The 114,375-nt window shown below is 73.0% G+C and carries 90 protein-coding genes and 1 pseudogene; 38 read left to right on the top strand and 53 right to left on the bottom strand.

Annotated features, from left to right (window positions below; translation table 11 throughout):
* Positions 1-435 (top strand): ABC transporter ATP-binding protein (locus ACFWP2_RS11650; RefSeq protein WP_380450183.1); only part of this gene is annotated, 435 nt, incomplete at its 5' end.
* 56 nt (positions 436-491) lie between these two features.
* Positions 492-3,059 (top strand): ABC transporter permease, encoded by a 2,568-nt coding sequence (locus ACFWP2_RS11655; RefSeq protein WP_380450184.1) that lies wholly within the window; start codon positions 492-494, stop codon positions 3,057-3,059.
* A 118-nt stretch (positions 3,060-3,177) separates the two neighbouring features.
* Here the strand turns inward: ACFWP2_RS11655 and ACFWP2_RS11660 are convergent, their stop codons facing one another.
* The 5 genes from ACFWP2_RS11660 to ACFWP2_RS11680 form a co-directional block, all read right to left on the bottom strand.
* Entirely contained in the window at positions 3,178-3,786 is a 609-nt protein-coding gene (locus ACFWP2_RS11660) for a DUF4232 domain-containing protein (protein WP_380450185.1), read from the bottom strand.
* A gap of 217 nt (positions 3,787-4,003) precedes the next feature.
* A complete protein-coding gene (gene efeU, locus ACFWP2_RS11665; RefSeq protein ID WP_380450186.1) occupies positions 4,004-4,852 on the bottom strand; it encodes an iron uptake transporter permease EfeU in 849 nt (282 codons plus the stop codon).
* 42 nt (positions 4,853-4,894) lie between these two features.
* Complete coding sequence (efeB, locus tag ACFWP2_RS11670; protein ID WP_380450187.1) at positions 4,895-6,199, bottom strand: iron uptake transporter deferrochelatase/peroxidase subunit; 1,305 nt, start codon at positions 6,197-6,199, stop codon at positions 4,895-4,897.
* Positions 6,200-6,314: 115 nt separating this feature from the next.
* Positions 6,315-7,463 (bottom strand): iron uptake system protein EfeO, encoded by a 1,149-nt coding sequence (gene efeO / locus ACFWP2_RS11675; RefSeq protein ID WP_380450188.1) that lies wholly within the window; start codon positions 7,461-7,463, stop codon positions 6,315-6,317.
* A 129-nt stretch (positions 7,464-7,592) separates the two neighbouring features.
* Complete coding sequence (locus ACFWP2_RS11680; RefSeq protein WP_380450189.1) at positions 7,593-8,417, bottom strand: ABC transporter ATP-binding protein; 825 nt, start codon at positions 8,415-8,417, stop codon at positions 7,593-7,595.
* A gap of 226 nt (positions 8,418-8,643) precedes the next feature.
* On the opposite strand from ACFWP2_RS11680, the gene ACFWP2_RS11685 reads away from it, so the two are divergent.
* Positions 8,644-10,788: an amino acid adenylation domain-containing protein gene (locus ACFWP2_RS11685; protein ID WP_380450190.1), complete on the top strand. Its 2,145-nt coding sequence runs from the start codon at positions 8,644-8,646 to the stop codon at positions 10,786-10,788.
* A gap of 7 nt (positions 10,789-10,795) precedes the next feature.
* Here the strand turns inward: ACFWP2_RS11685 and ACFWP2_RS11690 are convergent, their stop codons facing one another.
* Positions 10,796-12,124: a hypothetical protein gene (locus ACFWP2_RS11690; RefSeq protein ID WP_380450191.1), complete on the bottom strand. Its 1,329-nt coding sequence runs from the start codon at positions 12,122-12,124 to the stop codon at positions 10,796-10,798.
* A 74-nt stretch (positions 12,125-12,198) separates the two neighbouring features.
* Entirely contained in the window at positions 12,199-12,600 is a 402-nt protein-coding gene (locus ACFWP2_RS11695; RefSeq protein WP_380450192.1) for a GNAT family N-acetyltransferase, read from the bottom strand.
* A gap of 159 nt (positions 12,601-12,759) precedes the next feature.
* On the opposite strand from ACFWP2_RS11695, the gene ACFWP2_RS11700 reads away from it, so the two are divergent.
* Positions 12,760-14,355 carry a M4 family metallopeptidase gene (locus ACFWP2_RS11700; protein ID WP_380450193.1) on the top strand — a complete coding sequence of 532 codons (1,596 nt, stop codon included), beginning with the start codon at positions 12,760-12,762 and terminating at the stop codon, positions 14,353-14,355.
* A gap of 55 nt (positions 14,356-14,410) precedes the next feature.
* On the opposite strand, the gene ACFWP2_RS11705 is transcribed toward ACFWP2_RS11700, so the two are convergent.
* The 3 genes from ACFWP2_RS11705 to ACFWP2_RS11715 form a co-directional block, all read right to left on the bottom strand.
* A complete protein-coding gene (locus tag ACFWP2_RS11705; protein WP_380450194.1) occupies positions 14,411-15,445 on the bottom strand; it encodes a hypothetical protein in 1,035 nt (344 codons plus the stop codon).
* Positions 15,446-15,508: 63 nt separating this feature from the next.
* Positions 15,509-15,916 (bottom strand): hypothetical protein, encoded by a 408-nt coding sequence (locus ACFWP2_RS11710; RefSeq protein WP_380450195.1) that lies wholly within the window; start codon positions 15,914-15,916, stop codon positions 15,509-15,511.
* A gap of 10 nt (positions 15,917-15,926) precedes the next feature.
* Positions 15,927-16,871, bottom strand: coding sequence for a glycerophosphodiester phosphodiesterase (locus ACFWP2_RS11715; protein WP_380450196.1), 945 nt, complete (start codon positions 16,869-16,871; stop codon positions 15,927-15,929).
* A gap of 150 nt (positions 16,872-17,021) precedes the next feature.
* On the opposite strand from ACFWP2_RS11715, the gene ACFWP2_RS11720 reads away from it, so the two are divergent.
* The 5 genes from ACFWP2_RS11720 (at position 17,022) to ACFWP2_RS11740 (ending at position 22,107) form a co-directional block, all read left to right on the top strand.
* Positions 17,022-17,948, top strand: a complete 927-nt coding sequence (locus tag ACFWP2_RS11720) for an oxidoreductase (RefSeq protein WP_380450197.1) — start codon at positions 17,022-17,024, stop codon at positions 17,946-17,948.
* Positions 17,949-18,024: 76 nt separating this feature from the next.
* Positions 18,025-18,654 carry a histidine phosphatase family protein gene (locus ACFWP2_RS11725; protein WP_380450198.1) on the top strand — a complete coding sequence of 210 codons (630 nt, stop codon included), beginning with the start codon at positions 18,025-18,027 and terminating at the stop codon, positions 18,652-18,654.
* An 88-nt stretch (positions 18,655-18,742) separates the two neighbouring features.
* Complete coding sequence (locus tag ACFWP2_RS11730; RefSeq protein WP_380450199.1) at positions 18,743-19,318, top strand: TetR/AcrR family transcriptional regulator; 576 nt, start codon at positions 18,743-18,745, stop codon at positions 19,316-19,318.
* Positions 19,319-19,410: 92 nt separating this feature from the next.
* Positions 19,411-20,466, top strand: a complete 1,056-nt coding sequence (locus tag ACFWP2_RS11735; RefSeq protein ID WP_380450200.1) for an SDR family oxidoreductase — start codon at positions 19,411-19,413, stop codon at positions 20,464-20,466.
* 1,116 nt (positions 20,467-21,582) lie between these two features.
* A complete protein-coding gene (locus tag ACFWP2_RS11740; RefSeq protein ID WP_380450201.1) occupies positions 21,583-22,107 on the top strand; it encodes a YrhB domain-containing protein in 525 nt (174 codons plus the stop codon).
* Here the strand turns inward: ACFWP2_RS11740 and ACFWP2_RS11745 are convergent.
* The 3 genes from ACFWP2_RS11745 to ACFWP2_RS11755 all read right to left on the bottom strand — a co-directional run bounded on the left by ACFWP2_RS11745 (position 22,043) and on the right by ACFWP2_RS11755 (position 23,515).
* Positions 22,043-22,711, bottom strand: a complete 669-nt coding sequence (locus ACFWP2_RS11745; protein WP_380450202.1) for a class I SAM-dependent methyltransferase — start codon at positions 22,709-22,711, stop codon at positions 22,043-22,045. The genes ACFWP2_RS11740 and ACFWP2_RS11745 overlap by 65 nt on opposite strands.
* Positions 22,708-23,217, bottom strand: a complete 510-nt coding sequence (locus ACFWP2_RS11750) for a hypothetical protein (RefSeq protein ID WP_380450203.1) — start codon at positions 23,215-23,217, stop codon at positions 22,708-22,710. Before ACFWP2_RS11750 ends, ACFWP2_RS11745 begins: the two co-directional genes overlap by 4 nt.
* 67 nt (positions 23,218-23,284) lie before the next feature.
* Positions 23,285-23,515 (bottom strand): hypothetical protein, encoded by a 231-nt coding sequence (locus ACFWP2_RS11755; RefSeq protein ID WP_360356348.1) that lies wholly within the window; start codon positions 23,513-23,515, stop codon positions 23,285-23,287.
* Between the two features lie 243 nt (positions 23,516-23,758).
* Here ACFWP2_RS11755 and ACFWP2_RS11760 point away from each other — a divergent pair, with 243 nt between their 5' ends.
* A complete protein-coding gene (locus ACFWP2_RS11760) occupies positions 23,759-24,250 on the top strand; it encodes a hypothetical protein (protein WP_380450204.1) in 492 nt (163 codons plus the stop codon).
* On the opposite strand, the gene ACFWP2_RS11765 is transcribed toward ACFWP2_RS11760, so the two are convergent.
* The 3 genes from ACFWP2_RS11765 to ACFWP2_RS11775 form a co-directional block, all read right to left on the bottom strand.
* Positions 24,241-26,625, bottom strand: a complete 2,385-nt coding sequence (locus tag ACFWP2_RS11765) for an SGNH hydrolase domain-containing protein (protein WP_380450205.1) — start codon at positions 26,623-26,625, stop codon at positions 24,241-24,243. The two genes, ACFWP2_RS11760 and ACFWP2_RS11765, sit on opposite strands and share 10 nt — an antisense overlap.
* Before the next feature lie 175 nt (positions 26,626-26,800).
* Complete coding sequence (locus ACFWP2_RS11770; protein WP_380450206.1) at positions 26,801-28,540, bottom strand: glycosyltransferase family 2 protein; 1,740 nt, start codon at positions 28,538-28,540, stop codon at positions 26,801-26,803.
* Between the two features lie 268 nt (positions 28,541-28,808).
* Positions 28,809-29,378: a GNAT family N-acetyltransferase gene (locus ACFWP2_RS11775; protein WP_380450207.1), complete on the bottom strand. Its 570-nt coding sequence runs from the start codon at positions 29,376-29,378 to the stop codon at positions 28,809-28,811.
* A 348-nt stretch (positions 29,379-29,726) separates the two neighbouring features.
* Between ACFWP2_RS11775 and ACFWP2_RS11780 the strand changes: the two genes are divergently transcribed.
* Positions 29,727-30,614, top strand: coding sequence for a lysozyme (locus tag ACFWP2_RS11780; RefSeq protein ID WP_380450208.1), 888 nt, complete (start codon positions 29,727-29,729; stop codon positions 30,612-30,614).
* A 221-nt stretch (positions 30,615-30,835) separates the two neighbouring features.
* Here the strand turns inward: ACFWP2_RS11780 and ACFWP2_RS11785 are convergent, their stop codons facing one another.
* Positions 30,836-32,668, bottom strand: a complete 1,833-nt coding sequence (locus tag ACFWP2_RS11785; RefSeq protein ID WP_380450209.1) for a M1 family aminopeptidase — start codon at positions 32,666-32,668, stop codon at positions 30,836-30,838.
* 381 nt (positions 32,669-33,049) lie between these two features.
* Between ACFWP2_RS11785 and ACFWP2_RS11790 the strand changes: the two genes are divergently transcribed.
* From ACFWP2_RS11790 to ACFWP2_RS11805, 4 genes are all read left to right on the top strand, one after another.
* Positions 33,050-33,664 carry a LysE family transporter gene (locus ACFWP2_RS11790; RefSeq protein WP_380450210.1) on the top strand — a complete coding sequence of 205 codons (615 nt, stop codon included), beginning with the start codon at positions 33,050-33,052 and terminating at the stop codon, positions 33,662-33,664.
* Positions 33,665-34,165: 501 nt separating this feature from the next.
* Positions 34,166-34,888, top strand: a complete 723-nt coding sequence (locus tag ACFWP2_RS11795; protein ID WP_380450211.1) for a TetR/AcrR family transcriptional regulator — start codon at positions 34,166-34,168, stop codon at positions 34,886-34,888.
* Between the two features lie 101 nt (positions 34,889-34,989).
* Positions 34,990-35,319 carry a hypothetical protein gene (locus ACFWP2_RS11800; protein ID WP_380450212.1) on the top strand — a complete coding sequence of 110 codons (330 nt, stop codon included), beginning with the start codon at positions 34,990-34,992 and terminating at the stop codon, positions 35,317-35,319.
* 15 nt (positions 35,320-35,334) lie between these two features.
* Positions 35,335-36,408, top strand: coding sequence for a M14 family metallopeptidase (locus ACFWP2_RS11805; RefSeq protein ID WP_380450213.1), 1,074 nt, complete (start codon positions 35,335-35,337; stop codon positions 36,406-36,408).
* Positions 36,409-36,519: 111 nt separating this feature from the next.
* Here ACFWP2_RS11805 and ACFWP2_RS11810 read toward each other — a convergent pair whose 3' ends face one another.
* The 4 genes from ACFWP2_RS11810 to ACFWP2_RS11825 all read right to left on the bottom strand — a co-directional run bounded on the left by ACFWP2_RS11810 (position 36,520) and on the right by ACFWP2_RS11825 (position 39,982).
* The gene (locus ACFWP2_RS11810) at positions 36,520-37,917 is read right to left on the bottom strand and encodes a hypothetical protein (protein WP_380450214.1); all 1,398 of its coding nucleotides are present in this window, start codon (positions 37,915-37,917) and stop codon (positions 36,520-36,522) included.
* A gap of 6 nt (positions 37,918-37,923) precedes the next feature.
* On the bottom strand, positions 37,924-38,706 hold the full coding sequence (locus tag ACFWP2_RS11815; protein ID WP_380450215.1) for a hypothetical protein: 783 nt from the start codon (positions 38,704-38,706) through the stop codon (positions 37,924-37,926).
* Between the two features lie 18 nt (positions 38,707-38,724).
* Positions 38,725-38,988, bottom strand: coding sequence for an ABC transporter permease (locus ACFWP2_RS11820; RefSeq protein ID WP_380450216.1), 264 nt, complete (start codon positions 38,986-38,988; stop codon positions 38,725-38,727).
* 370 nt (positions 38,989-39,358) lie between these two features.
* A complete protein-coding gene (locus ACFWP2_RS11825; RefSeq protein ID WP_380450217.1) occupies positions 39,359-39,982 on the bottom strand; it encodes a TetR/AcrR family transcriptional regulator in 624 nt (207 codons plus the stop codon).
* Between the two features lie 146 nt (positions 39,983-40,128).
* Here ACFWP2_RS11825 and ACFWP2_RS11830 point away from each other — a divergent pair, with 146 nt between their 5' ends.
* From ACFWP2_RS11830 to ACFWP2_RS11840, 3 genes are all read left to right on the top strand, one after another.
* The gene (locus tag ACFWP2_RS11830) at positions 40,129-40,887 is read left to right on the top strand and encodes an SDR family oxidoreductase (RefSeq protein WP_380450218.1); all 759 of its coding nucleotides are present in this window, start codon (positions 40,129-40,131) and stop codon (positions 40,885-40,887) included.
* A 101-nt stretch (positions 40,888-40,988) separates the two neighbouring features.
* The gene (locus ACFWP2_RS11835) at positions 40,989-41,747 is read left to right on the top strand and encodes an SDR family NAD(P)-dependent oxidoreductase (RefSeq protein WP_380450379.1); all 759 of its coding nucleotides are present in this window, start codon (positions 40,989-40,991) and stop codon (positions 41,745-41,747) included.
* Positions 41,744-42,715, top strand: a complete 972-nt coding sequence (locus ACFWP2_RS11840; RefSeq protein ID WP_380450219.1) for an NADPH:quinone oxidoreductase family protein — start codon at positions 41,744-41,746, stop codon at positions 42,713-42,715. Before ACFWP2_RS11835 ends, ACFWP2_RS11840 begins: the two co-directional genes overlap by 4 nt.
* 230 nt (positions 42,716-42,945) lie before the next feature.
* Here ACFWP2_RS11840 and ACFWP2_RS11845 read toward each other — a convergent pair whose 3' ends face one another.
* The 4 genes from ACFWP2_RS11845 to ACFWP2_RS11860 form a co-directional block, all read right to left on the bottom strand.
* On the bottom strand, positions 42,946-43,428 hold the full coding sequence (locus ACFWP2_RS11845) for a hypothetical protein (protein WP_380450220.1): 483 nt from the start codon (positions 43,426-43,428) through the stop codon (positions 42,946-42,948).
* A gap of 313 nt (positions 43,429-43,741) precedes the next feature.
* On the bottom strand, positions 43,742-44,185 hold the full coding sequence (locus ACFWP2_RS11850; RefSeq protein ID WP_380450221.1) for a hypothetical protein: 444 nt from the start codon (positions 44,183-44,185) through the stop codon (positions 43,742-43,744).
* Between the two features lie 141 nt (positions 44,186-44,326).
* On the bottom strand, positions 44,327-46,225 hold the full coding sequence (locus ACFWP2_RS11855; RefSeq protein WP_380450222.1) for a putative Ig domain-containing protein: 1,899 nt from the start codon (positions 46,223-46,225) through the stop codon (positions 44,327-44,329).
* Positions 46,226-46,691: 466 nt separating this feature from the next.
* Positions 46,692-47,987 (bottom strand): alpha/beta hydrolase family protein, encoded by a 1,296-nt coding sequence (locus ACFWP2_RS11860; protein ID WP_380450223.1) that lies wholly within the window; start codon positions 47,985-47,987, stop codon positions 46,692-46,694.
* A 319-nt stretch (positions 47,988-48,306) separates the two neighbouring features.
* On the opposite strand from ACFWP2_RS11860, the gene ACFWP2_RS11865 reads away from it, so the two are divergent.
* Entirely contained in the window at positions 48,307-48,510 is a 204-nt protein-coding gene (locus ACFWP2_RS11865) for a hypothetical protein (RefSeq protein ID WP_380450224.1), read from the top strand.
* A gap of 86 nt (positions 48,511-48,596) precedes the next feature.
* Here ACFWP2_RS11865 and ACFWP2_RS11870 read toward each other — a convergent pair whose 3' ends face one another.
* The 4 genes from ACFWP2_RS11870 to ACFWP2_RS11885 all read right to left on the bottom strand — a co-directional run bounded on the left by ACFWP2_RS11870 (position 48,597) and on the right by ACFWP2_RS11885 (position 56,166).
* Positions 48,597-49,826 carry an acyl-CoA dehydrogenase family protein gene (locus ACFWP2_RS11870; protein WP_380450225.1) on the bottom strand — a complete coding sequence of 410 codons (1,230 nt, stop codon included), beginning with the start codon at positions 49,824-49,826 and terminating at the stop codon, positions 48,597-48,599.
* 6 nt (positions 49,827-49,832) lie between these two features.
* A complete protein-coding gene (locus ACFWP2_RS11875; RefSeq protein ID WP_380450226.1) occupies positions 49,833-50,861 on the bottom strand; it encodes a phosphotransferase family protein in 1,029 nt (342 codons plus the stop codon).
* Positions 50,862-51,017: 156 nt separating this feature from the next.
* A complete protein-coding gene (locus ACFWP2_RS11880) occupies positions 51,018-51,173 on the bottom strand; it encodes a hypothetical protein (protein WP_380450227.1) in 156 nt (51 codons plus the stop codon).
* Positions 51,174-51,282: 109 nt separating this feature from the next.
* A complete protein-coding gene (locus ACFWP2_RS11885; RefSeq protein WP_380450228.1) occupies positions 51,283-56,166 on the bottom strand; it encodes a glycosyl hydrolase family 18 protein in 4,884 nt (1,627 codons plus the stop codon).
* 425 nt (positions 56,167-56,591) lie between these two features.
* On the opposite strand from ACFWP2_RS11885, the gene ACFWP2_RS11890 reads away from it, so the two are divergent.
* Positions 56,592-57,824: a hypothetical protein gene (locus ACFWP2_RS11890; RefSeq protein ID WP_380450229.1), complete on the top strand. Its 1,233-nt coding sequence runs from the start codon at positions 56,592-56,594 to the stop codon at positions 57,822-57,824.
* Positions 57,825-58,160: 336 nt separating this feature from the next.
* Here ACFWP2_RS11890 and ACFWP2_RS11895 read toward each other — a convergent pair whose 3' ends face one another.
* From ACFWP2_RS11895 to ACFWP2_RS11905, 3 genes are all read right to left on the bottom strand, one after another.
* Positions 58,161-61,193: a hypothetical protein gene (locus ACFWP2_RS11895; RefSeq protein WP_380450230.1), complete on the bottom strand. Its 3,033-nt coding sequence runs from the start codon at positions 61,191-61,193 to the stop codon at positions 58,161-58,163.
* Positions 61,194-61,553: 360 nt separating this feature from the next.
* Entirely contained in the window at positions 61,554-63,740 is a 2,187-nt protein-coding gene (locus ACFWP2_RS11900) for an NACHT domain-containing protein (RefSeq protein ID WP_380450231.1), read from the bottom strand.
* The gene (locus ACFWP2_RS11905; RefSeq protein WP_380450232.1) at positions 63,737-64,171 is read right to left on the bottom strand and encodes a hypothetical protein; all 435 of its coding nucleotides are present in this window, start codon (positions 64,169-64,171) and stop codon (positions 63,737-63,739) included. Before ACFWP2_RS11905 ends, ACFWP2_RS11900 begins: the two co-directional genes overlap by 4 nt.
* Before the next feature lie 314 nt (positions 64,172-64,485).
* Between ACFWP2_RS11905 and ACFWP2_RS11910 the strand changes: the two genes are divergently transcribed.
* Entirely contained in the window at positions 64,486-65,502 is a 1,017-nt protein-coding gene (locus ACFWP2_RS11910; protein WP_380450380.1) for an alpha/beta hydrolase, read from the top strand.
* Positions 65,503-65,534: 32 nt separating this feature from the next.
* Here the strand turns inward: ACFWP2_RS11910 and ACFWP2_RS11915 are convergent, their stop codons facing one another.
* Together ACFWP2_RS11915 and ACFWP2_RS11920 are read right to left on the bottom strand one after the other, a co-directional pair.
* Positions 65,535-66,599 carry a BTAD domain-containing putative transcriptional regulator gene (locus tag ACFWP2_RS11915; protein ID WP_380450233.1) on the bottom strand — a complete coding sequence of 355 codons (1,065 nt, stop codon included), beginning with the start codon at positions 66,597-66,599 and terminating at the stop codon, positions 65,535-65,537.
* Between the two features lie 221 nt (positions 66,600-66,820).
* Entirely contained in the window at positions 66,821-68,899 is a 2,079-nt protein-coding gene (locus ACFWP2_RS11920) for a transglycosylase domain-containing protein (protein ID WP_380450234.1), read from the bottom strand.
* Between the two features lie 238 nt (positions 68,900-69,137).
* Here ACFWP2_RS11920 and ACFWP2_RS11925 point away from each other — a divergent pair, with 238 nt between their 5' ends.
* The gene (locus tag ACFWP2_RS11925) at positions 69,138-70,265 is read left to right on the top strand and encodes a hypothetical protein (protein WP_380450235.1); all 1,128 of its coding nucleotides are present in this window, start codon (positions 69,138-69,140) and stop codon (positions 70,263-70,265) included.
* Positions 70,266-70,393: 128 nt separating this feature from the next.
* On the opposite strand, the gene ACFWP2_RS11930 is transcribed toward ACFWP2_RS11925, so the two are convergent.
* The 4 genes from ACFWP2_RS11930 to ACFWP2_RS11945 all read right to left on the bottom strand — a co-directional run bounded on the left by ACFWP2_RS11930 (position 70,394) and on the right by ACFWP2_RS11945 (position 73,908).
* On the bottom strand, positions 70,394-71,293 hold the full coding sequence (locus tag ACFWP2_RS11930; protein WP_380450236.1) for a Gfo/Idh/MocA family protein: 900 nt from the start codon (positions 71,291-71,293) through the stop codon (positions 70,394-70,396).
* A gap of 134 nt (positions 71,294-71,427) precedes the next feature.
* The gene (locus ACFWP2_RS11935; protein ID WP_380450237.1) at positions 71,428-72,108 is read right to left on the bottom strand and encodes an O-methyltransferase; all 681 of its coding nucleotides are present in this window, start codon (positions 72,106-72,108) and stop codon (positions 71,428-71,430) included.
* Positions 72,109-72,221: 113 nt separating this feature from the next.
* The gene (locus ACFWP2_RS11940) at positions 72,222-72,890 is read right to left on the bottom strand and encodes a DedA family protein (protein ID WP_380450238.1); all 669 of its coding nucleotides are present in this window, start codon (positions 72,888-72,890) and stop codon (positions 72,222-72,224) included.
* 202 nt (positions 72,891-73,092) lie between these two features.
* Entirely contained in the window at positions 73,093-73,908 is an 816-nt protein-coding gene (locus tag ACFWP2_RS11945; RefSeq protein WP_380450239.1) for a class I SAM-dependent methyltransferase, read from the bottom strand.
* Between the two features lie 562 nt (positions 73,909-74,470).
* Between ACFWP2_RS11945 and ACFWP2_RS11950 the strand changes: the two genes are divergently transcribed.
* The 3 genes from ACFWP2_RS11950 (at position 74,471) to ACFWP2_RS11960 (ending at position 78,704) form a co-directional block, all read left to right on the top strand.
* Positions 74,471-75,031, top strand: a complete 561-nt coding sequence (locus ACFWP2_RS11950; protein WP_380450240.1) for a pyridoxamine 5'-phosphate oxidase family protein — start codon at positions 74,471-74,473, stop codon at positions 75,029-75,031.
* A 112-nt stretch (positions 75,032-75,143) separates the two neighbouring features.
* A complete protein-coding gene (locus ACFWP2_RS11955) occupies positions 75,144-76,109 on the top strand; it encodes a helix-turn-helix transcriptional regulator (protein ID WP_380450241.1) in 966 nt (321 codons plus the stop codon).
* A 399-nt stretch (positions 76,110-76,508) separates the two neighbouring features.
* Positions 76,509-78,704: a hypothetical protein gene (locus tag ACFWP2_RS11960; protein ID WP_380450242.1), complete on the top strand. Its 2,196-nt coding sequence runs from the start codon at positions 76,509-76,511 to the stop codon at positions 78,702-78,704.
* 132 nt (positions 78,705-78,836) lie between these two features.
* On the opposite strand, the gene ACFWP2_RS11965 is transcribed toward ACFWP2_RS11960, so the two are convergent.
* Positions 78,837-79,835 carry a BtrH N-terminal domain-containing protein gene (locus tag ACFWP2_RS11965; protein WP_380450243.1) on the bottom strand — a complete coding sequence of 333 codons (999 nt, stop codon included), beginning with the start codon at positions 79,833-79,835 and terminating at the stop codon, positions 78,837-78,839.
* Positions 79,832-80,638: a MerR family transcriptional regulator gene (locus ACFWP2_RS11970; RefSeq protein WP_380450244.1), complete on the bottom strand. Its 807-nt coding sequence runs from the start codon at positions 80,636-80,638 to the stop codon at positions 79,832-79,834. Before ACFWP2_RS11970 ends, ACFWP2_RS11965 begins: the two co-directional genes overlap by 4 nt.
* A gap of 370 nt (positions 80,639-81,008) precedes the next feature.
* On the opposite strand from ACFWP2_RS11970, the gene ACFWP2_RS11975 reads away from it, so the two are divergent.
* Positions 81,009-81,956 carry a hypothetical protein gene (locus ACFWP2_RS11975; RefSeq protein ID WP_380450245.1) on the top strand — a complete coding sequence of 316 codons (948 nt, stop codon included), beginning with the start codon at positions 81,009-81,011 and terminating at the stop codon, positions 81,954-81,956.
* Between the two features lie 59 nt (positions 81,957-82,015).
* Here ACFWP2_RS11975 and ACFWP2_RS11980 read toward each other — a convergent pair whose 3' ends face one another.
* Positions 82,016-82,594 carry a TetR/AcrR family transcriptional regulator gene (locus ACFWP2_RS11980; RefSeq protein WP_380450246.1) on the bottom strand — a complete coding sequence of 193 codons (579 nt, stop codon included), beginning with the start codon at positions 82,592-82,594 and terminating at the stop codon, positions 82,016-82,018.
* Between the two features lie 85 nt (positions 82,595-82,679).
* Between ACFWP2_RS11980 and ACFWP2_RS11985 the strand changes: the two genes are divergently transcribed.
* The 4 genes from ACFWP2_RS11985 to ACFWP2_RS12000 all read left to right on the top strand — a co-directional run bounded on the left by ACFWP2_RS11985 (position 82,680) and on the right by ACFWP2_RS12000 (position 88,354).
* On the top strand, positions 82,680-83,561 hold the full coding sequence (locus ACFWP2_RS11985) for an SDR family oxidoreductase (protein WP_380450247.1): 882 nt from the start codon (positions 82,680-82,682) through the stop codon (positions 83,559-83,561).
* Positions 83,562-83,761: 200 nt separating this feature from the next.
* Complete coding sequence (locus ACFWP2_RS11990) at positions 83,762-84,613, top strand: SDR family oxidoreductase (protein ID WP_380450248.1); 852 nt, start codon at positions 83,762-83,764, stop codon at positions 84,611-84,613.
* Positions 84,614-84,969: 356 nt separating this feature from the next.
* Positions 84,970-87,540 (top strand): FtsX-like permease family protein, encoded by a 2,571-nt coding sequence (locus ACFWP2_RS11995; RefSeq protein WP_380450249.1) that lies wholly within the window; start codon positions 84,970-84,972, stop codon positions 87,538-87,540.
* A 163-nt stretch (positions 87,541-87,703) separates the two neighbouring features.
* Entirely contained in the window at positions 87,704-88,354 is a 651-nt protein-coding gene (locus ACFWP2_RS12000; protein WP_380450250.1) for a WD40 repeat domain-containing protein, read from the top strand.
* 367 nt (positions 88,355-88,721) lie between these two features.
* Here ACFWP2_RS12000 and ACFWP2_RS12005 read toward each other — a convergent pair whose 3' ends face one another.
* The 4 genes from ACFWP2_RS12005 to ACFWP2_RS12020 all read right to left on the bottom strand — a co-directional run bounded on the left by ACFWP2_RS12005 (position 88,722) and on the right by ACFWP2_RS12020 (position 91,135).
* Positions 88,722-89,270: a SixA phosphatase family protein gene (locus tag ACFWP2_RS12005; RefSeq protein ID WP_380450251.1), complete on the bottom strand. Its 549-nt coding sequence runs from the start codon at positions 89,268-89,270 to the stop codon at positions 88,722-88,724.
* Positions 89,271-89,442: 172 nt separating this feature from the next.
* Complete coding sequence (lspA, locus tag ACFWP2_RS12010) at positions 89,443-89,958, bottom strand: signal peptidase II (protein ID WP_380450252.1); 516 nt, start codon at positions 89,956-89,958, stop codon at positions 89,443-89,445.
* A 372-nt stretch (positions 89,959-90,330) separates the two neighbouring features.
* Positions 90,331-90,600 (bottom strand): hypothetical protein, encoded by a 270-nt coding sequence (locus ACFWP2_RS12015; protein ID WP_380450253.1) that lies wholly within the window; start codon positions 90,598-90,600, stop codon positions 90,331-90,333.
* A 283-nt stretch (positions 90,601-90,883) separates the two neighbouring features.
* On the bottom strand, positions 90,884-91,135 hold the full coding sequence (locus tag ACFWP2_RS12020) for a hypothetical protein (RefSeq protein ID WP_380450254.1): 252 nt from the start codon (positions 91,133-91,135) through the stop codon (positions 90,884-90,886).
* 291 nt (positions 91,136-91,426) lie between these two features.
* On the opposite strand from ACFWP2_RS12020, the gene ACFWP2_RS12025 reads away from it, so the two are divergent.
* Positions 91,427-91,807, top strand: a complete 381-nt coding sequence (locus tag ACFWP2_RS12025; RefSeq protein ID WP_380450255.1) for a trypco2 family protein — start codon at positions 91,427-91,429, stop codon at positions 91,805-91,807.
* A gap of 33 nt (positions 91,808-91,840) precedes the next feature.
* Positions 91,841-93,604: a trypsin-like peptidase domain-containing protein gene (locus ACFWP2_RS12030; protein ID WP_380450381.1), complete on the top strand. Its 1,764-nt coding sequence runs from the start codon at positions 91,841-91,843 to the stop codon at positions 93,602-93,604.
* Positions 93,605-93,706: 102 nt separating this feature from the next.
* On the opposite strand, the gene ACFWP2_RS12035 is transcribed toward ACFWP2_RS12030, so the two are convergent.
* A complete protein-coding gene (locus tag ACFWP2_RS12035) occupies positions 93,707-94,471 on the bottom strand; it encodes a sporulation protein (RefSeq protein ID WP_380450256.1) in 765 nt (254 codons plus the stop codon).
* A 781-nt stretch (positions 94,472-95,252) separates the two neighbouring features.
* On the opposite strand from ACFWP2_RS12035, the gene ACFWP2_RS12040 reads away from it, so the two are divergent.
* The 4 genes and pseudogenes from ACFWP2_RS12040 to ACFWP2_RS12055 all read left to right on the top strand — a co-directional run.
* Positions 95,253-95,603 (top strand): hypothetical protein, encoded by a 351-nt coding sequence (locus ACFWP2_RS12040; protein WP_380450257.1) that lies wholly within the window; start codon positions 95,253-95,255, stop codon positions 95,601-95,603.
* A 118-nt stretch (positions 95,604-95,721) separates the two neighbouring features.
* Positions 95,722-96,219, top strand: coding sequence for a hypothetical protein (locus tag ACFWP2_RS12045; RefSeq protein ID WP_380450258.1), 498 nt, complete (start codon positions 95,722-95,724; stop codon positions 96,217-96,219).
* 1,314 nt (positions 96,220-97,533) lie between these two features.
* Entirely contained in the window at positions 97,534-98,715 is a 1,182-nt protein-coding gene (locus ACFWP2_RS12050) for a hypothetical protein (RefSeq protein ID WP_380450259.1), read from the top strand.
* Positions 98,716-99,129: 414 nt separating this feature from the next.
* Positions 99,130-99,708: pseudogene (locus ACFWP2_RS12055) on the top strand (PaaX family transcriptional regulator C-terminal domain-containing protein); the annotation flags it as partial.
* Between the two features lie 290 nt (positions 99,709-99,998).
* Here the strand turns inward: ACFWP2_RS12055 and ACFWP2_RS12060 are convergent.
* Positions 99,999-100,592 (bottom strand): hypothetical protein, encoded by a 594-nt coding sequence (locus ACFWP2_RS12060; RefSeq protein WP_380450260.1) that lies wholly within the window; start codon positions 100,590-100,592, stop codon positions 99,999-100,001.
* Between the two features lie 353 nt (positions 100,593-100,945).
* Here ACFWP2_RS12060 and ACFWP2_RS12065 point away from each other — a divergent pair, with 353 nt between their 5' ends.
* A complete protein-coding gene (locus ACFWP2_RS12065) occupies positions 100,946-103,777 on the top strand; it encodes a BTAD domain-containing putative transcriptional regulator (RefSeq protein ID WP_380450261.1) in 2,832 nt (943 codons plus the stop codon).
* 53 nt (positions 103,778-103,830) lie between these two features.
* Here the strand turns inward: ACFWP2_RS12065 and ACFWP2_RS12070 are convergent, their stop codons facing one another.
* The 5 genes from ACFWP2_RS12070 to ACFWP2_RS12090 form a co-directional block, all read right to left on the bottom strand.
* The gene (locus ACFWP2_RS12070; RefSeq protein WP_380450262.1) at positions 103,831-105,417 is read right to left on the bottom strand and encodes an FG-GAP-like repeat-containing protein; all 1,587 of its coding nucleotides are present in this window, start codon (positions 105,415-105,417) and stop codon (positions 103,831-103,833) included.
* 108 nt (positions 105,418-105,525) lie between these two features.
* A complete protein-coding gene (locus tag ACFWP2_RS12075; protein WP_380450263.1) occupies positions 105,526-106,791 on the bottom strand; it encodes an FG-GAP-like repeat-containing protein in 1,266 nt (421 codons plus the stop codon).
* 368 nt (positions 106,792-107,159) lie between these two features.
* Positions 107,160-110,258 carry a lantibiotic dehydratase gene (locus ACFWP2_RS12080; protein ID WP_380450264.1) on the bottom strand — a complete coding sequence of 1,033 codons (3,099 nt, stop codon included), beginning with the start codon at positions 110,256-110,258 and terminating at the stop codon, positions 107,160-107,162.
* The gene (locus tag ACFWP2_RS12085; RefSeq protein WP_380450265.1) at positions 110,255-111,508 is read right to left on the bottom strand and encodes a lanthionine synthetase C family protein; all 1,254 of its coding nucleotides are present in this window, start codon (positions 111,506-111,508) and stop codon (positions 110,255-110,257) included. Before ACFWP2_RS12085 ends, ACFWP2_RS12080 begins: the two co-directional genes overlap by 4 nt.
* Positions 111,509-111,649: 141 nt before the next feature.
* On the bottom strand, positions 111,650-112,273 hold the full coding sequence (locus ACFWP2_RS12090) for a hypothetical protein (RefSeq protein WP_380450266.1): 624 nt from the start codon (positions 112,271-112,273) through the stop codon (positions 111,650-111,652).
* Between the two features lie 96 nt (positions 112,274-112,369).
* Here ACFWP2_RS12090 and ACFWP2_RS12095 point away from each other — a divergent pair, with 96 nt between their 5' ends.
* On the top strand, positions 112,370-112,594 hold the full coding sequence (locus tag ACFWP2_RS12095) for an LD-carboxypeptidase (RefSeq protein WP_380450267.1): 225 nt from the start codon (positions 112,370-112,372) through the stop codon (positions 112,592-112,594).
* A gap of 83 nt (positions 112,595-112,677) precedes the next feature.
* Here the strand turns inward: ACFWP2_RS12095 and ACFWP2_RS12100 are convergent, their stop codons facing one another.
* On the bottom strand, positions 112,678-113,817 hold the full coding sequence (locus ACFWP2_RS12100) for a hypothetical protein (protein WP_380450268.1): 1,140 nt from the start codon (positions 113,815-113,817) through the stop codon (positions 112,678-112,680).
* Between the last annotated feature and the right edge of the window lie 558 nt (positions 113,818-114,375).

Below are 114,375 nucleotides of genomic sequence, written 5' to 3' on the forward strand. Positions count from 1 at the left end.
GCCCTGGAGAACATCACCCTCCCGATGGACATCGCCGGCCGCAAGGTCGACAAGGCCTGGCTCGACCGCGTCGTCGACACCGTCGGCCTCTCCGGCCGCCTCAGCCACCGGCCCTCCCAGCTCTCCGGCGGCCAGCAGCAGCGCGTCGCCTGCGCCCGCGCCCTGGCCGGAAAGCCCGACATCATCTTCGCCGACGAGCCCACCGGAAACCTCGACTCCCGCTCCGGCGCCGAGATCCTCTCCTTCCTGCGCAACTCCGTGCGCGAACTCGGCCAGACCGTCGTCATGGTCACCCACGACCCCGTCGCCGCCTCCTACGCCGACCGCGTCGTCTTCCTCGCCGACGGCCGCATCGTCGACGAACTCCACCACCCCACCGCCGACACCGTCCTGGACCGCATGCGCCGCTTCGACGCCAAGGGCCGCACCAGCTGAGCGCCAGGCCCCGAACCGCCACCCGTCCCCGAGTACCCCAGGACTGACGCTCCCCCATGTTCCGCACCGCACTGCGCAATGTGCTCGCCCACAAGGGCCGGCTGCTGATGACGGTACTGGCCGTCATGCTCGGCACCGCCTTCGTGGCCGGCACGCTGGTCTTCTCCGACACCCTCGGCAACGCGCTCAGGACCCAGAACTCCAAGAGCTACACCGACATCGCCGTCACGGTCAGCGACCGCGAGGCCGCCGGTGCCGCCGTCTCCGGCCACGGCGACGGGGCCGTCACCGGCCCGACCCTCACCGAGGAGACCCGCACGAAGGTCGCCGCGCTGCCCGGCGCCGCCGAGGTCCGCGGCGTGGTCAGCGGCTTCGCCGGCATCGCCGACACCAAGGGCGCGCTGATCGGCAACGGCTTCTCCACCACCGGCACCAACTACGTGCCGGGCCCGGACGGCAAGGACCCGCGCTACCCGCTGGTCGAGGGCCGCGGTCCGAAGGACGCCACCGAGATCGCGCTCGACCGCAAGACCGCCGACAAGGGCGGCTACAAGGTCGGCGACACCGTCCGGGTCGCGGTCAACGGCCCGGTGATGAAGCTCAAGCTCACCGGCACCCTGACCACCAACGACCCGCGTGTGGTGGCCGGCGGCTCGCTGGCCGCCTTCGACACCGCCACCGCCCAGCAGCTCTACCTGAGCCCCGGCCGCTACGCCGAGCTGGACGTCAGGTCCAAGCCGGGCACCGACGACGCCGCACTGCTCGCCGCCGTCAAGCAGGCCGTCCCGCAGGGCGACTTCATCGAGGCCAAGACCGGCCGCGAGCTCGCCGACGAGCAGGACGAGATGATCAGGAAGGGCACCACCGTCCTGACCACCTTCCTGATGGCCTTCGCCGGCATCGCGCTGTTCGTCGGGATCTTCATCATCGCCAACACCTTCACCATGCTGGTCGCCCAGCGCACCAAGGAGCTGGCCCTGCTGCGCGCCGTCGGCGCCACCCGCCGCCAGATCACCCGCTCGGTGCTGATCGAGGCGCTGCTGGTCGGCCTGACCGCGTCGGTGACCGGCCTGCTCGCGGGCATCGGCATCGCCGCCGGCCTGAAGTCGCTGCTCAACGGCCCGATGGACGCCAACCTGCCGGACGGCCCGCTGATCGTCGCCCCGAGCACGGTGGTCGCCGCGCTCGCGGTCGGCGTGCTGGTGACGGTCCTCGCCGCCTGGCTGCCCGCCCGCCGCGCCTCCCGGATCGCCCCGGTGGCCGCGATGAGCTCGGCCGAGCAGCCCGCCACCCAGAAGGGCCTGCTGGTCCGCAACATCATCGGCCTGGTGTTCTCGCTGGTCGGCGCCGCCGCGCTGGCGGCCGGCGTGGGCGGCAAGGAGGTCAAGCTGGTCGGCCTGGGTGCCGGCGCGCTGCTGATCGGCGTGTTCGTGCTGACCCCGCTGCTGTCGCGGCCGCTGATCACGCTGATCGCCCCGCTGCTGCGCGCCCTGTACGGGGCCCCGGGCAAGCTGGCCAAGGAGAACGCGATCCGCAACCCGCGCCGCACCGCCGCCACGGCCTCGGCGCTGACCATCGGCGTCACCCTGATCACCTCGCTGACCGTGATCGGCGCGTCGGTGAACCAGGCGGTGGACAAGGCCACCGCGACCGACCTCAAGGCCGACTACACGGTCGCGATGCAGAACTTCTCCTCGCTCTCCCCCGAGATCGCCACCCAGATCGCCAAGGCGCCCGGCGTGAGTGTGGTGAGCGCCGAGCGCAGCATGTCCGTCAAGACCGGGCAGAACGACGAGGACAGCGAGTGGATGACCGCGGTGGACGCCGCGACCATCGACCAGGTGGCCACCGTCAAGGTCTCCGAGGGCTCGGCGGACGCCCTCAAGCAGGGCAAGCTGCTGGTGAGTTCGGGCCGTGCCAAGCAGGCCGGGTACAAGGTCGGCGACACCCTCGCCGTCACCTACCCGGACGGTGTCAAGGGCTCGCTGACCATCGGCGGCATCCTGGAGGCCAACACCGCGCTGGCCTCGGTCGTCGCCCCCGAGGCCGTGGTCGGCCCGCACGCCCAGCCCGGCTCCGGCCTGGAGAAGGTCCTGGTCAAGGGCACCGACGGCGCGACCCCCGAGCTGAAGCAGGCGCTGCGCGACGCCTCCGGCGGCAACCCGCTGATCGCCGTCAAGGGCGCGAAGGAGATCAAGGCGGAGAACCGCCAGATGATCACCGGGATCCTGAACATGATGTACGGGCTGCTCGGCATGTCCGTGGTCATCGCGGTGCTCGGCGTCGTCAACACCATGGCGATGTCGGTGTTCGAGCGCCGCCGGGAGATCGGCATGCTGCGGGCGGTCGGCCTGGACCGGCTCGGCATCCGCCGGATGGTCCGGCTGGAGTCGCTGCTGATCGCGCTGTTCGGCGGGCTGGTGGGTGTCGCCCTCGGCGTCCTGGTCGCCTGGGCGGGCGTGCGTACGATGGCGGACAGCCTCAAGGACATCACCACCGTGGTGCCGCCGCTGCAGACCGCCGGCTTCCTGCTCGCGGCCGCCGTGATCGGCCTGCTGGCCGCGCTCTGGCCGGCCCACCGGGCGGCGAAGCTGGACATCCTGGACTCGATCAAGAGCCAGTAGCGGTCCGGAGGTACGAAGGCCGGGAGCCCCCGGGGCGGTTCGGAGGAACCGCCCCGGGGGCTCCCGCGTTCGTCAGGCGCATCGCATCACGTGAACAGCGTCGACCGGGCGGCGCCGGTCAGAAGAGCACCTTCTCGTTGTTCGGCTGCAGGGTGCCGGTGGTCACCCCGGCGGCCGAGACCAGCAGCTGGCCGGCCGGCTTGCCGTCGGTGCCGAGCACCTCGGCGGTGACCGGCGTGGTCTCGTCCGGCGCGGTGATCTGGAGGCCGGTGAGCACGTGGCAGGTCGCGTCCGACTTGTCGCAGGCGCTCCACTTGAGGCCCGCGTAGCCGGACTTGTTGGGCTTCAGGGTGACCAGCACGGCCGGCCCGGGGTGCGCCTCGCGGTTGGCCGACAGCGCGTCCGCGCTGTTGTCGGCCTTCAGCCCGCCGAAGCCCGGGTAGCCGTACAGGGTGCAGTTGTGGTCGCTCTTGTTCTTGATCGTCAGCATGGCCGAACCCGCGCTCTTGATCTGCACGGTGGCGGTGATCTCGTCGCTCTTGCACCGCGAACCGGCCGCCTGGCCGGCCATCGGGTCACCGGGGACGGTGGCCCCGGCGGCGCTCGCCTTCGGGTCCCCCGGCTTGTCGTCCGTGTACTTGACGTCGTCGCACGCGGTCAGCAGGACGGTCGCCGCGAGGGCGGCGACACCGGCGGCGACTAACCTGGCAGGCCTGCGAACGGTCATGGTCCCCCCAAGGGTGGGCAATGGCATGGTGCTGTCACCCTAAGTACGAAGGCCGTGGCAGAACGGTTCCACTGAGACTGCAGTTTGTCAGAGCTGACCGCTTTCCTCCTTCGCCTGACCGATTCCGACCGCTACCGGCGAGAATCGGCGCCGCGTACACCGAACCGCCCCGCCCGGCGGGTGCCGGACGGGGCGGTACGGGTGCGGAACGAGCGGATCAGGCGGCCGGCTTGGCGGTCACCGGCTGGGCCGGCTTCTTGGTCTTCCCGCCGCCGAGGACGTTGAAGAACACGGCCAGGGTCGGGACCAGGTAGAGCAGCCAGACCACCAGCTGCAGCACCGTCGGGTCCGGCTGGAAGTTGAACACGCCCTTCAGCAGGGTGCCGTACCAGCTGTCCTTGGGGATGGTGCTGGAGATGTCGAAGGCCACGCTCTGCACACCGGGCAGCCAGCCGGCCTCCTGGAGGTCGTGCACGCCGTAGGCGAGGACGCCGGCCGCGACCACGACCAGCATCGCGCCGGTCCAGGTGAAGAACTTGGCCAGGTTGATCTTCAGCGCGCCCCGGTAGAACAGCCAGCCGAGCAGCACCGAGGTGAGCAGGCCGAGCGCGGCGCCGATCAGCGGGTTCCAGCCGTCGCCGGTGGCCTGGACCGCGGTCCAGATGAACAGCGACGTCTCCAGGCCCTCGCGGCCGACGGCCAGGAACGACGTGACCACCAGGGCGGTGGTGCCCATCGCGATCGCCGCGTCCAGCTTGCCGTGCAGCTCGGTCTTCAGGTGCCGGGCGGTGCGCCGCATCCAGAACACCATCCAGGTCACCAGACCGACCGAGATGATCGACAGCGAGCCGCCGAGCGCCTCCTGGGCCTCGAAGGTGAGCTGCGAGGAGCCGAACTGCAGCAGCGCGCCGAAGGCCATGGAGAGCGCCACGGCCGAGCCGACGCCGATCCACACCGGCGCCAGCCTGTCCTTGCGGCCGGTCTTGACGAGGTAGGCGATCAGGATGCAGACGACCAGGCTGGCTTCGAGGCCTTCGCGCAGGCCGATCAGGTAGTTGCCGAACACGCGGGCTCCTGGGGGGTGTAGAGGTGGTACAGGGAGGTGGGATCAGCCGAACAGGGCCTGGCCCCACCACTCCCCCGGCTTGCGCACGCCCGCCGGGCAGGCGAAGTGGGCGGAGCCGACGTGCTGGATGTACTCGTTGAGCTTGTCGCTCGCCGCGAGCTTCTGCTGCAGCGGGACGAAGGCCTTGCGGGTGTCGCGCTGGTAGGCGAGGAAGAACAGCCCCGCGTCCAGGCGGCCGAGGCCGTCGGTGCCGTCGGTGAAGGAGAAGCCGCGGCGCAGGATCATCAGACCGCTGTTGGCGTCCGGGTGGGCGAGCGCGACGTGCGAGTCCGCGGGCATCGCCTTGAGGTCCGGCGCGTCGTGCTCCTTGACCTTGCCGTACGGGGCGCCCTCGCCCTTGGTGCGGCCGAAGGTGTCCTCCTGGTCCTTGAGCGAGGAGCGGTCCCAGGTCTCGATGTGCATCCGGATCCGCCGGGCCACCAGGTAGGAGCCGCCGGTCATCCACTCCGGGCCGTCGCCGGGCGCGGCCCAGACGTGGTCGGCCAGCTTCGCGGTGTCGGTGCCCGCGATGTTGTGGGTGCCGTCCTTGAACCCCATCAGGTTGCGCGGGGTCTGCTCGTCCGGGGTGGTCGAGGAGGTCTTGCCGAAGCCCAGCTGCGACCAGCGGATGTTGACGGTGCCCATGCCGATCCGGGCCAGGTTGCGGATCGCGTGCACGGCGACCTGCGGGTCGTCGGCGCAGGCCTGGACGCAGAGGTCGCCGCCGCTGCGGGTCGGGTCGAGCTTGTCGCCCTTGAAGTTCGGCAGGTCGATCAGGGCCTCGGGGCGCTTGGCCTGGAGGCCGAAGCGGTCCACGCCGTCCTTCTCGAACAGGCTGGGGCCGAAGCCGATGGTCAGGGTGAGCCGGGAGGCGGGCAGGCCCAGGGCCTCGCCGGTGTCGTCCGGCGGCGCCTCCGCCGAGCCGGGCACCGCGCCGGCGCCGACCTCGCGGCCGCCGGTCATCGCGGCCGCCGCCTTGGTCCACTCCTTCAGCAGCTTGACCAGGGACTCCCGGGTGGCCTTCTCGGAGACGTCGAAGGCGGCGAAGTGCAGCCGGTCCTGGACCGGCGTGGAGATGCCCGCCTGGTGCTCGCCGTAGAACGGCACCTCGGCGCCGACCTGGGCCGCGACCGGGACGACGTCGTCGTCCTGCCGGGTCGCGGCGGCGACCGAACCGACGGCCGCGGCGCCGAGCGCGACGCCCGCGCCGGCCCAGCCGATGACGGCGCGTCGGCTGACCGCGCCCCTGGTCGCGGTGGCGTCGGCGGCGGCCGGCGTCCCGTTCTGCTGCTCGTTCTCCGCGTCCATCGGCGGGCGGGCCCTTCTCTCCTGTGCTGGACTTCTGCGCTGACCCACGGCGGCCGTGGGGCCCGGATCCCGGGCCGCCACGGCGTCGGTGGGGTACTACGGGTGGGGTGGCCGGTTACTTGACGACCACGGCGGCGGCCAGCTTCGACAGCGGCTCGGCCAGCGAGTTGACCGCGTCGGAGAAGGCCTTGCGCTCGACCTCGGTGACCTTGTCGTAGGAGGTGAAGGTGCCGTCGGCCTGCTTGTACTTGGCGAGCAGGGTGTTGATGGCGGCGAACTCGGAGTCCAGCGTCTTCGCCAGGTCCGCGTCCTTCTCGGAGGCGACCGGCTTCAGCAGCTCGTAGGCCTTCTGCGCGCCCTCGACGTTGGCCTGGAAGTCGGCCAGGTCGGTGTGGCTGTAGCGGTCCTCCTCACCGGTGATCTTGTTGGTGGCGACCTCGTCCAGCAGTTCCTTGGCGCCGTTGGCCATGCTGGTCGCGGTGATCTCGGCCTCGGGGATCTTCTTCTGCCAGTCCTGGAGGTCGGCGACGAGCTGGTCCGCGAGCTTCTTCTCGTCGTCGCCGATCTTCGCGTCGGCCCAGAGCGACTTCTCCAGCTTGTGCCAGCCGGTCCACTGCTGGCCCTGCTCCAGCTTGTCCTCGCGGGTGTCGGTCTTCGGGTCGACGTCGCCGAAGCTCTCGGCGACCGGCTCGGTGCGCTCCCAGCCGGTGCGCGAGGGCGCGTACAGCGACTTGGCCTTCTCCAGGTCGCCGGCCTTGATCGCGTCGGCGAAGGCCTGGACGGCCGGGATGGTGGCGTCGGCCTGCTCCTGGGCGTACTTCCGGTAGGCGTCGACGGCGGCGGCCAGGCGCGGGTCGGCCGGCGCGGCGCTGCCGCCGGCGCCGGTGACGGTGATCTTCTGGCGGATGCCGTCGCCGACCATGCCGGGCTTGCAGGCGATCTCGTACGAACCGGCCTTGATCTCGGCGTTGATGCTGGCCTTGGTGCCGGGGCCGATGTTCTCGCGCTCGGTGACGATCTTGTCGCCGTCGCCGTAGACGTAGACCTCGGTGGTCTTGGAGCCCTTGTTGCTGATGTCCAGCACGACGTGACCGGCCGGGAAGCTGGTCTTGGAGACCTCGCAGGCGGTGTCGGTCGCGTTCACCTTGACGGCGTCGGAGGAGGCCGCCTTGTCGTCCTTCTTGGACGCGCAGCCGGCCAGGGTTGCGGTCGCCACGGCGAGGGTGAGCAGCGCGGCTGCGGTGGAACGGCGACGGGCGGACATGCGGGCTCCAACGGAAAAGGGCATGAGGGTGCCATGTCAGTACGGACGGCTGGGGGCCAGCCGACCATCATTAGCTAAGGCATACCTTACGTACAGACGTTTTTGCGTCCATACCCACCCCCCGAACCGTTACCTTCCCGGTGCCCGGCGGGCCGCGGCCCGGGCCGTCCAGCGGCCCTCGTGCCGACTGATCCTGATCGGGTGCCCGAAGGTCTCGCTGATCAGCTCCGTGGTCATCACCTCGGCCACCGGACCGGCCGCGACGCACTCGCCGCCGCGCAGCAGCAGGGCGTGGGTGGTGCTCTCCGGCAGCTCCTCCAGGTGGTGGGTGACCAGCACACTGGCCAGTTCCGGGTGCTGGTGACGCAGCAGGTCCAGACTGTCCAGAAGCAGTTCGCGGGCGGTCAGGTCGAGCCCGGTGGCGGGCTCGTCGAGCAGCAGCAGCCGGGGGCTGGGCATCAGCGCGCGGGCGATCAGGGCCCGGCCGCGCTCGCCCTGGGAGAGCGTGGTCCACGCGGCCTCGGCCATCGCGCGCATGCCGAGCGTGTCGATCAGCCGCTCGGCCCGCTCCAGCGCCTCGGGGGCCGGCTTGCGGTGGAACTCCGGCTCGATGGTGTTGGTGTGACCGGTGAGCACCACCTCGCGCACGGTCAGCGGCGAACGCAGCGGGTGGCGCGGGTTGACGTGCCCGAGGTGGGCGCGCAGTTCGCGGACGTCCACCCGGCCGAGCCGGCGGCCGAGCACGTCCACCTCGCCGCGGGTGGGGTGGGAGACCGCGCCGAGCAGCGCGAGCAGGGTGGACTTGCCCGCGCCGTTCGGGCCGAGCAGCGCCCAGTGCTCGCCGGGCCGGATCTCCAGGCTGATCCCGCGCAGCAGGTGGCGGCCGTCGCGCACGACGTCCACGTCCCGGGTGCGCAGCAGCGGCCCGGCGAGGTCGGGGGCGGACGCGTGCATGGGACTCCGATCGCGGCGCCGGGCAGGGTGCGGCCGGGGCGCCGTACCGGGGCCTGCCCGGCGGGCCGGGCGCCGTCCGTCCGCGTGCAGAGTACAACCGTCGGCCGGGGGCGGGCCCGGGTGTCCGAGGGGTGGACGTGCCAGAACCCTGTTGCCCGCCGGGAGTTGGGAGGAGGATCGTGGCTCCGGGGAGAAGCGGGGACGAGGCGGGACGAGGGGGACGGGGATGACCGAGGAGCGGGCCGGCACCCTGCACGCGCTGGTCGAACGGCAGGCCCACCTGGCGCCGGAGGCGGTGGCCGTGCGCTGCGGCGAACGGGAGCTGACCTACGGGGAACTGGACGCGCGGGCCGGGCGGCTGGCCGCGGTGCTGGCGGAGCGTGGCCTGGCCCCGGGCGGCCGGGCGGCGGTCGCGTTCGGCCGGGGCACCGAGGTGTACGTGGCGCTGCTGGCCGTGCTGAAGGCGGGCGCGGCGTTCGTGCCGCTGGAGCCGGCCGCGCCGGACGGACTGCTGCGGCACGTGCTGGCGGAGGCGGCGCCGGACGTGGTGGTCACCGAGGAGTGCCACCGGTTGCGGCTGGCGGACGCCGGCGGGGCGCGGCTGGTCTGCGTCGACACGGCCGCCCCCGCGAAGGCCCCGTTCGAGCCGCCCGAGGTCTCCGCCACCGACCTCGCCTGCGTCTTCCACACCTCCGGGTCCACCGGCCTGCCGGCCGGCGCCCTGATCGAGCACCGCAGCCTGCTGGCCGCGTACGAGGGCTGGCGCGAGGTGTACGGGCTCACCGCCGCGGACCGGATCCTGCAGACCGCGAGCCTGGAGTTCGACGTCTTCACCGCCGACTGGGTCCGGGCCCTCTGCACCGGCGCCACCCTGGTCGTCACCCCGTTCAACCTCACCCTGGACCGCACCGCCGACCTCGGCGCCCTGCCCGCCCTGGTCGCCGCCGAGCGGATCACCGTCCTGGAGCTGAACGTCCGCACCGCGCGCCGGCTGACCGCCCTGCTGGCGGCGGCCGGAACCGGGCTGCCCGGCGTGCGGCTGCTCACCGTCGGCGCCGAGAAGTGGTACCTGGACGAGCAGTTGGGCCTGCAACGCCTGCTCGGCGAGGGGACCAGGGTGCTGAACGTCTACGGCCTGGCCGAGGCCACCGTGGACAGCACCTGGTTCGACGCCCGGGGCGCGGCCGTCGCCGACGGCGCCGAGCGGGTGTCGCTGGTCGGCCGGCCCTTCCCCGGCACCCGGGTGTACGTGCTGGGGCCGGACGGCACGCCGCTGCCGCACGGGCGGCTCGGCGAGATCGCGATCGGCGGCGCGGGCCTGGCCCGCGGCTACCTCAACCGCCCCGCGGACACCGCCCGCCGCTTCGTGCGGGCGGACTTCGACCCGGACGGACGGGTGCTGCTGACCGGCGACGTCGGGAGGCTGCGGGCGGACGGCGTGCTGGAGTTCACCGCTCGGGCCGCGACCGTCACCGGGCCGCTGGGCGACCGGCCGGCCTCCGCCGTGCTCGGCCCGGTGCGGGCGGCGGTGCGGGCCGAGGGCGTGCTGCGCGGCCACCCGGCGGTCCGGGAGGCGGCGGTCGTCGAGGTGGAGCCCGAGCCGGGCAGGCGGCTGCTGGTCGGCTACGCCGTGACCGAGCCGGGGGCGGAGGGCGCGGACGGCTGGTCGCTCTCGCAGTACCTGGGGGCGGGGCTCGACGGGCGCTCGGTGCCCGCCGCCGTCGTCCCGGTGCCCGAGCTGCCGCGCACCCGGGCGGGCAAGCTGGACCGCGCGGCGCTGCCGCTGCCGGCCCCGCCGGACCACACCTCCGCGCGCGGCTCGGCGCGCACCGCCGCACGCACCGCCCCGCGCTCCGCCAAGGCGGGCGGCGGCGGTGGCGAGGGCGGCGGCGGGGCCGGGGACTCCGGGGAAGCGCGCTTCGTGAACGGCTGCGCGGCAGTGTTCTGCGTCCTGCTGTTCGCCGGCGGAGCCTGGGTGACGACCGATGCGCTCTTCCCCGGCTCGACCGACGTCACCGGCGTCCCCGCTCCGTACGACGACCTGTTCCGGCTGCTCTACCTGTGCGAGAACCTCGCCTTCGGCGCCGGGATCGTCTACCTCGCCGCCGGTTTCGAGGCCGTCCTGCGGCTGGGCCGGCCGCGCCGGCTGTCCGTGCCGGCCCATCTGGCGATCACCTGGCTGCTGGTCAACTGGTGGCCGCAGGACAACCTCTACCGGCTCACCGCGGCCACCGACTGGCCGCGCCAGGCGGCGCTGGTGTTCGCGTTCAACGTGCCGCTGATGCTCGCGGCGCTGGTGCTGGTCCGCTTCGTCCTCTGGCGTCCGCCGGCCGGGACGGCGGGAAAGCCCGGGACTGCCGGAAAGGGGTGACGGCGGCTCACCGCAGCGCTTCGAACATCGAGGCCAGGGCGTGGTTCGCGGCGCCGACCAGCGCCTCGGCCGCGTCCAGCGCCTCGGCGTCCGGCCCGGCGAGGGCGAGGCCCACCGTGGGCCCGGGCTCGCGGGAGGCGGTCGGGATCAGCGGCAGCAGGGTGACACCGAGCCGGGCGCAGCGCGGCCGCAGCCGTTCCAGGTGGTCGTGCAGCGCGGCCGGGCCGAGCCGGGCGCCGAGCGGCATCCCGTCCAGGGTGCGCACCAGGTGGCCGGGGCCGCGCACCCGGTCGAGCCGGGCGGCCAGCGCGAGGGCGACGGCCGGGCCGGTGAGCCGCAGGTTGATCTCGGTGGGGGCGAGCCGGCGTTCCCGGTCGGTGACGAAGTCGACGTCGTACCAGCCGCGGTAGCCCTCGGCGGCCAGCCGCTCCCCCACCGCCAGGGCGAACCGCCGGGCGGTGACGGCGGCGGCGTGCGGCACCGCGCCGGGACCGACGGTGACGCCCTGGTAGCGGGTGCCGGCCACGTCCATGGCACCCGCGCCGACCGGGTGGACGGTGCCGTCCGGGCCGACCAGGGCGTCGTAGGTGAGGTCGCGCAGCCGGGCCGCCGGGCCCGCGTCGACGTGCTCCTCCAGCAGCAACGCGCCCTCGGGGGGCAGGACTTCGGCACGCACCAGGCGGCGCAGCAGCGCCCGGCCGCCGCCCGCCGCGAACAGCTCGGAGGGCTCCACCAGCACGGTGCCGTAGCCGCCGACGCCGTACGGGCTCTTCAGCACGGTGGTCAGCCCCCGGGCGGCGCGGGCGGTCAGCCGGCGGGCCGCCCGGCGCCGGCCCTCCGGGCGTTCCTGGCGCGGCAGCCGGATACCGGGGTGTGCGGGGGCGAGGGCGGCGAACAGGTCGTGCGCGGCGGCCTTGGACTCGAAGCGGCGGACGGCGGCCAGTTCGGGCCCCTCGCCCTGCGCGGCCGTCCGGCCCCAACCCACCACCGGGCGGCCGGAGTCGGCGATCCGCGCCGCCAGGGCGGGGCGCTCGGCGAGCGCCTCGGCCATCGTCCGATCCGGTGCCACGCCGCTGTGCACCTCGACCCGGCCCCACTCCAACTCCCGGGCCAGCCAGTCGGTCCACTCCGGGGCGACCTCGGCGGGCAGCACCAGCAGCGCCGGTTCGGGGCTGTAGCCGACGGCGAGGCAGGCGTAGTGGTGGGCGTGCCGCAGGCGTCGCAGGCGCTGGGCCGGGTCCATGCCGGGGGCGAGGAACTGCGCGTTGAAGTCCGCCACGTCGCCCACGTGGACCGCCGCCCGGCCGCCGGTCCAGGCCCCCACCCATCCGTCCATGGGGCGCAAGCCTAGAACCCGGGGTCAGAGCGCCGACAGCCCCGCGTCGGTGGGGCGCAAGCCCAGAACCAGGGTCAGAGCGCCAACAGCCCCGCCTCGGTGGGGCGCAGGCCGCAGGCGTCGAGGTAGAAGGGGCGCAGGTGGGGCTCGAAGTCGACGTGCAGCCAGGCGCAGCCGGCCGCGCGGGCGCCGTCGGCGGCCTCGGCGACCAGCCGGGTGGCGATGCCCTGCCGCTGGGCGTCCGGGGCGACCACGGTGTCGAGCAGGAAGGCGTGGGCTCCGCCGTCCCAGGCCAGGTTGACGAAGCCGACCAGGGCCCCGTCGGCCGGGCGGCGGGCGGTGACCCAGCCGAGGCTGTGCCGCTCCAGTCGGGCGAGCCAGTCGCCGGGTTCCCCGGGATGGCCGAAGGCTTCGGCGTGCAGGGCGTCGAGTTCGGGGTCGGTGAGCGGGCCACGCCACAGGTAGTCGATCGTCACGACGGCACTGTAGAGCCCTTGTTAAATCCTGATCACTTTTTATCGACCAAGGACACGACTTGGCAAAGTTATGACCTTTCCTCTAGCTGAATCTGACTGACCCCGGTCAATCTCTGACGCAGCTCCTTTCCCTGCACAGCTACCCCCACTGGAGTCAGAGTGACCCCCACGCCCTCCTCCCGCCGTGCCCGCGTGGCCGCAGCCGTCGCGGTCGTCGCCGCCCTCGCCGGCGCCACCATCCCGGCCGCCACGGCCTCCGCCGCCCCCGGCATGCGCGAGGCCGCGATATCCCAGGCCCGCGCCAACGTCGCCCACAACGCGGCGGTGTTCGGCTTCGGCACCGGCCAGGACCTCGTGCTGAAGGACGTCGTGCTGGACGCCGACGGCGCCTCGCACGTGCGCTTCGACCGCACCTTCCAGGGCCTGCCGGTGGTCGGCGGCGACCTGGTCGTCCACCAGGACGCCAAGGGCAAGCTCAAGGACTCCTCCCGCGCGGCCGCCCACGACGCCGCCGTGAAGTCGACCGTCCCGAAGGTGACCGCGCAGTCCGGCGCGGCCGGCGCGCTCGCCGCCGCCCCGGGCGTCAAGGAGGCCGTCAGCACCCCCGAGCTGGTCGTCTGGGCCGCCGACGGCACCCCCCGCCTGGCCTGGCGCACCACCGTCGAGGGCACCGGCGAGCACGGCCAGCCGGCCGGCAAGGTCGTCGTCACCGACGCCACCACCGGCGAGCAGATCGAGTCCTACGACGCCGAGCACCAGGCGGTCGGCACCGGGAACTCCGAGTACACCGGCAAGATCAGCATCGACACCACCGCGAAGACCGGCGGCGGCTACACCCTGACCGACCCGGTCCGCGGCCACGTCACCAAGGACGCCAACAACCTCTCCGCGAGCTCGCTCAAGGCCTCCTCCGGCACCACGTTCAACAGCACCACCAACGTCTGGGGCGACGGGAAGAAGTTCTCCACCGACCGCTCCACCGCCGCCGTCGACGCCCACGCCAACACCGCCTGGACCTACGACTACTACAAGAACGTCCACGGCCGCAGCGGCATCAAGAACGACGGCAAGGGCGCCACCGTCTTCGTCCACGTCGGCACCAACTGGGACAACGCCCAGTGGTCCGACGCCTGCTTCTGCATGATGACCGGCGACGGCGACGGCACCACCGACCCCGAGCAGGTCGACCTCGACACCATGGGCCACGAGATGACCCACGGCGTCACCAGCGCCACCGCCAACCTGCGCTACAGCGGCGAGTCCGGCGGCCTCAACGAGTCCACCAGCGACATCTTCGGCACCATGGTCGAGTGGTACGCCAACAACAGCGTCGACACCGGCGACTACCTGTTCAGCGACCAGTCCACCCCGCCGTGGCTGCGCCGCTTCGACAAGCCCTCGCTGGACGGCCGCTCGGCCGACTGCTGGAGCAGCTCGGTCGGCAAGCTCGACGTGCACAACTCCTCGGGCGTCGGCAACCACTGGTTCTACCTGGCCAGCGAGGGCAGCGGCAGCAAGACCATCAACGGCGTCACCTACAACAGCGCGACCTGCAACGGCTCCACGGTGACCGGCATCGGCCACGACAAGGTCGCCAAGATCTGGTACCGCGCGCTGACCGTCTACATGACCTCCACCACCAACTACAAGGGCGCCCGCGCCGCCTCGCTGAACGCGGCCCGCGACCTGTACGGCGCCGGCAGCGCCGAGTACAACGCGGTGGCGGCGGCCTGGAGCGGGGTCAGCGTCAGCTGACGCACCGCCGTCAGGCGTACGGGCGTCAGGCGTACGGCCGTCAGGTATACGGCCGTCAGTGGTCGAACCCGATGTGGCAGTGGTCGTGGTGGGTGTCGTCGGTGAAGAACCGGTTGCCGACGCCCGGGATCGCCACCGGACCGCCCACGTTGTACGACCCGGCGGCGGCCGCGTCCCGCATGAAGGACTCGATCAGCTGCCGGGACGTACCCGGGTCGACCACGGCCAGCCCGTCGATCCGCCAGACGTCGAAGGCCCGGCCCAGCGGATGGTCGCTGGGCCGGGTCGTCCCGAAGACGTCCAGCGGGTGGCCGGTCCGCACCACGCTCACCGAGAGCGTGTACGGGCCGGCCAGCCGCAGCATCGCCTCCAGCACGCTGTCGTGCACCGCGCCGCCGCGCAGGTCGGCGGCGGCCTCGGGCGGCAGCTCGATCCGGGGCTCGGCCAGCACCCGGGCCACCGCGGGCGGCGGTGCGGCGGCGGCCGGACCCGCCACCCCCGGGTGCAGCTCGGTGACGGTCCAGCGCGGCTCGGCCCGACTCAGCCGGACGTCCACCGTGGTACCGCCCTCGGCCACCGAACCGTCCGGGCCACGCGTCCACTGACGGCAGACCACGAGCACGCTCGCCGAGTCGTCGAGCAGGCCGCCGTACTGGGCGACCATCACCTCCAGGCTCGCCTCGGCCGCCGCCGGGGCGAGCGGGCCGGCGGCGTCGGCCAGCGCGGGCGGCAGGCCGAGCGCCGCCACCCGGGCGCGGGCCGCCTCCACTCCCTGGCCGCCGGGCGGCCAGGCGCCGAGCGCGGCGACCAGCTCGACGGCGCGGCGCTTGACGTCGGGCTGGAGCTCACCGGGGCCGGGCTGCCAGAGGGGCGGGCGGGGCAGCGGGGTGGGTGCTGACGTCGGGGTCGGGGTCATTGTCGGTGTCAATGTCGGTGTCGGTGTTCCGGTGGGAGTCGCGGCCTGGCCGGTGGCCGCCGCTCGCGGCCTGCTCCCGCCCGTACAGCCCGCCGTCCCCAGCACCAGCGCCGCCGCGCCCGCCCGCAGCACCGCGCGCCGGGCCGTGACCCGGCCGCCGTCTCCACCCGTCATGCCGTCAGTATGCGGCTCCCGGCGCCCGGGCGCTGCGGGCGTCGGCCCTCGGCCGCCGTCCGGCTACGGCAGCTCCGGGGGCCGCAGGCCGTAGCCCTCCTCGGTGCGCACGATCCAGGTGGGCTCGCCGAGCTTGACCTTCAGCACCGTCATCGGGAACTTCAGCTCGTGGGGGTGGAACGGCGCGTTGTACACCTTCCACATGATCGAGTACGGCTCGTGCACGCCCTCGCCCAGCTCGATCAGTCCGCGCAGCAGCTTGACGTCGGCCCGGGTGAGCTGCACCTCGCGGCCGTCCACGGTGACGAGCCGGGTGTCCAGGTCGACGACGAGGCGCCCGTCGAAGGCGGTCAGCGAGCCCTGCGGCTCCGGGACCAGGCCGAAGTGCTTCCGGACCCACTCCTCCGCGGCCCGGTCGTCAGCGGCCCGGTCGTCCGCCGCCCAGGAGCCCGCCGTGTTCTCCTTCTCCACGCCCGGCAGCCTAACCGGCGACGTCCGACGCCGACCAGGCCGCGTTCCAACCGGCCAGCTCGGCCGGGCGGTTGGTGATGATGCCGTCCACGCCCGCCGTTGTGAGGGCCTTCCAGCGGGCGGGCCGGTCGACCGTCCAGACGTTGACCGCGACCCCGGCGGCGTGCAGCTCCTCGATCACGCCGGGGCGGGCGGAGAGCGCGTCGTCCGACGGGTTGTAGGCGGCCAGGCCGAGCTCGCGGGCGGTGGCGACCGGGTCGGCGTCGAGGTCGCCGCGCAGCAGGCCGAGCGGCAGTTCGGGGGCCAGTTCGCGGGTGTGGCGCAGGGCGTCGACCTCGAAGCTCTGGACCAGGACCCGATCGGCCATCTTGTGCTCGCGCACCTCCTGGACGATCCGGGCGGCCTCCTCGCGGCTGTGCGGGCCCTTGATCTCCAGCAGCAGGTTGCCGCCGCGGGTGCGCAGGTCCTCCAGCTGGGCGGCCAGGGTGGGGATGCGGGTGCCCGCGTACGCCGGGGCGAACCAGGAGCCGGCGTCCAGCGCGTCGAGCTGGGCGGCGGTCAGGTCGCGGATGCGGCCCTTGCCGTCGGTGGTGCGGTCCACGGTGTCGTCGTGCAGCACGTACGGGACGCCGTCCTTGCTGGGCTGGACGTCGTTCTCGATCCACTCGGCGCCGCCGCGGCGGGCGACCTCGTCGGACACCAGGGTGTTCTCGGGGGCCGCGGAGGAGGCACCGCGGTGCGCGTACACGGTCGGCGGTACACCCGCCGGGCGCAGCCGGGCGTCGGCGGCGGGGACGGTCGCGGTGGCGGGAACGGCGGCGGGGGCGGGGGCTGCGGCGGGCCGCACCGGTGCCCCGGTGAGCGCGACGGTGCCGACGGCGGCCCCGAGCAGCGCGGCGACGAGGACGGTCCGACGACGGCACTGCCGGGGACGAGAGCGTTGCTGGGGTGTCATGTCCCGCACATTACGGCCGTCCGGCGCCCGCGGCCCGGTGACACCGGCATCCGGGGTGTCAGGACGGCGATCGGAGGAACCGCCTGATCCCGCCCGGGGCCCGCACGGATTCGAATCGTTGGCGCTCAGGCCGGTGCAACAGCGATCATCATGGGCATGACTTCGAGTGCTGTTGCGAACACCCCTGTCACCGCCGCCGACTCCGGCACCTGGAAGCTCGGCGACCGCACCGTCCACCGGATCGGCTTCGGCACCATGCGCCTGCCCCAGACCGGCCCGGCACTCGTGTCGCACGCCGTGCCGCGCGACCGTGAACAGGCACTGCGGGTGCTGCGCCGCGCGGTCGAGCTGGGCGTCAACCACATCGACACCGCCGCCTTCTACTTCTCCCCGCTGCGCTCCGCCAACGAGCTGATCAACCGGGCGCTCGCGCCGTACGCGGACGACCTGGTGATCGCCACCAAGGTCGGCCCCGGGCGCGGCCTCGACGGCGAGTGGGTCGAGCACGCCCGCACCCCCGAGCGGCTGCGCGCCCAGGTCGAGCAGAACCTGCGTCAGCTCGGCCGCGACCACCTCGACCTGGTGAACCTGCGCGTCGTCGGCACCGACTCGGTCGCCGAACGCTTCGGTGCGCTGGCCGAGTTGCGCCGGGCCGGGCTGATCCGGCAGCTGGGCCTGTCCAACGTCCACCCGCACCAGCTCGCCGAGGCCCAGACCATCGCGCCGGTGGCCTGCGTGCAGAACCCGTACGGCATCGGCGCCTCGGCCGCGCAGGACGAGCTACTGCGGATCTGCGCGGAGCAGGGCATCGCCTTCGTCCCCTTCTACGCGATCGCCGGCGCCGGCCGGGAGGGCGGCGCCGGCGAGGCCGAGCCGGCCCAGGTCCGGGCGGTGGCCGAGGCGCGCGGGGTGAGCACCGCGCAGGTGCGGCTGGCCTGGACGCTGCAGCGCGGCCCGCACGTGCTGGCCATCCCGGGCACCGGCGACGTGGCGCACCTGGAGGACAACATCGCCGCCGGTGCGCTGCGGCTGTCGGCCGAGGAGCTGGCGCTGCTGGACGGGGCCCACGCGGGCTGAGCCGGAACCGGGCGCGGCCCGCGGTGCGTCGCTCCGGGACGACATGATCTTCGTCCACCGTGAGGAGTCCCGGAGCATGACCGACCGAGCCACCCGCTACCTCTATCTGGCCCGCCACGGCGAGGCCGCGTCCGAGTGCGACGGCAGCGGCCTCACCGCCGCCGGACGCCGGCAGGCCGCCCTGCTGGGGCGGCGGCTGGCCGGCCGACCGCTCTCGGCGCTGCACCACGGCCCGCTGCCCCGGGCGGCCGAGACCGCGCGGCTGGTCGCGGAACAGCTGACCGGCGTGCGGCCGCAGCCGTGCGAGGAGGCCGGGGACTTCGTGCCGTACGTGCCCGCACGGGACGAACTCCCGCAGGACAGCGCCGAGTTCCTGCTGGACTACCTCTCGGCCACGACGGCGCGGGAGCGGGCGGAGGGCGCCGCACTGGGGCGGCGGGCCGTCGAACGGTTCACCGGGCCGGTGCCCGGCGGCGAGGAGCGGCACGAACTGGTCGTCACCCACGCCTTCCTGGTCGGCTGGCTGGTCCGGCACGCCCTGGACGCCCCGGCCTGGCGCTGGCTCGGCGTCAACGCCGCCAACGCGGCGCTGACCGTCCTGCGCTACGCGCCCGGCCGGCCGCCCGCGGTGCTGCTGCTGAACGACCAGGGCCACCTGCCGGAGGAGCTGCACTGGACCGGCTACCCGCCCCGATTCCGGTTCTGACGAGCGGTCGGGGGCCCGTCCGGAGGATCCCGGGAGAGCCCCCGAAGGCCCGTCGACAAAAATATGCAGACCGGTCTACTATCGCCGCATGGGAGTCAAGGGCGAGGAGACCCGGGCCCGGCTGATCGCCGGCACCAGGGAACTGATCGAGGCGCAGGGCTACTTCGGGACCGGACTCAACCGGATCGTGGCCGCCACCGGCGCCCCGCGCGGCTCGCTCTACTTCCACTTCCCCGGCGGCAAGGACCAGTTGGTGGCCGCAGCGCTCACCCAGGCCGGTCAGGAGGTCGAGGCGCTACTCACGGCCCTGGCCGGCGAGGGCGCCGACACCGCCACCCTCGCCGAGCGGCTGATCGAGGCCTTCGCCGATCGCCTGGAGCGCTCGGACTACACCAGCGGCTGCCCGATCGCCACGGTCGCCCTGGAGGTGGCCGGCACCAACGAGACCCTGCGGACGGTCTGCGCCGAGCTGTACGCGGGCTGGCAACAGGTCCTGGCGGGCCGACTGGAGGGCGAAGGCTTCAGCCCGGCCCAGGCCGAGGCCGCCGCCGGGCAGGCGCTCGCCCTGCTGGAGGGGGCCGTCCTGCTCGCCTCCGTCCGGCGCAGCCGCGAGCCGCTGGACCACGCCCGGCACGCCGTCCGGCATCTGCTCGGCGCCCGGTAGGCGGCGCGCGGCTTCGCCGGGTGGGCAACGCTCGCCGCATACCCAAAAAATATGCAGACCGGTCTACTGATTCTGGATCCCTGGAGTTCGCCATGCCCCCCGCCTCACCACCCCGCACCCTCGTCCTCGGCGCCACCGGCTTCCTCGGCCGCTGGCTCCTCCTCGAACTCCTCAGCCGCGGCGAGCCGGTGGCCGCCGCCGTCCGCGACACCGCCGGCGCGGACACGCTGCGCCGGTGGCTGCACGAGCACGGCGCGGACGGCAGCGCGCCGACCACCGTCACCGCCGACCTCACCCTCCCCGGCCTCGGCCTCTCCCCCGAGGACGACGCCCGGCTCGGCGAGGTCCGGGACGTCCACAACCTCGCCGCCCGCTACGCCTTCGGCCTCACCCGCGCCCAGGCCGAACCCACCAACCTCCACGGCGCCCTCAACGCCCTGCACTGGTCAGCCACCCGGCCCGGGCTGCGCCGCCTGGTCCACCTCTCCGGCTACCGCGTCGGCCGCGACGCCCGGCCGCGCCACCCGCTCGACCCCTCCGCCACCGCCGCGCTCTACCGCCGCCTCGGCGCGTACGAAGCCTCCAAGCAGCTCGGCGACGCCGCCGTCCGGGTCACCGCACCCCGCCTCGGCGTCCCGCTCACCACCGTCAACCCCAGCAGCGTCATCGGCCACTCACAGACCGGCGAGGCCGGCCAGTACCTGGGCCCGGCCCAGCTCGTCCGCCAACTCCACCGCGGCCGCCTCCCCCTCCTGCCCGGCACCCGGCGCACCTTCCTCCCGGTCGTCACCGTCGACCACCTGGCCCGCTTCCTCGCCGCCGTCCCCGAGCACGACCGCGACCCGCTCACCGCCCACACCGTCCTCGACCCCACCACCCCCTGCCTCCCCGACCTGATCACCCTCCTCGCCCACCACCTCGGCGTCCGCCCGCCCCGCGCCCAGGTCCCCGTCCCCCTCGTCCGCCACCTCCCCCGAGCTCTCACCGGCGCCGACCCCGAGACCCTCACCTTCCTCTCCGAGGACCGCTACGACACCACCTCCGCCGACCGCCTCGCCACCGACGCCGGCCTCACCCACCCACCCCTCACCCCAGCCCTGACCCGCTGGGCCACCCGCCTGGTCGAGGACGGCTTCGGCACACCGTGACGACAGCGCGAGAAGTCGGCCCAACCGACTTCTCGCGCACGAACCAGCCACCCCCACGCCCAACCACCCCCCGGCAGCCCACTGTTCGCCCACTCAGCGCGCCGACACAGAGCGGTGATGCCGCCCTACAGGCTGTCCCGTGTTGAGATCTCAAACTGCGTACCGTCGTGGCTCTGGACCTGTGGTGAGCGCCGGGGGAGGCTTTCGATCATGGCGTCCGATGACGTGCTGCCCGAGGAAGAGCTGGCCGCGATCGAGCGGCGCGTTGCCGCCGCCACTCCGGGTCCGTGGGTCGGCTGGACGGAGAGCCGGAACGGAATCGGCGGCACAGCTTCCTCCAGTTCCGGGCTGACGCGGAGGAGGACGACGAGGTCTACCTGACCCGAACCACCGGCGGCCGCGAGGTCGCCGGGGCGGACCCCAGACCGACGCGGACATCGAGTTCATCGCCGGCGCGCGCCAGGACGTGCCACGCCTGGTCAACGAGATCAGGTGACTGCGGGCTGTCCTGGCGACCCGCGTCGCTTCTCCTTGAAGTGGGAGGAGATCTCCACCGTCAACGCGCGGAACTCCCGCAGCGCAGTCGGGAAGACGGGCTCCGCCGACTCGATCACCAGCGTCGGACCAGGCGTGCAGGGAGCGTAGTGCTCTGGCCGGTTCCGCCACGGCTCAGTTCTTCCCGCACCGAATCCCGCCGGCGTCGGCGCACCGCGCCAACCCGGTGAACCTGACCGGCCACAGCACTGGGCGACCTCTCGTGCGCCACGAGAGGTCGCCGGCCGACGAGTGGCTGCCGGACGGCAGAGCCCCCTCGGCGAACGCCCGAAGGCGCCGGGATGCCGGGCTGATCGGCCGGGCCGCTGTGCCGAATACCGCAACCCGCACGGAAGTTGCAGGCACCGGCCCGGCGCGGGGCCGGGCGGACGCCGGACGGTGCAGCGGCCGGAGGCCATCCCCCGTGTCTCCGGCCGCTGCTCTCCCCCGCCGGCACAGCCACCGCGCAGACGGCCCCGCCCCGGTGTCGCCCTCGTTCGGCGTCACCCGAAACGCGGGCGATCCCGGCCTCCGCCGCACACCGCACGAAATCCGCTTGCCGGGCTGTGGAGAATCGGGAGCATGGCCGTCACCAGAGAGCAAGCCGCCGGGATCGTCGAGTCGCTGCTGGCCGAAATGCCGTGGCGGAAGGAAGAGTTGGCGATCCTGGGTGTCTCGGAGCACGCCCCCGGATGGATCGTCGCCTGGAACACCGCCGAGTACGCCCGTACCGGCGACTCGCGTCACTTACTCGTGGGCGGCGGACCTTTCCTGGTGGACCGGCATGACGGGAGCGTCCACCACATTCCCACCATGACGTTCATGGCCCATGACTGGGTGGCGCTCTACTTCCGGCAGGTCAAGGGCATCCGGCCGCCCGACGCCTTGGCGGCGGAGGTGCGCGCGCTCGCACGGGCCGAGGGTGCCGTCGCCGCGATGGCCCACCTGCGCCGGCGGGCGCCGCGGCTGAGCCTCCCGCAGGCCAAGGCGTACCTGCTGGCCGTTCGGGACGGGGCCGAGCCGCCCGAGGCGTTGGCGGACCTCACCGAGAAGAAGGACCGATGTCCGCCGCTTCCGATCGCGACCGTACGGCCGGGGCACCGCTGAGCGCCTCCCGCTCGAAGAGCAGCGCCGTCCAGTGGACCTCGTCGCGGCCGTGCAGGTCGGCGCGGGTGGCGCGGTGGAGGAGGCGCAGGCCGTGGTCGGCGGCGAGGGCGATGGTGGGCTCGGCCGGGAGGTCGAACATCCGGCGGCCGGCCGGGACGGGGCCGTGCCGGATGGTGAGCGCGAGGCGGCCCGCGGGGGCGAGGAGGCGGGTGAGGGCGGCCATCGCGGACGGGTGCTCGTCGGGGGCGAGGTGCATCCAGACGGCGGTGAGCAGGACGAGGTCGTAGCGCTCGCCGTCGGCGACGAGCGAGGGCAGGTCCGGCAGCGCGTCGGTGACCCAGCGCACGCCCGAGCCGGCGTGCAACCGCTGGCCGACGGCGCGGAGTTCGGGGGTCGGCTCGGCCGCGACGACGCGGTGGCCGAGGGCGGCGAGGGCGGCGGCGTCGCGGCCGGTGCCGGCGCCGATGTCGAGGACGGAGGCGGGCGGGGCCGGGTACCGGTCGTACAGCTCGCGGTGCACCTCGGCGAAGCTCACGCTCTCGTACTGGACGGCGAGTTGCTCCGCCGCCTCGCCGTATCCGGCGGTCCCCGCGGGCGTGGTCACTCCGCCTCCCGGACGACCACCGCGTCCCCGGCCGCGGCCGCGGCCGCGAAGAAGTCCCGCAGCTCGCGCAGGTCGTGGACGACGCGCGCCGCCCAGGCCTCGGACCAGGGCGTCGGGTATCCGAGGTGTGCGACCGTACGGGCGAGCACGCTGTGCTGCTGGCGGACGAGTTCGCCGAGCGCCGAGCCGCGCAGGAAGGCGGAGGCCGCCGCGACCTGGGCGGGGCGCAGCACCGGCATGGCGCCGTCCGGCAGCGCGCCGTCCGCCTGGGGGTGTCCGCCGCCGTAGACGGGCAGTCGGGCGGCCGGGTCGGGATGCAGGCCGTTCTCGGTGAGGGCGAGTTCCATCAGGACGGCGGTGCGCCGCACGCCGAGGGCGAGGCCGGCGGCGGCCAGCCGGTCGTACCGGACGTCGCGGTCGCGGGGCACGAGTTCGCCGAGTTCCTCCGGCGAGCAGGTGTCCACGGCCCGGCCCGGCAGTCGGCGCCAGAAGTGATCCACACTCACCCGCTCAGCGTAACGAAGTCACGGGGCCGCCACTCCGGCACGGTCCGGTTCAGGCCTCCGGGGCCGCTCAGGCCTCGCCCGGGTGCCAGGCGGGCCACTCCCAGGCGCGGTCGACCCAGTGGACCCGCTGGGGGTCGCGCGGGTCGAGGTCGGGGAAGAGCTGGTGGACGCGCGGCTCGAACTCCTCGGGCCCGAGCGGTTCCCAGCCGTGGCCCTCGAAGTGGACCAGGCGGTAGCGGCTGTCGGTCCGGAACTCGGCCACCTCGACCAGGGGTTTGGACGTGCTGTTGGTCTCCATGCCCCCCAGCATGTGGCGCGGTGGCAATCAACGCCCGTCCAGACCCCTCTTCCGGGTCATGTCCCGGCGTCGGCGCGCTCGTTGAGCACGGAAAGGTTCGAGGGGGGCCGCTGGAAGGACGAGCACATGACTGGGCAGCCCACCGGAGGGCAATGGCAGTGGCCGCAGAACGCTTGGCAGCCGCCGCCGGTCCCGACGAATCCGCTACCGCCGTGGTCAACCGCCACACCGCCGCCGAGGCGGTTGTCACGCAAGGCCTGGACGGCCGCGATGGTCGGGACGGGCGCCGTGCTGGCCTCCGTCCTGGTGATGTGCGGGCCGGGGGCGGGCGACGACGTCAGCGTGGCGGCGCTGCCGGACGCCTCGCCGTCCGCCTCGGACACGGCGGCGCGGCTGCTGCCGGTCTCCCCGTCGCCGGCGACGCCGGCGCCGTCCCCGCTGCCGCCGCCCACGCCCGGCGTGGCGGTCCCGGTGGACGGGCCGGACACGGCGGCGGCCGCGCCCAGTGCCGGGGCCGGCGCGACGGCCGACGCCGCGCACGCCTCGGCGAGCGCCCGGCCCAAGCCGGGGCACAGCCCGCACGCCCCGGCTCCGGCCCACGGCCCGTCGGCGGCGCCCACCCCGGCGGGTGCCGGGGCGGGCGGCCGGAGCACGATCTGCGACCAGGCCGAGCGGGCGGGCCACTGGCCGGCCGGGTCGGAGTCGGCCCGGCTCTGCCGCAGCATCTACGGCTGAGCCGAGGGCGGCCCCGGCGCCACGGACACGGCCGCACCGGCCGCACCGGCCGCACCGGTCGAGGCAGCGGAACCGGCCGCACCGGCCGCACCGGTCGAAGCAGCAGACCCGGTCGGAGCAGCTGACCCGGCCGAGCCGGCACCCGGGGCTCCCGCCACCCCCAGCAGTCCCTTGTCCAGCCGGGGCGCCAGCACCCGCGCCAGGGTGTCGGTGATGTGCCCGGTGTCCCGGTACAGCACCACGCCTTCCAGCACTGCCGGGCAGGAGGGCCCGGCGCCGGGGCAGAGCAGCGGGCCGAGGTCGAGGGTCCGCACCCCGTAGCGGGCGGCGAGCCCGCCGTCCAGCACCGGGTCGGGCTCGAAGGCCGTGTCGCGCGGGAAGAAGCAGGCGTCCGAGCGCCCGTCGGAGGCGGCCAGGCAGGTCGGGATGTCCTTGCCGGGCATCGGGGTGTCGCCGAGGTAGGCGAGCGGGGCACCGAGCGCGGTGAGCCGGTCCAGGGTGCGGGTCCACCCCTCGGTGCGCTCCTCCTGGCTGCCGTACCGGTTGAGCCCGGCCATCAGGACCAGGCGCGGCTTGGGGCCGGAGGTCAGCCGGGTGAGGGTGTTCTCGCGCCAGCGGTCGCACTCCTCGAAGGTGCGGCCGAGCACGTTGTTGCGCACGGTGAGGGTGGCGAGCGGGCAGCCGGGCTTGACCAGGACCTCCAGGGCCCAGTGCCGTTCTTCGGCCAGGGCGAGGCCGGCGGAGATCCACTGCCCGGCGTGGGAGTCGCCGAGCAGCACGATCCGGTCGGGGCTGTCCTCGGCGCCGAAGAGGCAGCGCGGACTGCTGTCGGCGTTGAGCGGGATCTCGCAGCCCTTGCCGGGCGGGAAGTCCTCCCGGGCCCGGGCCAGCGAGGGTGTCAGGGCGAGCACCCGGGTGCCGGGGGCGAGCAGGCCCGGGCCGTCGGCGGCTCCGGCGGGGGCCGTCACGGGACCGGCGGAGGGGTCGCCGAGGGCGCGTACGGTGCCGCCGCCGAGGGTGAGCGCGGCGATCAGCGGGATGACCAGGGCGCTGGCGCCGACCGCGAGCCCGCGCCGGGGGGCCGGGCTGCTGCCGTACCGCAGCGGCTGCTCGACCAGCCGCAGGGTGAGCCAGGCGGGCAGCGCACTGGCGGCGGTGAGCGCGAGCAGGGTGGTCCAGGGCAGGGCACCGTAGCGGGCCTGGGCGATGGTCAGCACCGGCCAGTGCCACAGGTACCAGGCGTAGGAGAGCCGTCCGGCCGCGCGCAGCGGACGGGTGGCGAGCAGCCGTCCGACGTCGGTGACGCCGGGGGTGCCGGGAGTGCCGGGGGTTCCGGAGTTTCCGTGCCCGGCGAGCAGGACGGCGGCGGTGCCGAGGACGGGCAGCAGCGCGGCGGTACCGGGGAAGGGGGTGTTGCGGTCGTACAGGAACACCGGCGCCACCACGGCCGCGAGGCCCAGCCAGCCGAGCACCCGCAGCGACCACACCACCGGCGCCCGCCCGGTGCGGACGGCCAGGGCCGAGCCCGCCAGCGCCACGCAGGCCCCGGCCGCGAACTCCCAGAGCCGGCTGCCGGTGGAGAAGTAGGCGAGCGGCGCGGAGGTGGCCGTCCAGCGCAGGCAGAGCGCGAGCGAGACGCCGCCGACGGCCACCGTGGCGAGGGTGGTCGCCAGGATGCGGCGACGTCCGTGCAGGCAGCGGGCGAGGCCGAGCAGCAGGACGCCCCAGAGCAGGTAGAACTGGTTCTCCACGCCCAGCGACCAGAAGTGCTGCAGCGGGCTGGGGTCGCGTTCGGCGGCCAGGTAGTCGGTCTGTTCGCCGACGAAGCGCCAGTTGGCGAACTGGCCGGCGGAGGCGATCAGGTCGCGGGCGAGGTCGGTGCCGCGCAACGGGTCGAGCAGGGCGCCGCCGGCGACGGCGGTGGCGACCAGCACGGTGGCGGCGGCGGGCAGGATGCGCCGGGCGCGGCGGGCGGCGAAGTCCCACAGGCCGAGCGGGCGGCCGACGAGCAGGCCGGTGATCAGGAAGCCGGAGACGACGAAGAAGACGTCGACGCCGACGAAGCCGCCGGTGAGGCCCGGGACGGCGGAATGGAAGGCGAGGACGGAGAGCACGGCGACACCGCGCAGCCCCTCGATGTCGGGGCGGAAGGCGGTGCGCCGGCGGGCCTGCCCGCTCTCGGCGACGGCGGCGCGTCGCGCAGCGGCGGGCTTCCGGTCCACCACGACGACGCCGGGCAGCAGGTCGGCGGGTGTCGCGGGCGCTTCGGCGGACGGCTGCGGGGTCGGTGCGGCGGAGGGCCGCGAGGACGGCTCGGCGGACGGTTGCGGGGTCGGTGCGGAGGACGGCTCTGAGAACGGTGCGGCCGTTGACACGGCGGTGCTCCTTGCAGGGCTGGCAGCGGTTGTCGGGCCCGCCGGGCCGATGGGGCGGCCGGGCGGTGTCCGCGCCGGTGGGGCGACGCGCAAGGAAAAGCGGGGAGGAGCGGGGAGGTCAGTGCGGGCAACTGGCAGGTGTCGCCGGAGAACTGACGGACGATCAGAAGATGGGTCAGAAGATCAGCGGGTCGGCCCAGCCGGAGGCCAGCAGCCCGCACAGCAGCAGCGCCGCGGTGACGGCGACGGCCTCGGCCCGTCCGAACCCGAGGTCGGAGCGGCCCGGTGCGGGCGCGGCGACCTCGCCGACGGCGGCGCCCTTGCCGCCTCCGGCCCCGTTCAGCAGCGGCCACAGTTCCCGGATCAGCGGGATCATGGTGTACGCGGTGAGCGCGAGCAGCCCGGCGAGCGCCCAGTACGGCTGCCAGCCGTGCAGCAGCGCGGCCCGGACCAGTCCGGCGGCACCCGCGAGGACGACGAACCCGAGCCAGCCGACCCCGATCCGGGCGACGGCGCGGGCGAGCGAACTGCCGCCGGACACGGCGCCGGTGGGCACCCAGTCGGCGGAGCGGCGGCGCAGCGCGTGCGCGATGGCGACCACGTGGCAGAGCCCGCCGAGGAGTTGGACCCGGGTGACCTCGAAGCGCCAGCGGGTGCGGGACATCGCGGGCAGCAGCACCAGGGCGACCCAGATCGGCGGCAGGAACGGCAGCACCTGCCAGGGCTGGATCTCCTCGGGCCGGAAGAACAGCATGATCAGGGCGGGCAGCGGCACGGCGAAGACGTTCACCGCGCTGGTGACGTAGCCGAGGATGCCGTTCCAGAAGCAGAGCCGGGCGGACTTCGACAGCGGTCCGCGGCGGAAGTCCGGGTCGCGGACCAGGGCCAGGGAGCCGAGGCACCAGCGGTACTGCTGGCTGATGAAGGCGGGCAGGCCGGTGGGCGACATGCCCTTGGCGACCAGCGCGGGGACGTAGCGGGTGGCCCATCCGGCGCGGGCGAGGGCGAGGCCGGTGTAGAGGTCCTCGCTGTGGTCGATCTCGGCGAAGCCGCCGATCCGCTGGAGCGCGGCGCGGCGGTAGAGGGCGTTGGTGCCGCAGCAGACGGTGCCGTCCTGCGCGTCCCGGGAGGGCTGGATCCAGCGGTAGAAGATCTCCTGGGTGGCTCCCGCGGCGCGTTCGAGCCAGGACATGTCGGCGTCCGTGTCGAAGCACTGCGGGCTCTGCACGATGCCGACCCCGGGGTTGTCGAGGTAGGGCACCAGGTGGTGCAGGAAGTCGGGGCGGGGGCAGAAGTCGGCGTCCAGGACGGCGACGATCTCGCCGGTGCCCTCGGCCAGGCCGTGGTTGAGGTTGCCGGCCTTCTTGAAGCGGCCCCGGTCGGGCCGGGCGTGGTACCGGAAGCCGTAGGACTCGGCGAGTCGGCGCACCTCGGGGCGGCCGGCGTCGTCGAGGACCAGGACGGTCAGCTCGCCGGGCCACTGGACGGCCGCGGTGTACCGGTAGGCGTTGTCGAGGACGGCCAGCGGTTCGCCGCAGGTCGGCAGCAGCAGGTCGACGCTCGGGGCGCGGGCGGGGTTCCAGGCGCGCAGCAGCAGGTCGTGGGAGTCGCGGGTGAAGCGCCGGGCGCGCTGGCCGTCGGTGAGCGAGAGCAGCCAGGTGGCCGCGTTGAGGACGGTGAGCACCAGGAAGGGCCAGAGCAGCGGCTTGCTGAGGGCGAACAGGCCGAGCGTGGCGGTGGCTCCCGCGTAGGAGAGGGTGGCGCAGAGCAGCACCCAGCGGCGCTGCGGGCCGAAGTACCAGTAGAGCTCCTCGTCGTCGGGCGGGGCGGGCAGGCGGTGGTCGTCCTGGTCCGCGGGTGTCCGGCGCGGGCCGGTGTCGGGTGCGGGCATGGCGGTGCCATGGAGTACGGGCATGCGGAAATGGCCCCCCTGGGCAGCGGGCGGAACGTGGCCGTTCGCGCTCAGCCTCTCACATTGGCCTAGACCAATAATGAACGAGGTATGACATCTCCGCATCGCCCCAGCTCAGCGAGTTGACCGTGCGTCACCTGCGGAAACCCGGTCCAGCGGAACTGAACCGAACCCTGAGCGCGGGCCGTTCCAGGGGCCGTCAAGTCCCCCGGACGGCCGGCGCTCCGACATCGGCACAGCCGTCAACTTCCGTACACAGAGCTCCGCTCCCTCAGGAATCCGCCTTCAAGTCCTTGATGAGGTGGGCGAACCGCAAATCCGGCCGGAGCGGGATGCCGAAGCGCTCGTCGCCGTACGGGAAGGGGCTGAACTCCCCCGTCCGCCGGAAGCCGCGCCGCTCGTACCAGGCGATCAGCTCGGCACGCTGCTCGATCACCGTCATCTCCATCGCGCCGACACCCCACCGCTCGACGGCCAGCCGCTCCGCCTCGGCCAGCACGGCCCGGCCGATCCCGCCGCCCTGGAGCCCCGGGCGCACCGAGAACATGCCGAAGTACGCCCGCTCGCCCTGCCGTTCCAGCTGGCAGCAGGCGAGCAGTTCGCCGTCCCGCTCGGCGAGCAGCACCAGCCCCTCGGGGTGGCCCACGGCCGCCGCGACGGCCTCAGGGTTGGTGCGCCGGCCGTCCAGCAGGTCCGCCTCGGTGGTCCACCCAGCCCGGCTGGAGTCGCCCCGGTAGGCGGACTCGACCAGGGCGACCAGCGCCGGGACGTCGGCGGGCGTGGCGGGACGGAACACGGGCTCCCCGGCGGGCCGGGCGGAGTCGGTGGCGGTCTCGGTCATGGCTGGTCCTCTCCTCACGTGCGAGGGCCGCCCGTGGTGGCCGGCCCGCGGGCATCGTGCCACAGCGCGCCGAAGGCGCCCGGACCCGCCCCGACCCCACCCCGGGCCCGCCCCGAAGGCGCCCGGGCCCCTCGTCCCGGGCGCCGTCCGGAGGCCGGACGCACCGGCAGAACCGGCAACGCCCGTTGCCGGTCATGGCGCTCCGGCACATCTGACGTGCGTTCACTATGTGAAAAAAGATGCCTGGCGGCGGCGCCAGGTACATGGCTACTCTGCGGTACGGCCGGTCAGACCCCGGCCGTATCAGGTCATTTCGACCGTCCCCACGCTCGGACCAGAGGAGTGCTCATGCCCCGCTCTTCCCGCTCCGCCCGTACCACCGGCACCGACAGACCGGCCGGCCGCCGCCTGCCCGCGCTGGCCGCCCTCGCCGCCGCGACCGCCCTGGTCGCCGGCGTGGCCGCCCCCGCGTACGCGGCCGAACCCGCCCCTGTCGCCCCCGTCGCCGAAGGCCGCCCAGGCTTCCACCCCGAGCAGGACTTCGCGGGCTCCACCGTCGCCGCCCGCGAGGGCCGCGGCGCCGCCGCCCCGTTCGCCTCCCTCGCCGCCACCCAGACCCCGGGGCTGGACGTCTCCGGCTACCAGGGCAACGTCAACTGGTCCTCGGTCGCCGCCAACGGCGCCAAGTTCGCCTACGTCAAGGCCACCGAGGGCACCAGCTACACCAACCCGTACTTCGCCCAGCAGTACAACGGCTCCTACAACGCCGGCCTGATCCGCGGCGCCTACCACTTCGCGCTGCCGAACGTCTCCTCCGGCGCCACCCAGGCCAACTACTTCGTCAGCCACGGCGGTGGCTGGTCCGCCGACGGCAAGACCCTGCCGCCCGCGCTGGACATCGAGTACAACCCCTACGGCGCCACCTGCTACGGCCTCAGCCAGAGCGCCATGGTCAGCTGGATCCGCGACTTCAGCAACACCGTCCACTCCCGCACCGGCCGCTACCCCACCATCTACACCACCACCAACTGGTGGACCCAGTGCACCGGCAACAACGGCGGCTTCGGCACCACCAGCCCGCTCTGGATAGCCCGCTACGCCTCCTCCGTCGGCACCCTGCCGAACGGCTGGAGCTACCAGACCTTCTGGCAGTTCGCCGACTCCGGCACCTTCCCCGGTGACCAGAACTACTTCAACGGCGCGGCCGACCGCCTCCGCGCCCTCGCCCTGGGCTGACGCACCCGCGCCGGTGCGGGGCGCCGCAGCGCGCCCCGCACCGGCGGTGTCGGGCCGGCGAAGGTTCGACTGTCCGCGCACGGCACACGCTTATGTCGTACACGTACAGCGCCCTCCGGGCCTCCGGTGCCGTCAAGGGGCGTCCTGCGCGTCGACGTCGTGCGCACCGCATGGCGCCGCCCCCGGCCGGGGCCGGGGGCGGCGCCGCTCGCTGCCGGGTCTCAGCCGTCGATGCGGTGCTGGCTCCAGAAGGAGGTCAGGTCCACGGTGGTGGCGGCCTGGGCCGCGGCCTTGAACTCCGCGGTGGTGGAGACGCCGTACCAGTGCGCCTGCGCGTAGGTGCGCAGCAGCGTGGTCATCGCGGAGTCGCCGATGGTCCGGCGCAGGTCGTGCAGGGCGCACTTGCCGTAGCCGTAGACGACCGTGGAGTAGCGGGAGGAGTTGGCGTCCCAGTACGCCATCGAGTTGGTGATCTTCTCCGCCGAGGAGGCCCAGGAGACGCTGTTCCAGCAGCCGTTGCCGGTCTTGCCGAGGGCGAGGTCGGTGGCGTAGTCGGTGAAGGACTCGTCCAGCCAGGGGGTGTTGTACTCGTCGTCGCCCACGATGCCGTACCACCACTGGTGGGCGATCTCGTGGGTGAGCGCCGTGGTGCTGACCAGGTCGAGGACGAAACCCGGGTACTCCATGCCGCCGAACCAGAAGTTGTTGTCGATCACCGCGTCCAGCTCGCCGTACGGGTAGGCGCCGAAGCGCTGGGCGTGCGCGTCGACCGCCGAAGTCGCCGTGGAGAGCATCGACTTGGCGTCGGTCGCGCTGATCCCCGCCACCGAGTAGACGTTGACCTTCACCCCGGCCGCCGAGGTGCCGGATATCTTGGTGAACGGTCCGGCGCCCCAGGCGAAGTCGCGCACCTTGCTCGCGGTCGCCTTGGTGACGGTCCGGCCGGCCGCGCCGGGGGTGTCCACCGAGGTGCCGGTCGCGGGCACCAGCAGGCCGGTCGGGTGGTCCAGGGTGACGGTGAAGTCCGAGGCCACCGAGTAGAAGGACTCGCCGTTGTTGGTGTACGGGTCGAGGTGCCAGCCGGCCGCGTCCCGTACCGCCAGGACGGGCAGGGCGTTGCCGAGGAAGTTGTACGCGCCGTCGTGGCCGAAGCGGTCCGCGCCGCTCGGCACGGTGATGCCGAGGTCGAAGCCGACGGTGCCGCTCTGGCCCTGCGCGAGCGGGGCCGGCAGGGTGATCTTGAGCGCGGTGCAGTTCACCGTGAGCGGGGAGGGCGTGCCGCCGGTCACGTTGGTCACCGTGATCGGGGTGCTGGGGCAGCTGCCGTGGGCGTTGTCCCACAGCCGCAGGTACACCTCGTTCAGCGCGGTGGGCGAGGCGTTGGTGAAGGTCACGCTCTCGTGCCCGGTCCAACTGCCGCCGGAGGCGTCGCTGGTGAGGTCCACGGTGTACGCCGGCGCGACCGGGGTGCGGGTCGGGTCGGCGGGCGGGGTGGTCCCGCCGCCGGAGACGTCCAGGGTGACGTCGTCCAGCACGAAGCTGGTCTGCAGGCTGGAGTCCTCGACGCCGGTGAAGGCGAGCGTCACGGACTGGCCGGCGAAGGCGGAGACGTCGACGGTCTTGTGCACGTACCCGGCCTGGGCGTCCAGGTTGGAGTAGGTGGCCAGGGTGGTGGAGCCGAGCTTGACGGTCAGCTTGTCGTAGGCGGTGCTGCCGGTCGTCTCGGCGGTGTCCACGTGCAGCCAGAACCCGAGCGTCGCGGTGCCGCACCCGGCGGGGAGGGTGAGGGACTGCGAGAGCGCGTCGGTGTGGCTGGAGCCGTAGCCGTCGAGCCAGGCGTAGGTGCTGCCGGAGTGCGCGCTCTGGCCGCTTCCGGCGGTGATCGCGCCGCTCGGCGCCGTCCAGGGCGAACTTCCGCTCTCGAAGCCGCTGTTGGCCACCACCTGGGCGGGTGTGCAGTCCGCGGCGCTCGCCACCGTGGGGGTGGCGAGCGCGGCGAGGCCGGTCGCCGCGAACAGCGCGGCGCCGGTCAGGGCAGGCAGGAGTCTTCTCATCGGAGCCTCTCGTGGGGGAGCGAGCCGGGAGCAGCAGAGTGACAGCAAACCCGCACGTTTGAAAGGCTCATGACATGGAACGCATACGCCCCACCGGGACGACCGGCGGCCGGGGCGGCACTCCGGCACCTACCCCCGCTGATCCACAACTCCTTCTGGATCACGCTGTTCTGACCATGCCTCAGATCGCGTCAGGACGGTGATCACGGAGCTTCCCGCGCGGCCCCGACTCCCGGAAAACCGTTTGCCGAACCGTGCCGGGACCGTCCACCATCGGCCCATGACCGACTCCGCCGCCCGCCCGCTGCCCGCACCCGCCGCCCACCCGGCCCCGGGCCGCCGGCAGCCCGGCCGTCCCCGGAGGCCCGACGCCGCACGCGGGTGAGGGCCGCGCTGGCCGCGGGGCTGCTCGCCGGGCTCGGCGTGGCCGTCCCGGTCGGGGCCGTCGGGGCCTACCTGGTGTCGCTCACCGCGCGGACCACCCTGCGCACCGGCGCCTGCGCCGCCCTCGGCGTGGCCACCGCGGACGGGCTGTACGCGCTGCTCGCCGTGGCCGGCGGCACCGGCCTCGCGCCGCTGCTCGACCCCGTCGCCCGCCCGCTGCGGATCGTCTCCGCCCTGGTGCTGCTCGCCCTGGCCGCCCGGACGGCCGTCACCGCGGTGCGCGGCCGCCCCGGCACCGCCGACACACCGCGGGCCGCGCCACCCGGCCCCGCCCGGGCCTTCCTCACCCTGCTGGGCATCACCCTGCTGAACCCGCTGACCGTGCTCTACTTCGCCGCCCTGGTGCTCGGCGGCGGCAGCCAGGACGGCGTCCCGGCCCGGGCGGCCTTCACCGTCGGCGCCTTCGCGGCCTCCGCCTGCTGGCAGCTGCTGCTGGCCTCCGGCGGCGCCCTGCTCGGCCGGGCGCTGACCGGCCCGCGCGGCCGGCTGCTGACCGCGCTCGGCTCGGCCGCCCTGGTCGCCGCGCTCGCGGTCCGGCTACTGCTCGACTGAGCCCCGGGCGGCGGCCCGCACCACGCCCCCGCCGGGCCCCGGCCGCCCCACACCGCCGCACCACTCGCCCGGCACCGCCCGCCACCCGACTACGCACCGCACCCGCCCCGACCGCCCCCGTCACCGAGCCACCGCCCGAGCCACCGCCCGAAGCCCCGTCCCACCCCTGCTCACCGCCGCCCCCGGACCTCACGGCGCCGGCCCGCCACCCACCTCTCCGCCACCCTCCGCAACCGACCCCGCCGCCCCGGTCGTCGACCCCACCACCCCCGCCGCTCCGCCGCCGGTCCGGCTGACCAGCGGGATCGGCGAATCCTCCGGCAGATTCCGCTGACCCATTTACGTCTGATTCATACCTTGTATCCTGGTTCTGTATCCGCTGAGTGACATCCGCCGAAGACCCAGCCCGGCAGCGGGCCTGCGCCACGGCCGGTCCACCGGACCGGCCGAGCGGCCCGGGCGCGGTCGGGAACGCCGCCACCGACCCGGAGGAGTGCGGAGATGGCCGAGCAGGACGCCCCCGAGAAGCGGGGCCGGCTGAGCCGCCCGCTGGTGCTGGGCGCCGCCGTGGCCCTGGTCGACCGCGAGGGTCTGGCCGCGCTGACCATGCGCAGGCTCGCGGCCGAGCTCGGTGTGGAGTCGATGGCCCTGTACCGCTACACCCCGGGCAAGGAGGCCCTGGTCGACGGCCTGGTCGAGGCCTACTTCGACGAGATCAACGCCCGGCTGCGGGCCGGCGCCGAGCACGGTTCGCACCCGGACGGCTGGCGCGCCGAACTGCGCCGGATCGCCAAGGCGTTCGCCGCCACCGCGCACGCCCACCCCGAGATCCTGCCGCTGGTCGCGACCCGCCCGCTGGCCGTGCCGGTGGCCCGCCGCCCGGCCTCGGTGCTGGACCTCACCGAGCACATCCTGGCCGTGCTCAGCCGGGCCGGCTTCGACGACGCCGGCGCACTGATCGTCTACCGCACCTTCGTCGCCTGGAACCTCGGCTGCATGCTGGTGGACAAGCGCCAGGTGGTCGACAACCCGAGCGAGCCGGACCCGGCCCTGCGGCTCGGCCTGCACCGGCTGCCGGCCGCCGACTACCCCCGGCTGCGCGCCCTGGTGCCCCGGTTCTCCGACTTCGACGACGAGGCCGAGATGCTGAGCGGCCTGGACAGCCTGCTCGACGGGATGCCGGAGCCGCCCCTTGACGACTTCTACGGTGACGGCGGATCCTGAGGATACGAGGTACACGTCGGACATATCCACCCCGATCGGCGCCGCCGCGCCGCCCGGCAACCACCGCGGCAACCGGCTGAAGGCGCCCGGAAGAAGTCCCCATGTCCTCCGAACCCCACGCGTCACCCCCTGACGACATCCTGCGCCTGCGCGTCACCGCCAAGGACCCGGAGACCCTGCGCGCGCTGCTGCGCGACACCCGCCCCGACGTCGGCGGAAGCCCCCGCGTCGAGGAGGACGGCCGCGTCGGCATCGATGTCTACGCCCCGGCCGACCGGATCGCGGACCTCGAACGCGAGGGCGTCACGGTCACCACGATCGGCAACGCCAGCGAGGCCGGGCGCGCCGCCCAGGCCGAGGTCGGCAGCGGCGACCGCTTCGCCCCCGCCGACGCCGTCCCGCGCGGCCTGGCCGCCAAGCTCTCCGGCTGACCCGGGAGGCCCGTCATGCCGTACCTGAACGTCACCGAGGTCGAGTCCGCCGTGACCAGCCTGGCCACCGCCTACCCCGACCTCACCCAGCTCATCGCCCTGCCCAACGAGTCGTTCGAGGGCCGCACCGCCCACGCCCTGCAGATCGGCGTGCCCGCCGCACTCCCCAAGCCGTGCGTGATGATGATCGGAGGGGTCCACGCCCGTGAATGGGGCAGCTGCGAGATCCTCATCCACCTCGCCGCCGACCTGCTCGAGGCCCAGCGCGACGGTACCGGCCTCGGCTACGGCGGCACCAGCTTCACCGCCGGTCAGGTCAGCGACCTGCTCCACCGGATCGACCTGGTGATCTACCCGCTGGTCAACCCCGACGGCCGGCACTACAGCCAGACCGTCCGGCCGATGTGGCGCAAGAACCGCAACCCCTCCTACACCGGCGGCAGCCAGAACCCGGACTGCGTCGGCGTCGACCTCAACCGCAACTACGACTTCCTCTTCGACTTCGTCACCGCCTTCGACCCGGCCGCCGGCCCCCGGGTGTCCAACGACCCGTGCGACGTCCAGGTCTACGCCGGCCCGAGCGCGGCCTCCGAGGCGGAGACCCAGAACGTGCTCGCGCTGCTGGACCAGTTCCCGCAGACCGCGTGGTTCGTCGACGTGCACAGCTACTCCCAGGACATCCTCTACAACTGGGGCGACGACGAGAACCAGTCGGACAACCCCGACATGAACTTCCGCAACTCCGACTTCGACGGCAAGCGCGGCCGGCCCAACGACCTCGCGTACGCCGAGTACATCCCCAGGGAGGACGAGAACGCCGAACAGGAGCTCGCCGAGGCGTTCTGCCAGGGCCTCAAGGGCGTTCGCGGCCTGGCGTACAAGCCGATCACCGGCTTCCACCTGTACCCGACCAGCGGGACCAGCGACGACTACGTCTACTCCCGCCACTTCGCCGACCCCGACCAGGGCAAGGTGCTCGGCTTCACCGTCGAGTGGGGCACCGAGTTCCACCCGCGGTGGGCGGAGATGGAACAGATCATCCGCGACGTGGACGCCGGGCTGGTGCAGTTCTGCCTGGCCACCACCTGACCCCTCACGCCACAGTGCCCGACAGCGGGGCGCCCGCCACGACCCTTCGTGGCGGGCGCCCTGGGGTGCGGGCTCAGCCGCGCTCAGGCGGCTCGGCCCGGGCAGCCCTGATCAGGCGGCCCGGTGGAAGAAGAACGGGTCGATGGACGGCGGCACCCGGGTCACGCCGTCCGTGCTGAGCAGTTGGTGGGTGGTGAAGTTGGCGTTGCGCTGGTAGGTCACGCCCACCGGGAAGTTGGCCCGGTCCGGCGTGTTGTTCCCCGCGAAGACTCCGTAGAAGTCCTTCCCGACCGCGAGCATCCGGATGTAGTCACCGAGGAACGGCACTCCCCTGGCGCGGGGCACGTCGGCGGGTGCCTGGTGCAGCACGTCGGACTCCGGCGCGGTGCCCCAGTTGTCGGCGGTGACTTCGAGGACCGTCGTCCACTGGTTGTCGGCGAACCGCTGGTAGACCAGGCCCACCAGACCGTCCTCGTTGACGGCCAGGGACGGGTTCTTGGCGTCGGTGACGTCGTCGCGCACCTGCCGCCAGGTCTGGCCGCGGTCCTCCGAGTGCTGGACGTGCAGGGTGTTGTCGACCCCGTCCGGGCCGCCCACGCGGTCGCACCAGGCGATCCAGACGCGGTCGGCGCCGGTCGGGTCCACCGCGATCGTCAGGTCGCCGCCGAGCCGTTCCTGTCCCATGATCGAGTTGAACGCGACGAAGCGGTCGGTCGCGACCCGCTGCCCGGGGACGCTGTCGGTGGCGTCCTTGAGGTCCTGGAACGGGTGGGCGCCGACGCCTCCGTCGTCGTCCCGGGTCACCACGACGTCGAAGGTGACGTTGGTGATCGGGTCGCCCTGGTCGTTGGTCCGCCAGCTCTGGAACGCCGCGTAGACGGTGCCGTCGGGGTGCACGGCGAGGCGCACCGGCGGCCCGTCCTGCCCCGCCGGATCGCGCTGTTCGATCGTCGTGGGCAGGAATCCGGCCGGTGCCGGCGCCGTCCGCGCGTCGCCCGAGACGTCCACGCGCGCGGTCCGCGGGCCCGGACCGTTGTTGCCGATGTAGACCCGGTCGAGGTCGGCGCCGCCGGCCGTCACGGTGCCGGCGATGGCCCACGGCTGGTCCTCCTCGTCCCGGCTCACCAGGATCTTCATGGGCGCGGTCGAGGCGATGCTCGGCGCGCGCAGGATCTGCATCCTGGTGATGACAGGCCGGTGCAGTGCGGCCAGGCCGTTCAGGATGCCCGCGTACAGGGCGCCGCCCCGGGCCGCGAAGGCCACCGTGATGTCGGCGGTGCCGAGCCCCGGCGCGGCGCCGGGGACGACGGTGTGCAGCACCCAGCTGTCGCCGCCGTCCGTGGACACGTAGACCGGGGCGAGCGGGCCGTTCATCGGGTCGGGGGTGAAGGCGGTCGCGACCATCTCGGTGGGCGTCTCGGGGTTGACCGCGAGGAACGGTTCGGAGTCCTGGGTCGCGGTGCCGCTCAACACCTTCGGGGTGATGTTGACGACCTTGAGGGTGGGCATGTCGGCTCACCTCCGTTCACGCAGCACGGCGAGCTTGTGCACCGGCTGGTAGTCCTCGGGGTGGATCAGTTCGTACGGGGCGAGCTCGCGCAGGTCGTCCTGGGTGGCGTGCAGCAGCCACAGCCCCTCCTGGCCGGCCTTGGGCTTGGGCACCTGGTAGTGGTGGGCGTCCCGGCTGTTGGGGTACAGCACGGCGAGGGTCGCGTCGTCCACCTGGCCGCTCTCGACCCGGGTGACGTCGATCGACGCCAGCCACCAGTCCGGCGCGTGCTCGGAGCGGCGGTCGGCGGGGCCGGCACGGCCGGCCCGTCGCAGGCCGACCACCGTGCCGACGACCACGGCGTCCGCCTCGGCCGCGTGCGCGGCCAGATCCTGGTGGCGGATCTCCCGCTGCACCGAGCTGAACGGCTGTTCGTCGGCCGTGGTGGCGGCGAGCGACACGTGGCGCTGGACGGACTCGGCGGGCAGCCGACCCACCTCGGTGACGCCCAGCCCCTCCCCGTACACCATGCCCTGGGTGAAGAACGCGGCCCGGTCGCCGACGCCCATCCGGCCCTCGTCGGGCGACAGTTGGACGGTGACCTCACTGCCCGCGAGCTGTTGGAACGCATCCGGCGCGTGCAGCACCTGGTCCACCCTGACCACGGCCGTCCGGTCGTTCCTCGTCTCGGCCGGAACGGCCGCGAGCGAGGTGCCGCCGACCCGGGTGACGGTGCCCACGAAACTCAGCGGGGCCCGCCGGACGAGTTCGGTGAGCTCCTCGGGCTTGACGGGTGACATGTCAGTCATGACGGTCCTCCTCTGTGCTCACCGCACCGCGCGGGCCGAGGAGGGATGCGCCCGGCGCCACTCGATCCGCGCGCCGAGCAGGCAGACGGCGGTGACGGCGGCCGCCAGCGCGACCACGAGCCACTCCGCCGCACCGCTGCCGGCGTCCGGGTCGACGCCGAGGAGCGTCTCGATCCACTGCGGCCACACCAGGGTGAGCAGGAACAGCAGTCCGGACAGTCCGCCGAGGGCCGTCTCCAGCCAGAAGCGGGGACGGACCGGATTCGTTTGTCGGAAGGGCATCACTGCACCTCCCCTTCTCCAACCGCCCGGGCCGCGCCGCGACGCAGCGCGCGCCGTTCCCGTGCCGCCGCGGGTGGCGGCGGCACGGCCCGGCCGGGCCGGCCCGGGTCGGGGGGTCGCTCCCGGTGGCGCCGCCGGTCGGGGGCGTGGTCGCCGCGGGAGGTCGATCTGCTTCGATCCGCAGTGTCGGAGCTGCGGTGGGAGTGCGCCGGGGAGGGGATCACCGGCGGCCCGTCGTCCCGGGAGGGGATCGCGGGTCGTCCGGTGAAACCGGTCCCTGCGCTGTACGCCTACGAGGCACACGTACTTCGTATACGAGTCTGCTCGCACTCCGTGAGCAGGTCAAGAGCGGACCGGGCCGACTTCGCCGTCAGACCCGGGCGCCGAGCATCCGCAGCACCAACTCGCCGTAGCGGCGCCCGAGTTCCTCCGGTGTCTCGGTCGAGCGGTCGGTGTACCAGCGGGAGACGTCGATGCCCAGCGAGGTGACCGCGCGGGCCGCCGTCCGCACCTCGGAGACCTGGAAGTCGCCGGCCGCCACGCCGGCCTCGATCAGCGCACTGACCTCGCGCTCGATGTCCAGCCGCAGCGCCGCGACCACCGCGTAGGCGTCCTCGGGCAGCGCGTGCAGCTCGTAGTTCACCACCCGGCCGACCGTCCGGGCCCGGGCGTGCCAGGCGGTGAACTGCTCGACCAGCCGCCGCATCCGCTCGGCCGGGCCACCCCGGCCGGCCACCGCGTCGCGGACCAGGGCCAGCGTGGCGGCGTGCCCGGCCTGGCTGATCTCGGCCAGCAGCGCGGCCTTCGACTGGTAGTGGATGTACAGCGCGGCCGGGCTCATCCCCGCCGCGGTGGCGATGTCCCGGGTCGTGGTGGCGTGGAAGCCGCGCTCCGCGAACGACTCGACGGCGGCCTGGAGCAGCCGGTACGCCGCTTCGGGGCGGGCGGCGCCGGGCAGGGTCGGCCAGAGGTCGGCGAGCGGGGTGCTGGTCATGGCGTCATCCTCCCAGAGAACTCGTACAGGCTTTCCCGCCGGTCGCAGGGCGGCGGGCTGTTGACAGGCTCCCGCACCGACAGCATGCTGAGCAAGCGCTTAGTCAGCAGCTGGCAGAGATCCTCGCACGAAAGGCAGGACGCTCCGTGGTGCACTCCTTCAAGGGCCGGGTGGCCCTCGTCACCGGATCGAGCCGGGGCATCGGCCTCGGCATCGCGCGCGAGCTGGTCGACCGGGGCGCCAAGGTCTGCCTCACCGCCCGCAACCCGGAGCCGCTGGCCGAGGCCGTCCGCGACCTGGGCGGCCCGGACAACGCGATCGCCGTCGCGGGCAAGGCCGACGACCCGGCGCACCAGGAGGAGGCCGTCGCCCGCACCCTGGAGGCCTTCGGACGGCTCGACCACCTGGTCAACAACACCGGCATCAACCCGGTGTACGGGCCGGTCCTGGAGACCGACGAGGCCGCCGCCGCCAAGATCCTCGCCGTCAACGTGCTCGCCCCGCTGGCCTGGACCCGCCGGGCGCACGCCGCCTGGATGGGCGAGCACGGCGGCTCGGTCGTCAACGTCGCCTCGATCGCGGGCATCCGCTCCTCGCTCGGGATCGGCATGTACGGCGTCAGCAAGGCCGCGCTGATCCGGCTCACCACCGAACTCGCCTCCGAACTGGGCCCCCAGGGCATCCGGGTCAACGCCGTCGCCCCCGCCGTGGTCAAGACCAAGTTCGCCGAGGCGCTGTACGAGGGCCGCGAGGAGAAGGTCGCCCGGGCCTACCCGCTCGGCCGCCTCGGCGTCCCCGAGGACGTCGCCGGCGCCGTCGCCTTCCTGCTCTCCCCGGACGCCGGCTGGATCACCGGCCAGACCCTGGTCGTGGACGGCGGGGTCACGCTCGGCGGTGGGATGTGACCGCCGGAGCCTCCGACGGCCGGACGTCCGACGAAGGGGCCTCCGACGGGGGCGCCTTCGACCAAGGAGCCTTCGACGGCCGGGCGTTCGAGGGGCGGGGCGTGGTGGTGACCGGGGGCGGCCGGGGCATCGGCGCCGCGCTGGCCCGGGCCTTCGCCGCGGCCGGCGCCCGGGTGGTGGTCAACGACCTGGACGCCGAGGCCGCCCACGCCGTCGCGAAGGAGTGCGCGGGCACCGCGCTGCCCGGCGACGCCGCCTCCGCCGAGGGACTGGCCGACCTGGTCGGGCGGGCCCGCGCCGGCCTCGGCGAGATCGACGTGTGGTGCGCCAACGCGGGCGTCGCCCCGGTGGGCGGGGCGGACGCGCCCCCCGCGGCCTGGGCGAGCGCCTGGGAGGTCAACGTCATGGCCCACGTCCGGGCCGCCGAACTGCTGCTCCCCCGCTGGCTGGAGCGCGGAGAGGGCCGCTTCCTGGCCACCGTCTCCGCCGCCGGGCTGCTCACCATGCTGGGCTCCGCACCGTACGCCGTCAGCAAGCACGGCGCGCTGGCCTTCGCCGAGTGGCTCTCCGCGACCTACCGGCACCGGGGCCTGCGGGTGCACGCGCTCTGCCCGCAGGGCGTGCGCACCGACATGCTCGCCTCCACCGGCGCGGTCGGCGAGGCACTGCTGGCCCCCACCGCGCTCGACCCGGCGGAGGTCGCCGAGGCGGCGCTGGACGGGATGCGCGCGGAGCGCTTCCTGCTCCTGCCGCACCCCGAGGTCGCCGACTACTGCCGCGCCCGGGCCACCGAGCCGGACCGCTGGCTCGCCGGCATGAACCGGCTCCAGCAGGGGCTGGAGAGGAGCGAACTGCTGTGAGGGCCTGGCAGGTGGCCGAGCTCGGGGAGCCGGCCGAGGTGATGCGGCTGGCCGAGGACGTCGCGCGGCCGGTGCCCGGCCCGGGGCAGCTGCTGGTCCGGGTACGGGCGGCGGCCGTCAACTTCCCGGACGCGCTGATGGTGCGCGGGCAGTACCAGGTCCGCCCGCCGCTGCCGTTCACGCCCGGCGTGGAGCTGTGCGGCGAGGTGGCGGACGGCGCCCGGCGGGGCGAGCGGCTGGTCGGCAACCCGGTGCTGCCGCACGGCGCCTTCGCCGAGTACGCGCTGCTGGACGCCGCCGCCGCGTTCCCGGCGCCCGAGGTGCTGGACGACGCCGAGGCCGCCGCCCTGCACATCGGCTACCAGACCGCCTGGTTCGCGCTGCACCGCCGGGCCCGGCTGCGGGCCGGGGAGACCCTCCTGGTGCACGCGGCCGCCGGCGGCGTCGGCAGCGCGGCGGTCCAGCTCGGCCGGGCCGCCGGGGCGCGGGTGATCGCCGTGGTCGGCGGGCCGGCGAAGGCGCTCGCCGCGCGGGCGCTCGGCGCCGACCTGGTGGTGGACCGCCGGGAGCGGGACTTCGTCGCCGCCGTCAAGGAGGCCACCGGCGGACGCGGCGCGGACGTGGTCTTCGACCCGGTCGGCGGCGAGGCCTACACCGGCTCCACCAAGTGCGTCGCCTTCGAGGGCCGGATCGTCGTGGTCGGCTTCGCCGCCGGGCAGATCCCCACCCCGGCGCTCAACCACGCCCTGGTGAAGAACTACTCGATCCTGGGCCTGCACTGGGGCCTCTACAACACCCACGACCCGCGTGCCGTCCGCACCGCCCACGACGAGCTCACCAAGCTCGCCGAACAGGGCGCCGTCCGCCCCCTGGTGAGCGCCCGGGTGCCGCTGGCCGCCGCGCCGGACGCCGTCCAGCGCGTCGCCACCGGGCGCAGCACCGGCCGGATCGTCGTCCTCGGCGACTGACCCCGCGCGCGGTCCGGACCGCGACGCACGGCGAGGCCGCGGCCCACGGGCTGTGGCCTCGCCGCGGTTGACGCTCGGAGGGCTGGGCGTTCGTCCCGCTCGGGGACGCGGGCCTCGCCGCGGCGGCCACGCTGACGCGGTGTGCGATCGCCTGGTCAGCGCTGCGGCACCTCACGCGCGTCCGCGAGCGCTCGGGGCCGGTGTCCGGCGTCCGGCGTCCGAGGTCGGCGTCAGTAGACGAGGATGTCCCAGTGGCTGCCCTCGTTGCAGTACAGGTTGCCCGATGCGGCCTTCCACTGCGGGTAGCCGTCGCCCCGGTAGCCGATGTAGGTGAAGCTGTTCTGGATGTAGTTGTCGATGCAGGAACTGCGGGAGATGTCGACCTTGTAGCCGTTGTAGTGGCTGTAGGTGCCGGAGGCGTGGCCCACCTCGGTCCCGCCCGTGATGTTGATGGCGCAGCCGCTGGCCTGCTTCAGGGTGATGACGGCGTTCACCGTGCCCGAGTTGATCTGCTCGAACGAGGTGCAGGTGGAGTTGGACCTGGTGGTACAGCCCCCGCTGGAGCTCCACGTGATGCCGGCGTTGCCGAGCTGACTGGCGGCCGTCGCCTGCGACAGCTTGGTGCCGCTGGCGCCGGCCGTGGGCGCCGAGACGGCGAGGCCGGCCAGGGCCAGGGCGACGACGGTGACTGCGGTGCGTGGCTTCATCTGCATCTCCCGGTGAGGGTTGGTGTGCCTCCGACACGAAGGGGTGGTACGCAGTGCTCCGGCGCGAGGGCCGACCGATCATCCGTCCGGCACCGCCGCCCGCGGCTCCGCGGGAACGGGGAGCGGGCTTCGGGGACCGGCATCGCACCAGGATGGCCTACCGCTGTCTATGCGGGTAGACCCCGGCCGTGAATTTCGCGTGACGGGGAGCGGCCTTCGGCGCGTCGAAACGCTCCGTCGACCGAGCGGTGGAACGGGGCCGGCCCGGGCTCGGAGCTCCACCGGGAGTTCCGCCAGGAGTCCCGCGAGGGCCCGGGCCTCACCCGGTGACCTCGACGGTGACTTCGTAACCGCGCTGCTCGGGCGGGCAGTTGAGGGCCTCGCCGCAGCTGGTGCGGGTCGCGGTGAGGCGGGCGGTGCCGGGGGCGCGGGCGGTGAAGGAGGCGGTGACGGCGCCGCAGCCGCCGCCGGGGCGGCAGGACGGGGACGGGGTGGTGGTCGGGGCGCCGTCCGGGGTGAGGACGTCGGGGGCGGAACTGGTCGCGGCGGACCAGTAGGTGCTGTGGAGGACGAGCGTGACGGTCGCGCCGACGGCGGCCTTCAGCGTGGTGTGGTCGGCGTGCTCGTCCACCGTGACCGTCGCCGGGCCCGGGGCGGCCGACGTGGCGGCGGGCGCCGACGGGCCCGTTCCGGTGGAGGCGCAGCCGGCCAGGGTGAGCAGGGCGGCGGCGAGTGCCAGGGCGGCGGGTCTTCTCGGGTGCACGGTGGTTCCTCTTGCCGTTGTTCCAGGGGTACCGGTTCGACGCACCGTCGGCCGGTTCGGATCCCGCCGGACGGCGCTCGCACCGGAAACGGCACCGGGGCGGGCGCTGGGCCCACCCCGGTGCGTTCGGCGCGGCGTCGGTCAGGAGACCGTCACGTCGTCGTAGTAGGTGTAGGTCGGGTCACCCGCGTAGTTGTCGTCGTGGTTGCTCAGGGTGAGGGTGTAGGAGTGGCCCGGGGTGACGGTCGCCGTCCTGTTGGTCCAGGTGCCGGTGGTGGTGCAGGTCTTGGCCAGGACCGTGGTGGTCGTTCCGGTGGTGTTGTCCTTCAGGGTGGCGGTGGCCCAGTCGTAGGTGACGGTGTCGTCACAGGTGTTGCTGTACCAGAAGGACAGCTTGCTGGAGCCGGTCGGTGCGGTGAAGGTCTGGGCGATCGAGGAGTCCCCGGTCGGGCCGGTGGAGCCGACCATGGCGCCGTAGCCGCCGCTGTGGGCGGCGGAGGCGGTGGCGGAGGTGCTGCCGGCGGTGGTCCAGCCGGTCAGGTTGCCGGTCTCCAGTCCGCCGTTGGTGACGGCGTTGCCGCCGCCCCCGCCGGTGGACTCGGTCCAGGCGAAGGTGGTGTTGCCGGCGGCGCCGGTGGTGTCGGTGGCGGTGACCGTGACGCTGGAGGTGCCGGCGGCGGTCGGGGTGCCGGAGATCAGGCCGGTCGAGGAGTTGATCGACAGGCCGGCCGGCAGGCCGGTGGCCGAGTAGCTCAGCGTCTGGCCGGTGGCCGAGTCGGTGGCGTTGATCTGCAGGCCGGCCGCGGTGCCGACGGTGCCGCTCTGGTTGCCCGGGTTGGTGACGGTGACCGTGTTGCCGTGGGTCAGGATGGCGTGCGAGATCGCGCAGGAGTTGGTGTCGTTGGACCAGCTGGCCTGCTCGGCGTAGCTGCCGAAGGACCCGAAGGAGACGTTGGCGGCGCCGCCGGTGCTGCCGGGCCGGATCCAGGCGCACTCGTCGGAGTTCTCCTGGCCGTTGTAGCTGCTGCCGGAGACGTGGTTGGTCCAGCCTCCGGCCGGGTTCTGGTCGGACATCATCTCGTGCCACTCGTGGCCGAGGGTCATCGTCCAGCCGTCCAGCGTGCCGGGCGAGTTGACGAAGCCGACGCCGCAGTTGGAGCCCGCGTCGATGTTGTACGGCTGGTTGGAGAAGGCGATGTCGCCGTAGGGCGAGCTCGCCGCGCCGCCGGTGAGGGTGGTGTCACCGTTCCAGTCGTGCCAGGCGCAGTACCCGGTGGTGGGGTTCTGGTAGTCGTCCGGGTTGGTGCCGTGCGGCGACAGGACGATGTAGTACGCGTCGCGGTTGGCGGCGGCGGTGGTGTTGCCGAAGTGGCCGGCGGCCTTGACGGCCTCCTGGGCGAGCTGGTTGCCGCTGGACTGGCTCGGCGAGGCGGCCGCGTTGTCGTACCAGACGCCGGACAGGACGCCGCCGCTCTGGTAGGGGATGAAGTCGGCGTTGGACGGGCAGCTGACGGCACCGGCGGCGACGTTGGGGCCGTCGCACCACTGGGTCAGGTCGGCCGACCAGGTCTCGCCGTTGGTGCCGATGCCCTTGAACATCTGCTGGGTGGCACCGGCGGCACCGGCCGAGTCGTTGGAGAACTTCGCGTTGCCGTTGGCGTCCGTGGTCTGGGTGCCCCACTGGTTGCCGTAGAACACCAGGTAGACCTTGGAGTGCCCGCTCTGCACGCCGATGCCGTCGACGCCGCCGCCGTACGACAGCGTCTGCTGTCCGGTCGCCGCCGCCTGGTTCTGTGCGGCGAGCCACTTCTTGTAGTTCTCGTGCTGGGACATGCCGGGAACCGCGCCGTGCCGGTAGGGGTGGCCGTTCTGCGGGCTCCAGGGGTTGAACTCGTTGGTGACGCCGCCCTGCGAGCTGGAGATGTCCTGCGCGGAGGCCGGACCGGCCGTGCCGGCCAAGCCGGCGACGGCGAGCGCGAGCGACGCTACTCCGGTGAGCGCCGCGTACCTCGCGCGTCCGGTCCTGGGGGAGTGACCCATGGGTGAGGGTGCCTCTCTTCTGCCGATCGCCCTCGGCCTCGGGGGGCCGGGAACGATCCCTTTGTGGGGAAGGGCCGGCGGCGGATTCCGTCGGGGCCGATTCCGGTCGAATTCATTCGCACACCCGGAATTGACTGCCCGTCGGCCCTTTGCCGCCTGCGTGGCAAGAAGGAAAGCAGAGCTGATGAACACCGGTCAACGGCGTAGGGTAAGGAACGATTAAGAAGCCTCTCCAAGCAGGTCAAGCGGCGTTGATGAAATGGAATCAACGCGTGTAGCCATTCACTGAATACGACGGGGAATACCGTTCGGAATCCGCGACCGGCCCTGCGGCGAGTTCCCCTGACGGCAATTCACCGCCGGGTGGGACGCTCCGTCCTCGGCTCGTCCGGACGGCGGCGGCGCCGGTGCTCCGCCCGCCGCCGGCCTGCCCTGCCCAGCCCTGCCCTGCCCTGCCCTGCCCTGGCTACCGCTCGTACGCCATCTCCGGGAAGCGCGCCGAGGGCCCGTCCAGCAGGTGGTCGTCCTGGCCGCGCAGCCAGCGGTCGAAGAAGGACGCCACGTAGGAGCGGGTGGCGAGTTCGGCGCGGCCGGGGCGGATGTCGCCGACGTCCTTGCGCAGCTGCTCGGCGCCGAGCACGCCCTGGCGGGCGAGCTGCGGCAGCAGGGGCTGGGCGTCGGTGTACGAGCCGTGGCGGGAGCCGGTGAGGGTGACGTCGGCGTGCCAGCCGGTGCTGTGCTGCCACAGGGCGTTCCAGCCGGGCTGGTCGCGGTAGCTGCCGGACTCGTCGCTGCCGGTGCCCATCAGCAGGAACGGCCGGTGCAGGCCGTCCTCGGCGACGCTGGGCAGCAGGACGCCGGTGTGGCCGTCGGGGCCGGGGAAGTGCATCTGCCCGTCCATGTTGACGCCGGCCGCGATCCGCGGGTCGTCGTGCATGGTCTGGAGCGCGGTGAATCCGCCCGCCGACTGGCCGACCATGCCGATCCGGCCCAGGTCGAGGGCCCGGGCCACCCCTGCGGGCAGCCCCGGGCGCCCGCCCAGCGCGGCGAGCTGGTCCAGCACGAAACGGGTGTCGGCGACCCTGGTGTCCATCGCCTTGCGCAGCACCGCGCCGATGTCCAGGCCGGGCTGCCCGAGCATGCCGGGGAACACCGAGGTGGCCAGGTCGCCGCCGGGGAAGGCCACTTCGGAGGCCTCGTAGGTGTGGTCGACGGTGACCACCACGTAGCCGCGCGAGGCGAGGTCCTCGACCAGGGCCGTCCCCCAGGTGCGCGGGTCGCCGAGGCCGGGAGAGTACAGCACGACCGGGCGCGGGCCGCCGGACAGCGCCGGGGCGTCCTTGCGGGCGTGGGTGCGGATGGCCGACCAGTCGGTGCGGCCGGGCTCGGTGCCGTAGTTGAGCAGGCCGACGCCGTCCGGGCCGTCGAAGTGCTTCCCGGCGGCGGGTTCCATGTACGGGGCCCGGTCCTCGCCGGCGGCCGGGTGGGAGGTCGGGTACCAGAGGCTGATCATCAGCTCGCGCCGCTGCCCGGGGTGCCAGGGATCCTCCCGTCCGGCGTCGGTGAGGTGCAGCGCGGTGGTCCCGATGGGGTACGGCCCGCTGGGCTCCGGCAGCCAGGCCCGGGCCTGCCGCCCGGGTTCGCCGTCGCCCGGCGCGGCCGCGAGCGCCGCTCCGGCGGCTCCGATCGTGCCCGCCGCCGTTGCCGCCACCGTGACCGCCGCCAGCACCACCGCCGCCACGGCCCGTCCCGGAATGCCCATGGTGTGTCCCTCCGTGTTCCGCTCGATCCGAATTGATCGAACACGCAGGACACTACGATCGGGAGCGGGCCACGGCCGTCATACCAGGGGGCCAACCGGTCCCTGAATACCCGGGTATGACACCCCTACGGGTACCCCCGGACCGTGGGCCCCGGACCGACGACCGACCTCACCCGGATGTGCGCCGTCCGACGGAACGCTCCGCGCTTCGACGTCGAACCACCGCCGGAATGCGGCGTTCCCTCCCGCCGCCGGTGCAAGCTTCCAGCTGCCGCCCGGTCCGGGTGGCACTCTCAGCCGCCGCACGAAGGAGCGACCCATGACCAAGGCCGGTGCGTCCGACTCCGAGCACAAGAAGTCCCTGCTGAGCGAGGACGCGAGCACGAAGACCTGGCACCACGTCATCAAGCCGGACGCGGACGCCGCTGCCGACTACCTCAACGCCAACCCACCCCAGGGCCCGGGCGAGGCGACCATCGCCACCCGGCCGGACGGACAGATCGACATCCTCGCCTACCTGTAGGAGCGAGCTCCTCCACGTGGGGCCGGTGCCGCGGCGCGCCTCTGGCGCCGCGGCACCGGCATGACCAGGCGGCTCTCCCGCGCGGCCTAGCGGTACTTCCTGAGCTCCCGGCGGGCCAGCGAGCGCTTGTGCACCTCGTCCGGACCGTCGGCCAGCCGCAGGGTGCGGTTGCCGGCCCAGAGCTGGGCGAGCGGGGTGTCCTGGCTGACACCGGCGGCGCCGTGGGCCTGGACGGCCTTGTCGAGGATCCACTCGACGGTGCGCGGGGTGGCGATCTTGATCGCCTGGATCTCGGTGTGCGCACCCCGGTTGCCGACGGTGTCCATCAGCCAGGCGGTCTTGAGCACCAGCAGCCGCAGCTGCTCGATCCGCACCCGGGACTCGGCGATCCAGTCCTGCACCACCCCCTGCTCGGCCAGCGGCTTCCCGAAGGCCACCCGCTCGTCGGCCCGGCGGCACATCAGTTCCAGCGCCCGCTCCGCGATGCCGATGGCGCGCATGCAGTGGTGGATCCGGCCGGGGCCGAGCCGCGCCTGGGCGATGGCGAAGCCCGTCCCCTCCTCGCCGATCAGGTTCTCCACCGGGACGCGGACGTCCTCGAACAGCACCTCGGCGTGGCCGCCGTGGTCGGCGTCGTCGTACCCGAAGACCGTCATGCCGCGCTTCACGGTCACCCCGGGGGTGTCGCGCGGGACGAGCACCATGCTCTGCTGCCGGTGCGGTTCGGCGGCGGGGTCGGTCTTGCCCATCACGATGAGGATCCTGCAGTCGGGGTTCATCGCCCCGGTGATGTACCACTTGCGGCCGTTGACGACGTACTCGTCGCCGTCCCGCTCGATCCGGGTGGCGATGTTGGTGGCGTCCGAGGAGGCCACCTCGGGCTCGGTCATCGCGAAGGCCGAGCGGATCGCGCCGTCCAGGAGCGGGCGCAGCCAGCGCTCGCGCTGCTCGGCGCTGCCGAACTGGGCGAGCAGCTCCATGTTGCCGGTGTCGGGCGCCGCGCAGTTGAGCGCGGGCGGGGCCAACTGGATGCTGCGGCCGGTGATTTCGGCGAGCGGGGCGTACTGGACGTTGGTGAGGCCGGCGCCCGGCCCGCCCGGCAGGCCGTGCTTGTCCACGAAGAAGAGGTTCCACAGGTTCTGCTTGCGAGCCTCGGCCTGGAGGTCGGCGACGACCGGGGGGACGGCCCACCGGTCGCGGGCCGGGTCGGCGAGCTGGGCGGCGAGGACGGGCTCGGCGGGGTGGACGTGCTCGTCCATGAAGGCGAGCAGCTGCTCGCGGAGTTCGTTCGTCCGGGCGTCGTAGGCGAAGTCCATCGGTGCTCAGCTCTCCTTGAGGGTGCCCAGGCCGTGCCGGGCGAGGATCGGGGCCATCTCGCCGGCGCGCTCGAACCCGGCGCCCAGGGTGCGGCCCTGCCGGAAGCGGAAGTGGATGCCCTCGGCGACGGCGGCCAGCTTGAAGGAGGCGAAGGCGACGTACCAGTCGAGGTCCTCCGCCCGGCGGCCGGTGGCGTCGGCGTAGGAGGAGACGATCTCGTCGGGCTGGGGGAAGCCGGGGGCGGTCATGGCGGAGGGGATGATGCCGCCGCCGACGCCCGCGAGTTCGGTGTACATCACCAGCAGGCCGATGTCGGTGAGCGGGTCGCCGAGGGTGGACATCTCCCAGTCCAGGACGGCCGTGATGGTGTCGGTGTCGTCCACCAGCACGTTGTCCAGGCGGTAGTCGCCGTGGACGAGCGCGGGCGCGGGCGAGGCCGGCAGGCGTTCGGCGAGCCGGGCGTGCAGGCGGTCGAGGTCGGGCAGGTCGCGGCTGCGGGAGGCTTCCAGCTGCTGGGACCAGCGGCGCAGCTGGCGTTCCAGGTAGCCCTCGGGGCGGCCGAAGTCGGCGAGGCCGACGGCGGCGGGGTCGATCGCGTGCAGGGTGGCGAGGGTGTCGACCAGCCTGCGCCCGAGCGCGTGCACCCGCTGCTCGCCGAGGACGGCGAGCGGGGCGGCGTCCCGGTGGGCGGTGCCGGGGACGTACTCCATGAGGTACCAGGGCGCGCCGAGGGTCTCCTCGCCCTGGTCCAGCAGGAGCGTGCGGGGAACGGGCACCCCGGTGTCGCGCAGCGCCGTCATCACGCGGTACTCGCGGCCCATGTCGTGGGCGGTGGCGAGGACGTGCCCGAGCGGCGGGCGCCGCAGGACCCAGCGGGAGGCGCCGTCGCTCAGCACGTACGTGAGGTTCGAGCGGCCCCCTTCGATGAGGTCGGCCCGCAGCGGTCCCTGGACGAGCCCGGGCAGCTCGCGGTCCAGGTGGGTCCGGAGGCGGGCCGGATCCAGGCCGGGCGGGTCGACGGGGGTCTCGGCCATCGGGCGACTCCTCGGGGAAGCGGATCATTGACTAAGCGCTTGCTTAGCATTCAACCGCGGAGGCCCCGTGTCAATGCCCCCAGACGCCACGAACCCCCGAGCCGTGCGGCTCGGGGGTTCGTTCGACCATGGGTTGCGACCGGAGGCCGGGCCGGTTCAGGAGACTTCGGACCAGGGCCGCTCGCCGACCTCGCAGTGGTAGCACCGGGCGACCCGGCCGTCCTGGTTGTACCACTCGTGCGCCCCGCAGTCCCGGGCGCCCTTGCCGAGGAAGCCCCGGTCGACGAGCCACCAGGGCAGGCGCCGCCGCACAGTCGTGCGCCATCGGTATCGTCCTGTTCCGGTCACCCCCGGAGGGTACTGGAACCGTGCCGGCCGGGAAGATCATTCACCTCGGCGGACGCGTCCGGTTCGCGCACGTCTAGGGAGTGGGACCGAGCCTCAGCCAGGCGTCACTCCTGCCCGGTTCGTCGGTGCCCTTGTTCCACCAGGCGGCCCGCCAGTAGTAGCCGTTCCAGGACACCGTCGAGGCCCAGGCGCCGCCGGTGTCCCCGGCGGTGACGGCGGTGCCGGGCGACGTGCCGCTGTCCTTCGGGGCGGCGAGGTAGGAGATCGCCGTCCACCAGTCGTCCCCGGCCGTGTATCCGCCGAGCGCGTACGCGCCACCGTGCTTCGGGCCGCCGCTGACGGTCTGGCCCGGCATCGGCTTGCCCTCGGTGGCCTTGTCCGTGCTCAGCGGCGCCAGGCGCCACCACTGTCCGACGCCGTTGTCGCAGTCGCGCACGCTCAGCGACGCCCGCGCGGCGTCGGCGCCCAGGCACTGGTCGTGTCCACCGGTGCCCGACTTGATCCGGTACCAGCCGGCGCCGCCGTCCTCGCTCACGGTCCACAGCTGGTTGGCGTTCCCGGTCTGCTTGTCCACCAGGTGCGCGGTGGTCCAGCCACCGGGGTGGTCGAGGACGTTCCCGCTGTTGCGGTCCTCGATGATCCACTTGTCGCCGGTCTGCCAGAACGCGAACGAGGGGTTCGGGTTGTACGCGTGCGGCTGCCAGGGCGCCGCCTGGCACCGCGCCCCGGAGGCGGCGGCCGGAGGGTCGACCCGGGTCACGTCACGGCGCTGGTCGCCGGTGCTGCCGAAGGTCGCACCCCCGATCCCGAAGGTGACGTTCGCCGGGCCGGTGACGGGCAGGTAGTACTTGACGTCGACGTCCTTGGACTTGCCGGCCGGGACGTCCTCGCAGTAGCCGAGGGTGATGGTGACCCGGTGGAAGTCGCCCTTCAGCCCGCCCGCGTTCGGCCCGGTGTGCCCGGGGCTGATGCCGCTCATCTCCTTCCAGGACCCGTCCTTCACCAGGGGCGGGGTGGAGGTCGGGATGTCGAAGGAGATCTCCGTCCCCTGGGCGAGGGCCACGGAGCTGTTGTTGGTGATGCGCAGCTTCGGCTGGAGCGGCCACATGTCCTTCACCGCCGTGGGGAAGTCGACCAGCTGGGCCGTCACGTCGATGACCTGTCGGGGCATGTCCTTGCCGCCGGCCTTCTGCGAGGAGTAGGCACCCGCTCCCCGCAGGGCGCTGTCCAGCCGGGTCGTCAGGTCGTAGCCCATGCCCCATTCGCCGTCGGCGCGCTTGGTGTAGTCGCCGGCGAGCTCCCAGATCATGGCGCCGCCGATGCCCTTGTCGACGATGTACCTGGCCTTCGCGTCGACGGACCTCTCGTTCTCCGTGCTGAGGAACACCTTGGTGGTGTCGTTCCACAGCCACGGGGACTGCGACACGTCGGCGTACTTCTCCGCGTAGCTGCCCGTCAGCCTGCCCCGGTCCGAGTTCGGGTCGACGCCGTAGGACTTCAGATAGCCCGGCGCGCGTCCCTCGGCGAGGTTCCTGGTGTGCCACAGCGGGTTGAACCCGGAGGCCGTCTCCTCGCCCGTCTGCGAGTCGTTGTCGTGCCAGATGTTGTCGATACCGGTCGCGCCGAGGCCGCAGGGCTGGGCGCCGGGAGGAGCGGCGCGGCCGCCCGTGCCCCGCGGGCACTGGGTCTGGTCGGGCATGGCCGACTCCCCCCACAGCCCGTCGCCGACGCCGCCCCGGACGTCGCGCCAGCCCCGCGAGTAGTACGGGATGCCGAGGTTGATGCGCCCGGAGGGCAGCATGCCCCGGTAGTAGTGGTACGCCCAGTCGGCGTTGAAGTAACCGGTCTTCTGGAACTCCGGGTTGGCGGTGGTGTCGTAGATGCCCGCGGCGGCGAGCTCGTTGTCGCGGCCGTCGTCGTAGAGCGGGGCCTGCGGACCGGCGTACTTGTTCCAGGAGCCGTGCAGGTCGTAGCTCATGACGTTCACGAAGTCCTGGTACTGGAGCGCCTGCCCGGCGTCGAGACCGCGGGTGAGGTAGCCGGACGCGGAGCCGGCGGAGGTCATCAGGTAGTAGCGGCCGCGCGCCGTGCCGGCCTGGTCCAGCTTCTCCCGCAGGGTCTTCATCAGGGCGACGTAGCTCTTCTGGAGCCCGCCGCGGCGGGAGTCGGAGACGGCCCAGTCGTCCGGGTTGCCCGTGGACGGGAGAGCGGTCGGGTACTCGTAGTCGATGTCGACCCCGTTGAAGTCGTACGTGCCCAGGAACGCCGTCACCGAGTCGGCGAAGGTGTCGATGCCGGCCTGGTTGACGCTGCCGTCGGCGTTGGTGGTCATCTCGTAGAAGCCGCGGGTGCCCGCCCAGCCGCCGACCGCGATGAGCGTCTTCACCGCCGGGTGCTTCCTCTTGTAGACGTTGAGCAGGTTGAAGTGCCCCTTGTACGGCAGGTTCGGGTCCATCACGTTCCTGTCCCCGGGCCAGGTCATTCCGGTGGCCGGGTTGTTCGGGTCGTTCACGTCGCCGACGCTGATCCGGTTCCCGTCCACCGTGGCGAAGGCGTAGTTGACGTGCGTCACCGTCGACCACGGGATGTTCGACGCGAGGTAGCGCGGATCGCCCTTCGCCCCGGTGCGCCACCCGGTGAAGTAGCCGACCACCCGGCGGGTGCGGTTGTTGCCGACCCACTCGCGGCCGCTGCCGTCGTAGACGTCGCAGTAGCGGGCGCTCACCCCCTGGGTGGCGGTCATCCCCTCGGGCCGGCAGTCGCCCGAGGAGGCGGGCTTCGCCCCCCGGTCGTCCGGCGAGTCGTCGAAGGGGGCTCCCGCGGAGTCCGGACCCCCGGGATCACCGCCGACGGTGCCGCCCTCCAGGTGCCACCGCTGCTCGGCGGCCCCGGCGCACTGCCAGAAGGCCAGGGCCTTGTCCTCGCCCTGGTCGGTCAGGCAGCCGCCGTCCGAGGAGACGAGCTGGTACGTCCGGCCGTCCAGGGCGTCCAGCTGCCAGCGCTGGTTCGCGGCACCGCCGTCCCGCCGGAGCGCGGTGTAGTAGCTGGTGCCGTCCACGGTCTGCGACCGGTTGCCGTTGGCGTCCAGCACCTGGTCGGGGTCGAGCGCCGAGCGGATCGCGAACCGGCCGTCGTCCTGGCGGTCCAGGTTCCACTGCTGCGCCGGGTTGCCGTTCCCGCCGAGGGCCTTGACCTTGGTGCCGTCGGCGGGGTTCGCCTGGTCGACGTCGGCCACCCGGCCGGTGCTCTCGTTGACCAGCGCGACGCCGGCCGCCGAGGGCGGGGGCGGCGGGGCGTTCGTGGGGCGGCCGTTGCCGTCGACCCGCGGGATCTTCGGCATGCCGGTGGTGTCGCCGGCGGATAAGATCGTGCCCTCCAGTGCGCCCCAGCGCAGGGCCGTGGGGCCGATGACGACGTCGCTGTCCGCCTCGCCGGCCGCGACGTATCCGCCGACCCACTGGTTGCCGCGGAAGAAGGAGGCGTAGGCCTTGTTGGAGAACTGCGAGCCCGGCCAGCGGACGGCCGCGTTGACCCCGTCGGTCCAGCCGGCCCGGGTCAAGGAGGTGAAGGCGGTGCCGATGGGGCCGGGCCCGTTGAGCACGCGGTCGGTGGAATGGCCGATGTTGACTTCCAGCGACACGTACGTGTCACCGTGGAAGAGGAAGACCTGGTTGTCCGCCACCGACAGGGCCGCGTCGACGCCCTGGGCGAAGGCGGTGCCGGCCAGGCTGTGCCAGCCGTCCGCGATCGTGGTGGGCGGCTTGGTCATCGTGGCCGTCCCCGTGCCGGGGTCCACCCTCATCCGCATGTACTGGTCCCCCTGGAACAGCATCACCTCGTCCGGGTCCTCCGGCAGCGTGAAGGCCGCGTCGAAGCCGTTCGCGAAAGGCGTGCCCGCCAGGACCGGCCACAGGTGGGTGATGGTGTCCTCCTTCCCTCCGGCCAGGCTGGGGCTGTTCGGGAAGTCCGCGATGCGGGCGACGAACGGCCCCTGGGTGAGGTAGACGTCACGGCCGGTGCTGAAGCTCGCGTCCACCAGCGGTCGGCTGCAGGAGAGCGAGCTGTCGTTCGACCGCGGTATCCGGCAGAGCGGACCACCGAACCCCTGGGCCTGGAGGACGGCCAGCCCGACGGCGGCCCCGACGGCGGTGTGCCAGGAGTTGGTCGGGTCCTGGTTGGCGTTCCACAGCGCCGTGCTCCGCGCGCCCCAGCTCAAGATCTGGCCCTCGAACTCATGGATGCGTGCCGGGTTCCCGTCGCCCAGCGCCCGCTGGATGTCGCCCCTGATGTTCCGGAACCGGCTGCCCTCGGACAGCGCTTCGACGAGGACCATCAAGGCGGTGCGGAACCACCGTGTGTCCTGCACTTCGTCCGCCGTACTCGGGCCGCCGGGGATGCCGACGTCCTCCAGCATTCCGATGGCGCGCCGCAGCGCGCCGGCATCGATGTTCACCCAGCTGTTCTCGAAGGTGAAGGGGTTGTCCCGGTTGTTGGCCTCGTTCCTGAGGCTGCCGTACGTCACGTCGATGCGATCGAGTTCGACATACCGGACCCGCATCTCACCTCGCCGCGGCACCTGCTGCTGCCTGAACCAGGTGTCGCGGGCGGCCCGCGCCTCGCCGATGCCCGTATCGTCCAGGCGGTAGAGCGTCTTCTCTCCGTTCCGGATGGTGTAGAAGCCGCAGATGTAGATGTCGTTCGGCGCGATGATCAGTCCCGTCTCCACACCCGGCACGGGGTCCTGGTTCGGGTGTCCCAGATCGAAGAGGTTGACCATCATGGGCCTCGGGTCGCCGAGCGTGATGTCGAAGTCCCCGCGGTACGGGCGGGTGAACCTCTCCCGCAGGAAGTCGAGGAACTGGGCGTAGCTACGAGCCAGTTCCGGCGCCTGGTCGGCGTGCGCCGGCCCGGTCGACCCGATGGGCAGCAGCAGGGCCACCAGCAGGACCACCAGCATCCGCCGGAGCCCTCCGATCAGCCCGCCGGACGGTGGTCCCCCTGGTGCCCGGCCAGGCCGGACGGTCGTTCGCAATCGCAGCATGCCGTCTCCAAAAGGTCGGTGACATTACCGCGGCAGAACGTACGAGGCACCAGTAGACAAGCGATGGACGGTGCCGGCCCGTTCGGCGCTCACCGCCCTGCTGCGCCGGCCTCCAGGGCCGGCACCGGAGCCTCCCCCTCACGCCATCCGCCGTACGACACAAGGGAGTTGCCCCGAAGCTCCTCCCCCGCCGCGGCCGCGCCGGCCCCGCCTCGACAGGGGTCGATCAAAAATGTTCTGATGATCACATCCATCGATCATCTTCTGAACACCACCTGATCGAAGATCAGAGGAATGGGGGTCCGGTGCGGACTGCTCGCGGCTCGGCCATCCTGTTGGCGATGGGGGTCCTCGGGGCCTCCGCCCTGGCGACGGGATGCTCCGGCACGCAGAGCAGACCCACGACCGCCAGCGGCACCACCCCGTCCGGCGCGTCCACCCCGGAGCCCAGCGCCACCACCGGCACCCCCGCCCCACCACCACCGGCCCCCACCCCCACCTGGGACGGCCAGGTCAAGGTGCTCGGCGACGGCTCCACCTCCTACACCGGCCCCCAGCCCAAGCAGCCCGTCCCCGAGAAGCTCAAGCCCGGCGAGAAGCCGCCCCAGTTCGTCGTCTTCTCCTGGGACGGGGCGCTGGAGGGCGACGAGCGCATGTTCTCCCGCTTCCGCAAGCTCGGTACGGAGAACAACGCCCAGATGACCTTCTTCCTCTCCGGCCTCTACACCCTCCCCAAGTCCAAGAGCACCCTCTACAAACCCCCGCAGCACAAGCCCGGCGACGCCTCCATCGACTACGCCACCGACCCCCACATCAAGGACACCCTCGAACAGCTGCGCCTCGCCTGGCTGGACGGCAACGAGATCGGCACCCACTTCAACGGGCACTTCTGCAACGCCAAGGGCGGCGGCGAGTGGAGCACCGAGGAGTGGAAGAGCGAGCTCGACCAGGCCGTCTCCTTCGTCACCAACTGGAAGACCAACACCGGCTTCAAGGACCTCCCGCCGCTCCCCTTCGACTACACCAAGGAACTGGTCGGCGGCCGCGCCCCCTGCCTGGAGGGCCAGAAGAACCTGCTGCCGGCCGAGAAGGCGGCGGGCTTCCGCTACGACGCCAGCTCCCCGGGCGAGTTCCAGGTCTGGCCCGTCAAGAAGGAGGGCATCTGGAACTTCCCGCTGCAGATGCTCCCCTACTCCGGCAAGTCGACCCAGAGCCTCTCGATGGACTTCAACTTCCTGGCCAACCAGTCCGGGAACACCACCAACGGCGACCCCAAGAAGTACGACACCTGGGAGAAGGAGACCCGCGAGAGCTACCTCGCCGGCTTCGAGCGCGTCTACAACGGCAGCCGCGCCCCGCTCTTCATCGGCAACCACTTCGAGTCCTGGAACGGCGGCATCTACATGCAGGCCATCGAGGACGTGATGAAGAGCGTGTGCAAGCGCGAGGGCGTCCGCTGCGTCTCCTTCCGCCAGGTCGCCGACTGGCTCGACGCCCAGGACCCGAAGGTGCTCGACCAGCTCCGCCAGCTCGACCCCGCCCAACCGGCCGACTGGACCCGCCTGGTCAAGTGACCGGGCGGAACCACCGGGAGGCCCGGTCACGGGATCCGGGAGCCCCGCGGCCTCCTACGGGCGATCGGGCCGGAGCGGTACGCGGCGTGCCCTGGTGAACTGCCGCCGTCCGGCGCCGGCGGCGAGCTCGCCGAGGCGCTCGCCTGCTCGGCGTGCCCACGGCGCCACGCTATCCGACTTCTCCCCCGGGCATTGCGCGAGCGGTCCGCACGCCTCGGCTGCCCCGCCGCAAGAGGCCGGGCAGCCGAGGCGGCCCGGCGACGGCGAGGGCGCCCTGCCGGCCGCTTCGCGGAGCGGTCGGCGGGGCGCCCTGTCGTACGGGCGGGCTGAGGGGCGTCAGCCCCAGTTACCCACGAGCGGGACGTCGCCCGGGTTGCCGAACTTCTTGCCGTAGATCACCAGGTTGGAGTTCTCGGCGGCCGCGTAGAAGTTCTGGTCACCGGGCCGGTAGACGCCGATGGTCTCCTTGCCGGTGCCGTCCCAGTCGCCCTTGATCGGGATGTCGCCGGGGTTGCCGAACTTGATGCCCGGCCGGACGTTCTCCGTCTGGTTGGAGTCGTTCAGGTAGAAGATCTGGGTCTGCGGGTCGTAGACGGCGACGGTGGTGGTGCCGTTGCCGTCCCAGTCGCCGACCAGCGGCTTCCAGCCCGGATTGCCCAGCTTGATCCGGTACTTGACGGTGGAGTTGTCGTCGGACAGGTAGAAGGTCTGGTCGCCGGGACGGTAGACGCCGACCGTGGTGCGACCCTGGCCGCTCCAGTCGCCGACCAGCGGGATGTCACCGGGGGCCCCGAAGAAGAAGGTGGCGGCGACGGTGGCGTTGTCGTTCGACAGCTGGAAGGTCGCGGTGTCGGGGTGGTAGACGCCGATGGTGTCGGTGCCCGGCCCGTTCCAGTGGCCCGTCAGCGGGACGGCGTTGCCGCCGCCGCCGAACACGGTCCGGCCGGTGTACCAGCCGTTGTGGGCGGCCTCGCCGAAGCTGCCGTCCGACGGCCGGTACACGCCCACCGAGGCGGGCGCCGGCGTGGGCGTGGCGTTGACCACGGCCCGGCCGATCCGCTGCTGCGCCGCGACGGTCAGCGGCACCTTGTTCGGCTGGTCCGGGCCGAGCCAGCGGAAGTTCTGCAGGTAGACGACGCGCGGGTCCTGCGCGGCGATCGCCCGGTACTCGGCGTTGTACGCCGCGACGTCGGCGTCGGTCTTGCCGGAGTAGCAGCCGTCGGCGACACCCTGCTCGTTGGTGGACTCCGGGAAGAGCATCAGGTGCTGGTCCGGCGAGGAGAGGAAGGTCTTCAGGTTCGCCAGGCGCCACTGGATCTCGCCGCGGCCCACGCAGTAGTAGTCGAAGCCGACGATGTCGACGGTGGACGGGATCGGCGCCGTCTGCTCGGCGTTCCAGTGGTCGAGGCTCATGATCAGCGTCTTGTCCGGGAACGCGGCCCGGATCTGCTCGGCCTGCGTCTGGACCTGTGCGGGGCTCAGGCCGTGCGAGTAGGCCTCGTCCGTCATGTCGACGGCGCCGATCTTGTCGATGTTCGACCCGATGCGCTGCACCAGGTCGAGGAGGTTCTGCGCGGCGTTCGGGTTCGGGTTGACCTGCCAGTCACCCGGCGTGCGCGGGACCACCGTCTCCTGGTTGAGGTCGATCACGCAGGCGGCCGGCAGGCACTGGTCCAGGAACTCCAGGCGGGTGTCCTGGTCGCGCAGGTAGTTGTTGAAGTTGGTCCACTGCGCCACCTCCGGCGCGTGGTTGGCGCTGTTGTTCGGCCAGTTCGGGTCCCGGATGTCGAAGAACCCGTAGTAGCCGAGCCCGCCCAGCATGGAGACCCGCAGGTCGTCCACCGTGGTGACCTGGCCGGCCGCCGAGTGGTGGGCGCCGAGCGAGACGTAGCCGTCGCGGGGCAGCTGGGCGGCGGTGCGGCCGGAGAAGACCGTCGTGCCGTTGACCTTCACGGCCGCCTGCTGCTTGTCGCCGGTCGCCAGCGCGACCGACACCTCGTAGGAGGCCGCCGCCGGGACGCCGGTCAGCGCGGTCGGCGTGCCGCCCTGGAAGAGCGTCAGCCCGCCGTCGGCCTGGACGCGCAGGCCGAGGGCGACGTCCTCGGCGTCCACGGCGCCCGTGCCGCCGGAGGCGTTGCTGACGGCGAGGGAGGCCCAGTCCTGGCCGGTGGTGCTGCCGACCACCGGGGTCAGGACGGCGTGCACCGTGTAGGCGCCGGTCTGGACGTCCGAGGTGGCCGGCTTGTTCAGGCGCACGGCCGAGGTGCCCTTGGGGAACGAGAGCACGTTCGGGTGGGCCGGGCTGTTGACCTGCACCGAGCCCGCCGGCGGGTTGAGGGCCAGGCCCTTGACGCCCGAGACGGCGGTGTAGTCGGCGGAGACCAGGCTCGGCTGGCGGGCGCTGAGGTCCTGGTTGAGGCCGAAGTCGGCGGTGGCGTTGGGCGCCCCGTCGAAGGTGTCGACGAGCGGCTTGGCGCTGCGGGTGGCGCTGGTGTCGACCTTGCTGACGTTCAGGCCGTGGCCGGCGCCGTCACCGAAGGTGGTGACGCTGTCCGGGTTGGAGAGGTAGGCGCCGAGGTAGAGGAACTCGCTGCCCGGCCAGCGGGTCACCCCGGCCGGCGCGGAGACGGTGAACGGGGTGCCGTTCACGGTCAGGGTGAGGGCGCGGTCGGCGCCGGTGGAGACGGTCAGCGAGACGGCGTACTGCGCCGTGGGCGCCACCGTGCCGGTCCAGAACGGGGTTTCGCCGCCGCCGTGGAAGAGGGCGAGCTTGCCGCCCGAGGTGACGGTCAGGCCGAGGTCGACGTCGCCGCCGGTCACGTAGCCCCAGCTGCGGTGACTGCGGGTCAGCACGACCGAGGCCCAGTCGTTGCCGCCGGTGTCACCGACGACGGGGTCGATCACCGTCGAGACGGTGTAGTGGCCGGTGCCGTCCGCGACGGCCGGCGCGCCGAGCATGACCGCGGAGGTGCCCTTGGCGAAGAGCAGCTTGTTGGGGTACTTCGGGTGGCTGGTCTGGACGAACCACTGGTCGGGCGCGACCGGGGTGTCCCAGCGGCCGGAGACCCGGGTGTACGAGATCCCGTGCTGACCGGCCGGCGGCGACTGACGGGCGTCGAGCCCGACGTTCAGCCCGTACATCGGGTCGGTGTCCTGGGACGGGTCCAGCTGGAAGGTGTCCGAGAAGGCGCGCGTGGTGTCGAGGTCCACCGGCGTCGGGCCGGAGCCGTCACCGGCCGAGGCGCCGGCCGGTCCTGCGGCGGGTGCGGCAGCCGCCGGGGTGGCTGCGAGGCCCGCGGGCAGCAGCGCCAGCGCGAGCGCCGAGGCCCCGGCCAGCAGGCCGCGGCCCAGGCGTTGAGTGAGTATCACCGAGTCTTCGTCTCCCGGTCGTCGAGTCGGCGGCGCGGGCGTGCGCCGCCGAGGGGAGAGCGGACACAGCGGTGTCGTAGCAGCTCAGCGACCTTCCCCCCGGGCGGGATCATAGAGGGTGGACACGAACGGCCACACCGAATACTCGGAGCGGCCGCGCCCTCGGCGGGGACGGCGGGACGGGGCGTCAGGCGTCGGGACCGGTGGGTCGGGGCGCCAACGGCCGGACGGCGCACCGGGCGTCGGGGCGCAGCCGGTGCGGGCCCGTGGTCCAGCCGCCCTCGCGGCCGCGCTCACCGGCACGACGGCCGCCGGCACGGCCTCCGCGGGGGCGCCGCCGCACGGACCGCCGAGGCGCGCTCAGCCCCGCGCCCGGGACAGCCCACCGGTGGCGTCGGAACGGCGTCGGCCGGTCGTCCGGGCGAAGTGCTGTTGGAGCCGGGCGTGGCGGAACTGGTAGACCGCGCCGACCTTGCGCAGGACTCCCCTCCCGTGGGCGTCTTCGAGGAACGTCATCGTTGCCCGGGGCAGTCGCCCGGTCAGCGGCAGCCAGATCCGCGCGAGGATCGTCCACTGGCCCCACGCAGTCAGGCTGAGCATGGTTCCGAACCCGGCTCCGAAAGCCGTGAGAACTCCGAACCTGAGCGCGAAGTCGACGTTCCAGTTCACCCCGACGCCCCAGAGGTTGTGATCGAGGACGGCCGAGAGGGGCATGATCCCGATCGCAACCAGGCCTCCGAGCACCGGTGCGAACATGAGCCACTGCAGGAAAACGGTCCTGCGGTTCATGCCCAGCAGGTCTCGGGGGTCAGGAGCGGACGCGATGGTGACGGGGGCTTCGAACCACGCCATCAGCGCCGCGGCGAGCCCTCCCGAGACGGCGAAAACGGCCCCGTAGACCACCGCGCCCACCAGTCCCACTCGGTACCAGCCGACGTGCCCGGAGTGCAGGGCGCTGCCGGCTGCCTCCAGGAAACCGATTCCCGCCCCGCCCGCGAGCCCGGCCGCGAGCCCGGTGCCGGCGCGCGCGAGGATCTCCGAACCGGATCTGGCACCCGCACCTGCGGCCCTTCCGGCGAGGCGTATCCGGATTCGCGACGGCTCCAGGGCCGCACCCCGGAGCACGAAGCCGATCCCGTACACGAGGGCGAAGGCCAAGAAGGCCGGGAGACCGTTGATCAGTCCGTCCAGCACCGCGAGGTCCAACGCTTCCGCGAGCCTGGACGTGAGGCCGCGCGGGGGCCCCGTGTCGTCGAGGAGGCTGCCGATTCCATCCACGGTGCCGGCGAAGAGGAAGACCCAGACCCCGGTCACGAGCCCGGTGAGGAGCATGCGCGGTACCAGTTGCATGGTGGTGCCCAGTTCCCACCAGGCGAGATCGGGCCGACCGCGCTGTTCGAGGTGCCGGGCGAGGTAACCGAGCCAGCGGGACACCCGTTCCGGATCCCGGTTCCGCTCCTCCCGGCGCCACCGGCCCGACGCCTTCCGGCCGGGTTGGGGCGGCGGCAGCGGGCCGACGGGATAGACCGAGGGGACCAGGGAGTCCAGCAGATGGCTCTCGATCGCCTCGGGGGTGGGGAAGCAGCTCTGGTCGGCGAGGTCCCCGGGGTGCCGACCCGGGGTCGGACGCTGGTAGGCGGTGCGGCACAGCCACAGCATCAACGGAACCGTCAGGACCGCGGCCGCGGGACAGGACGGATCCTCCGTCAGTGCCCGCGTGAGCGGGCGCCAGCGCTCCTGCTGCTGGGGTGTGGCGCTCCTGAGCAGGTACCGCGAGGCCTCCTCGACGGTCAACGGTTCGGCCTCGACCACGGCGGCCGACCGGAGCACCTCGGTGGAGTCGATCACCTCGGCGTAGTCCTCGGTCCGGCAGGTCAGGATCAGGGGGGTTCCGTCCTCGAGGGCGTTGAGCTTGTCCAGAGCCACCGGCCGCTCGGGGGCGGGCAGCTCGTCCAGGCCGTCGAGCACGGGCAGGATACGCCGGTCGCGGCGCAGGACCCGGACCACCTCAAGGCTCAGGTAGGGGTACTCGCGCAGCAGTTGCCGGTCCAGCCACTCGGTCAGGTGATCCTCCCGAGGCCGCCAGGAGGCGATCGACAGCAGGACCGGGACCGGATCTCCCTCGCGCATCCTCCGCAGCAGTTCGACCACCAGCAGCACAGCCAGCGTCGTCTTGCCGCTGCCGGGACCACCCAGCACGACCAGTCTGCGCTGTGGCAGGCGCCGGAACGCGTCGGCGAAGGAGGGCAGGTCCGCGACGTTTCCCTCGACGGCGTCGGGCGTCAGGTCCGGGTGGTCGCCGAACTCCCCACCGGGCCTGGCACACCATCGGACGGGAATCGGCGCCGGCCCGCGGAGGCCGCGCAGCGCTGCCTCCTGCCGCCACTGCGCGAGCACCACGTTCCCCAGCTGCTGCGCCGCCGTCTCCACCGGGTCGGGAAATCGAAGGGTGAAGTAGTTGTTCTGGACGCTGTTGGGGCCCCCGGTGATCGCGGTTGGGCCGTAGAAGACGGGGTTCGGCCCGCCATATTGCTCCGCACCGCTCATGAGGCCCCGAAGTGGTTCTCCTGATGACTGTGGTCACCGACCGTTATCGCGGTCGGCCCGTGGAACGTGTTCCCGGTCATCGTGTTCCCACCGCGCGCCGGAGCGGCGGCGGCCTCGGCCTCCCGGACCTCCGCCACGGCCGTCTGCAGCATCCCGGCGAATCCGGGGTCGCTCTCGGTCGCCTCCTCCAGGGCCAGCTGCAGCCGCTGCCGGGTGCGGCCGGTCGGCTCCGCCAGGCCGGATTCGGCTTCCTCGACCATCAGCTCCAGGGCTGGATCGGCGCCCAGGCGGGCCGCAACCACCTCGTGCAGGCGGTCCATTCCGGCGTCCAGCGCCTGGTCGACCTCCGCGTCCGCCCGGCCCGCCACCCGCTTCGCCTTGCGCGCCGCCCACGCGAAGAGGATGCCGACCGCCAGCTCCACGCCCACCATGTTCGCTCCCTTTGCAGGACACGTTTCGTCGGTGCACCGACCTTAGCCCCGCCGAGGCGGTCGTGTGGCACGCTTCCCGGCCCCCTTCCCCGGTGGGATCCATCCGGATCCCCCTTGTTCCGACGGATGTATGACGATGCGTCAGGTGACCGATGGATGCCGGGGCGCCGGGCGGCGGGCGTCATCGGGATGTCATCGACCGCTGCCACGGTCGTCCGGTGACTTCGGTCGACCAGCTCATGAAGGGGAACGGCGTGACGAGGACAGTGAATCGGTGGCGGCTGGTGGTGGCCCTGGTGGCCGCCACCCTGGCCATGGCCACGACGGCGGGTGCGACGAGGGCCGGCGGCAGTACCGGAGGACCGCCGCCGATGGCGGACGGGTTCGGCCTGACCCAGATCGAACCCGCCGTGGGCGGCCCCACCGACTTCTACCTCACCGTGACCACACCCGAGGTCGCGGGGAAGCACCACATCAAGATCATCCTGCCGAGCGGCTACTACGACTCGGCCAGGCGCTACCCGGTGCTGTACTTCCTGCACGGTTCGCCCGACGATCCCGTCAACCAGACCTATCCGGCGCTGTCCGCCTCCCGTGCGATGATCACCGTCGTCCCGGACGGCGGCGCCCGCGGCTGGTACGCCAACTGGCTCGACCAGAACACCCCGGCCGGAGCCCAGAACTGGGAGAACTTCCACCTCCAGCAGGTGATCCCGTTCATCGACGCGAACCTGCGGACCGTCGCCACCCGCAAGGCCCGAGCCGTCGCCGGTGTCTCCATGGGCGGGTTCGGGGCCTTCCACTACGCCCAGGACCACCCCGAGCTGTTCAGCCAGACCGCCTCCCTGTCGGGCGGCATCGACCTCTCCACCGACTCCATGGACCTGCGGCTGGCCGTGGTCGCCTCCCTCACCGACGCGCCGGGCGTGATCTGCGGCCTGTCGTCCGGCTCCTGCGACCCCGCGAACTCCCCCTACAAGCCCGCCGTGGACAGCGACGCCCTGTTCGGCTCGCCCTACCCGGTGTTCGGCGCGGACTGGCGGTGGAACGACGCCGACCCGTCACGGCACATGGACAGGCTCGCCGGAGTCGGGGTCTCCGTCTACGTGGGCAACGGAAACGGCGACGTCACCGACGGGGAGTTCTGGCTCGAAGGCGCCGCCCGGCACGTCAAGGACGCCATGGACGCCCTCGGCATGCCCTACCACTACGTCGACTACGGCGACGGCTCCACCTGGGGCACCCACTGCAACGGCCGCCACAACGGCGGCTGCTGGGCACAGGACCTCCGGGACCTGGTCCCCCGGCTGGAAGAGGCCTTCGCCTCCTGACCCGACGCGGTCCGCAAGGCGCGCCCTCGGCCTCACCGGGTGACTCCGGTGGGGCCGGGCCCGGCCTCGTCCCCACGAAGGATCATCCGGTACGTCCGGCGCAGCATCCGACCCGGTGGAACCCCCACCTCGTCGGCCAGCCGGCGGCGGGCGCGGTCGAACACGGCCAGGGCTTCGGCCCGCCGGCCGCAGTGGTGCAGCGCCCGCATCAGCATCGCGGCCACCAGCTCGTTCAGGGGGTGCTCCGCGGACAGGGGGAACAGTTCGGCGACCGCCTCCGAGTTCCGGCCCAGACGCAGCTGCCACTCCAGCTTCCGCTGCGCGACGGCGATCCTGCGCTCGGTGAGCCGCAGCCGCTCCAACTCGGCGAACGGGCCGGGCAGTCCGGCCAGGAGTTCCCCGCGGAACAGGTCCAGCGCCTGGGAGCAGAGGCGGACCGCCTCGGCGGGGTCGCCCACCCGGTCGGCCGCCCCGGCGGCGGTGACCAGGTCCTCCATCCGCACCAGGTCCACCTCGGCCGCGCCGGAGACCAGCCGGTAGCCGCCCCGGTCGTACTCGATCACCGAGTCCGGACTGTCCCCGATACGCAGGATCTTGCGCAGCCGGTAGATGTGGACCGGCACCACGTTGGCGGCCGGCGGCTCCAACCCCCAGACGCCGTCCAGCAGTTCCTGTCGGCTGAGGGCCCGTCCCCCGCGCAGTGCCAGCGCCGCCAGCACGGCTTGCCGGCGTGGATGCCCGAGGTCCAGGGACCTCCCGCCCTGCCACGCCCGCAGTGGTCCGAGCACGGCGATCCGCACCGCGGGCCCCGCCGTTCGACCGGTGGTGCTCCCCGGCGCCGCGCGCACCGGCTGCGCGCGGGGGCCGCACCCCGGGGCGACCAGCCCGCAGTCGAAGGCGTGGACGATGGCGGCGGCCCGGTCGCGCAGACGGAGTTCTCCGAGGATCCTCGCCAGGTGCGCGGCCACGGCGGCCTCGGAGATGGCCAGGGCGGCGGCGATCTCGTCGTCCCTCAGCCCGCAGCCGACCGCGTGGAGCACCTCGCGTTCCCGGGGCCCGAGTTCGGCGGCGCCCGGCCGGCCGGTGGTCGTCGGCATCGCTGCCCCCTCGACGAGAGTCCCGCTCAGGTTCCCCAGGTCCGCACACCGATCCCGCACCACGCGGACCGTTGCGAGGCGGACGTTACCTCCTCGCGCGGGACTGCAAACCGCAGGACGACGCCCGGGCGGCCGAAATCCGCCCGGTCCGAAGGGCCGCCCCGACCGGACGCCGGCCGCGGGACCCGTCACTTCCACGGGCCCCGCGGTCGCCGCCCGGCCTACCGGCCGGGGGCCGTCGTCTTCATGTAGGCCGTCCAGATGCGGGCCGGCACGGTGGCGTCGGAGGTGTCCGGGGTGGCGCCGCCCAGGCCTTCGAGGGAGAGGAGCTTCATGTCCTTCAGGTCCGCGCGGAACACGGTGACCGCCGTCGACAGCTGCCCGTTGTAGCCGACGAACCACCCCGCCGTACGGTCCGTGGTGGTGCCGGGTTTGGCGGCCAGGTTCGGGCCCGCCTCCGCCGCCGGCTTGGCGGCTCCGTCGCGGACGGAGCCCTTCAGTGCCGCGTCCACGTCGCCGGCGACCGACGGCGTCAGTGCCTGGACGGGGGTCGGCTGGCGCAGCGGGAGCTGGACGCCGTTGCGGGAGATCCGCAGCACCGAGTAGGGGTCGGTGTGGGTGCCGCCGGCCGCGAAGGCGGCGTACGCGTCGGCGGTGCGGAGGGCGCTGGGGGTGGAGTTGCCGACGCCGAGGGCCGGGACGAGGTCGCCGAGGGTGTTGGGGAGCAGGCCGAGGTCGGTGGCGGTCTTCTGCACCCTGTCCAGGCCGACGTCCATGCCGAGTTGCATCAGCGGCCCGTTGACGGACTGCTCGACGGCGTTCCGCAGGGTGACGGTGCCCCAGTTCCGCTTGCCGTCGTTGGCGGTCTTGACGATCTTCCCGTCCCGTCCCCAGTACGGCCCTTCCGGGGTCATCACGTTCACGCCGTCGTCGCCGTTGTAGGTGGTGGCGGGCGTGACCGGGGTGCGGTCGCCGCCCCGCTGGCGCTGCACTCCCTGGCCGAGCCCGGCGGCGTACACCACCGGGGTGAAGGCCGAACCGATGGGCACCGTCGTGGTGTTGGCGTTGTTGAAGCCCTGCTTCAGGTAGTCGGGGCCGCCGTAGAGCGCGACGACCCGGCCGTCCGGGGCCACCGAGGCGGCGCCGACCTTCAGGAGCTTGTCGGACTCCCGTTTGTCCGGGTCGATCCCCGCGGTGCCCTCCTGGACGGCGGCCGCCAGGGCGTCGACCCTCGACTTCTCGAAGGTGGTGTGGATCTGGTGGCCGCCGAGGTCGAACTGGGCCGGGGTGATGTCGCTGTGGCTCTCCACGTACGCGCGGGCCATGTCCACCAGGTACCCGGTCTGACCGCTCAGCCCCGCCGACTTCGGCTGCGGCCTGGGTTCGGGGAACACCGTGTACCGGGCGCGTTCGGCGGCGGACAGTCTGCCGACCTCCACCATCCGGTCCAGGATCCAGGACCAGCGCTCCTCGGCCCGCTTCCGGTTCTCCGGGCTGACCGCCGGGTCGTACTGCCCGGCGCCCTTCAACAGGGCGGCCAGGAAGGCGCCTTCGCTCGGGTCGAGCTGGGAGACGTCCTTGCCGTAGTAGGCGGCCGCGGCGCGCTCGATGCCGTAACTGCCGCGCCCGAACCAGCTGGTGTTCAGGTAGCCGGCCAGGATGTCCTGCTTGCTCATCCGGTCGTCCAGCTTGATCGCGATGGCGATCTCGCTGAGCTTGCGGGACATGTCCTGACGCTGGTTCAGGTAGATGTTCTTGACGTACTGCTGGGTGATGGTGGAACCGCCCTGGGTGTCGCCGCCGGTGACCATCTGGACGACGGCTCGGCCGATGCCGGTCACGGAGATGCCCGGGTCGGTGTAGAAGGTCTCGTTCTCGGCGGCCAGCACCGCCCACTGCACCGGCTCCGGCACCTGGCCGAGCGGCACCTCCTGCCGGTTGGTCGGGCCGATCCGCGCCATCTCGGTGCCGTCCGCCCAGTAGTAGACGTTGTTCTGCTGGGTGGCGAAGGAGTTGAGGTCCTCCGGGACGGCGGTGTTCAGGTAGAACCACACCATCCAGCCCGTCAGCGCCGCCGTTCCCGTCCCGGCCACCAACAGCAGCTGCCGCCAGGAGGGGAGCCAGCGGCGGACCCCGCGCCGTCCGCCGCGCGGGTAGTCGATCCGCAGGGCCCGGCGCAGGAACGGGCGCCGCTCCCGGGACGGACGCTCCTCCCGTAACGGCCTCCGGCGCGGTGGGAAGCGCCACCGTCGCCGCCCGGTCTTCTCCTCGTCGGCCGCGCCGTCTCGCTGAGCACGCACAGTCCGGTCTCCGATTCGCTCGTGGGCCTGGTCCTCCGTACACATAGACGCGGTGGGAACATCAGTACGTATGCCTGGTCGCGGTGTGATCATGGTCATACTCCGCGCGACGGACGGCCGACCATGGCCGACGGACGGCCGACGGACGGCCGACGGACGGCCGACGAACGGACGACGGACACGCGCCCCGCACCGGACCCGGTCCCCGGCCGCCCCGCCGTACCGCCAGAATGGCGCCATGAGGATGATCCAGACCGCGCTCGGCGCGATGCTGCTCCTGCTGATCGTCGGCAGCATCCTGCGCACGCTGGTCGTTCCGCGCGGGCTCTACTCGGCACTGGTGATGCGGCTCTGGCGGATGCTGCGCACCCTGCTGCGGCTGACCGCCGGGCCCGGCCGCGGCTACCACGCGCAGGACCGGGCGCTCACCTGGCTGGCGCCGCTGGTGCTGCTGGGCATGCTCGGGGTGTGGCTCAGCTGCATGCTGACCGCCTACACCCTGCTGCTGCACGGCACCTCCGAGCTGAGCTGGTCGGTGTCCGTGCGCGAGGCCGGATCCAGTCTGTTCACCCTCGGCTTCGCCAGCGGCGAGCGGCTGCACCTCTCCGCGATCGACTTCATGGCCGCCGCCAGCGGCCCACTGGTGATCGCCCTCCAGATCTCCTACCTGCCGACCCTCTACGCCGCCTACCAGCGCCGCGAGACCGAGGTGACGCTGCTGCAGTCCCGGGCCGGCGAACCCGCGTGGGGCCCCGAGCTGCTGGCCCGCCAGTCCCTGGTGGACACCGAGACCGCGCTCCCCCAGCTCTACCAGGACTGGGAGCGGCTGGCCGCCGACATCGGCGAGAGCCACTCCAACTACCCGGTGCTGCTCTCCTTCCGCTCCCCGCAGCCCAACCGCAGCTGGGTGGTCGGACTGATCGCCGTGATGGACGCCGCCGCCCTGCACCTGGCGCTCTGCCCGCGCTCGGCCCCGCCCGAGGCCCGGCTGGTGCTCCGGGCCGGCTTCACCGCGCTGCGCGACATCGCCCGCTCGCTGCGGATCGACTTCGATCCGGACCCGGACCCGGACGTCCCGATCCGGCTGAGCTACGCCGAGTACCTGGGCGCCGTCGCGATGATCACCGCGGCCGGGTTCCCGCGCGAACGCCCGGTCGAGGAGGCCTGGGCGCACTTCCACGGCTGGCGGGTCAACTACGAGGCGCTGGCGTACGAACTGGCCCGCCGCAGCGACGCCGTCCCGGCGCTGTGGACCGGCCCGCGCGACTTCCGCGCCCCGGTCATCCCGCCGGCCCGACCCGCCGACCGCCGGCCGTCCCCGACCCCGCCGCCGGCGCCGCCCGGGCCGCAGCTGCCGCCCGCCTGAGCCCGACGCTCGGGGACGCGGCCGACGCTCAGGGACGCGGCCGACGCTCGGGAGACGCGGGCGCGCGGGAGACGCGGCGGGGCCCGGTGCGGATCCACCCCCGCACCGGGCCCCGCCGCGTCGACCGCTCAGACCTCCACCGGGCCGCCGCTCGCCAGCGACCGCTCGGCGCCGACCAGGATCTCGACCACCCGCAGGCCGAAGTCCGCCCCGCAGGGGTGCGGCTCGCCGGAGGCGGCGGAGGCCTGCAGGGCGTCCAGCGCCCGGTGCAGGGCCGCGACCGGGCCCTCGCCGCGCGGGGGCAGCTCCACCACGCCGTGCTCGCCGCGCAGCTCCATGCCCGTCCCGCCCGCCGCGAGCGGCGCGGTCAGGCTGAGCGCGAGCGTGCTGGAGGCACCACCGGCGTGCCGCACCACCAGGTGCACGGTGTCCAGCGGTCCGGCCGTCGCCGTCACCTGCGTCGCGTCGCCCAGCACCGGCAGCAGCACGGACAGCGCGTGCGGGCCGACGTCCCACAGCGCGCCCTTCTCCACCCGCCACGGCGAGGCCGCGTACGGGCTGGTGCTGCCGGGGGCGAACACCGAGCCGAGCCAGTCCGAGCGGCCGGTGAACCAGCCGCCGAGCTCCGCCTGGCGCTCGATCCACGGGATCTGCTCGCCGCCGAAGCGCACGGTGAAGAAGACCACCGAGGCGACCTTGTGCTCGCGCACCGCCTCGGCCACGGCCTCGGCGTCCGGCACGGTCAGCGCGACCGGCTTGTCCAGCAGCAGGTGGCAGCCGGCCTCGGCGGCCCGGACCGCGAGGCCCGCCTGCACGGTCGGGGGCAGCGCGATGGAGACCGCGTCCACCTCGGCGAGCAGCCGGTCGAGGTCCGCGTACCCGGGCACGCCGTGCGCGGCGCCCAGCGCCTCGGCGGCCTCCGGCCGGCGGCCCCAGACGCCGGTGAACTCCAGCCCGGGGTGCTCGGCCAGGACGGGCGCGTGCACCCGCTCCGCCCAGGGGCCGGTTCCCAGCAGTCCGATCCGCACGATCTCTCCGTTCTCCGATGAGCGCGATTGAGCGCAAGTGGTGTGTGCCGGCGCCCGTGGGCGCGAGCGGGGTGTGAGCGCGAGCGGGCCCGAGTGAGCCGCCGCAGCGCTGGTGGCCCGAGTGAGCCCGGGCTTCAGCCCCGGACGCGGGCCAGGGTGAACCCGTCGTAGCCCTTGCTGCCGACCGTCTGCACCGAGGTCGCCGTGACCCTCGGCTCGGCCGCGATCAGGTCGTGCAGTGCCCGGGTGCCGACCACCGTCGGGTCGATGCTGGCCGCGTCGGCGACCGCGCCGCCGCGCACCACGTTGTCGACGATGATCAGCGAGCCCGGCCGGGTCAGCTGGAGCGCCCGGCGGAAGTACTCCGGGTTGCTCGGCTTGTCGGCGTCGATGAAGACCAGGTCGAAGGGCTCCGCGCCCCGCGCCGCCTGCTCCACCAGTTCGGCCAGCGAGTCCGCGGCCCGGCCCACCCGTACCTCGGCGACCCCGGCCAGCCCGGCGGCCGCCAGGTTGTCCCGGGCGACCTCGGCGTGCCGGGGGTCGAGTTCCAGGGTGAGCAGGGTGCCGTCCGCGGGGAGCGCCCGGGCCAGCCAGATCGCGCTGTAGCCGCCGAGCGTGCCGACCTCCAGGATCCGCTTCGCGCCCTGGGTCAGCGCCAGCAGGTGCAGCAGCTTGCCCTGGTTGGGGGCCACCGCGATCTTCGGCAGCCCGGCCGCGTCGGCGGCGGCCGTGGCGCGCTCCAGCACCGGGTCGTGCCCGACCAGTTGCTCGGAGAAGTAGGCGTCCACGGCGTCCCAGGTCGGCTGCGAAGACATCGGGCCCTCCGGAGTGCAAGATCGGCAGTACGCGACCGATGCTACTCCGAGGGCCCGAGGGCGCCACGAGGGTGGCTGTGGACGACCGGTGCGAACCCGGCCGGGCGGCGGGGTCAGTCGGCGACCGGCTCCTTGGCCCCGGCGGCGGCGGCCTTGGCCGCCTCCTCCGCCTCGATCTTGGCGTGCGTCTTGGCGGCACGGCGCTTCATGATCCAGGCCGAGAGCAGGCCGATCACCAGCGCCGCCCCCAGGCCCGCCCAGGAGAACCGGGCCAGCCAGGGCTCGATGCTCTTGCCGACCTTGTAGACCAGCATCGTCGTACCGCCGGCCCAGACCACGCCGCCCAGCACGTTGGCGATCAGGAACTTCCAGTACGGCATCTTCAGCGCGCCCGCGAGCGGACCGGCGAAGATGCGCAGCAGGGCGATGAACCGGCCGAAGAAGACCGCCCACATGCCCCACTTCTGGAACGAGCGCTCGGCGGTGGCGAGGTGCGAGGGGCCGAAGTGCTTGGGGAACTTGCGTCCCAGCTTCTCGAAGAGCGGCTTGCCCCCCTTGCGCCCGATCGAGTACCCGATCGAGTCGCCGATGATCGCGCCGGCGATCGCGAAGCCGGCGACGCCCCACGGGCTCACCACGCCCTTGACCGCCATCAGGGACGCCGTGACCAGGGCGATCTCGCCGGGCAGCGGAATGCCCAGCGACTCCAGCCCGATGATCAGACCGATTACGGCGTACACCGCCGTCGGTGGAATCCCCTCGATCCAGGCATCGATGTGCAAGGCCAGTCCCTCCGTGGCAGGACGGGACCGGCCGCTCTCCCCCTTGGAGCCGCGTGCCCGTCCCGGCATTTCGTCCGATGGCGGCACGCAGGCCGCTCCCCCGGAACGAGCCTAACGTGCCGGGCGGCCTGTCCCCCCGGCCGATCACCCGTGGTTACGACGTACGCCCCGGGGCCATGGTTCCAGGTTGACCAGCGTTTCTTCAAGATTCGGCAAAACGCAGGGCGACCACGGACGGGCGCTGCTTGATCCAGCGCGCGAGCGGCAGCAGGGCGCTCACCGGCAGGCGCCCGCCCTGCGGGTACACCTCCCGGACGTCGGTGATCCCCGGGTGCGCGGTGGCCAGCAGCCCGCGCTCGTCCGCGTCCATCCCGAACGGCATCGGCGGCGCCTGGTAGTACCGGTCCCGCAGCTTGCCCTCGACGGCCCGCCTGCTGAACCAGCGCGGCACCGCGTCCAGCACCATCGCCCCGCCGGGGAAGCGCTCGGCGCAGGCCGCGATCAGGTCGCGGACCTCCCGCGGCCGCAGGTACATCAGCACCCCCTCGGCACTGATCAGCACCCCGTTCGCCGGGTCCACCTCGTCCGTCCAGCCCGGGTCGGTGGCCGGGTGGGCGACGATCCGGTGCCGCTCGTCCGGCGGCAGCAGCCTCCGCCGCAGCCCGGCGGTCTCCGCCAGGTCCACCGACAGCCAGCTCGCCCGCCCGTTGTCGACCCGCCAGGCCTGGGTCTCCAGGCCGTCGCCGAGCCCGACCACGGTGCCGCGCGGGCAGCGGGTCAGGAAGTCGGACACCTCGCGGTCGAAGCAGGCCGCCCGCAGCGCCTGGAGCTGGCTCACCAGTGCGTTCTCCCCGAACCGCGCCGCGAACGGGAAGTCGATCCGGTCCACCAGCTCGACCGCCTTCGGGTCCGGCAGCACGGTGTCCGGCCGCCGCGCCTCCACCGCCCGGTGCCACAGCGTCCACAGCGCCGTCTCCGGCACCTGGCCCAGCTCCGGCCGCACCCCGCCGCCATTCATCGCTCGCTCCTTCGGACGTGGTCCCGTCGCGCGGCCGTCGCGTTCCCGCCGCGTTCCCGTCATGGGCATGAACCCGCCGATTCTGACACCCCGTCCGCCCCTCCCCTCCAGCCGACGCGCCGACCGGCGCGAGGGGGCGGATCCGGCGGCCGAGGGGCGCAGGCGGCACGACGCGCGCCCGGTGACCGACCGGCGACCCGCGACCCGCGACCCGCGCCCGGCGACCGACACCCGGCGACCCGCGCCCGGCCCCGCGGGCTCAGGAGGTGTGCTTGGTGACGAAGTCGGCGATGGTGTCCTGCCCCACCCGCACGCCCGGCGCCCACGGCCCCGTCGCCGCCTTCGGACTCGAGGCGCTCACCCTCGGTGCCACCCGGGCCGGCCTCCGCCGAGCGGGTCGTTGCTGATTCTCCGGAGCGCGGAAGTCACCGGGGAAACACGACAGGAAACACGACAGAGGATGTCGGGTTCAGCCGGGACAGTGGTGCCACCGGCCGGCGCCGTGGTGACGCCGGCCGGGACGACGCACAGCACTGACGACGTACGGAAGCAGGACCCCCTCATGCGCGAAACACCCGACGAGCTGCGCCGGCTCCAGGCCCTCCTCGACACCTCGCTCTCCCGCTCCACGGCGCACCTGCGGTCGATCATCAGCAGCGAGCGCACGCTCACCGCCGGGCAGCTCACCAGCGTGCTCACCGGCATGCGCACGCTCGCGCTGTCCACCGTGACGGCGAAGGGCGAGCCGCGGATCAGCGGCGCGGACGGGCACTTCCTGCACGGGAAGTGGCACTTCGGCACCGCGCGGGGTGCCGCCAAGGCCCGGCACCTCGCCGCCCGGCCCGCCGCCAGCGTCGCGCACCTGCGCGGGGAGGACCTCGGCGTGTTCACCCACGGCACCGTGGAGGTCCTCAACCCCCTCGGCGGCGAGCCGGCCGCCGACTGGCCGGACCTGCTCGCGTACTTCCGGGACTTCTACGGCGTCGACGCCTTCGACTGGGAGAACGACGTGGTCTACTACCGGCTGCACCCGCAGTGGATGACCGTGTTCGCCCCCGACTACGCCAAGCTCGTCGGGTCGGCGGACCAGGAGGACAAGGAGGACAAGGCTGACGGGGCGTAAGCCCGCACGCACCGGCCCCGCACCTGTCGGACCCGCCCGCGAGAATGGCGTCGGCGCCGCCCTCGGACCCAGCGGGCGCACGCGACGACGACGGACGATCGGAGGGAGCGACGTGCGGGCGAGCCGGACCATCGCGCTGCTGCTGCTCCTCCAGACCCGGCGGGAGATGACCGCCGCGGAGCTCGCGGTCGAGCTGGAGGTCTCCGAGCGCACCGTGCAGCGGGACGTCGCCGCGCTGGTCGAGGCCGGCGTGCCGGTGTACTCCGAGCGCGGCCGCGGCGGCGGCTACCGCCTCGTCGACGGCTACCGCACCCGCCTCACCGGCCTCGAACGCGCGGAGGCGGAAGTCCTGCACCTGGCCGGACTCCCGGGCCCGCTGCGCGAGATGGGCCTGGCCGGGCAGGCCCTCGCCGCCCGGCTGAAGGTCGCCGCCGCCCTGGGCGACGCCCCCGCCGCCGCCGTCCGGCGGTTCCACCTCGACGCCCCGGCCTGGTTCCGCGAAGCCGAGACCCCCGCGCTGCTCGCCGAGGTGTCGCGCGCCGTGTGGGAGGACCGCGTCCTCCACGCCCGCTACGCGGCGCGCGGCGGCACCCGGGACCGGCGACTGGAGCCGTACGGCCTGGTCCTGAAGGCCGGGCAGTGGTACGTCGTGGCGCGCGGAGCGTCCGGCCGGTTCGGCTCGTACCGCGTCGACCGCTTCGAGACCGCCGTGGCCGGGGACGAACGGTTCGACCGCGACCCGGAGTTCGACCTCGCCGACCACTGGGCCGCGGCGGCGCGGGAGTTCACCCGCGCCCTGCTGCGCGAACGGGCCCTGGTGCGGCTGAGCCCGCTCGCCGTCGAGAACCTCGCCGTCCTGCTGGAACCGGTCGCCGCCGCCGACGCCCTCGCCACCGCGGGCGTCCCGGACGCCGACGGCTGGGTCACCGTGACCCTGCCGGTCGAGTCCTGGGACATCGGCTACCTCGAACTCCTGCGCCTCGGCCCGGAGGCCGAGGTCCTCGACCCTCCCGGACTCCGCGCCCGCCTGGCCGAAGCCACCCGCCGCGCCGCCGCGCTCTACGGCCCACCACGCTGAGGCCCCGGGCGAGCCGAGCGGTTGACCGGGCGCGTCCGTCCGATGGGCGATCAGTGACGCGACGCGCGACCGGACAGGGCCGTGGTGATCCCTGCGGCCCCGTCAGCCGACCGCTGGAGGCGGCTGTCCGTCGACGCGCCGACGCGCGGCCGCCATCGCATTGACCCAAACGGATCAGCGTGTGACATATTATTCCCCGGCGGATGAATTCGGACTAATCGCCCTGAACCCGCCCGGAGGGCATCCCCTCACCCTCCCGTACCCTCAAGCACTTCCAGGAGCCCAACCTTGAGCGACCGCATACCATCCGTCACGAACGCGGTGCGGCCGATACCCGGTGTCCGGGCCCGGCGTGTGCCCGGTCGTGCCGTTCTCGGGGCTCTCGCCACCACGACGCTCGTGCTCGCGTCGTCCGTGCCGCTCGCCGTACAGGCCGCCGCGGCACCGTCGGCGAAGGCCGGCCCGAGCGGGAGCGGGGCCGAGCGGCCGATCGGTCCGAAGCCGGCGCTCGACCTGCTGGCGCACGGCAACCTCACGATGGCGTCCAACTCGGTGGTCTCCTGCGACCCCGAGGACAGCGACTGCGACCTCAACGCCTACAACAACAACCGGGTCAACTGGGTGAAGAGCGACCCCCAGGCCCCCGGCAACACCGCCTCCGCGGCCACCCTGACCATCCCGCCGGGCGCCAAGGTGCTCAACGCCCGGCTCTACTGGCAGTCGAACCCCGTCGGAACCTCACGCCTGTCCACCTCCGGTGACGCCTCCAAGGCGAACCAGGTCGAGCTCAAGGTCCCCGGCGCCACCGGCTACCAGCGGCTCACCGCCGACACCTACGACTGGTTCGACCAGAAGACCGGCGGCACGCCCCCGGCCCCGCTCACCGCCCACGCGGGCGTCAAGGACGTCACCGACCTGGTGCGCGCGGCCGGTTCCGGCGAGTACACCGTGGCCGACATCCAGGCCTGTCAGGGCCGTTCCTCCACCTCCGACTTCGGCGGCCAGAACGTCGGCTGCTGGGGCGGCTGGTCCCTGGTCGTCGCCTACGAGGACCCGAAGGAGCCGCTGCGCTACCTCCAGGTCTGGGACGGCTACCAGCTCGTGCGCCCGCCCACGCCCAGCATCACCATGACGCTCGACGGCATCCGCACCCCGGCCGGCCGCGCACCGGCCGCCACCATGGGCGTCATCGTCGGCGACGGCGACGCCCCCATCGCCGGGGACTCCCTGGAGGTCGGCCCCGACGCCGGCAAGCTGACCCCGCTGCTCATGCCGACCGCCACCGGACCCGCCCCCGACAACGCCTTCACCAGCCGCATCGACAAGGTCGCACCCGACGGCACCGCCACCAACCTCACCGACCGCAACCCCGCCACCGTCAACAACGTCGGCTACGACGCCCGGATGATCGACGTCACCGGCAAGCTGCCCGCCGGCAGCAAGCAGGCCGTGCTCAAGGTCACCGGCGAGGGCGACGCGCTGCACCCCCAGGCCGTCTGGCTCGCCGTCGAGGCCCTGGAACCCGACCTCCAGGTCGTCAAGGCCAACAACCCGGCCGGTACCGTCACGAACAGCCCGGCCGGGCTCGTCGACCCCGGGGCCGAGATCACCTACACCTTCACCATCGCCAACCGGCACCCGGACGGCAGCACCGCCGACCTCGACACCGCCACCGGCGTCACCCTCACCGACGTGCTGCCCCAGGGAACCAGCTACGTCGACGGCTCCGGCACCGGCTGCACCGCCTCCGGACGCAACATCACCTGCCCCACCGCCGACCTCGCGCCGGGCGCCGAGACCACCGTCTCCTTCCGCGCCAAGGTCGACGCCGGCCTCGCACCGGGCACCAGGCTCGACGACACCGCCTCCCTCGCCTACCGCGGCACCCAGACCGGCCGCGAGCAGCAGCGCACCAGCAACACCGTGCGCAACACCGTCGCCGAGCACGCCGGCTACCGGGTCGCCAAGACCGCAGACAAGAGCCAGGCCGCCCCCGGCGACACCGTGACCTACCACGTGGACGTCACCAACACCGGGAACAAGCCGCTCACCGCACTGGCCGTCACCGACGACCTGAGCGCCGTCCTCGACGACGCCGCATACAACGGCGACGCCACCGCCACCCTCGGCACCCCGTCCTACACGAAGCCGGTGCTCACCTGGACCGGCGACCTGCCGGTCGGCGGCACCGCCCGGATCACGTACACGGTGAAGGTGACCGACCCGGCCACCGGGGACCGCACCCTGCGCAACACCGTGGTGGCCGACCGGCCCGGCGGCAACTGCCCGCCCGGGACGACCGCCGGTGAGTGCACGGCCACCGTGACGGTGACCACCTCCTCACCGACCACCTCGCCCACCGCCTCGCCGACGTCCACGCCGACGGCCACGCCGACCACCTCGCCCTCGTCGAGCGCGACCGACGGCAACGGCACCGGCCCGGCGCCCACCGGCAAGCCGCAGCAGCCCGGCGGTGGCGGCGGTCTCGCCGCCACGGGCAGCCAGGTCGCGCTGATCGGCGGCATCGGGGCCGCCGTCCTCCTCGGCGGCGCGGCGCTCGTCCTCGCCTCCCGTCGCCGGCACCACCGGCACTGACACCCCGTCCCGACCCTGACCCGAGGGCGGCCACCGGACCCCCGGTGGCCGCCCTCGCGGCTGCCCGGCCCAACGGCGGCGCGAGCATCTACAGCGCACGGACCCTCTTGGAGCCTGTCAGGGCCGAACCGTTCACGGGGTCTCATGTCCCAGGCGGACCAGTGCCTCCATGGCCTCGCGCTCCACGCGGGAGAGGTCGCCGAGGACCGAGCCGGCCTGGACGAGGCACTGCGCGTCGCCGACGTCACCGGCCTTCCTGATCAGTGCCGCTGCCTCCGTCCACAGGACGGCCGCCTCGGTGTACAGCGTGTGGCCGGTGCGCAGGTGGCCGCTGTCGAGCAGGTCGGCGCATTCGGCGAGGAAGTCGCGGTAGAGGTTGCGGAACAGGGCGCCGCCGGTGCCGGCCTTCTCCATCAGCAGGGCGGCCTGCGGCAGGTCCCGCTGGGGGTCGTCGGTGCGCTGGAGCCAGGTGGGCACCAGCTTGCCGGCCTTCTCGATGCCTCGGTGGCCGAGGTTGGCGATGGGCGGGTTGAGGAAGGCGTCGGCGCAGGCGGTGATCGCGGGGACGATCCGTGCGGGTGGGGCGGGCGGGTTCCGTGGAGCGGTGAGGGTGAAGGACCGGTGTCTGGCGGTCATCGGGCCACGCGCGGCCCTGGCCCGGGCGAGGCTGGTCAGGCTGGTGGAGACGGCTCCGCCTTGCTGCTCGGTGTCCACCAGGTGGGCGTCGTGGTCGTCGTAGCCGTACATGGCGACGACGTGGCCGCCGAAGTGGACCTTCGAGCCGAAGTAGTCCAGGTGGTAGCTGTCGAGCTGGAGTCCGACGGGGTGGCCGGCGTCGATCGCGGCCGCCACGTCGTCCCATGCCTTGCGCGCGGAAGTGGTCTCCCGGACCCGGAGTTCCAGCCCGAGCCTGGTGGCCAGGTTCCTGGTGAGGTCGAACGGCTTGACCCGTCCCCCGAGGAACGGGAAGTCCATGTTCCTGCCGTCCCAGTAGAGGAAGGACAGGCCGGAGCCGAGGCCGAACAGCATCGGCTCGGACAGATCGAGTCCTTGGTGCCGCAGCAGCACCCCCAGGGCCGTCGTCTCGCAGTGCCGCGCACCGCGGGCATCGATGTCCGTCAGCGTGGTCATGCCGTGCTCTCCTGGACGGGGAGGATCAGTCGGGTCATCAGTTCTTCCTGTGGTGCCTCTGCCGGCCCGACGAGGTACGCCTCGCGGACGGGTGCCCGCGGGCGCAGCCCGCGTTCGTGGACGGCGGCGAAGAGCGCGTTGTAGGCCAGGGGAAGGTGCGTGTAGGGCCCGATGTGCGTGGTCTCGGCGACGAGTCCGCCGGGCAGCACCTCGCATTCCAGGCCGGGAATGCCTTGCCCCTGCGGGGTCTGCGCTCCGACGGCGATCTCCATCCGCTCCTCCAGGTCCAGCGGGTACAGCCCCCACAGCGGCGGCTCCCACGCGGTTCCCGTCCTGCCGAGCACGGGCAGCAGCCGGCCCACGCACTCCCCCACCCTGGTCCCGATCTCCGCGGGGGTGCAGACCGCCCGCACCACCGCCAGCCGTCGCTCCGGCTCCCTGCCCAGGGCCACCTCGTGACCGGGCAGACCGCCCTCCGCCAGCCGCTCCAGCATCGTCAGCCGGGCCTGGTCCCTGCTGATCCGCTCGGCCAGCCGGTCCCGCTCGGCGCGCAGGATCCCCGTCCTGTGCTCGGGCCCGGCGGCCAGTGCCCGGGCGATCACGGCCAGGGGGAGATCCATCTCGCGCAGCAGGGCGATGGTCAGCGCGTCGCGCGCCTGCTCGGGTGCGTAGTAGCGGTAGCCGGAGCCGGCGTCCACGCGGACGGGAGCCAGCAGCCCCACGTCGTCGTAGTGCCGTAACTGCTTCACGCTGAGGCGGCACAGGCGGGCGAAGCGCCCGATGGTGAGAAGTTCGTCTCGCACACCGTCATGGTGGACCCTCCCACGGTGGGAGAGTCCAGCGCCGGGCTCCTCCCCTGCTCGGCACCTCGAAACGCCTCGTCAGCGCTATGCGTCATATGTACGGGGGTTACTACTGCGCCCCCTGTCGGCCTGTCACTCGAAGCGGCGATCTCCGTGCGGCGGCGCCACGGGTGCGCCGACCGGCGTTCGGGCCGCCGGGCGGCCGACCGGGGCGGCCCGAACGCCGGAGGAGTGTCCCGAACCCGGTCGGTCACGGTTCACCCGATGGGCTGAACGCGGACCGGCCCCGGGCGGCCGCGACCGGTATACGTGACGTGATCCACCGTTCGGAGAGACCACCTGCTTCGGAGAGACCACCTGCGAGGGGCCCATGACCGATACGGCCGACACGTCGTCGAGGACGGCCGCCGGGACGCTGCCGTCCGCCTACGCCCCCCGGGTGGCCCTGATCCGGGGCGCCATGGAAGCCGGGGACACGGCCCTCGCGGCCCGCCTCGCCGAGGAGCTCCACCGGCACGTCGCCCTGGAGCACGGCGCGCAGCACCCCGAGGCGCTGCGCGCGCAGGAGGTGCGGGCGTACGTCGCGGCGGTCGGCGGCGATCCGCTGCGGGCGGCCGACCTGTTCAGCATGGCCGCCGCCGCGTGGGCCGGCCTGGGCGCGTCGGAGCAGTGGGCGGCGTCGCGCAACGCGGAGATCTGCCGGCGTCGGGCGGAGTCGGCGGCGGCCGCCCCCTCGGCGGTCCCCGCCGCCTCAGCGGTCCCCGCCGCCCGGCGCCCGCCCGGCTGCCCGTCCCCGGTCCGGACGTTCGGACGCGGCGCCGTCGTCGCGGTCGCCCTGGCGACGGCACTGCTCTCGGGAGCGGCGGACGCCGGACCGCGGGCCTACCTCGGGACGGGCCCGCGACCGGTACCCGACGACCAGCCGGTCGCCCCCGCCGTGCTGGGCGCCCTGGAGCGTTCCGTACCGTCGGCCTCCCCCGCGCCGGGCCCCGTGCCGCCGCCCCCGCCGGCGCCCGCGCCGGCGGGGACGGAGCCGGCGGGCGAACAGCAGGACCCGGGCGCGGCCCCGGACGGAGGCGGGCCGCGGACGGAGCGCACCCCGGGGCCGGGCCCGGGGCGGCGACCGGGCCTCCCGGCCGGCGGCCCGCGACCGCGGCCCGCTCCCGGCGCCGGGCGGCCGTACGGCGGCCAGGGCGCCGACGCCGGCTCGGACCCGTGCGACGCCGCCCGCGCGTACGGCGGCCCGCTCCTCGGCTCCCTCGTCGAGCTGTGCCACCGCGCCGCCGAGGCCTCGGGCAAGCGGCCACCCGCACGCTGACCCCGTCCTCGCCGTCGTCCTCGTCCTCGGGCTTGGCCGACTGGACGCTGCTCGTCCGGTCAGCCCAGCGAAGCGCTCGCCGCTCGCAGTTCGTCCAGGGCCGCCAGGGTGTACCCGGCGAGCTCGCCGTCGGCGCCACGGGCGTCCTCGGCCCATTCGGCGTACCCCCGCTTGAAGGCGAGGACGCCCAGCTCGCCCGCGAGGGCCGCGGTCGGATCGGGTACGCCGCGGGCGACCAGAGCGGCTGTCATCGCGGCCGCGAGACTGACGGTCTTGAGGGTGTCACGTTCTTGGAGCTCGGTGCTGGCGGCGACGGCCGCCTTCAGGCGGGGGGCGAGCTCGCGGCTGCCGGGGCCCATCGTGATCGCGGCGCGCTCGAGACCGGCGGCGACCGCCTCGAGCGGGGTGGCGTCACCGGGCGCGCCGGCGATCCCCTCGGTCAGCAGCCGGCACAGCGTCTCCTGCCCGGCGACCAGCAGCTCGCGCTTGTCGGGGAAGTGACGGAAGAAGGTGCTCTTGGTGACCCCGGCGCGCTCGGCGATCTGCGCGACCGTCGTGGCGTCGTACCCCTGCTCGGTGAACAGGTCGACCGCGGCCACGACGAGGCGTTCACGCGCACCTGGTTCCCATCGACCCATGGGCTCAGCATACGTGATGGGACTCTTGTCCCATCACTCTGCTACGGTGATGGGACAAGAGTCCCATCACTTCTGGGAGGGTTCCATGCGCGTCTTCGTCACCGGCGGCACCGGTCTGATCGGTTCCGCCGTCGTCGCCGAACTCCTCGGCCACGGCCACACCGTCCTCGCGCTCGCCCGCTCCGACGCCTCCGCACAGGCCGCCGAGGCGGCAGGCGCCGAGCCGCTGCGGGGAGGCCTCGCCGACCTGGACGTCCTGCGCTCCGGCGCCGCCCGGGCCGACGGGGTGATCCACCTGGCCTTCGGCAACGACTTCAGCAGCCCCGAGGCCCTCGCCCGGAACGTCGCCGAGGAGACCGCCGCCCTCACCGCCCTCGGCGAGGAACTCGTCGACAGCGGCCGCCCCCTGGTCACCGCCTCGGGTACGCCCTGGGTGCCGGGCCGCGCCTCCACCGAGGCCGACCCGGTACCGACCGACGGGCCCGTCGGCGGCCGCGGTCGCACCGTCACGGCGGTCCTGGGCCTGGCCTCGCGCGGGGTCCGCAGCACGTCCGTACGCCTGCCGCGCACGGTCCACCACGCGGGCACGGGCGGGTTCGCCGGTCTGCTGACCGACATCGCGCGCCGGAGCGGGATCTCCGGCTACCCCGGCGACGGCACCCAGCGCTGGCCCGCCGTCCACGCCCTCGACGCGGCCGTCCTCTTCCGACTCGCCCTGGAGCGGGCACAGGCCGGCACCGCCTGGCACGCCGTGGCCGACGAAGGGGACGAGGTACGGGACATCGCGGCCGTCATCGGCCGACGGCTGGGCCTGCCCGTCGAGTCGGTGCCGGAGGAGACCTACGGCCCGCTCGGCCCGATCTTCAAGGCCGACCAGCCCTCGTCCAGCACCCGCACCCGGCAGGCGCTCGGCTGGGAGCCGAAGCACCCCGGCCTTCTGGAGGACCTGGAGAACCTCCGGCCCTGACCGGCGACCGACGATCGGGGCGAACCCGCTGCCGGCGCTCGCGTCGGCGGCGGAACCACCGCCGACCACCAGGCCCGCCGGCGCCGGTCCACCCCCCGGTGTGGCGCGACGCAGCTCGCAACCCGCGTGGCAACGACCCCTCTCGCGCCCACCCGCGCCGATGCGGCCGTTCACGTTCACAACAATCAGGAGGTTCCATCATGGTGGCAGTCGTCCTAGGCGCTCGCGGTAGCGTCGCTCGTCATGTGGCCGACGGCCTGCTGGCCGCCGGTGAGCGGGTCAGGGCGGTCACCCGGACCCCGGCCGCGGGTGTGACGCCCGGGTGCGAAGCAGTCGTCGCCGACCTGCACCGTCCCGAGACGCTGCCCGCAGCGTTCGACGGCGCCGACAAGGTGTTCCTGTACGGAATGCTCGACCCCCAGAAGCCGTACGACATCGAGAAGGTCGCCGCGGCGGCCGCGGCCGCGGGGATCCGGCAGGTGGTTCTGCTCTCGTCGGTGGCGGTCGTCCTGGACCCCGACGCCGACCACCCGGTCGCCCGCCTGAACCGCACGATCGAACAGGCCCTCCAACGGTCCGGCATGGACTGGACGTTCCTCCGGCCCGGGACGTTCGCGACCAACACCCGCACCTGGTGGGCCGAATCGATCCGCACCGACAACGTCGTCCGCCTTCCCCACCCGCTCGCCCAGTCGGCACCGGTACACGAGAAGGACATCGCGGCGCTGGCCGTGACCGCCCTGACCGAACCGGGCCACTCGCACCAGGCCTACACCATCCACGGGGCCGAGTCCCTGACGCTGCGACGCCAGGTCGAGCACATCGGCGAGGCCATCGGCCGTCACATCCGGGTCGAACACATCTCCGACGAGCAGGCCCGCGCGGAAGTCGCCAGAACCATGCACCCGGTCGTGGCCGAGGCGATCGTGAGCCAGTGGGCCGCCGCCGACGGCGTCGTGGCCGTGACCTCCGTCATCACCGAAAAGATCACCGGCGCTCCGGCACACACCTACGCCCAGTGGGCCGTCGACCACGCCGACGACTTCCGCTGAGGCCGACGGCTTCCGCCGAGCTCGTCGTGCTGACGAGCCGTACGGGACCGTCTCGGCCCGGCACCCCGATGTGGGGCGGCAAGGCCCGCTGGAGCCGGGGCGCCGGCTCGAAGCCGGCGGATGCGGGGTGGGGTTATCCCCACCCCGCATCCGCCGGTCGCCTCCATGGTTCGCGCCACCCGCCGTTCCTAGCCTGGACCACGTCGCCGACCGACACGATCCACGAGGGATGGCAGCACCATGGCAGCCCGCCACCACCGCCCGGAGCACGAAGCGCCCGAGCTGCACCGCCCCGACCCGAGGTCCGTCACCGACCGGATGGTCGCCCTGTCCTCCGCCAGGGTGGGGGCGGCGGCATGAGCAACGGACTCGCGCGCGCCTCGGTGCGCTTCCGGCCTCCCGCGTTCGCGGGCACCTTCGTCGCCCTGCTGTTCGGTGCGGCGGTCGTCATGGGCTGCGGCACCCTGTTGCAGACCGGCATCACCGCGAGCGTGCCCCCGGTGCGTTACGCGCAGGCGCCGGTGGTCGTCGCGGCCGGCCCGGACGTCGAGATCGTCCGCAGGGTCTCCGACAAGAAGGAGAAGACCGTCGAGCGCCCGGTGCCCGACCGGCCCCGGGTGGACGCGGCCCTGGCCCGGCGCATCGCCGCCCTGCCCGGTGTCGCGGCGGCCCGTCCCGACACCGCCTTCCCGATCCAGCCGGGTCCGGCCACACCGGGCCTGACCGGGCGCGGGTACGCGGCACTCGGCATCGCCGGCGACGCGGACGCCCTGGTCGAGGGCCGCGCCCCCGGCCCGGGCGAAGTGGTCCTGGACGCCGCCACCGCACGGGACGCCCGGCTGGCCCCGGGCGCGAGCCTCACGCTGGTCGCACCCGGCGGCAGCGGCACCTACCGCATCTCCGGCCTGGGCGCCCCGCAGAGCGCCGGCCCGACGGCCTGGTTCGCCGACGAGGTGGCCGGGCAGCTCTCCGGTCACCCCGGCCGGGTGGACGCCATCGCCGTCCGGCCGGGCGAGGGTGTCGGCGCCGGGGACCTCGCCCGCCGGCTGCGCGAGGCCCTGCGTGACACGGCCGGCCCGCAGTCCTCCGGGGCGTCGCCCACCGGGATCAGGGTGGTCACCGGCGACGACCGCGGCTCCGTCGAACACCCCGGGCTCGGGCAGAGCCGGACGCTGCTGATCGCGATCGGCGGCTCCTTCGGCGGCACCGCCACCATGACGGCCGTCTTCGTGGTGGTGACCACCGTCGCCCTGGCCGTCGGTCAGCGGGCCCGCGAGTTCGCCCTGCTGCGCGCCGTCGGCGCGACCCCCCGCCAGATCCGCCGCACGATCGCCACGGAGACGATGCTGGTGGCACCCCTCGCCGGTGCGCTCGGCCTCCTCCCGGGCGTGGCGATGGCCCGCTGGTGGTTCGACGGGCTGGTGGCGCGCGGCGCCGTCCCCGAGGGCGTCGAACCGGACGTCGGACCGATCCCGGCGCTCGTCGCCGTCGTCACCTGCTCGCTGGCCGCGCTCGCCGCCGGGTACCTCGCCGCCCGCCGTCCCTCCCGGCTGCGGCCGGGCCGGGCGCTCGGCGAGGCGTCGGTGGAGGCCGGACGGGCGGGCGTGGTGCGGACCCTCCTCGGCCTGGTCGCCGTCGCCGGCGGCCTCGTCCTGACCGCCGTCGCCGCCGGCCTGGACGGCGAGAACGCCGCCAACACCGCGCTCGGCGTGGTCATGTGCTTCCTGGTGGCCGTCGCCCTGCTCGGCCCCTGGGTGGCCCGGATCGCCACCGCCGTGCTCGGCCTGCCGCTGCGGGCGGGCGCGGGCGGCACCTCCGGCGCGCTGGCCGCCGACAACGCCCGGGCCGGCGCCCGCCGGCTGACCTCCGCGATCACGCCCATCGTGATGGTCAGCGCCTTCTGCGGCACCATGCTCTTCATCCCCAGCAGCGTCCGGCACGCCACCGGCGACCAGGTCCGCGACGGGGTCGTCGCCGACCACGTGCTCGGCTCCACCGGCCCCGGCCTGCCGGGCGCCACCGCCGCACGGGCCGCCGAGGTGCCCGGCGTGGACACCGCGATCGGACTGCTGCGCACCGGAGCCGTCTACCGCTCCGCCGGCAAGCTCCGCTCCGCCGGCGCCCTCGGCGTGTCCGGCGACCCGGCGAAGCTGACCCGGGTGCTCGACCTCGGCGTGCGCAGCGGCTCGCTCGCCGACCTCGCCCGCGGCGGCGACACCGTCGCCCTCGACGCGGCCCTCGCCGACAAGCTCGGCCACAAGGTCGGCGACCGCGCCTCCTTCTGGCTCGGCGACGGCACCCAGACACAGCTGACGGTCGTCGCCACGTACGAACGCGGGCTCGGCTTCGGACAGTTGATCCTGCCCCGGGCGGCCGTCGCCGCACACGCCGGCGTCGCCTACGACAGCCAGCTGCTCGTCACGGACGCCCCCGGCGCCGACCGCGCGGACGTCGCCGCCCGGCTGGCACGGCTCGCCGACGGAACCGTGGTGACCGACCGCGCCGGGTACGTCGCCCAGACCGACCGCAAGCGCGAGGCCGGCGACTGGGCGAACTCCGTGATGGCGGCCGTCCTCGGCGGCTTCGCCGCGATCACCGCCGCCAACACCCTGGTGATGACCGTCCTGGACCGCAGCCGCGAGGTGGCCCTGCTGCGCCTCACGGGCGCCACCCGGCGGCAGGTGCGCGGCATGATGCGCTGGGAGGCCCTGCTGGTGGCCGCGACCGGGCTCCTGCTGGGCGGCCTGATCGCCTGGATCACCCTGGTACCGATCGCCCGGGGACTCGCCGACGCCTCACCGCACGTCCCGCCGGGCACCGCCCTACCGCTGGCGGCCGGGGCCGGGGCCCTCTGCCTCGCCGCAACAGCCCTACCCACCCGCGCCCTGCTGCGCTCCCGTCCGCTCGCGGCGAGCGGACGGCGGTAGGGGCACGGCCGGCGGCAGGGCGGCGCCGCGCCGGGGCCGACCCCAGCCGGTGGCCGGCCCCGAGGGGCGGTACGCCACGGAGCCCGACGCACGTCGAGGTAGGCAGTGTCACGCCGGCCGCGTTCCCCGCTCAGGAGGCGCTTGGCGGCGCCCAGGACGGCGGGTGATCCTGCCCGCAGAACCGGGCGGGCTGGAGTTCTGGGACCCCCGGGAGGGCCGGACGACCGCCGAGGTCGCCGGCCCGCGGGGAACCGCCGTCGCGATCCGCCCCGACGGCCGGCTGCTCGTCACCTCCTCGGGAGACGTCGTCGACCTGCCGGACCTGCGGATGACGCCCCGGCCGCAGAACCCCGGCGCGGCCGTGGAATCACTGGAGTTCAGCGCGGACGGCAGGTACCTCGCCGCCGGTGAGCGGGCCGGCCGGGTCACCCTGTGGGACGGCGGGCTCGGCCACCGCCTCGGTGTGCTGACCCGGGCCGACCTCGGCTCGGCGCCCGCCACGGCCCTCGCCTTCTCGCCCGACGGGCGAACACTCGCCGTCGCCTACCAGGACAACGTCGTCCAGCTGTGGGACCTCGACTCCCGGCTGCCCGTCGGCTCGCCCTTCCCGACCGCCGGCGACGGCGTGCACGACCTGGCCTTCTCGTCCGACGGCGTCCGGCTCCACGTGGCGGGCGAGCACGCGCCGCTCCAGCGGATCGACACAGCCCCGGCCGCCGCGGCGACCACCCTGTGTCGGCGGGCCGGCGGCGGACTCGCCCGCGAGGACTGGCACACCTATCTGCCCACCGTGCCCTACCGGGCCACCTGCTGAGCGGCTCGACTGTCGAGGTCCACGTGTTCCTCTCCTCGGCCGGCCCGATCAGGTGGCCGGGCCGACGTCCCGGCGGGCCTCCTGGTTGTCGGGTCAGGGGTCCGCATCACACGCAGCCTTCCTCTGGGAGCGCTTGTCGGGTCAACCTCGACGTCCGCGCGGGGCGCCGACCGCCTGCTGCTGGAGAGCGGCCAGGTCACCCGGAAGTGGGTGCCCACACCTCGTCGGGCAGACCTCGACCGCCAGATGTCGGCGGCGATGATGTCGCCGGGCGGTCCGGAATCGGTAGACCTTCAGTCGCCGGTGGGGCTGGCCATGGTGGTGGCGCGTAGGGGTCGGACGCGCCGACGCCCCGGGGGGCACCGTCTCAACCCTGCGACGGCGTCCAGAACGCGGTGACCCTCGCTGCGCCGGGCCTGATCCCCTGCCAGGAACCGTCGAATTCGAGGACGGCCACGGAGGCGGTCGGGAACCCGGACTCCTCCACCCACCGTGAGAGGTCGCCGTCGGCTGCTCCGGCGAGGAGCCGGACCAGCTCGGGCAGGCTCGGACTGTGTCCGACGACGACCAGGTCGCCCACGTGGTCCGCATTCTCACGCACCATCGCGACCAGCTCGCCGATCCCCGCTTCCCGTCGATGGATATTCACGCTGAGGTCGTAAAGCCCTGGCTCGTCGACCGTCTCCGGGAGCCGCGGCAACGCGGCGCCCACGTGTTCCCAGGTCTCCCTGGTCCGGCGGGCGCCGGACACCCGCGCGAGATCCGGCGTGATGCCGGAACCCGCGAGCCATCGTCCGGCCCGGGACGCCTCCTCCCGTCCCCGCTCGTCGAGACGCCGTTCCCTGTCGACCGCCGTCTCCCGTTCGGCCTGCGCATGACGGATCAGGACGAGCCTCCGGCCGGTACCCACGGTCACGTTGGCCTCCCCTTGCCCGCAGGCCGTGGCACAGCCTGGCGGAATCGCTTGATCGTTCGGATCCGAAACACCACCCGGGCGGCGAGGAGCCGGGCCTCGACGGCCGCGAACGGATGGCTCCAGGCCCGCGCCCGTCCGGCATCGGTACGGCTGGGCCGGAAGGCCCATTGCCCTACTGGTCCTTCCCCTCAGTGGTCTGCTCCGTTCCGCCCGGCTCGGTCAGCGTCTTGGACGCGACCGTGCCGTCCAGGCGGACACCGCGTGCCGAGGCCCACATCACCAGGGCGCTGCCGCACACCACGCCGCAGTCGGCGAGGTTGAAGACCGGCCAGTGCGGCAGTTGGATCCAGTCCACGACGCCTCCCTGCCACGGGGAAGGGGCCCGGAACAGCCGGTCGACGAGATTTCCGGCGGCCCCGGCGATGACCAGCCCGAAGGAGACCGCCCAGACGGGGGTGCGGACCCGGGGCGACACCACCAGCAAGAGGACGACGACCGTCATCTTCACCGCGGTGAAGAGCCATGTCTCCCCCTCGCCGATGGAGAATGCTCCACCCGAATTGAAGACCAGCGTGAATGTCAGAAGCCCACCCAAGTGCGCGGTCGGATCCGTCCCCGAGAAATGTGTCAGCGCTATCTGTTTGGTGATGAGATCCGACGCCAGCAGCGCGAGCGCGACGGCTGTCATGGTTCCCAGCCGTCGAGGCATGCCACCGGGTGAGGAAGCTCCTCGCACAACCCGTAGGCGTAGTAAGCCAGTCATGGCCGCAGTGTAGGTGACGGCGGCTTGCGCACGAGGGTTCCCGGGATCGGGAGTACACCGTCAGGACGGGAACACACCCTCGCCGTTGCCGGACATCGGCGAGCCACGACGGTCACGTGAGGATCTCGGGCCTTGATCCACCCGTACTGGACGCACCTCGAACCGGCCCCCTACGTTCGGCACATGGGTGATGTTCCTCGTCGGCGCTTGATCGGCTCTCGCGGAGCGTGCGTGCCGTGCTGCCGTCCGGCTGGAACGCGTTGGTGGTCACGCTTTCGGTGCGGACCATCGTGGCGGTCACTGGGTCAGGGCCGTGGCCTCGGGCCGGTTGGGCTCGCGGGGCAGAGACGCGGTGGGCTTGCCGTCCTTGCTGGGCAGGGCCTTCGCCGCCCGGCTTCCGGTGCTGCGCAGCCAGGGGGTGTTCACCGTGTTGGTGAGGGGCTTTCCGCCGTCCTGGTCGTAGACGGTGGTCTCGCGGGCGAAGCCTGCGAGTTCGTTGCTGTCCTTGAGTCCCTGGAGGGGGCTGACGGGGCGGGGCTGGCCGTTGACGAGGGTGTCGCCGTCCATGCCGCGGAAGTAGACGGTCTCGGTCAGGCTCTTGTTGGTGACCCGGTTGCCCCGGTACCGGTTTCGTACCGGCCCGAAACAGCAGGCGCGCGGGAACCGGCACTCGCGGACGCGTCAGCCGCTGCCGCCACCCCGACCGGCGCGGACGCCTTTTCGCGTCGGTCCGAAACAGCGGGCGCGGCTGCGGCCAGGGCGGGATTTTCGGACCGGCCCGAAACGTCCGGGGCGGCGGGCCACTCGGTCAGAACCTCCGGGTCGCCGCGGGCCAGGAGGTCCGGGCGCATCAGCATCTGCTCGGCACGGCACGGCACAGCTCCAGCTTGGCCCCGATCCCGCCCGGCGAGCGGACCTCGTCCCGCCCGTCTTCCGCCGTCTCCGCCGCCCGGGCGCCCAGCAAGGCGTGGGCCTTGTAGGAGGCGTCGTAGGCGGTCGCAGGATCGGCGTCCACTTCGCTCAGGAACGCGCGGGCGGCGGCCACGGCCGCCTCCGTACACCGCAGCACCTCCGCCCCGGGAACCGTCGCCGGGCTGGGCATCGTCGGCCTCGACCTTGCCCCGGGCCGCCTTCGACTTGCACACGGTCGAGCAGTACCGCAGAGCGGCGGCCGCGCTTGCCGGGCTCCGGCGCCGGCACCTTCTCCTCACACCCCTGCCGCTGACAGGCCGCGCCGACCGCGGCGAGGGCATCGGAGCGCAGGGTATTGGTCGAGCCGTTCGGGGTGGCGGCGCCGCGCGGGAACGCGGTCCCGTCCCGGGCACATGCACAAACCGACTGGCGTTCATAGGGTTGGACTAGAGCATCTTGGTCTTCTCAGGCGGTGATTATTGTGGCCGATTCGTTCACCGAGCCGACGTTGGCGGAGTCGATCGCCCAGATACGCCGGGAACTGGAGGAAGCGCTGGAGGAGGGGAAGGACCAGGCTGTGCGCTTCGGAGTGGGCGCAGTTGAACTGGAGTTTCTCATCGAGGCACGCAGCGTGGCAGGTGGGGACGTGGGGGTGCGCTTCCATGTGGTGTCGCTCGGGGGAAAGGCGGAGCGGCAGCGCGGACAGACGAACCGCGTGACGGTCACGTTGCAACCCATCGGCCAGGACGGCAAGCCGTTGAAGGTCGCCAGGCCCTTGGCGCATCGGCCTCGGCAACAGGGCAAGGAGCAGTCGGAAGCGAAACCGTCGAATGCCGCCGCGCAGAAGGCGCACCGGCCTTAAGAGCGGCGGCGGGCTCGCGGAAGGGTGAGCGTGATGGCCCGGGTTCCTGAGCGGCTGGTAGAGGTGTGGGCCGCACGACGGGCAGGGGGGCCAGGCAAATCGGGCTCCGGCTGGGTGGTGGGCGAGCGGGGAGTACTCACGGCCTGGCATACCGTGAAGGAGTCCGATGGGCCGGGAGGGGAGCTGCAGTCCCGGCCAGGCAGATCGGGCAGGGACGAGGACTGGTTCGACTGCACCGTGCGGTGGTCCGATCCTGAGCTGGATGTGGCGCTGCTCAAGGTCGTCGACCGGAGGTGGCGGGCGCCGGATTGTCCGTGTGAGTTGGCGAACGTCGGCGATCAGCCGCTGAGGTGCGATGTCGTCGGTTTCCCCGAGTCGGAGTCGCGCCCGAACGGCATTCCGGACACCGAGCAGGCCTACGGCACGTTGCTGCCGGCCGGTGGAGGGAGGAGCGGACGCGTCCGATTCGATGTGAGCACCACCAAGCCCAAAACAGCCGCGCTGTGGCAGGGCATCTCCGGAGCGGCAATCCGGGACCAGCGGAACAGGCGCCTGATGGCGGTGGTCACAGACACGCACCCGAACAGAGGGCAAGGACGTCTGTTCGCCACAGCGATCACGGATATCGCCGCGGACGAGGGCTTCGAGCAAGCGCTGCGCGACGTCGGCCAGGAGCCCAGGCTGGCGGCCACAGGATCCCAGCCCGCAACAAGCAGGGAGCGCGGCGATCATCGGAAGAGTCAGCGTGAGCTGCGCGGGAGGAAGCTATTGGCTGACCTCTCCGTACAGCTCGGGCACAGGGAGCCCCCGGCGCGACTGGCAGCCGTGTACGGGTTGGCGGGGCTGGCCGACGATTGGGGCAGAGCCGGGGAGAACCAGCAGCGCCAGACCTGTATCGATATCCTGTGCGGTCACCTGCGGATTCCGATCACCCCTTTTCCTGGTGACAATGCACCACCCAAGAAGCTGAGGGTGTGGCGGGCCAACCACGAGGTCCGGCATGCCATCATCGGGCTGATCCGCGACCACCTGCGCAAGGACGCGCACACCTCGTGGCGATCGTGCGATTTCGACTTCACCAAGGCCCGATTCGACGGCGGCAGCTTCAGGGACGCCGAATTCTCCGGGTGGGTAAAGTTCCACGGCGCGGAATTCCGCGCGGGCGACGGTATCGATGTGACCTTCGAGGGCGCAACGTTCAGCCCTGGCTGCCGAGTGGAGTTCTGGGGAGCCACCTTCGCCGGCAGTCATCCGATCATTTTCCGGAACACGGAATTCGCGGGCGGCTCGGTGATGTTTCAGGACGCCCAGTTCGAAGCGAAGACCGTGGCGTTCGACGGCGCCCGATTCACTGGTGCCGACGTGAGCTTCAGAGGGGCCACATTCAAGCAGGGCACCGTCACCTTCAATCCGAGCGATCAGGGCCACGTAGAATTCGCACAAGAAAAGGTTGACTTCAGCGGCGCCCACTTCCAAGGCGGCAAGATCACATTCCGGCACGCACTGTTCAACGGAGCCACCGTCCTTTTCGGCGGCACCTACACCGACGCCACGATCGGCTTCTGGGACACCGGGTTCAAGAACGGCCGGATCAGCTTCGAAAACGCCTCCTTCGACCTCGGCACAGGCCTCACGAGCTTCGGCGGCGCCTCATTCGTCGGAGCGACCGTGGACTTCACGAAGGCCACGTTCAACGGCGGCGAGGTCGATCTCCGCGAGGCGGGCGACTGGAGCCACCCGCCGATACTTCCGCCAGGAGGCCGACCGGGACTGCTACTCCCGCCGGAGGTTCCCTGAGGTCGCCGACGCCCCGACGGAGGTCCGGGGACCGTTGCCGCCGGCGCAGTGGCGCCCGCCGCGCAGGACGACCACCACTCCCGCCGGGGGCGAGGCGCGCGATCAGTGACCCAGAACGCCGCGGATCCAGCCGTCCACCGTGCCGGTCAGGTCGTGCTGCCCGGCCGCATGGTCCAGCAGGAACGTGCGCACCGAGTCGCCGCTGTGGAACATGCCGCGCTTGTCGAACTCCAGCACCACCTCGACCCGGTGCGGGTCGGTGACGAAGGACAGCTCGATCTCGTTGCAGCGCCGCGCGAACTGAGGTGCCGCCTTGTACTCGATCTCCTGGTAGAACGGCAGCGTCTGGCCCGTGCCGTGGATCCGGCCGGCCTCCAGGTCGGCCCGGTGGAAGTGGAAGCCGAGCGCCGCCAGCGCCTCCAGCACCCGCTGCTGCACCGGCAGCGGCTGCACCGCGATCGGGTCGGTGTCCCCGCGGTCCAGCTGGCCCGCGATGTCGACGTCGGTGCGCACCCCGAGCACCATGCCGGTCAGGTGGTGGCCCCCGATCGCGGTCAGCGGCGTCTCCCACGGCACGGGGAAGGCGAACGGGACGGCGCGCCGTTCTTCGGCCGCCAGCCGCAGCGGGCCGCAGACCTGCACCCGGGCGAACTCCTTGACGGTGTGGCTCTCGCCGTCCTCGTGCTCGACCTCGACCCGGGCGGCCAGGCAGAGCGTGATGCCGTTGATCTCGGCGTCCCGACTGCCGCCGACCAGTTCGACCTGGCCGTGCACGGTGCCACCGGGATGGACGGTCGGGGTGGACAGCACCGTGTCGACGGTGGGTCCGCCGACGCCCAAGGCACCGAGAAGCCGCTTGAACACCATTCGGGGACACTCCTCACATCACCGGGAACCGAGCGCACCGATCGTACTTTGCCTGCGCTTTGCCATCGACCGGAGGGCATGCGACAGCACCTCGGCATCCGTCCGCAGCGCACCGCGTCACCTCGGTTCTGCTCCAGCGGCGTCGGACGTCGGCGTCCCGGACGCTCCGGAGCACGAGGACGACCGAGTACGGGCGGTGCCCAGCGCCCCCAGGCCCTGCCGGTGGCCAGCGGGAGAGGCCGTCGAGCGCTTCGGCGGGGTACAACACCGGCCGGGTCAGGAGGCGGTCGTCGGCTCGTCGGACGTTGATCACCACGCCCAGGGAGGTCGAGCAGAGCACGCCCTGCGCCCCGAGGCCCGCATCCTGTCGGACGGCCTCGGCGGCGACGGGCAGGCGCGGCGGGCCCCGGAGGAGCTCGGCGGCGCCGAGGCGGCGGTGTTCGCCCAGCGCACCCGACTTCGATCCGCGCGTCGTCTCCGACCCCGGCTGCCCCTTGTTCCGTGATCCTGCCAGTGCCTTGCCGATCAGTCGGAATAAGAGCCGCACTGGAAGAGTTCAGCCGAAGAGGAACGGGCGAACGCCCGTCGTGCCTTTCCTGGACACTCGGCGACTCCGACGGGCAGCGCCACGACAGGCCCCCGATCTGGGAGTTCGACGACGAGGACGGCCCCTTCTGGAAGCAATGCCGGGTAGATGCTGCACTTGAACGAGTGTCGTCGGAGGACGGGCTCGTCTCACCTCGTGTAGACCGCGTCGCAGGTGCCGCGACATGATGTGCGGATGACGGAGAGTGGGGCGGATCTGCTGGCTTTGTTGCGTGACCTCGACGACCCGCAGTGGCTCGAGTGGCCGGCGGGGTACGACCGGAACGCCGTTGCCGCGCGGTTCGGTGAGCTGGTGGTGCGCCTCGAAAGCGACTTCACGGTTCGGTGCGGGGCTGAGCGGGATACCCAGGATTCCAGCGAGTACGGGCGTGTCGTCGTGCCCGCCGAAGCCACCGCGTGCGGGACCCGGATCGTCGTCTGCGTCAGCAAGTTCGGGTTTCTCGTCGGTGCACCGAGAACGTCGCGCAAGCCCGTTCCACCGCTGCGCCGCCCGTCGGCGAGTTGGCGCAGCGTCGACACCTTTTGACGATCCGTCTCCTCATCCGCCAGGAGCCGCTGACCGCAAGGCTGCGGCTTCTAAGCTCCCCAGCTGAAAGCGGCCGCCTGCTCCCGAGAGCAACTGGCCGATACGGGAGGGGAATTCAGTGATCAAGACGCGCACTCTTGCCACGGCCGCCGCCACGGCGCTGCTCGCGCTCGGCGGCGCCGCCACGCCGGCCTCGGCGGCACCGGCTCCGAACGGGCCCACCATTGCCGGCGTGCAGACCATCACCGGCAGCCCGGACGGCGCAGGCGCCATCGGCGGAAGCTGCCCGGCTCCTGTCGGTAACGGTGCGCCCGCCGCACCCTATCTGTGTGGCACGAATGTCCTTCGCCTTGACTGGACGGGCGGCCGGTTCGAGTACGTGCTCCTCGGAACCGACCGCCGGGTCTGGCACACCTACCAGACCACCGCGAACGGACCGTGGACCAGCTGGGACCTCTTCGGCGACAGCAGCGACGTCCAGAACGGCGTCTGGGTCAAGGACGTCTACGGAGCCCCCAGCGTGGTGGTGACCGGCAGCCTCGGCGGCCGCTGGTGCAACAGCCTCAACAGCAGCGGCACGTGGACCAACTGGTACCACTGCCCGCCGTCCGTCTGACAACCGGGTGATCACCGGTTCGTGAAGTCGCCGGCGAGGAGGCGAGGAGGCGAGCCGCCCCGGCCCCGACAGGGCCACCGGTTTCGATCTCCTCGCCGGCGAGGCCGGGCAGCCGTCGCCAGAGCACTCACGCCGGGCCCGGCCGCCCTGCCCCCGGACAGCCGTCCCCTGCCCGCTCGCGCCGCCTATGACGAACTCCTCCCCTCCCGCCGGAGCATCCCCGGATCGGCCCCGCCTGCGAGGCGGTTGACCCGTCGTCCTGGTCCCGGGGGTGGGTGGCCAGTGGCCCGCTCTGGCTGCGACGAGGCATCCCGCGATCCCCGGCGTTCCGGTCCAGGGGGTCGAGGGCGGAGGGTCCGCCGACGGTGGCGAGGGCTTCGAGTGCGCCGGCTCGCGCTCTGGGCGCCGGGGCGGGTCGGCGACGTGCCTGTTGCAGGGCGCAGCATGGGAAGGGCGGGCGGGGGCCGACTGGCTTCGGCCCCTGCCCGCCCGCACGACTACCGCCACCATGGGGACGCGCAGCGTAGCCTTGACGGGGAGGGCCGGTCTCGCGGACGGCACTCGGGTGTACTGCTCGTCGGCATCGGCCGGCCGGTGGCCGAGGGCTTCCCGTGCTCGGCACCCCAGATCGGAGCACGATCATGACTATGCCCGGGTTCCACGCTGAAGCATCCGTCTATCGCAACACCGGCTCCTACAGGGCGGGCCTACCGGAGCACTGCAGCGCCACCGACCGGATCGTCCCCATGTGGCACATCCCTACCTGCTACGAACTCCGTGAAACATGCGAAAACAGATGCAACTCCACGATCCTGCCACCTGACCTCACGGAATACGACGCGTGCATGAACGCGTGCGGCGACGATCTCACCGCCTGCCTGGAGGCCCACCAGCCGTGAAAGGGGTTCGCGCAGGGCGCCGTTGGGCAGCCTGCGGCCCGTGGGAAGGACGGCAGCAGGGTGAGACGCCCGTGCCCGGGCCCCTGCCCGGACCACACTGACCCGCACCGCCAAGACCTGGGACTGCCTGGACAGTCCGCACGGGGCGCAGGCCGTCGCCGCCCTCATCGCGGCACGGTGTCCGGGCGGCGAGGCGACGCGCACAAGCTGCGGCGCTATGAGGCGGTGTGGCGGTGGGCAAGGACCCCGGAGGCAGGAGCCAGGGCGCGATGGATTGCGGGCAGGGCGCGCGTCGGCGTTGTGCAACCGATCGGCGTAGTCGTGGGGGCGGAGCGTCTGGATGATAAGAGACATGCACACTTTCCGTAGTCGAAAGACTTCTCTGAGTTGTGGCGTCGTCGGTGCTGTGGCGGTCATGTCCGTGCTGCCGTGCAGCCCGGCCGTGGCGGCCTCGCCCGTCGCTCCTGCCGCGGTGCCGCACGGCGAGCAGGCCTTCACCCCGGGGATCTACACCTTCGTGGTTCCGTCCGGGGTCACGCAGATGACCATCCGCGTCTGGGGCCGCGGCGGCGCCGGGGCGGGCGGCGGCGGAGGCGGTGGCGGCGGGGGCGGCGGAGGCGGTGGCTACTACGCGATCCTGGTCACCAGCCCGGTCATGGGGGGTGGCGGGGGCGGGGGCGCCGGTGGCGGGGGCGGGGGCGCCGGTGGCGGGGGCGGGGGCGCCGGTGGCGGGGGCGGGGGCGCCGGTGGCGGGGGCGGGGGCGCCGGTGGCAGCGGCGGTAGCGGGGGCGGCGGAGGCGGAAGCGGGGGCTACTCGGAGTGCACCACCACCGTCGCGGCGGGCCAGACCTTCCGCATCCTCGTCCCCGGATCCGGCCGTCAGAGCGCCGGTGGCGGCGGTGGAGCGGGCGGTGGCGGCGGCGCCGCGGGAGACGCCCTCACCAGCGGCCAGGCCGGCACCGGGGGCGCGGGCGGGGGCGGGGGCGGTGCCGACACCTTCATTACGCTCGCCCAGGTCTCGGGGCCCAACACCAGGGTCACCGCGCGCGCCGGTGGTAACGGGAGCGCCGGACGCCCCGGCCCCGGGGGCGGCGCGGGGCAAGGAGGGGAGAACGGCAAGCTCGGCGGTTCGGGCGGCGCGGGCGGTTCGGGCGGCGCTTCCGGCGGCCTCAGCGGTGTAGGCAGTTCCGGCGGCGGAGGCCGCAGCGACGCGGGGCGCTGTTCCGGCACGGGCTCGGCGTTGCCCGGCAGCTCCGGGACCACCGGCCCGGCCGGTGCCGCAGGCGCCGGCGGTGTCACCGGCGGTCAGGGCACGGCAGGTCGGCCCGGTTCGGGCGAGCGCGGCGGCACGGGCGGCACCGGCGGGGCGGGCGGCGCCGGGGGCGTACCGCCGACGACGACTGTCACCCCGCCCGCCGGCACCGGCGCCGGCGGAAGCGGGGGAAGCGGCGGCACCGGCGGCACGGGGGGCCAGGGAGGAAACGGCGGCGGCCCGTCCCCCAACCCGAGCCCACAGTCGGGCAGCACCGGCGCCGGCGGCAGCGGCGGCCAGCAGGGCAGTCCGGGCGGCCCCGCCTACGCCCTGATCAGCTGGTAGGACTTGCGGTTCGGGGCCGCAGCCTTGGACGCCGGGCGGCATCCCGCCGCGCCGGACAACCGGAAGACCCGGACCACGGCCCTCATGGTCTGGCCACCGGAACCCCAGGACGGGCCCGGCTCCTTCGGGAGCCGGACCCGCATCGATTCCCGGATTCCCGGAATCGCACGGCAGTTCCGACTGTCACCCCGGCTGTCCGGTCTCACTGATCATGGCGGACGCGGCCGTGTCCGCCGCGTGGCCCTCACCGCGGCCCGCGGCAGCGAGGCCCTGACACCGTGAGGTCGTCCGGCATCCGGTGCTATGGGCCCGCGGTCTTCAGAAGTCCTCCTCGCCGGCAGTCCGCGTGGCCCACGCCGCGCAGCAGCAAGCCGAGCGAGAGCATCGCGGACAAGCTGAGCAGCACCGTGGGACGGTACCTGGCACCTCGTCGCCTTCGCGGTCCCCGAGACCGCTCGCACCGCCCGCGACGCCCTGCGAGCCGCTCTCACCCGGCTCGGCGGCGCACCCGTGCAGGGTGGCGTCTATGTCAGCGCCGGCGCCTGGGAGCCCTACGTCGAAGACCAAGCCCGCCACCTCGATGTCCTCGACCACCTCACGCTGTTGACCACGGACGACCTGCGCCACGGCAACGAACACGACCCCGCCGCGATCGCCCGCGCCCTATGGCCGCAGGAGGAGATCGCCGACCGCTACCAGCGACTTGCCCGCGTCGCCCGACCGCGGCTGCGCCGACTCCAGGAGAACGCTCACCTCCCCGGCCCCCAGCGGCTGACGATCGCGGTCGAACTGGCCGCCGAATTCACCCGCGCCATGGAGCCCGACCCCCTCCTGCCGCCGGAACTGCTGCCCCAGCCCTGGCCCGGCACGCAGGCCCGTGAACTCGTCGCGCAATGCTGGTCGCTCCTGGACAGGCACACGGAAGAGAACGAGCGAATCAGCCTCTTCCAGCTCTACCGCGACGCGATCCGCCCAGCAGCTGCCGCCGGCTGAGGCCCGCGACGCCGACCGGCTCGAACGGGCCGTGCAGCACGGCCGCGGGGCCGGCGGCGCGGGCGGCCGGGACGACGCCCAGCGCGCTGAGCAGCCGCCGCAGGGGCGGGCGTCCGGCGGCCGTGGCGGCGGTGCACCCGGCCGGACCGTGCCCCGCAGCCGGGACACGACCTGAGCTCGTCCTCCGGTGTCCCGTTTCAACCGTTGCCGGCAGTTCTCGGCCGCGATGAGCTGGGGCTTGTTGGCCCCGCACGCGCGGAGGTGACCCGGCCGCGAGGTCGGGTCTCGGCTCAGTGCGACCAGTAGGTGTCCTCGGTGTCCGGTCGCAGGGGTGAGAGCGGGCGGGCGTAGTCCGGGGCGTACGCGATGTCGCCGCCGCTGACGGACATGGTGAGGGTGAGCGTCCGGTCCGGTTCCGGCGAGAGCGCGACCCATACGGCGACTCCCTCCGGGGTCTCGGCGCTGAGGTAGTCCGGGCCCTCATCCGGGGTGCTCGGGGTCCACACCGAGGGCTTCTGCCGGTAGCCGTGCAGCTTCCACTCGGCTTCGATGCCGTTCCGCAGCTCCTGCCGATGGGAGGCACTGATCCTGGTACGGGCGGTGAACCGACGGTCGACGGTGGACAGCTTGCTCGGTGTGCCGTCCGAACGCGGCTCGTACCGGTTGACGGTACAGCCCCTGTCGCTCAGCACGAGGCTGGGGCTCAGGCCCCCCAGCGTGTCGTGGACGGTCTGCTCGCTGAGCGCGTGGAACTGCTCCGGGGTGTGGCGGACCTTCTCGGGTCCGGACTTGGACGCGTAGTCGTCGGAGCCGATGGACCACCACACGGCGATCTGGAACGCGAACATCGCCCCGATCGGGGCAGCCAGACCCGCCACTGCCACCAGAGCCGCCTTCACCAACTTCTTGCCGGACAACCCCAACCCCCCTTGCTGCACGTCGTACGGCCACCGTATGTGCCCGGCCCGGCCCGACTCCTGAGCATCCGTACTCAAAGAAGGCCACCCGGCGCCGCCCGACCTCAGCCGCAACAGCGGGGCGGCCTGGTGGCGGATGGTCCGCTCCGCCCGGGCGGAGGCACCGGGGCAGTAGGGCCGAGCTCGGTCGACGGCCCTGGACGCCGACCTGTACCGGATCGGGTAAACCCCTTGAACACCCGGGGCCCCCGTCCCCTACGGTGTCCGTGATCACCGTGCGCGAACCGTTGGCGCCGTGTGCCAGACCGGGGGATTTGACCATGCACTTCAGCGTGCTCGGCCCGCTGCTCGTCCGTGTCGGCGACCAGGAGCGGGCCGTCGGCGGCGCCAAGGTCCGCACCTTGCTCGCCGTGCTCCTGCTGGAGCCTGACCGGCCCGTCGGGCCGGACCGGCTGAAGGCCGCCCTCTGGGGCGACCGCCCGCCGGCTTCGGCGAGCGCCTCGCTGCACAACATGCTGGCCCGCCTGCGCACCCAGCTGGGAGACGAGCTCGGCGAGCGCCTGCGTTCCACCCCGCTCGGCTACCTCCTGAAGGTCGCCGAGGGCGAACTGGACGCCCGGGTCTTCGGCCTGGGCGTCGAGCGAGCCCGCGAGGCTCTGCTGCGCGAGGACTGGGAGGCCGTACGGCGGGAGTCGGCGGCGGCCCTCGCCCTGTGGCGCGGGGAGCCGCTGGCCGAGTTCCCGGACCTCCCCCAGGCGCAGACCCCGCGCCGGCAGTGGCAGGAGGCCCACCTGCAGGCCCTGGAGTGGCGCATCGAGGCGGAGCTGCGCCTCGGCCTGGTCCAGGGCCTGGTACCCGAGTTGACCGCCCTGGCGGGCGAGCACCCGCTGCACGAGGCCTTCCACGCCCAGCTGATGCTCGCCCTGCACCGCCTCGGGCAGCGCTCCGAGGCCCTCGCCGTCCACCAGCGGCTGCGCCGCGCCCTGGCCGAGGAGCTCGGCATCTCGCCAGGGCCCGGCGTCCGGAGGGTCCACGAGCGGGTCCTGCGGGACGAAGCCGACACACCCGGGGCACCGGCCGGGCCCGTCCGCCCGCCGGCCCAACTGCCCGCGGCCATTTCCGACTTCACCGGCCGCCAGGCTCACCTGCGGACCCTGACCGACCTCCTCGGGGCCGAGCCTGACGCCCCCGGCCGGCCCGCCGGCGGCCTCCCCCGGATCGCCGTCGTCTCCGGCATGGGCGGCATCGGCAAGACCGCCCTCGCCGTCCAGGCCGCCCACGCCGTCCGGCACCACTACCCCGACGGCCAGCTGTACGCCGACCTGCGCGGCTTCGGCGCCGCCCCCGCCCGCGACCCGCACGAGCTGCTCGCCGCGCTCCTCGCCGCCCTGGACGAGCGGCCCGGGGGCCGCGGCGCCCCGGCAAGGCCCCTGCCCGAGCACACCGACGACCGGGCCGCCCTGCTGCGCACCGCCCTCGCCGAGCGCCGCGTCCTGCTGGTGCTCGACAACGCCCGCGACGCCGCCCAGGTGGAGCCCCTGCTGCCGGGCGGCTGCCGCAGCGCGGTGATCGTCACCTCGCGCCACAGCCTCCCCGAGCTCCCGGCGGGCGCCCGGATCTCCCTCGCGCCGCTCGACGTCGAGGAGCAGCGCGCCCTCCTGTCCCGGCTCTGCGGCCCCGAACGCGTCCGGCAGGACCCGGACGGCGCGATGCGTCTGCTGTCCGCCTGCGCGGGCCTGCCGCTGGCCCTGCGGATCACCGGTGCCCGGCTCTCCTCCCGCCCGGCCTGGACCCTGGGGACCCTGGCCGAGCGCCTGGACGACAGCCGGGGGCGGCTGCGCGCGCTGTCGGTGGGGCGGCTGGCCGTCGACACCACCTTCGCGACCAGCTACCTCGCGATCCGCGACAGCGGGGACCCGCTGGAGCGCGAGGCCGCACGGGCCTTCCGGCTGCTGGGCCTGTGGGCGGGCCACACCCTGGGGGTCGAGGCCTCGGCCGCCCTGCTGGACCGCTCCCGCGAGCACACCGCCGACCTGCTCGAACTGCTCGCCGACGTCCACCTGGTGCAGACACCGGAGCCGTGGCGCTACCGCTTCCACGACCTGCTCGGGGAGTTCGCCGCCGAGCGCGCCCTCCAGGAGGAGTCCGCCGAGGCGCGCGACGCGGCCGCGCTGCGGCTGGGCGTCTGGTACGCGCTCGCTCTGGAGGCCGCCGGGACGGTCATCGACGCGCCCGCGGGAACGCCGCGCCTGGCCGAGTACCCCGCCGCGCCGGTGCCCGTCCTCACCGACCCGCAGCACGCCCTGGACTGGTGCCGGCGGGAACTGCCCGTCATCAAGGAGGTGATCCGCCGGGCCGCGGGCTCCTCCCGCCCCGACCTCACCTGGCGGCTCGCGATCTGGCTCATGGGGTACGGGCACACGTTCTGGTGGACGGGCGAGTGGGACGCCTGCCTGCACCTCGCCCTGGAGTCCGCCCGGGAGCACGGCGACCTGCTCGGCCAGGCGTGGACGCTGCGCAGGCTCGGCACGTCCCACGGGATGGCCTTCCGCAACGACGAGGCGATCGAGGCCCTCGAAGCGGCCCTCGACCTCTTCGAGGTACTGGACGACAACCCCTGCAAGGCCAGCCTGCTCGCGTACCTCTCCATGGCGGTCGGCCAGCAGGGCCGGTACGGGCAGGCCCTGGCGTACGCACAGGCCGCCTGGAAGCTTCACCAGGAGACCGGGGAGGAGGAGGGCTGGCTCGGCGTGCGATCGGCCCTGGCGGGAGCGCACCTGCTGAGCGAGGACTTCGAAGCCGCCCACACGCACTTCCGCGCGGTCCTCGAAGGCTGCCGGGCCCTGGGCAACCTGACGCACGTCGCCATCACGCTGGCCAACGTCGGCGACTGCCTGCGGGGCCTCGGCCGGCAGGAGGACGCCTTCGCCGCCCTCGACGAGTCCCTAACACTGCGCCGCCGCCTGGGGGCCATGAGCGGCATCGCCGACTGCCTGATCATCACCGGGCGGGCCCACGCCCATTTCGGCCGGCTCCCGCAGGCCCGTACCTGCTTCGAGCAGGCGGCGGAGATCAGCCGGGACCACCACATCCCGGCCCTGCTCCAGCAGAGCCTCGACGGACTCGATCTGCTCCGCGACGTCCGGCGCTGAACGCGAGTGCGCCGCCCGGGGGTTGAGGCCCCCGGGCGGCGCGGGCCGTCCGGTCAGCCGGTGGGCACGCCGGTGGCCACCTGGCCGAGGTCGCTCCAGCCCCCGTGGCCGTCGCCGCCGTTCCAGGCGTAGATGTGGGCGGCGTTGGACGGGGTGTCGGTGAGGACGTAGTCCGCGTTGCCGCCGCCGTTGAAGTCGGCGAACTGGACCAGGTCCTGGTTCGTCGTCAGGCCGGAGGCGACCTGGCCGAGGGCCACCCAGCCGCCGCCGGTGTCGCCACCACGGTTCAGCCAGACCCGTACGGCGCCGCCGGGGTCGACGACGGCGTAGTCGGCCTTCCCGTCGCCGTCGAAGTCCGCGAGGCGGACGCGGCCGGGATCGGTGGTGAGCCCGGTGGCCACCTGGCCGAGGGGCTGCCAGCCGCCGTGCCCGTCGCCGCCCCTGTTGAGGTAGACCTGCACCGAGCCGTCCGCGTTGACGACTTCGTAGTCGGCCCTGCCGTCGCCGTCGAAGTCCGCGAGCTTCACCCGGGCGGCGTCGGTCGTGAGACCGAGGGCGACCTGGCCGTAGTCCTGCCAGCCCCCGTGCCCGTCCCCGCCCTTGTTCAGCCAGACGTGCACCGAGCCGTCCGGGTTGACCACCTCGTAGTCGGCCCTGCCGTCGCCGTCGAAGTCGGCGAAGCGTACCCGGCTGACGTCCGCGGTGGTTCCCGTGGCGACCTGGCCGTAGTCCTGCCAGCCGCCGTGCCCGTCGCCGCCACGGTTCAGCCAGACGCCGACCGCACCGTTGGCACCGACGGTGAGGTAGTCGGCCCTGCCGTCGCCGTCGAAGTCGGCGTACCGGACGTGGCCCAGCCCGCCCGAGTCGTTGGCGGCGTTGGACGCCACGGACGCCTTGGCCGCGCCGGCGGAGTACGCCTGGTCCAGTCCGGTGTAGAACGCCTGCGCCATCCGCTGGAGGCCGCTGTCGTTGGGGTGGAGGCGGTCGGCCATCTCGGAGGGCGTCAGGGCCGGCGGGTCCAGGTAGCGGAAGCTGTTCCCCGCCTGGGCCTCGACCGCCTGCAGCTGCCGGGCCCGGTCGTTGAAGGTGGACGGCGGGACCTTGAGACCCTCGGTCGTCGGGATCACGCCCTCCATGACCACCGCGACGCCGGGCCGGTCCGCGAAGATCCGGTCGAGGAGGGCCTTGAGGCGCTCGGGCGCATGGGCCGGGTCGGTGCTGCGGTCAAGGTCGTTGACCCCGATGTGCAGCAGGACGACGTCCGGGCGGGCCTCGGCGAGCCACTGGTCGATCCCGGCGCGGATGTCGTCGATCATGAAGCCGGAGTGGCCCTCGTGGGCGAGGCCGGGCAGCTGCCCGCCGGCCTGGGAACCGACGTAGCGCACGGTGTAGCGGGACTGGCCGGCGACCAGGCTCCACAGCGGGGCCCGGTAGGACGATCCGGTCGAGCTGCCGGCGCCCGCGGTGATCGAGTCTCCCAGCGGCATGACGCGCAGCGAGGGCACCGCGGGCGTGACGGTGGCGGCCGTCGTCGCGGCGTGTGCGGCCGGGGCGGCTGGGGCAGCGTGTGCGGCCGGGGCGGCGGCCACGCCGGCCACGCCCAGTGCGGTGCTCAGGCCGAGCAGCAGGATGCGTTTCAAGATTCCCCCCAGGGCGTACGTGTGGTGGTCGATGCGGGAGCGGGGGCTTCGGCTGACGGACCGAAGCCCCCTGGGTGACGGGGTGACGCGGTTCAGGCGCCACACGGTTCAGGCGCCGGTGGCGACCTGACCGAGACTGGTCCACCCACCGTGGCCGTCGCCACCGTCGTTGCGGTAGACGCTGACCGAGCTGTTCGGGTTGGTGGTGATGTAGTCGCTCCTGTGGTCACCGGTGAAGTCGGCGAGGACGACCGCGTTCTGGTCGGTGGTCAGGCCCGAGGCGATCTGGCCGTAGTCGGCCCAGCCGCCGTGGCCGTCGCCGCCACGGTTCAGGTAGGTGATGATCGAACCGTTGGCGCCGATGGCACTGTAGTCCGCCCGGCCGTCGCCGTCGATGTCGGCGAAGCGCACCCGGCTCGGGTCGGTGGTCAGGCCCGAGGCGATCTGGCCGTAGTCGGCCCAGCCGCCGCCGGTGTCGCCGCCACGGTTGACGTAGGTGATGATCGAGCCGTTGGCGCCGATGGCGTTGTAGTCCGCCCGGCCGTCGCCGTCGATGTCGGCGAAGCGCACCCGGCTCGGGTCGGTGGTCAGGCCGCTGGCGACCTGGCCGAGGAGCTGCCAGCCGCCGTGGCCGTCGCCCCCGCGGTTCAGGAAGACCTGCACCGAGCCGTCGGCGTTGATGCAGATGTAGTCGGCCAGCCCGTCCCCGTCGAAGTCGGCGAAGCGCACCCGGGCGGCGTCCGAGGTGACACCGCTGGCGACCTGGCCGAGGGACTCCCAGCCGCCACCGGTGTCGCCGCCGCGGTTCAGCCAGGCGTTGGCCGCGCCGTTGGAGCCGACGGTGATGTAGTCGGCCCTGCCGTCGCCGTCGAAGTCCGCCCACTTCACCCGGCCCGTGCCCGCGTCCGTGCCGGCGTGGTGGTCCGGGACCCGCCTGATCATGCGCCACTGGGCGTTGCTGCCCTGGAAGCCCGGCATGCACGCCGGGGTCTGCCCGTTGAGGACCTTCAGGTAGCAGCCGCTGGTGCTGTTGATGGTCGTCCAGTCACCCGTGGTGGAACCGAACTGCCAGGCGAGGTGGTAGTCGCTGGTGTTGCAGCCCACGGACAGGGCGTTGCCGTAGGAGTCCGTCGCCAGGCAGGAGCCGCGGGTGTTGAGGTCGACGAGGTGGTTGTGGTCGCTGACGCCGAACCACTGGTCATCGCTGCTGCCGCAGGGGCGGAGCTCCATCTGGTACGGGTTCACGTCGGACGACGCCTCGATGCACAGGCCCGTCGCCTGGTTCTGGATCTCGAACGCGTAGTAGGGCTGCTGCGCGGACGCCTGCCCCACGGAGAACGTCAGGCCGGTCAGCGTCATGGCGGCGACGGTCACGGCCGCCCTGATGCGGCGGAGTCGGAGGATTGCGGTTTTCACGTGTCCTGCCTCTGGCGTTGGGATCGCGCGCCCGGCCCCGACCATTCGCTGCGGGGCCCGGTCACGCGGGGACGGCCACAAAGCTGGCAGGGCGGGCCAACAGCGGCCCAACAACGCAACAACCGTCCTCCGCTGCGGGCGGGGTGGCGATCCGGACGGCACGGGGGATGCTCGTCATCGTCACACTGCCGGGACTGGTCCAGCCGGCCTGGTCCGGTCGAAGATGCCGACCGTCAGGGTCGGCTGACCCCCGCCTGCGCGGAGCGGACCTCGGTCCGCAGCACGGTCGGCGCGCTCGGCGAAACAACGCGGCGCGACGGCTCGTACTATGTGGTAGCCGCCAGGGGAGCTCGGGCCAGTCCGGCCCGTGTGCGTCGCAGCAGCTCCAGGGCCATCGATTCGCCCGAAGTATCCGTACCGAGAAGGCGGTTCGCGTGCAGGTGCACGTAGCTGCGGCACAGTTCGTCGCGGGAGCACCAAAGGGCCTGGTCACGGTGCAGTGAGTCGATCAGGTCGATGGCTGGCGCGAGTGCTGGGCGCCGTGTGCTCAGCAGGCGGGACACCTCGCCTTCGATGGGAAGGGCACCGCCCAGGGCCTGGCGCAGCGCTCGCTGGCGCTTTCGGTACTCAGAGCCCCCGAGACGCGGTGGTAGCGGGCTGCCATAGGAGAAGGCCGCTCTCTCCTTGGGGGACAGGCCCAGACCGGCGAGCAGGTCGTCAATGCTGATCACGGCCAGCTCCAGCAGGTCGACGCCGAGCCGACCTTCGGTGCTCGCTCGCAGCATGTCGGCGACGCTCGGGCTGTCGGCCATGAACAGGCTCTCTGCGGCCGCCGTTCCTTCCTCGCCTCCGTACCGCTCGACTTCACGCTCGTATGTGTCGAACGAGAACCTCGTACAGAAGCCGTCGGCCCGCAGCTTGGTGGCCCAGGCGCACACGTGCTCCATCAACGGTCCGATGAGCGTGGACGAGTCTCCGTGGAAGCGGAGGCGTACATGGCGCTCCGGGTCTGCGTAACGCACGAAGAACCAGCCGTCCGAGAGACCGGACTGGGTGGCGTACTCGCCGAAACCGCGTAGTGGGCCGCCGATCAGGTCGTCCTCGTGCCGGGGATCGCAGTAGAGCTTCAGATACAGCCAGTCGCTGCCCGGTGAGCGCAGCCTCGCCTCGGGCCCGACTACATGCACGACGGCGGGCGGGTTGCTGCCGCCCCGTTCGCTGCCCCGCCGGGTGAGAGGTGCGACGATCTCGCACATGTGGCCACCGTCCACCCCGGGCAACCAGGCATGCTCCGGTCCAGGCATGGCTTCCTGCAGCAGGGCGGACTGTCCGGCCGGAACCGTCGTGAGTTCCTCCCGGAGCAGCTCGACGTCCTGTGCGTCGTCGAGGTCGAGAAGTAGGCGGTTGTCACTGACGGCCAGGTAAACGTGGCGGGGGACGTCCCAGCTGCTCCGCCACACCGACAGCGCCGCCGGGAAGCGGTCGGCGGAGCCGGGGCGGAGGTCGCCCGCGGGGTCGAGCCGCCACTGGGCGGGGGCGAGAACGGTCCGGCCCCTGTGCACCCGGGGCAGGAACGCGAGGCCCGCCGCCGGCCCCCAAGAGAACGTGGTGAACTGGCAGCGGCCGTCATGAGCGGCTTCGAGCAGGAACCTGGCGGTCGCGGGTGCCCTCATGGTGTTGAGCATGTGGCCCTGAACCCCGATGACCTCGACTCCGCCTGTGGGCCAGCTGATGACGAAGCGACCGGATCTGAGACCGACGACGAGTTCGCGAACGGGTATGACGTTCTGTGTCGGCACGCCGGGCCAGGTATCGATGAGGACCTCTTGGGCCCGGATCGCGGGCCTCAGCGAGACGTTCGCGGACCGTGGTGGGTCGGGTGCGTAGACCACCTCGGCGATCAGCGCTTCCTGTTCGTGTTCCTGCTCGTTTCGTGCCAATTCCGCCAGCGCGTTGCAGGCGGGTGCACCAAGGAGCCCGGCGAACCTCCCGAGGTTGCGGCCGGCGGCCGGTGCACCGAGATTGGGTCCGACAACGAGCTGGAAGTCCCCTTTGTCGATGGCCGCCGGGGATGTGGCTGCGAGGAGGAACGACAGGTCGAGTGAGGGCGGAATGCAATCTTCGACGAGATCCGACGTGGCCAGCCGGTCGATGGCCTCGTCGCTGAGTTCCACCACCATGCGGCGTTCGCGGTTCGCCTCCAGAGCGAGGTCGAGCAGAAGCTGGTCACGCCGACGGTAACTGGCGGTCCGTTCGCCGCGTGCAGCATACGCAGAGGGTGCCCCGAGGCCCGTTGAGGGATCGAGGAGCTCCAGCAGAGGAACCCGATGGTGAGACCCGTACCGGGTCTCGAAGGCCCGGCGGTAGGCATCCATGTGCGGCATTCCCTCGGGGAAGGCGCTCAGGCGTAGGAGCAGCTCGGCGGCCGAGGCCGCTTCAGCAGCCACCGAGTTGTGGAGAGCGGTGGCTCGGAGTGAGAGCGCCGTGTCGGTCTGCAGGAGCTTCGCCGTGCTCGTCGGGCCTGGGTGCAGATCACTCATGCGGTTGAGCAGAGCCGGCAAGCGCTCCGCCCTCCGGCCGAGAGGGAGCTGGTCCCATCGGTGGAACTCATCGGCCAGTCGGGCCATCTCCCTGGCCTTGGCATGAGCGCGGGGAGACGGAGTCTCCTCAAGACACGCGCGCAGGCGCGTGACCGGGTCGCCACCGGTCAGCGCCGGGTGAAGCTCCGAGATCAGGAATCCCTGCGCCTGTAGGCTGTCCACCAGTCGTCCGGCCTTGTCGGAGGTCGCCCCGGGTACGTCCTGGACGGCCGCTTCCAGGTGAGACCGAGCGGTGGGCACCCGTGCCATCGCTAGCACGCGGCGCACGGCCGCGGTGGCTCGGACGGAGGTCCCCGCCCCCGCGCCGGCGGTGACGATGGCACGACCGCCCTGCAGGAGGATCGCGGGGCTGGCCATGAGTCGGATGTGACGACCGATGTCCGGATGGCTGTCGAGCTGTTCCGTCAGGTCGTGCAGCCACCCCATATCGGCCCGTGTGTGCGTGCGTGATGCGGTCGGGGTGAGGGCGAGGTCCGTGGCCGGAGCCCACTGCACCAGGCCTACCCCGGCGAACAGGCCGAAAGGTGTCGGCCTTGTGCTCATCCTGATCAGGTACCGCCTGAGCTTGCGGATCAGTCGGGGGGCCGACCGGTCCCGCGGACCTGTCCGTTCGAGTGCCGCGACCAGATCCGGGCTCGCCATCCACACCGCGAGGTGCAGCAACGGGTCGCGTGGCGTCAGGGAGACGTCGGACTCGGCTGCGAGGGGCGCCTGGCGTGCGTCCGCAGGGAGCATCGGGGCCCGCAGCAGGGCCCATCCGAGCGGCTCGTAAAGCGGAGGGCGGATGTCGTGCTGTCCCGCGTGCGCTGGATGAGGTCCGGTCATGACAGCACGAACATCCGGTCCCAAGTCGGCTCCACCCCGGTGGCAGCGGCAAGGAGGGCCATGGCGACACCGGACGCACCGTTGAGCAGCCCTGCCCGGTCCACCGCGACATCCTCTGCCTCCAAAGAGGCGTAGCCGAACGGCCGATCGGGCTCGTAGGCGGCCAGGAGCTGATCGACGAGGTCGGTCGAAGCGTCCACGAAGCAGTCCGATGCGGTGTCGTGGGCGAACCGAAGAACGATGTGGAGCAGCCCGGCCACCCCGTGGCAGAACGTAGGCGAGTTGATGTACCGCAATTCGATGGGGCGTCGTAGGACACTGGTCATCCCCTTGACTGCCATGCGGCGAAGGCCCTCGTCATCCAGGGCCTCACCGGCTAGCCACAGGGAGCGGGCCACCCCCGGAGTGCCATAGCACCATGCGCCTCGAGTTGCGGCCGGCTCCCTCTGAGGAGCCGGTCGGCCCTCTGGTGTCAGCGGTACGGCGTCGGGCCATCCCACTCCCCATGCGTCGTCGACGCCTTGCGACACCAGCCAGTGTGCGAGGGCGCGCACCGCCTCGGCCTGCCCGGGGACTTCGTGTCCTGCACGCAGTGCGAGAGACAGGAGGGCCAGCGGCCCGGGTATGCCGTGCGCCAGTCCGCAGTTGAGGTGCCCCGACGGATAGCGCCGTCGCATCGACGCAGATGTCAGCAACTCGGGCGGGGTGGCCCAGCGCGGCATCCCGTCCGTCGGCTCGGCAAGGCGGACCAGAGCCGTGAGGACTCCCGGGAGCACTCCATGCGGATCGTGCCTCAGCAGGGATGCCGCCACCCCGCTCGCCCCGGAGACGAGATCGAATGAACTCACCGGTAGACCGGGCGGGCCCGTGCCCAGCCCCGCCACGGCCGCCGATACTTGTGGTGCGAGCATCTCGTCCACAGCAGTGAGCAGCCGCTGATAGCGGTTGCCGTCCCGGCTCAGTGATTCCAGCGCGTACGCGAAACCGTTGAGCCCGGAGAAGAGGCCGGGATGCATCGGCCCGCTCGATTCTACGGCGGCCACCCCCTCGGCGAGGAAACCGTGACCGATCGCATCCCATCCCTCGCCTGGGAGGCACCGGTCGAAATAGGAGCACATCACGGCGGCCCCTGAATTCCCTTCGGCGAGCCCATAGGGGTTCCAGTTGACGGACTCCGGATATCGCGTCTGCCGGCGGGCGAGCGGGAGGCACTGCCTGAGCCGCGCCCGGTCGGCGGAGCGCACGGCCACGTCACGTGCGACGAACAGCGCCGCGCTCCGTCGGCTCGCGTCAAGAGCACTGGCCCAAGCTGACGAAGGTTCCCGGCGCCATGTGGTGGACGCTGGCAACTGTCCTCCTTGGATGCGCAACAACCCAGGCCTCACGGGGCGTCAGTCATGGCAGGGGGGGCAGGCCGTTTCCACGCAGGTTACTTCGGCCTTGGAGCATTCGTCAGTTGGAGGGAGGCACCCCCCGCAGGTGCTCTCACACGTGGGCAAACTGCATCCGGTCTCGTAGCACGTGTCGCATGTCATGGACGCGCAGGTGCAGGTGTAGAAGCCCTGTGTGTGACACTGCCCCCGAAGGTCGGTGTCGCACTCGTAGCACGAGTACGCCGTCCCGCCGGTATCTCCGAAGCGGGCGAATCTTGGACGTCCACGTCGAATATCAAGATCGAATTCGTCCGGCGAGCGCGCCTTCATGGTGTGCGTGTAGTCGATATCGGCGCCCTTCTTCAGCGTGATCCGAGTAGCTTCGGCCCCAAGGAACGGTGCCTTGTCCGAAGGGATCTGCGAGCTGTACAGGACATCCACGACAGAGAACTCGACAAAGTAGTCGAGTTCCCTCGTGAAGTAAAGACGCCTGCGGCCGGCCACGTCGCTGTCACCGAGGAGCCCGTTCAGGGTCACTCCGGCAATCGGCGGCTGTGAGGGCTCGGGGCGCAGTCTCTCGACGAGAGGGTCCTGCGGTCCCTCGACATCCCTGGAACCACTTTTGTCCGCGGGGTCGGCCATGATGCGCTCCCCACACGATTCGGACGGCCCGATACCGACGGCAACTTGCTTCCATTCTTTCTCTGCCGGGGCAGGTCTGCCATTCGGCCAGCCTGGTTGGCCACCGGCCGCCCTGCAGTAGCCAACCTCAATGGTCTTCTGCGTGATCCCGAGGTGCGCACGATCGTCGCGAGTGACGGCGGCCAGACGGCGCTCGGATACCTCGACCTGATCGACGTCGAGGCAATCAGGGCCGATCCCAAGCCGATCCTCGGCTACAGCGACATCTCGCTGCTGCATCTGGTGACCGGCGACCATCCGGTGGTGAGCACCCGGTGGTGAGCACCCGCACCCGCCCCGGTGGCCGGGGCCGGATGCGGGGGCGGGGGCGGGGCCGCGGGCGGTTCGATCGAACGCCTCTGGGATCAGGACGACTTGGTGATGGTGTAGACGACGTAAACGCCGCACTGGGCGCCCGAGCCCTGCTTGGTGACGACCCAGCCGGCCGGGATCACGGACGGCCCGCAGACCTGCATGCTGGTCTGGTCGGTGACCTTGACGATGGTGTACGTCCCGTAGGTGCCGCAGGCAGTGGAGGTGGTCTGGATCGCGGTGATCACCCAGCCCGGCGGGATCGGGGACTGCCCGCAGTCCTGGAGGGTGGTCTGGGTGGTGACCTTCAGCAGCGAGTACAGCGGGTAGTTGCCGCAGCCCGCGCCGTTCTGCATCGCCGTGATCACCCAGCCCGCCGGAACCGGGGAGTTGGCGCAGGCCTGGATGCTCGTCTGGTTCGACAACTGGACGATGGTGTACGTCCCGTAGGAGCCGCAGGCGGCGGAGGTGGTCTGGATCGCGGTGATCACCCAACCGCTGGGGACGGCGGACTGTCCGCAATCCTGGAGGGTGGTCTGGGTGGTGACCTTCAAGAGCGAGTACAGCGGGTAGTTGCCGCAGCCCGCGCCGTTCTGCATCGCCGTGATCACCCAGCCGGCCGGAACCGGCCAGTTGCCGCAGGCCTGGACGGAGGTTCGGTCGCCCAGCGGCACGAGGGTGTAGGTGCTGTAGGTACCGCAGGCGGGAGAGACGGTCTGGATCGCCGTGATCACCCAGCCCGGCGGGATCGGGGACTGCCCGCAGTCCTGGAGGACGGTCTGGTCGGTGACCTTCAGCAGCGAGTACAGCGGGTAGCTCCCGCAGGTTCCGGCGCCGCTCTGCATCGCCGTGATCACCCAGCCGGCGGGTATCGGCCCGTTCGAGCAGGCCTGGACCGAGGTCAGGGCCGAGGCGTCGGCGATGGTGAAGAGCCCGTAGCCGCCGCAGCCGGACCACTGCTCGCTGACGATCACCCAGCCGGTCGGCACCGGGGTGTAGCCACAGATCGTCGTCGTCCCGCCGGCCTGCGGCGCGGTCCGTACGGCCTGCACCGACCCGGCCGTCCGCGCGAGCGGCGCACCGGCCGTCTGCGCGGCCGCCTGCGCGACCGGCGCACCGGCCAGGGTCAGACCTCCCAGCAGCAGCGCGGCGACCGCCAGTCGGCGGGACAGGAACCGTCTCAGTCCGGGCATGCGCATCCTTCGTCCTCCCCATCGTTCCGGCCTGTTGGCGCCTGAGAGCTTGTCAGGCCCGCGCCCCCGTGACCAGACCCGTCGCGCGGAACGCGGGGACGCGGCACCACTGACCCGGATCTCCCGCCGACCCGCGGCGGAGGCTCCGGGGCGGCAGCGGCCACAGCGCCCGGCGCAGCCGGGCCACGCGGCTGCTGGATGGGGCCGCACTCGCCTTTCGCACTCCGCCCCCGCCTGCGCCCTCGCCGCTGCGCGGGCCGCCCCAGGTCCGCTTGTGGGTCTCCCCCGGCGGGACGAGCTCGGATGACGCCCGGCGCAGCCGCGGCTGGGCCGTCCACGTCCGGTCGCCCTACCTCCCGCTGCGCCTGCTCCAGGCGGCCGGGCGTACCTGACGAGGCGCCCGGGAGCCGAAGGCCGCACTCTGATCGCCCGACGGACCCGACGGACCTGACGGTCCCGCGGGCGTCGACGCACTGCTCCCGCCGATCCTGCACAGCCGTTGGGCGCGTCGGCTCCGGACGCACCAGGCGCGGAGCAGGAGGAGCGATCGGGGCCTGA

This window comes from Kitasatospora sp. NPDC058444 (assembly GCF_042721415.1).
Classification (GTDB): domain Bacteria; phylum Actinomycetota; class Actinomycetes; order Streptomycetales; family Streptomycetaceae; genus Kitasatospora.

What these genes read in the sequence shown, in the direction of transcription:
- efeO (WP_380450188.1), bottom strand. Translation starts at nt 7,463, where the DNA reads ATGTCCGCCCGTCGCCGTTCCACCGCAGCCGCGCTGCTCACCCTCGCC.
- ACFWP2_RS12100 (WP_380450268.1), bottom strand. Translation starts at nt 113,817, where the DNA reads ATGCCCGGACTGAGACGGTTCCTGTCCCGCCGACTGGCGGTCGCCGCG.
- ACFWP2_RS11685 (WP_380450190.1), top strand. Translation starts at nt 8,644, where the DNA reads ATGACCGAGGAGCGGGCCGGCACCCTGCACGCGCTGGTCGAACGGCAG.
- ACFWP2_RS11885 (WP_380450228.1), bottom strand. Translation starts at nt 56,166, where the DNA reads ATGCTGGTGGTCCTGCTGGTGGCCCTGCTGCTGCCCATCGGGTCGACC.
- ACFWP2_RS11755 (WP_360356348.1), bottom strand. Translation starts at nt 23,515, where the DNA reads ATGGAGACCAACAGCACGTCCAAACCCCTGGTCGAGGTGGCCGAGTTC.
- ACFWP2_RS11865 (WP_380450224.1), top strand. Translation starts at nt 48,307, where the DNA reads ATGACCAAGGCCGGTGCGTCCGACTCCGAGCACAAGAAGTCCCTGCTG.
- ACFWP2_RS11730 (WP_380450199.1), top strand. Translation starts at nt 18,743, where the DNA reads ATGGGAGTCAAGGGCGAGGAGACCCGGGCCCGGCTGATCGCCGGCACC.
- ACFWP2_RS11680 (WP_380450189.1), bottom strand. Translation starts at nt 8,417, where the DNA reads ATGCACGCGTCCGCCCCCGACCTCGCCGGGCCGCTGCTGCGCACCCGG.
- ACFWP2_RS11860 (WP_380450223.1), bottom strand. Translation starts at nt 47,987, where the DNA reads ATGGGCATTCCGGGACGGGCCGTGGCGGCGGTGGTGCTGGCGGCGGTC.
- lspA (WP_380450252.1), bottom strand. Translation starts at nt 89,958, where the DNA reads ATGACAGCCGTCGCGCTCGCGCTGCTGGCGTCGGATCTCATCACCAAA.
- ACFWP2_RS11925 (WP_380450235.1), top strand. Translation starts at nt 69,138, where the DNA reads ATGAGGATGATCCAGACCGCGCTCGGCGCGATGCTGCTCCTGCTGATC.
- ACFWP2_RS11935 (WP_380450237.1), bottom strand. Translation starts at nt 72,108, where the DNA reads ATGTCTTCGCAGCCGACCTGGGACGCCGTGGACGCCTACTTCTCCGAG.
- ACFWP2_RS11735 (WP_380450200.1), top strand. Translation starts at nt 19,411, where the DNA reads ATGCCCCCCGCCTCACCACCCCGCACCCTCGTCCTCGGCGCCACCGGC.
- ACFWP2_RS12020 (WP_380450254.1), bottom strand. Translation starts at nt 91,135, where the DNA reads ATGCCCAGCCCGGCGACGGTTCCCGGGGCGGAGGTGCTGCGGTGTACG.
- ACFWP2_RS11820 (WP_380450216.1), bottom strand. Translation starts at nt 38,988, where the DNA reads ATGCCCTTCCGACAAACGAATCCGGTCCGTCCCCGCTTCTGGCTGGAG.
- ACFWP2_RS11945 (WP_380450239.1), bottom strand. Translation starts at nt 73,908, where the DNA reads ATGAATGGCGGCGGGGTGCGGCCGGAGCTGGGCCAGGTGCCGGAGACG.
- ACFWP2_RS12035 (WP_380450256.1), bottom strand. Translation starts at nt 94,471, where the DNA reads ATGGTGTTCAAGCGGCTTCTCGGTGCCTTGGGCGTCGGCGGACCCACC.
- ACFWP2_RS11815 (WP_380450215.1), bottom strand. Translation starts at nt 38,706, where the DNA reads ATGACTGACATGTCACCCGTCAAGCCCGAGGAGCTCACCGAACTCGTC.
- ACFWP2_RS11870 (WP_380450225.1), bottom strand. Translation starts at nt 49,826, where the DNA reads ATGGACTTCGCCTACGACGCCCGGACGAACGAACTCCGCGAGCAGCTG.
- ACFWP2_RS11715 (WP_380450196.1), bottom strand. Translation starts at nt 16,871, where the DNA reads ATGACACCCCAGCAACGCTCTCGTCCCCGGCAGTGCCGTCGTCGGACC.
- ACFWP2_RS11845 (WP_380450220.1), bottom strand. Translation starts at nt 43,428, where the DNA reads ATGCAGATGAAGCCACGCACCGCAGTCACCGTCGTCGCCCTGGCCCTG.
- ACFWP2_RS11995 (WP_380450249.1), top strand. Translation starts at nt 84,970, where the DNA reads ATGAGCAACGGACTCGCGCGCGCCTCGGTGCGCTTCCGGCCTCCCGCG.
- ACFWP2_RS11980 (WP_380450246.1), bottom strand. Translation starts at nt 82,594, where the DNA reads ATGGGTCGATGGGAACCAGGTGCGCGTGAACGCCTCGTCGTGGCCGCG.
- ACFWP2_RS11805 (WP_380450213.1), top strand. Translation starts at nt 35,335, where the DNA reads ATGCCGTACCTGAACGTCACCGAGGTCGAGTCCGCCGTGACCAGCCTG.
- ACFWP2_RS11985 (WP_380450247.1), top strand. Translation starts at nt 82,680, where the DNA reads ATGCGCGTCTTCGTCACCGGCGGCACCGGTCTGATCGGTTCCGCCGTC.
- ACFWP2_RS11855 (WP_380450222.1), bottom strand. Translation starts at nt 46,225, where the DNA reads ATGGGTCACTCCCCCAGGACCGGACGCGCGAGGTACGCGGCGCTCACC.
- ACFWP2_RS11915 (WP_380450233.1), bottom strand. Translation starts at nt 66,599, where the DNA reads ATGCCGACGACCACCGGCCGGCCGGGCGCCGCCGAACTCGGGCCCCGG.
- ACFWP2_RS11740 (WP_380450201.1), top strand. Translation starts at nt 21,583, where the DNA reads ATGGCCGTCACCAGAGAGCAAGCCGCCGGGATCGTCGAGTCGCTGCTG.
- ACFWP2_RS12030 (WP_380450381.1), top strand. Translation starts at nt 91,841, where the DNA reads ATGGCCCGGGTTCCTGAGCGGCTGGTAGAGGTGTGGGCCGCACGACGG.
- ACFWP2_RS11990 (WP_380450248.1), top strand. Translation starts at nt 83,762, where the DNA reads ATGGTGGCAGTCGTCCTAGGCGCTCGCGGTAGCGTCGCTCGTCATGTG.
- ACFWP2_RS11950 (WP_380450240.1), top strand. Translation starts at nt 74,471, where the DNA reads ATGCGCGAAACACCCGACGAGCTGCGCCGGCTCCAGGCCCTCCTCGAC.
- ACFWP2_RS11965 (WP_380450243.1), bottom strand. Translation starts at nt 79,835, where the DNA reads ATGACCACGCTGACGGACATCGATGCCCGCGGTGCGCGGCACTGCGAG.
- ACFWP2_RS11655 (WP_380450184.1), top strand. Translation starts at nt 492, where the DNA reads ATGTTCCGCACCGCACTGCGCAATGTGCTCGCCCACAAGGGCCGGCTG.
- ACFWP2_RS12040 (WP_380450257.1), top strand. Translation starts at nt 95,253, where the DNA reads ATGACGGAGAGTGGGGCGGATCTGCTGGCTTTGTTGCGTGACCTCGAC.
- ACFWP2_RS12065 (WP_380450261.1), top strand. Translation starts at nt 100,946, where the DNA reads ATGCACTTCAGCGTGCTCGGCCCGCTGCTCGTCCGTGTCGGCGACCAG.
- ACFWP2_RS11900 (WP_380450231.1), bottom strand. Translation starts at nt 63,740, where the DNA reads ATGAGCGGTGCGGAGCAATATGGCGGGCCGAACCCCGTCTTCTACGGC.
- ACFWP2_RS11775 (WP_380450207.1), bottom strand. Translation starts at nt 29,378, where the DNA reads ATGACCGAGACCGCCACCGACTCCGCCCGGCCCGCCGGGGAGCCCGTG.
- ACFWP2_RS11660 (WP_380450185.1), bottom strand. Translation starts at nt 3,786, where the DNA reads ATGACCGTTCGCAGGCCTGCCAGGTTAGTCGCCGCCGGTGTCGCCGCC.
- ACFWP2_RS11825 (WP_380450217.1), bottom strand. Translation starts at nt 39,982, where the DNA reads ATGACCAGCACCCCGCTCGCCGACCTCTGGCCGACCCTGCCCGGCGCC.
- ACFWP2_RS11690 (WP_380450191.1), bottom strand. Translation starts at nt 12,124, where the DNA reads ATGGACGGATGGGTGGGGGCCTGGACCGGCGGCCGGGCGGCGGTCCAC.
- ACFWP2_RS11810 (WP_380450214.1), bottom strand. Translation starts at nt 37,917, where the DNA reads ATGCCCACCCTCAAGGTCGTCAACATCACCCCGAAGGTGTTGAGCGGC.
- ACFWP2_RS11785 (WP_380450209.1), bottom strand. Translation starts at nt 32,668, where the DNA reads ATGAGAAGACTCCTGCCTGCCCTGACCGGCGCCGCGCTGTTCGCGGCG.
- ACFWP2_RS11800 (WP_380450212.1), top strand. Translation starts at nt 34,990, where the DNA reads ATGTCCTCCGAACCCCACGCGTCACCCCCTGACGACATCCTGCGCCTG.
- ACFWP2_RS11875 (WP_380450226.1), bottom strand. Translation starts at nt 50,861, where the DNA reads ATGGCCGAGACCCCCGTCGACCCGCCCGGCCTGGATCCGGCCCGCCTC.
- ACFWP2_RS11770 (WP_380450206.1), bottom strand. Translation starts at nt 28,540, where the DNA reads ATGCCCGTACTCCATGGCACCGCCATGCCCGCACCCGACACCGGCCCG.
- ACFWP2_RS11910 (WP_380450380.1), top strand. Translation starts at nt 64,486, where the DNA reads ATGGCCACGACGGCGGGTGCGACGAGGGCCGGCGGCAGTACCGGAGGA.
- ACFWP2_RS11890 (WP_380450229.1), top strand. Translation starts at nt 56,592, where the DNA reads ATGGGGGTCCTCGGGGCCTCCGCCCTGGCGACGGGATGCTCCGGCACG.
- ACFWP2_RS11905 (WP_380450232.1), bottom strand. Translation starts at nt 64,171, where the DNA reads ATGGTGGGCGTGGAGCTGGCGGTCGGCATCCTCTTCGCGTGGGCGGCG.
- ACFWP2_RS11795 (WP_380450211.1), top strand. Translation starts at nt 34,166, where the DNA reads ATGGCCGAGCAGGACGCCCCCGAGAAGCGGGGCCGGCTGAGCCGCCCG.
- ACFWP2_RS11975 (WP_380450245.1), top strand. Translation starts at nt 81,009, where the DNA reads ATGACCGATACGGCCGACACGTCGTCGAGGACGGCCGCCGGGACGCTG.
- ACFWP2_RS12015 (WP_380450253.1), bottom strand. Translation starts at nt 90,600, where the DNA reads ATGGACGGCGACACCCTCGTCAACGGCCAGCCCCGCCCCGTCAGCCCC.
- ACFWP2_RS12090 (WP_380450266.1), bottom strand. Translation starts at nt 112,273, where the DNA reads ATGGCCGACCCCGCGGACAAAAGTGGTTCCAGGGATGTCGAGGGACCG.
- ACFWP2_RS12050 (WP_380450259.1), top strand. Translation starts at nt 97,534, where the DNA reads ATGTCCGTGCTGCCGTGCAGCCCGGCCGTGGCGGCCTCGCCCGTCGCT.
- ACFWP2_RS12080 (WP_380450264.1), bottom strand. Translation starts at nt 110,258, where the DNA reads ATGACCGGACCTCATCCAGCGCACGCGGGACAGCACGACATCCGCCCT.
- ACFWP2_RS11780 (WP_380450208.1), top strand. Translation starts at nt 29,727, where the DNA reads ATGCCCCGCTCTTCCCGCTCCGCCCGTACCACCGGCACCGACAGACCG.
- ACFWP2_RS11720 (WP_380450197.1), top strand. Translation starts at nt 17,022, where the DNA reads ATGGGCATGACTTCGAGTGCTGTTGCGAACACCCCTGTCACCGCCGCC.
- efeB (WP_380450187.1), bottom strand. Translation starts at nt 6,199, where the DNA reads ATGGACGCGGAGAACGAGCAGCAGAACGGGACGCCGGCCGCCGCCGAC.
- ACFWP2_RS11705 (WP_380450194.1), bottom strand. Translation starts at nt 15,445, where the DNA reads ATGACGGGTGGAGACGGCGGCCGGGTCACGGCCCGGCGCGCGGTGCTG.
- ACFWP2_RS11725 (WP_380450198.1), top strand. Translation starts at nt 18,025, where the DNA reads ATGACCGACCGAGCCACCCGCTACCTCTATCTGGCCCGCCACGGCGAG.